We start from the raw sequence: 115,343 nt of genomic DNA on the forward strand, positions 1-115,343 counted from the left end.
GAAAAAACTGACGAAAAGCTCACCGATCGACGCAATCAGCATCAAGCGTGATATCGCGGCACGTGTCATCCAAGCGGAAAAATACGCGGTCTCGTAATACGCGGGGGCATTCCCCGCGAGGAAGGGATGGTTAGGTATGCCATTGGAGAAGCCATGGCTCCGTCATTACCCGCAGGAAATTGACCCGACGTATCAGTACCCGCGACATAACGTCGCTCAATTTTTAATCGATGCGGCGCGGGATTATCCCGATCGTCCCGCGCTCGAATTCATGGGTAAGCAGCTGCGGTATGAACGGCTGCTGGAGGAGAGCTGCCGCTTCGCCAATGCGCTTGCGCGCCTTGGCGTCGGCCGCGGGGAGCGGGTGGCGATAATGCTGCCCAACTGCCCGCAGACCGTCATCGCCTATTACGGCACGCTGATGGCCGGCTGCATTGCCGTGCTCACCAATCCGCTCTACAAGGAGCGTGAGGTGGAGCTGCAGCTGGCCGATTCCGGCGCCGCGGCGATCGTGACGCTTGACGCCCTGTATCCGCGGGTGCGCGCCGTAATGGCGCGTACCCGGCTGCGTCATGTCATCGTGACGTCCATCAAGGATTACTTGCCGTTTCCGAAAAATATGCTCTACCCGATCAAAGCGAAACGGAGCGGCCATGCGGTCGAGGTGGAGTACGGCGAACAGGTCCATGCCTTCGCCTCCCTGCTGAAAAGCGTTCCGCCCTGGTTCACCTGTGTCGAGGTCGACCCGGAGCAAGACCTGGCACTGCTGCAGTATACTGGAGGAACCACGAGCACGCCCAAGGGCGTGATGCTGACTCACGGCAACTTGGTTGCCAATACGATACAATCGGGCGCCTGGTTCTATAAGGTGAAGCGGGGGGAAGAGATTTTTTTGGGAGCGCTTCCTTTTTTCCATGTGTTCGGCATGACCGTATTGATGAATCTATGCACGCTCTGCCGGGGAATGAACGTGCTCGTGCCGAAGTTCGAGCCTGCCGAGGTGCTGCGCATCATCCATCGGCTGCGACCGACGGTGTTCCCGGGAGCGCCGACGATGTACATTGGGCTCATCAATCATCCCGATCTGCACAAATATGATCTGTCTTCCATCCGCACGTGCATCAGCGGCGCCTCTTCGCTGCCGCTTGACGTGCAGGAGAGGTTCGAGGAGCTGACCGGCTGCGTGCTCATTGAAGGCTATGGCTTGACCGAAGCTTCGCCGATTACGCATGCGAATCTGTTGTGGGGCAAGCGCAAGCACGGCTCCATCGGGATTCCGTTCCCGGACACCGAGGCGAGGATCGTGGACGCGGAATCGGGAGAAGAGTTGGCCGAGGGCGAGGTCGGAGAGCTTGTTGTTCGCGGCCCGCAAGTGATGAAGGGATATTGGAACAGGCCGGAGGAGACGATGAAGGCGCTTCGGGACGGCTGGCTGTTCACCGGCGATTTGGGGCGGCAGGACGAGGACGGTTTTTTCTCGATTGTCGATCGGAAAAAAGATCTGATCATCGCCGGCGGCTTCAACATTTATCCGCGCGAGGTGGAGGAAGTGCTATTCGAGCATCCGAACGTGCAGGAAGCTGTCGTGGTCGGCATGCCCGATGCGTACCGGGGAGAGACGGTCAAGGCTTATATCGTGCCGCGCGCCGGAAGCACGCTGACAGCAGAAGAGCTCAATGTCTGGTGCCGAGAGCGGCTCGCTTCCTTCAAGGTGCCGCGCCAATACGAATTCCGCAGCGAGCTGCCGAAGACGATTGCCGGCAAGGTGCTGCGCCGCAAGCTGCTTGAGGAAGAAGAGCTGCTGCTGAAACGGTAAATGCCGGCCGGCCGCCGCAATGGCAATGAACGAAGGAACGGCGGAGGTGAGAAAAAATGAAGCGACAATCGGCAACCCCCGCGTCCATTGGCGGCGTGCCGCTTGAACAGCTGTTCGAGCAAGTACGGGGCACCTTCTGGGACTATCTTGGGTGCGAGGTGGTCACGGCCGAGCCCGGCAAGGTCGTCCTGAAGCTGGATGCCGGGCGGCATCATATGAATGCCATCAACATCGTGCATGGCGGCGTGGTGTCCTCCCTGCTCGACAACGCCATGGGCTTGGCCACGATGCTGGCTCGTCCCGGGGAGAATACGGTGACATCGAACTTGAACGTTCACTTCGTTGCACCGCTGCATGAGGGCGAGCTGCGCGTCACGGCGGACATTGTGCATGAGACGCGCCGGTCGATTACATGCACCGGGCAAGTATTCGGAGCTGACGGCAAGCTTGGTTCTCTCGCAACGGCGACGTTCCGCGTCATTTGACGCCAACGGCGGCCGGCAACGATGATGTGGAGAACGCCCCTGCACAGGTTATGTGTCAGGGGCGTTGTTCCGTTCTGGCTAATCGGCGTTTTGCCAGCGTATGCGGTCAAGCAGGCGGCGGATCGCGAACGCAGTTCGCATAGAATATATTTCTTTGCTGGCGTCTTTTTTGTATGATGGGGTCAACCGGAATATTCTGGTTGGCCTATTTTCGCGTCAAGACCAATACATATCGTACCGGAGGTGTCCATGACGGGATCGATCAGCTTTGCCGCAACTGGCGACAGTCTTATCTCCCGGCGTCTGCCCCCGAATGACCAAGCTTGTCGGGATGTGGCGTCGATTATCCAGCAAGCGGATGTGCGGTTCACGAATCTGGAGACGACCGTGCGCCGAATGGAAGGATTTCCGTCCGCCGTGAGCGGAGGATCCTGGGCGATGGCTTCTCCTGAGATGCTGGGTGATCTCTTGAGGTATGGCTTCAATCTGGTGGCCTGGGCGAACAATCATACGCTTGATTACTCGTATGGGGGATTGGAAGCAACCGAGAAATATTTAGATCAGCACGAACTGGTTCATGCAGGAGCCGGAAAAGATCTGGCAAGCGCAAGCGAGCCGCGCTATTTGGAGACGGCCTCCGGCCGGGTCGGGCTGATTGCAGCGACGGCGAGCTTCGATCCGACATGGATGGCGGGGGAGCAGCGCCCGGATATGATCGGGAGGCCAGGCGTCAATGGATTGCGGCATCATGTCATGTATACGCTTCATCGTTCGAGGCTGGAGCAATTGAGATGCATCGCAGAAGCCTCGCATATCAATGATCCTTATATACTTATGGTGCAGAAAGGGTATATGAAGGAGCATCCGGAAGGAACGGTTCCATTTGGGGCATATCTGTTTACAGAAGGGGAGCATGAAGGAGCGTCTTGCCGGCTGCATAAGGGAGACGTGGACAGGATCGTCCGCTCCATTCGCGAGGCGAGAAGACAGGCGGATTACGTCATCGTGAGTATCCATGCTCACCAGCCGCAAGGCAGGAGCTTCGATCGCCCGGCCGAGTTCGTCGTCGAATTCGCCAGATTATGCATTGACGAAGGGGCTCATGCTGTCGTTGGCCATGGTCCCCATATCGTGAGGGGCATCGAGGTGTACAAGGATCGCCCTATTTTCTACAGCTTGGGCAATTTCATTTTTCAGAATGATTCGTTCCTGCGCCAGCCTGCTGATTTTTATGAGAAATATGGATTAGGACATCAGCATCGTCCGGCGGACGCCTATGATGCGCGAAGTCAGCATGGTACAACCGGCCTTGCGGCCGATGCGGAAGTCTGGCAATCCGTCATCCCTTATTGGAAGATGAGGAACGGCAAGCTGACGGAATTGACCCTCTACCCGCTTGAGCTTGGCAGCGGGCGGCCAAGGTACCGGAGAGGGTGGCCCCAATTGGCTGCTTCCTGCGAGGTATTGACCAGGATGGCCGTCTTGTCGGAACCGTGTGGCGTAACGATTCAGATAGAAGATGGCGTAGGGAAAGTATCATGGTAGGCTAGCTTGGTAGGGCGGGACTGATCTAGCTTGGCAGGATGGAACTGATCGGCCTTGTCTGTCGGCATGGCATACGCTAACGAGGAGGATGGAACGGATGGAGCAATCGGGACAATCGGGATTGGGCTTGCGCGTACGCGGGACGCGGTTCATTGACGATGCCGGTCGGCAGGTGCTGCTGCATGGCGTCAACATGGTGTGCAAAGAGGAGAGCCGCCACTGGATAGGCGACTGGAGCGATGAAGACTTCGCCCGGCTTCGCCGTTGGGGGCTCAATGTCATCCGTCTCGGCATGAACTGGAATGCGCTGGAGCCGGAGCCTGGCGTCTACGACGACGAATATATCGAGGCGCACCGGCGCTTGATCCGGCTGGCGCATCAGCATCAGATCCGGGTCTTCCTTGATATGCATCAGGATCTGTACAGCACGCTGTTCGGCAACGGCGCTCCTGCCTGGGCGACCTTCACCGATGGGGAGCTGTATGAGCCGGGACAGGTATGGAGCGATGCGTATTTGTTCAACAAAGCGGTCCAGAGGGCGTTCGATCATTTCTGGCGGAATACGCCGGCTTCCGACGGGGTCGGGATTCAGGATCATTTTGCGCAGGCGTGGGGGCATCTGGCACGGAAGCTGCATGGGGAGCCCAATGTTATCGGCTATGATCTCATCAATGAGCCGTTTATCGGCAGCGGGGCGGAGCAGGCGATGGCCGCGATCTTGGCCCAATATGCGGAGCTGTATGCCGCACGGTATGGGGAGGCCGATCCGGCGGAGATGCTCGCGGCCTGGATGAATCCGGAACGGAAGCAGGCGGCGCTCGGCCTGCTGGAGGACGCGGAGCTGTTCCGGCAGGTGGTCGATGCTCCAAGCCCGGTGCTGCAAGCCTTTGAGGCGACGGCTCTCTCCGCGCTGTACCGGAAGGTGGCGGCAGCGATTCGGGAGACGGACGCGCACGGCATGCTGTTCCTGGAGACGAATTATTTCTCCAATCTGGGCACCCGCAGCATGATTGAGCCGGTGATCAGCCAGGACGGCATTCGCGACGAGCAGCAGGTGTATGCGCCGCACGCCTATGATCTGGTAACCGATACGGAGCTGGCGCATACGGCGAACGACGCGCGGCTGGAGCTGATTCTGAGCCGCCACGAAGAGACGCGAGAGCGGCTGGAGATGCCGCTGCTTGTCGGCGAATGGGGCGCGTTCTATGGCTCGCGCGACACGGGGCATGTATCGCTTCATATCCAGCGCCTGCTGGAGAAGCTGCTCTGCAGCGACGCCTATTGGGATTACACGCCGGATATGGACCGCAGCCCGTCCTTCCTCGGCGTGCGGCGCGGCTATCCGATGGCAGTCGCCGGCAAGCTGAAGCAGTACCGCTACGAGCATGGGGTCGGCTCCTTCAGCATGCGCTGGGAGGAAGCGGGCGAGAGCGAGGCGCCGACAATCATCTATTTGCCGGATATTCGCCATGTCGCGCCCGGGACCGTGACGCTGCAGCCGGAGGGTGAACGCTATACGCTCCAGCCCATCGAAGGCTCGCGTGCCGGATATATGATCATCCCGCCGGTTCAGCGCGGGAACCGCAGCCTGATCATTGCGGGCAACCATCCGGAAGGATGATTTTGACAGCGGCAGCGTATGTATGATAGGATGCTAGATATATTTACCATCATTACGATTATAGAAGGAGTTATTATTTCAATGAAACTATCGATTCACCTCTAACGCATTGCTTCCGCAGACCGGGCCCGGGCTCCTCCTGCTATCCGGCAACATATTCCGGATAGATGGTTAACCTATTTGAGGAGGAGATAAGTATGAGTAGACCGGAAATGAACGTCGCCTTGGTGTGCGGCCCGGATTGCGATATGGACACGCAAGCGATCCGTGCGGCTTTGGAATATTTTGGAGCACGGGTATTTACGTATTGGATTGGAAGACCGAGTGATTTCAATGCGGTGCTGTCGGGAGAGGATCTGTACCCAGGCATGGACCTGATTATCCTCAACTTCCATGGCGATGAAGGACAATTCTGCATGCCGGAATTGGGAGAGGACGTCTATGAGGAGGATGAGCCGCGCGGGGATTACGGCCCGGAGGAGATTCGGCGGTATGCGAAGCTGGATCATCACATCGTCATCGGCAACGGGTGCTCCCTGGGCGATCCGGCATTGGCGCAAGCCTTCCTGGACGCGGGATGCAAGATGTATATCGGACCGGACGACTACCCGGAAGGCACCTCGGCGCTTATGTTCGTACTGCGTCTCGGCTATGAGATGATTCAGAACAAGAAGAGCGTGCGTGAAGCCGTCGAGGCGTCCCGCGCGATGGATGAGGAGAACCTGTCGATGTACCGAATCTACACGGCTTAATGGATCCAATAGGTGAGAAGAAGAGTCTTGGCGGTATCCGCCAAGGCTCTTTTTAATGGGCAGGGCCGGATTCCACCTCATCTCCCCCTCTTCCCATAACAGGAATCCTGCAAAAGTACAGTAATTTTTTGCTTTATAGCAAATATTAGGCACCAATCCTGCAAATCTACATCATTTCCCTCGAAAAGTCCTCCTTCCAAGCCCAAGCACGCAAAATTGCTGCATTATTGCAGGCTTCACTTTGGTGAGAAGCGGCTTCCCCGGAAAAACTGCATTATTGCAGTTTTCGACGGGAGAACCAGCAGCATACAGACTGTCAGACTGTGTACGCATCCCGCATTATCCGATCGAGAAGAACGCAAGCAAGAGGAACGCAAGCAAGAGGAACGCAAGCAAGAAGAATGCAAGCAAGAAGAATGCAAGCAAGAAGTATGCAAGCAAGGGGAACGAAGGCAAGAGGTACGTAAGTAAGTGAAACGCAAGCAAGATATACGCAAGCAATAGCTGCGCAAGCACGGGGAACGCGATGAGGAGGTACTCAAGCGTCTAGCATCGAAGCCGATTACGAAAGTGTCCTGCGGACGGCTGCTATTCGGTCCCGGACTGGCCGGTCGAGAAGAACAGGGCTGCACTGTCCTTCACTCCCCGGACCGCCGCTGCTTCGAGCTTGGTCTTGGCGGAGGGGAGCGGGGTGCAAGCGCCAAGCACCCGAGCGGACTGGAAGCAAGCCCGCTGCCAGCCCCTTTCCAAGCGATCCCGGAGTGGAGAAAAATTCGTCTTTAAATAGGCAAACTGAAGATTTGTGCTCATGTATCGAGTATGATGTGATCAAGTATATGGCGGAACGAACCAAGGGGGATGATGCTATGATAATTGCCCGTATCGACGTGTTTCCTCTTCTCCTGCCGATGAGCCAATCGTTCACGATATCCAATGGAGCTGTAGGTGAAGCCAGCCAAGGGGCGCCTCATGTATATGTGCGAATTACCGCGGACAACGGCGTCTGCGGATGGGGGGAGGCAAGACCGAGCCCCCGTTGGAGCTACGAAACTTTGCAAACGGTTACAAGCACGATCTCGCGTTATCTTCGCCCGGCGCTGATCGGCCTGGAGGCCAAGGATTGGAGGACGATCCAACGGGTGATGAACCGGGAGATCCGGCCGGGGCTGGACAGCGGCCAGCCGATTGCGAAGGCGGCCATCGATATGGCGCTGCATGATCTGATCGGCGCCGCAGAGGGGCGCAATCTGGCGGAGCTGTGGTACTCGGCTCCGAATCCGGGGCTGAAGCTGTCGTACCTCATTAGCACGGCCAGCCCGGAGGAAGCGGCGCGCAAGGCGGCATACGCCGCAGCGAACGGCTACGAAGCGGTCGATGTCAAGATCGGGCTCGACCCGAAGCGGGACCTCGCGATTGTGGAGGCCGTGAAGAGCGAAGCGCCGGGGTTATACTTCCGGGCAGATGCGAATCAGGCCTACAATCTGCCGCAGGCCGTCAAGCTGGCGAAGCAGATGGAGCGGATCGGGGTCGATGTGTTCGAGCAGCCGCTGCCTGCCAACCAGCTGCACGGGCACGCCGAGCTGCGCCGCAAGACGGCGCTTCCGATCGCATTGGACGAGAGCGTCTGGACGCCCGGGGATCTGATGCAGGCGATTCGGACGGAGGCATGCGATACCGTCGTCATCAAGGTGACGAAGATGGGCGGATTGGCCGGGGCCAAGCGCTGCGGCGAGATGGCCCGCGATGCGGGGCTGGATCTGCTCGGCGGCGGGCTGACGGAGTCGAGACTCGGCTTGACGGCCAGCGGCTGGCTGTTCCAATACTTGGAGATCGCCTATCCGGCCGATTTGAACGGTCCGATGTTCCTGAGCGATGATCCGGTCGAGACGGGGCCCGTTATCAAGGAGGGCGAGGTTCAATTGCCGGCGGGGCCGGGAATCGGATGCGTTATTTCCATGAAGAAGATAGAACAATATGCTGCCCGTGACGACTAGCGGATATTTTTTTTCATCGAAAAAGGAAGAGATATCCATCATTTTTTCGTTATTGGGAAGCGGAATCCACTATTTCGGTAAAAAATGCCGGTGCGATCCGGTGGACTGCAAAATTGGAGGAGGTGAGGCTTTCATCCATGTGCTGGCAAGCGAAGGAATAGAATTCCGTCATTCGGCTTGTTCACCTAATCGAATGGAGAAAGGGAGGCGTCTATGATGACACAGATGAGAAAAAAAGCGTTGGCGTTACTATGCTCCGTCGGAATGCTGCTTACCATACTGGCGGGATGCAGCGGCGGCTCGGACTCCAATGGGGCGAATCCGTCGGCCCCTTCCGGGGAAGCGGGCAAGGAGCAGGGAGAGAAGGTGGAGATTACCTTCTGGCATACGTACACCGACACTGATGCGGGTCCGATCAACAAGGTCGTGGAGAGCTTCAACAAGAGCCAGGATCGGATTTCGGTCAAAATTTTGGGCAATCAGGACAGCACGAAGCAATTGACGGCCATCTCCGGCGGAGCGGCCCCGGATATTCTGCTGACGTTCTGGAACAACATCGGGCCTTGGGCCGAAGCGGGCGCCGTCATGGATCTGTCCGATAACATTCAGAAGGACGGCTTCGACGTGAATGCGCTCATCCCGGCCGCGGCCGAGCGCATGAGCATCCACGGCAAATATTACGGAATGCCGTTCACGATGAGCATGGCCAACTCGCTCATGTATAACAAAAAGGCATTTGAGGAAGCGGGTATTACGGCGCCTCCAGAGACGCTGGAGCAAATGTTCGAGACGGCTAAGCAGCTGACGAAGCGGGATGGCAGCGGCAACATCAAGCAGATCGGATTTATCCCGGATTATCCGTGGATTGACAACGTGTTCTGGCCGGTCATCTTCGGCGGATCCTGGTATGACGAGAGCACGGGCAAAGTGACGCCGAACGATCCGGCCAACGTCGAGGCGATCGCGTACCAGCGTTCCTTCTATGACGAATTCGGCGCCGACCAGATCGCGAAGTTCAAGTCCGGCATGGGCAAGCGCGGCACGCCGCAGGATCCGATGCTGACGGGCCAGTTGGCCATGTATATCGGCTGGGAGTACAACTTCCGCGATGAACGGGCGGAGGACGGCCCGATCGGCGTAGCTCCGTTCCCTTATCCTGCCGCGAAGCCGGAGCTGAAGGGAGCGGGAATGGTTAGCCCGCGCGCCATATTTATTCCGGTCAAGGCGAAGCATCCGGCGGAAGCGTGGGAATTCATGAAGTATCTGATGACCCAGGAGGCGCAGATTGAGTTCGCTCTGGAAGCGAAGGTCATTCCGACCATTAAGGCGGCGCTGGATGACGAGCGTCTCCGCGCGGATGCGAACAAGACGATGATTCCGTTCCTGGAAGCGGCGAAGAGCGAGAACCTGCAAGGCTTCCCGAACAGCTCGTACATTAATGAATATTTACAAGCGCTGTCGGAGGAGACGGAGAAAGCGCTGAAGGGCACGCAGTCGCCGCAGGAAGCGATGGATAAAGTCGCGCAAAAAATTCAGCCGCTTGCAGACAAGGCAGCTCAAAAGCAATAAACACGGTGTGGCCGGGACGCTTCGGCCCCCCCTCCTGCCCGTGGCCTTGATTCGAGGACGCTTTGCCTTCCAAGGCCAGGCAAGAGGGGATTTGCGAAGGCAGACGACAGGAAGGAGGCGGGAGAATGGACAACAACAGCAACATCATCGGCATTCGCAAAAGAGAACGGAAGACATTGATCATCGGCTTGCTGTTCACGAGCCCATGGATTATCGGTTTTTTGGTGTTTCAGCTTTATCCGATCGTGACCTCGTTCTATTACAGCATGACGGAATATAATTTGTTCTCGTCGCCGACATGGGTCGGAATGCAGAATTACCGGGACCTGTTCCACGACGACAAGTTTTTCTTGTCCATGTATAACACGCTGTATATTACGGTGTTCGGCGTCGTCCCGCATATGGCGTTCGCGCTCGGGATGGCACTGCTTCTGAATATGAAAATAAAGGGTCAAAGCATATACCGTACCATCTATTTTCTGCCGACACTCGTTCCGGCCGTCGCCGGCTCGCTGCTGTGGCTGTGGATTCTGAATTCGCAGTACGGGCTGATCAATATGCTGCTGAAGAGCATCGGAATCGTCGGCCCGAACTGGCTGGTCGATCCGGATTGGACGAAGCCGTCGCTCATTTTGATGGGCTTCTGGGGAACCGGAACGATTACGGTCATGTATCTGGCCGCGCTGCAGGACGTGCCGCAGATTTTTTATGAGGCCGCCGAGATGGACGGAGCCAGCCGCTGGCGCAAATTCTGGTCGATTACCTTCCCGGCGATTTCGCCGATGACGCTCTTCCAGTTAATTATGATGCTGATCGGGTCTTTTCAATATTTTACGGAAGGCATGGTGTTCGCAGAGGCGTCCCAATCGATCGGAGGGCCGGAGAACTCGCTGCTCTTCTATTCCATTTATTTGTACCAGCAGGCGTTCTCCTTCCTCAACATGGGGTATGCGGCCGCGATGGCCTGGATTCTGTTCCTGGTCGTCATGACGTTCACGCTGCTCATCTTCCGGACATCGGCCCGTTGGGTGTACTACGGAGGTGAGAAATAATGCCGAATCCTGCGACAGCCCTGAGACCCGGAGGCCACGCTGCGCCGATGCGGCGGAGCTCTGCCAGCCGTTCGTTCCGCAGTATCGTCAAGCATGGGCTGCTGATGCTGGCGGGAATATTTTTCCTCGGCCCGTTTGCGTACTTGCTCTTAACGTCCGTGAAGTCGATAGATGAGATTTTTGCCGTTCCGTTCGTCTGGTGGCCGGAGCGCTTCTTTTGGGACAATTATTCGAATGCGGTGAACGCGATTCCGTTCTTCCAATATACGCTGAATACCGTGTTCATCTCGCTGATGTGCGTGCTGGGCGAGCTGATTGCCGCCCCGCTGGTCGCGTACGGCTTCGCCCGGATTCCGTTCAAGGGCCGGAACATCCTGTTCATGATCATGATGGGCACGATTATGCTGCCGTCCCAGACGACGATGATTCCGCTCTATGTGCTGTACAACAAGATGGATCTGGTCAATACGTTCTGGCCGCTGATTCTGCCCGCCTTCTTCGGGGCGGCCTACTACATTTTCCTGCTGCGCCAGTTCTTCATGGGTATCCCTTATGAGTTGACCGAGTCGGCCAAGATCGACGGCGCCTCGGAGTTCCGGATTTACTGGCAGATGATTCTGCCGCTGTCGAAGCCGGCGCTGTTCACGGTCGGGCTGCTCGTATTCCTTGGTTCATGGAAGGATTATCAGATGCCGCTCATTTATTTGAACGATCCGGCCAAATGGACCTTATCCGTCGGGCTGAAAGCCTTTATCGGCGAATATAACATCGAATGGGGCATGCTGATGGCGGCTGCCGCCCTGTTCACGATCCCGATCGTGATTTTGTATTTCTTCGTGCAAAAAGTATTTATTCAAGGGATCACGCTGACCGGAATGAAATAACGAGATTGCATAATACGGCAAGGAGAGGATTGCGATGCAACATCTTTTTTCCCGGCTTGACCCTCATTTGAAGCTTTACTTCGACGGGCTGCTGCGGCGGGAGGAGGATACCGGAGCGCTTTACATTTTGGATGACGAGCTCGGGGATCGGGCGAGCTGCTGCACGACGGCCGCCGTCGCCAGCTTCTATGCGCAGGATTGGCTGCTGCGCGGCGGGGACGGAGCGGACATTGCCTGCGAGCTGGCGAAGGATGTGCACCGCCGCCAGCTTCCGAGCGGGGGCTATTCCCAGCCTTACTACGTCAAGCAGGGGGAGCAGCCGCCTGTCGATATCGCTGAGGTCGGAGCGGCGTCGGACAGCTTGTATTATGTGCACCGGACGACCGGGAGCCCGGAGGCGAAGCAGAGCCTGGTGCGTTCGGCCGAGTATCTGCTGACGCAGGTGGCGGAGCAGAATCCGGGCGTGGTGCTCAAGCGGCCGGGCGAGGATTTCGACGTCTTGAACGGCGACATGTATGCGGCGCATACGTTCGGCCGGGCCTATGAGCTGACCGGCGAGGCGGTCTTCTTGCAGAAGGTGGAGGACGTGTTGGTCCATCTGATGAACCGCTTCGGCCGCCATGCCCCTGGCTGGTGGCCGTATATTGAACGCTGGGACGGCTCGGTCGTGATGGGGAACAGCGTGCTGTACCAGGCAACGATCGTCGGCCTGGGCGCGATCGTTGCGCCGCTGCTGCCGGAAGAGCAGCGCGCGGCCTGGAGCCGCGTATCCGCGGAAGCGGTGGATACGATGATTGAGGCGATCCGGCAGCCGCCGACGGAAGAGACGGAAGCGCCGTGGTGGACCCGCGATTGGACGCTCGGCTGGGAGCTGTATATGGCGCTCTGGCGCTGCGGGACCCGGCCGGAGATCCGCGAGATCGGGCGGAGGCGCTTTGCGGAAGTCGCGGACGATGTCAGCGCCCGGGGCACGGCCTTGTTCCGGCCGAACATCCGGCACGAGGAGCCGGATCGGACGCCGGTGACGACCACCTTCCGCAAGGCGGCCGGGTTCGCCGGCATGATGGCGGCATTGGCGTTCGAAGCCGTGGCGCAGGAAGGCTGACAGGAGGAGGCGGAGTCCGGCGGTCAATGACCGGACGACGGCAAGCAGATCAAGGTATTCGAGGAGGCGTTACATTCCGATGAGACAAATCGTAGTAAGGCAGCGGCAGGCCGTGCTGGAGGAAGCCGAAGCGCCGATCTTGTCCGCTTCGCACCCGGCCCGGGTGCTGGTGAAGGTCAGATATTCTTCGATCAGTCCCGGCACCGAGCTGAATCTGATTCATCAAATGGACGTGCCGGACGGCTTCCAGCTCGGTTACAGCGCCTCCGGCCAAGTGTTGGAGGTCGGGCCGCAGGTGACCGGCCTCGCGCCGGGCGATTGGGTGGCCTGCTACGGCGGCCCTTATGTATATCATGCGGAGCAATTGTCCGTTCCGCGCCAGCTCTGCGTGAAGCTGTCCGATGAGTCCTGGCTGCGCGAAGCGGCGCTGGTCGGCCTCGGTTCGGTGGCGATTCACAGCGTGCGCAGGCTCGGGCGGCAGTTCGGCGAATCGGTCTGGGTGGTCGGCCTGGGACTGCTCGGCCAGCTTATCGCGCAGTTCAGCCATCAGGCGAATTACCGCGTATTCGCGACCGATATGAATCCGGCCCGCATCGCGGCCGTGCAGGCGAGCGGGGTGGATGCGGCCTATCTCGCCAACGATGCAGCGCTGGACGACTACGCGGAACGGTTCACGGCCGGCTGCGGATTCGACAGCATCGCGCTCGTCGCCCATTCCTCCAGCCCGCGCATTATCGCGGCGACGATGGAGAAGCTGGCCTTCCGCGGCACCTACGCGGTCGTGGGCAATGTGCCGATCGAATTCCCGCGCGAGCTGTTCTTCCAGAAGGAAGCGGACTTCGTCATCGCCCGCGCCGCGGGTCCCGGCCGCTACGACCGGCAGTATGAGGATCAGGGCATCGATTATCCGTACGCCTATGTGCGTTGGACGGAAGGGCGGAACATGGCGGAATTCGTGCGTCAGCTGGAGGCGGGACGCATCCGCCTGAATCCGTTAATTACGCATGAATATGCCATTGACGATGCGCCGGCAGCCTATGAGGCGCTCCATGAGGATATGAGCGGCGCGCTGGGGGTATTGCTCCGGTACGGCCCGTAGCGCGCCAGCATCTGGGGGCTGGCGCCTTGGCGAGGGGAGCTCCCCCGGCTAAGCTGTAAGACGAAGGAAAGAGGTGACCGAGATGAGGCGATCCCAAGTGGCCGGGATCAATCAATCCTCCATTCTCCGCATATCAAGCATCTATCCGTCTCTGACGAAGTCCGAGAAAAAGGTGGCGGACATCGTACTGAAAGATCCGGAGACGGCCGTATTTTATACGATAACCGATCTGTCCAAGCATGCGGAGGTCGGAGACACATCCGTCATCCGGTTCTGTCGGAAGCTCGGGTATACGGGCTATCAGGAATTCAAGCTCTCGCTCGCGCAGAACTTGGGGACGGTGGAAGAGCAGATATCGGGCGATCTGGAGCCAGGGGATCATCTGGAGACGATCGTCAAGAAGCTGAATGCGCTGAATCAGCAGCGGATACAAAATACGACGGCGCTCATGGACGGAGCGAGTCTGCAAAAGGCGATCGAGTGGATCGGCGGCGCGGCGAAGCTGTACTTCTTCGGCGTCGGGTCCTCGGGCATTACCGCGATGGACGCCAAATACAAATTTATGCGGCTCGGCTTCCAGGTCGTGGCGGAAGCGGATGCGCATATCATCGCCATGAATGCGGCCCTTGCCAGCGAAGGCGACGTCGTGATCGCCATCTCGACGTCGGGCAGCACGAAGGATCTTGTCGATTCGGTCGCGATTGCCAAGCAGAAGGGAGCGCGCATCATTTGCTTGACCAGTCACGCCCTCTCGCCGGTGACGCGCTATGCGGATGCCGTGCTGCTGACGATGGCGAAGGAGGGTCCCTTGCAGGGAGGCTCCTTCTCCAGCAAGCTGGCGCAGATTCATGTGCTCGATATTTTATCGACGGCGCTCGCGCTGCTGGACAAGGAGAGAAGCTATCAGTTCCTGGAGATGACGGCCAAGTCGGTGCTCGGCAAACTGTATTAGGCGGTCGGGGCGCCAGGGCGGCTTGTTCGCATGCGGTGCCCCTGGCACAATGGACATATACACAACATCGGAGGTGAAGCTCAACTTTCGCTGCCGTTCATTCTAGAGGTATGCTCGCCGGGAACTACATTATAATCTGACGGAGGCGCATCATGATGTGGATGGATGAGAAGGAAGTATTGTGGGGCTCGCCGGATATACGCATCGGCATAATCGGGCCGGAAGCGATGATGGGGCTGATGGAGCATTGTCTCAAAGGCTTCCCGTCCTTCGACCCGGTCATGAGAAGCTACCGCCAGGAGGAAGAGGCGCCAGATCTGGCGCGCGAGCTGGCGGAGAAGGTGGATGTGCTGCTGTTCACCGGGCCCGTCTCTTATCAGCTGGCCAAAAACCAGCATCAATTCGACATTCCCTCGCTGTTCGTACCGCTTACGGGATCGGGCTTGTATGCCGTCTTGTTCCGCCTGGAGCGCAAGCTGGATGTAGCGGCCATCACGGTCGATACGCTGAGCCGGCAGATGCTCGTGTCCACCTTCCGCGAGCTGGGCCATTTGTGGACCGCTTACGAAGGGGAGCCGCTCCCGTCCTGGAAGGAGCTGGTCGAATTCCACCGCGGGCATTATGAGGCCGGCCGTTCGTGCTGCGCCATCACGGCGATCCGCAGCGTCTCGCTGCAGCTGGCCCGGGAGGGGATTCCGTGCGAGTGGATCGTGCCGACGGAGCAGGATATTATCGTGACGCTGGAGCGCGCGCTCTTGTCAACAGAATGGCGAAGGAATAAGGAAGGGCAGGTCGTCGTCGGCCTTATCCGGACCGACGGGATGGAGAGGCTGGCGGAGCGGCAGGTGTCCGAGCATGAGATTCAGCGGCTGAAGCAGGATGTCCATCATCTCATTCTCAGCTTCGTGAAGCATCTGGACGGGCATATCACGCAGCAGTCCTCCGGAGAATATTCCTTCGTGACCACGAGAGGCGTGTTCGAGCGCGAGACCGGCGGCTATAAGCGGATTCCGCTGGCCCGGAATGTCCATAAGATGAACGGGATTCATCTCAGCATCGGCATCGGCTTCGGACGTTCGGCGGCCGAGGCGGGCGTCCATGCGCGGCGGTCGCTTCAGTTGGCCTGCGAAGGGGGCGGCGGCATGTGCTTCATCGTCCGCGAGGATGAGAGCGTCATCGGCCCGCTGGAGATCAATGAGCCGCATGAGCTCGATCTGTCCCTGGTCGATGCCGCATTGGTGAAGCAGGCGGAGACGGCGGGACTGACCTCGATCTACCTCAGCCGCCTGATCGCCCATATGACCCGCTTCGGCAAGGTCGATTACTATGCCCAGGAGCTGGCGGCGGTGCTGGGCGTCACGGTCCGCAGCGTCCACCGGTTCCTGCTGGCTCTGATGGACGCGGGGCTGGTCGATATTGTCGGAGAAGAGAAGGGGGCATCCCGGGGCCGTCCGCGTCAGAAATACCGCATCAGCTTTTTGAGCCGGTTGATTCGGTGATGGCCGGCAATCGGAAGAGAAAGGGGGGAATTGACGAAAAGGCAAGGATTATACGACAAGAAGGGATGGGATTCGATGAAAAGGCCGATGCTTGTATGGCTTGCGGTTATCGTGCTTATCGGCTCTGCCGGCTGGGGGCCTATGGCGCGCGCGAATGACGCGGAACAGGCCGAGGCGCAGGCGGATAAGAAGAATGCGGCGCCCGCCGTTAATCTGGCATCAGGCAAGAGCTACACGCTGGCAACGCCGTATCCGCCCGACGCGCTGTTCGGCAAGACGGAGTCCTCGCACCCGGACGATACGGGGCGCCAACTGACGGATGGACAATTCGGCACCGTTTTCTCCGATAGCGCCTTCGTGGGAAGGCTGTGGCAGGGCAGCCGCATCGTTACGATCGATCTGGAGACGCCGTCTACCGTAGAGGAGATCTATATTCATGTGCTGCAGGACAATGCCAATGGCATCTTTTTCCCGTCCAAGGTTCAGTTCGCGCTCTCGAATGACGGCATGAAGTGGCAGCATCTGAAGGAAGGGGCAAGCCAACTGCCGACGACGGAGGCGGGTCCGGTTCGGCAGAAGATCGGAATTGATGGCATTCATACGGTGGCCCGCTATGTGAAGGTGGAGGTGCCTGTCGAGTCGTGGCTGTTCATGGACGAGATTGAAGTTATGGGTTCGCCGGATGAGCGGGGCAAAAAGCTCCATCCGGACAAGGGGCCGAAGCGGGACACCGGTTACCCGAAGCAGGGCTCCAAGGAAGCGGGGAGGATGAGCAATCAGGTGCTCCTCTATACGGGAGCGTGGCCGTATGAGCCGGCCGATTGGATCTCCTACACGAAGGAAGATCTGAAGCCGTATGTAACCTATGTGGACCGCAATCAGGTCAGTCAGGACTATATGTTCGACGGCTTCGTGTTCCTGCCGTACGGCCCGCTGCTGAATGGCGCCAACTTCGCCGCCAATACGGCCAAGCCGACGAACAAAGCGGACTGGGAGGAGCATCTGAACCGTCTCTTCCGGGACGATTATGATCTGGGCGCGTTGAATCAGGCGGTCGGGGAGGCGAAGGCCGCACGGAAGGACCGCAAATATACGGCGAAGGTCGTCATTACGATTCCTTATCCGCGCGTGGATCAGAGCGACTTCGGGGATGTCGACGGGGACGGCGTCAGCGAGAACATGAACGTGAAGGAAGTCGGCGAGGAGCAGGCGCTCATCAACCGGCAGAAGGTCGTCACATGGTACGTGGATGAAGTATACCGCCGTTGGGCTGCGGCTGGCTACGAGCATTTGGAGCTTCCCGCCTTCTATTGGTACAGTGAATTCATGTCCCGGCAGACAACCGTGAATGAGGATGCCCTTATCCGGTGGACCTCGGATTATGTGCACCGCAAAGGGGCGAAGCTGCAGTGGATTCCCTATTATTTTGCGCGCGGCTGGAGCGACTGGAAGGCCAATGGCTTCGACACGGCGCTAATGCAGCCGAACTATACCTTCCACAACACCGATGAAGATCGGCTGGACGCGATTGCGCAAGCCGCTTACGACCATGGTATGGGTGTCGAGATCGAGATGTCGGACGCGGTGCTGACGAATGAAGCGGTGCGCGGGAAGTACTATGCCTACCTCAACAAAGGGGTGGAGCACGGGTATATGAATTCATTCAAGGCCTTCTATCAGCAGGTGAAAACGCTCAAGCAGGCCGCCGAATCGAATGACCCGGCCGCGCGGGAGGTCTATGACAAGACCTATCAATATTTGAAAGGAACCTATGCTCCGTAAGCACACGATGCCTTCGGCTCGGATGAAGCCGCGGCGCTGGGCAGCAACCGTCTTCCTCTCTGGAGAGAAGGCGGTTGTTTGCGTTTCTAGCTTCCCTATTCTATAAATCAGGCGGTTGGCATGAACCACATATCTATGACCGCGCGGCATCCAATGCCATATTTTATATCAAGCGGTGACATGGTCATAGAGCTTCGATAGATATAGCGGCCATGAACTGCCGAAATCGATGCAGCCGCATGCGATGAACGTCTTCCAGGGTATTCCTCATCCTAGCCGCCCCATGCTGATTCGGGGAAGATGGACAGTCAGGGAAGGAGACGGGAGTATCCGCGATTCTCTTCATCGGTACAAGCATGGCGCCCAGCGAACCGCAGATAAGGAACCGGCTCCGCGGTCGTTGGGGGCCTTGCGTCCACAAGAAATGGAGTGAGCGGTGCCACGAAGGCAGCTTGGCCGTCCGTTATCCCCATCTGTCCGCGCGCATCCTGCGAGGCACGCGGTTTTTGGCATGCCTGTTCGAAATTGAGGCTCATTGTCCAGCGAATCTACCTATTACCAAATAGGAAATACAAGCATATTTTATAGCATCAGCCGAATAGATGACCTCCCAATGATATATTCCCAATCATTACCGATATGCGAATATCCTATCAGACAGACCTCTTTTACTTTATTGTCACGGGTCATTGTTGCTTCATCGCCTTCGGCAGAAATTTGAAAGGGAAAGGAATGAAGGATGTTGATGATGAGCGGCTATGAGAGAGTGATGAACGCCATTCGGGAGCTTGATCTCGCTGAAGTCGAAGTCAGATATAGCTGCGGCCAAAAGCTAAAATTCGATTTGACGAAAAAGTATGACGTCATTAGTCAGGATTTGTTAGAGCAATGGCTGAGCAATATTGAATGGGGACGGGTCGTGAAAGTAAAATGGAAAACGTGCAGCGGCGAGAAAACGTCGATGTATATGCCGGGCTGTGGCGGCAAAACTCATCGCCATAAGAGCAGGCATCATCACCATGATGGATGCAAATGCGATAAATGCAAGCGGAAGCATCATCACCATGATGGATGCAAATGTGATAAATGCAAGCGGAAGCATCATCACCATGACGGATGCAAATGTGATAAATGCAAGCCGAAGCATCATCACCATGACGGATGCAAATGCGACAGATGCAAACGGAAGCATCATCATCATGATGGATGCAAATGTGATAAATGCAAACCGCATCATTCGCACCGCCACGATTGCGACCCATGCAGACCCGATCCGTGCTGCTGCTACGCCGACCCGTGCCGCTGCAAGCCCCGGTACGTATGGCGTGACCAAGATCCTTATACGCGGTTCCAGCCGAAGCCGCAAATCCCGTATAAGCATTACCCGTCAGGCAACTGTTAAGCCGGATTGGGTTCGCAGCGGTCATTCGCAACCTGCCGCGGCGCTTCCTTTGTCGGCCCAATGAAAGAGAGTGCTAGGCGTGCGCTTCGATTGAAGCGCACTATTTTTCCGTCTTGCATCTCTTCCCTTCTTCAGGCTCCGTCTTTTTTAGCGAATTCCATCTATTTTTGCACCGAATCGCTATAATGAGAGAGACAACTGATAGCGATAGAATGGAGAACATAGACTTGAGGACATTTAAAAAAGTATATATCGAGATTACAAGCATCTGTAATCTGGCCTGCAGCTTCTGTCCGCAGACGGAACGGAAAGCGCAGTTCGTCCAGCTCGACGCGTTCCATCGTATTCTTGACCAGATTAAGCCGCATACGCGCCATATCTACCTTCATGTCAAAGGCGAGCCGCTGCTCCATCCCCGCATTGATGAACTGCTGGACGCCAGCCATGAGAAAGGGTTCAAGGTCAATATTACGACCAACGGCACGCTGATCCGGAAGAACCGGCACAAGCTGCTCGGCAAGCCGGCGCTTCGGCAGATGAACTTCTCGCTCCATAGCTTCGACGGGCATGAAGGATCGGAGAATCGGGAGCAATACTTGTCCGATATTTTATCCTTCGTGCGGGAGGCGGCTGAGCACCAAGTGATCTTTTCCTTCCGGTTATGGAATCTCAATCCGGCGCATGCCACGTCGCTCCAGAAGCGAAGGAACCGAGAGACCTTAGAGATGCTGGAGAAGGAATTTAACCTGGACTACCATATCGAAGAAAAGGTGGTGCCCGGGGGAGGCATCCAAATCGCGGATCGCATTTACTTGAATCAGGATTATGAATTCCAATGGCCGAGCCTGGATGCGCCGGAAGATGACGGCAAGGGCTTCTGTCATGCGCTCCGAAGCCAGGCGGCGGTGCTGGTTGACGGAACGGTCGTCCCGTGTTGTCTGGACGGCGAAGGCATCATTCGCTTGGGCAATGTTCACCATGCTCCTTTTGCCGAGATCGTGGAGGGCGAGCGCGCGAGCCGGCTGTATGAAGGATTTTCGCGTAGAGAAGCCGTTGAAGAATTATGCCGGAAATGCGGCTACCGCAAAAGATTCGGAACATAATGTAAGGTATCGAAAAAGGACGCCGGCTGGCGTCCTATTGTCTTGATCCCAGGCTTGGATTATTGCCGAATAATGAGAATATCCCGCGGCGGGATGCCCGTCCGTTGAATCGTGTTTATCTCGGAATCGGTCAATCTGCGGCCTACCAGGATGAAGGAAGAAGTCGCATTGTTGAAATTGAACCGGCCCAGGTTCGCTACATTCTGGCTTCCCCGGAACACGCGGAAAGAGCCCTGGAAGTTGATCCGCGAGAATAACACCAAGGTCACCTCATTCGCTTTGACCACATTGCGAAGCCGGAAGCTGGAGAGAACATTGTTGAACCGGAACGCACCCAAATCCCGAACCGCTACTCCTCCGCGGCGGAATACAATCCGTCTTCCTGTAAAGTTAATCCCGCTGAAAATAGCGAGCCTGACATTTCGATTGGTCATGATCGTATCACTCCTTCGTGTAAAGTACTAACAGTATATGAGGGGGGTTACAATCGGTTTAGACGTTTGGTGGCGGGGAAGCGCTCGTTTTTTGTTGTTCCTGTCCAGCGAACAACATTGCCGTTGATGGATGATATAATAGGTATGGATTTTAAGGTTTTCTTGAAAAACGATAGATCAAGCAGCCTGATGTGCATTACGCTCATATGAACCGATTTCAATTCATGATGAGAAGCGAGGACAGACCTATGATGAACCGCAACCGTGAGATCCATTTTGCTGAGCTGGAGCTGGAGGGCGGCGAGGAGGCCGTAATGGCGATTCCGCCCAGATCGGACACGGATAAGCCGGCTCCCCGGAATCGCATCGCGGATCAAGAGGCGGCGTTCAACCTGGCGCTCAGCCCTTTTACAACAACCAAAGAGAAGCGATTCGTTGAACAGGCCCGCCAGTGGGAATGGCATGTTGAGCCGCCGGCTCCCTTTGTTCCGTTCATGTGCTACTGGCCGGAATATAAGGATATGTCGGAAGGGCAGACGCGATGGTACTTTTATTGGCGGAATGAAGTTCGGGAAGGGCAATACCCGCCCACTGGACTGTCCTATCTGTTTCTTGTCATCTATGAACTGATTAACGGAATCGGCTGGAGGGAGCCAGTGCAGGGCTATTCGCTGATGAAGGAGATCTGGATCGCTTATCGGGAAGCGTTCCCGAAGCTGGATGATTATTTGCCCGATTGGCTTATGGACTTCATCCTTGTCCACCGTCTTGACGTCTCTGTCCGCGATGTCACGGCGATTGCCCCATGCTGTGTGTCCGGCGATGCGCTCGAATGGGAGCTGATGGACCGGTTCCGGAGCGAACCGCCGGATCTCCCGCTTGAAGCGGCGGCCCTGCTGTCGGACTATAATGTCATGCGAAGCAAGTTCTACGCCAATGGTGGACATGCCGTCTTGAACACATATATCCCCAAAGTATTCGCGGCTGTAGATGGATATATAAGCAAAAAATATGGCGCGCGCCTGATTGAGCGGCTCGATCCCGGCGAACCGGCAAGAAGGGAGCGATACTTGTTCCGCAGCGCCGTGTATGACTCCACGCTGTACGGCATCAGTACGGCAATCGAGTTTGTCCCGGTCAGTTCCCATGGGCCGCTGCGCGCCTTCGTAACCCAGCTCATCCGGTTAACCGAGAATACGCTGCGCGGACTATGCGGGTACAAGGGCAGATTGCGCGGCATCGCCGTCGAAGAGGAGATCGCTGCTCTCGTTCAGCGGTATCTGGAGCGGGAGGTTGGACGATCCGCCTCTGCGGAACAGGCAGGACCTGCCGTTCGCATTAATGCGGACAAGCTGGCTCGGCTTCAATCCGATTCGGATAAAGTGCGCGACCTGCTTACGGTGACGGAGGAAATGGGTGAGCCGGAAGGTGGGAGCCGGATCGGGGGACGGGAGCATAGTGAGCCACCCGGGGCGGGGACAGCCGGGCAGCGCGGCGAGCCGGAGGGACGGTGCGCCGAACCGGATGAAGTCCAGACGCTGCTGAGCCGGCTGACGGAGGAGCAGCTTCAGCTGCTGGCTGCGTTGATGGCCAATGGCGGGGAGCTGGACGGACAGGCGATTGGAAAGCAGGCTCCCTCCATCATGATCGATCTGGCGATGGATGAGATTAACGAAGCGGCCTTGGATGTGCTCGGCAATCTGGTCATCGAGGAGGAATCCGGATGGATCAGAATTGCAGAGGACTATCGGGAGGAGCTGGCGTCTATTGCCACTAGCGATCGTCCCGCTGCGCTGCCGTCCGGGCTTGGAGATGGCGCTGAGGACAAGGAGGCTGACCCTGACGGGAGGAATATCGTGCCCTCAGGGCAGCTCGACGGCCTGGACGAGGAATGGGTTCAATTCGCTCGTTCCCTGGAACCGGTGCATCGGCAAGCTCTGCAGGCTCTGCTGGCAGGAGAGGAGCATCGTTCGTTGATGAAGATCGCCGAGGCGCACGGTACGATGGCCGAGGTGCTTATCGATGAGATCAATGCCGCCTCCATGGAGTTTATCGGGGACCTGATCATTGATGGGGATGCGATTGCAGATGACTATCTCCCTATGATTGAGAAATTGGCGAGGTGAAGAACCATGATAGATAAGAAAATCCCGAAGCGCGTCACGACGGCGCTTATTAACTCCTTGACCGCCGGCGTCGTGCCGCGGATTGGGCTGGAGCATATCGCCGTCGGCCGCAAGCCGGAGATTGAAGCCATTCTTCGCGACCTGGACAATGTGGCCGAGGGAGGAGCGGCATTCAAGCTCGTGACGGGACGCTATGGGAGCGGGAAGAGCTTCCTGCTGCAGATGATTCGCAACTATGCGATGGACCGCAACTTCGTCGTTGCCGACGGCGATCTGTCGCCGGAACGGAGACTGGTTGGCACGAAGGGACAGGGACTGGCCACGTACCGCGAGCTCATGATGAATCTATCGACGCGCACCCGGCCGGACGGAGGGGCGCTGGAGACGATTCTGCAGCGATGGATTGCTTCGATTCAACAGCAGGCGATGACCGAGCTTGGCATGGGTCCGAACGACGCCGCCTTGATTATGGAGGTGGAACAGCGCATCGCAGCCGTCGCGAATGAAATGCGGAGTATGGTGCACGGGTTCGACTTCGCCAAGGTGCTGTCGTCGTATTGGACCGGGTATAAGAGGCTGGATGACGAGCTGAAGCAAGCTTCGCTGCGCTGGCTTCGCGGGGAGTTCGCGACGAAGACCGAGGCGAAGCAGGCTTTGGGCGTCGGGGTTATTATTGATGATGACAACTGGTACGATTACATGAAGCTGTGGTCGGAATTCGTCGCGAGGATTGGATATCAGGGATTGCTGCTGTTCATCGATGAAGGGGTTAACCTGTACAAGATTACGAACAGCATCTCCCGGCACAGCAATTACGAGAAGCTGCTGACGATGTTCAACGATACGATGCAGGGCAAGGCGGAGCACCTTGGCATCTTCATCGGCGGCACGCCGCAATTCGTCGAGGATGAACGCAGGGGGCTGTTCAGCTATGAAGCTCTGCGCTCGCGTCTCGTAAGCGGCAGATACGGGGCAGAGGGGCTCCGCAACTATACGGGGCCTCTTATTCAGCTGGACATGCTGTCTCATGAGGAGATTCTGATTCTGCTGCAGCGCCTGCGCCATATCCATGCCCTTCATTATGGAGTGGAGCCGCTGCTGACGGATGACCAATTAATCGCGTTTATGGAGAAGGCGGTCGGCCGGCTTGGAGCGGATGAGCTTCTGACCCCGCGGGAAATCATTCGTGATTTCATGGATTTGATGCACACGCTGCATCAGCATCCGGAGACGGCTTTTGACGATCTGATTGGGGAGCGGAGCGTCAAGCCTGCGGATTCCAATCCGGATGAAGTCAGCGACTTCCTGGCGGAATTCGAGCTATGAGCGGCATCCATCCTTTTCACCGGTTGGCGCCGTTCATTCAGGAGTATATTTACAAAAAGCGCTGGGACACCCTGAAGGAGGCCCAAGTCGGGGCCTGCCGCGTGCTGTTCGATTCGCCGAACCATCTGCTGATCGCATCCGGCACGGCATCGGGCAAGACCGAAGCCGCCTTCTTCCCGGCCTTGACGGAATTATACGAGCGTCCTTCCGCATCGGTCGGCATTCTGTACATCGGCCCGCTGAAGGCGCTCATCAACGACCAGTTCGAGCGTCTGAACGATATGCTGCGCGAAGCCGGCATCCCGGTGTGTCATTGGCATGGGGACGTGTCTCAAGCGGAGAAGGCGAAGCTGCTGAAAAGGCCGTCCGGCGTATTGCAGATTACGCCGGAATCGCTGGAAGGATTGTTGATGAACAAGCCGAATGCGATTCCCGCCCTATTCCACGACTTGCGCTATGTCGTTATTGATGAGGTGCATGCCTTCATGGGGGCGGATCGCGGCATTCAAGTGCTGAGCCAGCTGGCGCGGGTGGAACGGATGGCGGGCTGCCAGCCGAGACGGATTGGCCTGTCGGCGACATTGGGCGACTACGATGCCGCCTGTGAATGGCTGGGCGCAGGGACGCCGCATGCCGTCGAAGCCGTAGCGCCCCGTTCGGGCCGCAAATTGAGATTAAATGTCGAGCATTTCTCCTTCCCCGCCGCTCATGACGAGGAGCAGACGGAGCATGCGGCGAATGCGCGCAAAGCTTATTATGACTATATCTATGATCATACGCGGCTCAAAAAGGCGCTTATCTTCACGAACAGCCGCTCTGATGCGGAGCTGACGACGCTGGAGCTGCGCCGCGTCGCCGCGCGGCGTCAGGAGCGGGATGTCTTCCACGTGCACCACGGCAGCATTTCGGCCATGCTGCGCGAAGAGGCCGAAGCCGCGCTGCGCGTTGGCCGCGGGCCAGCGGTAGCTGCGGCTACCGTCACCTTGGAGCTGGGCATCGATCTCGGCGAGCTGGAACGTGTCGTCCAGTTGGGGGCGCCATATAGCTGCTCCAGCTTCGTACAGCGGCTTGGCCGCTCGGGAAGACGCGGCGATGCGGTATCCGAGATGCTGTTCACGATCCCGGAAGAGGAGGACGAGGAGGCGCAGCTCCCCGCCCGAATGCCTTGGACGCTGCTGCGCGCGATCGCAGTCATCGAGCTGTATGTGCGGGACAAGTGGATCGAGCCGCTCGCGCTGCGGAAGAAGCCAATCGGTCTGCTGTATCATCAGACGATGAGTATATTGAAGGGCATGGGGGAAGCGACGCCGGCCGAACTGGCCCGGGAGGTGCTGACGCTGCCGCCGTTCCGGAATTTCGATGCGGAAGAATATAAGCTCTTCCTCCGGTATTTGCTGCAGACCGATCATGTGCAGCGAACCGAGGAGGGGACGCTTTTGATAGGTTTGACCGGCGAGAAAGTCGTGAATCATTTTCGGTTCTATGCTGTATTTAAAGACGATGAAGAGCATGCCGTATATAACGGTTCGGAGGAACTGGGCTCGATCACGACCGTTCCACCGCCGGGCTATTGCTTTTCTCTGGCAGGCAAGCTGTGGAAGGTCGTCGAGGTTGACGGGAAGCACAAGGCCGTCTATGTCAAGCCGGCCCGCGGCAAGGTGGATACGCTCTGGCTCGGGGCCGGGGGCGATGTGCATACATCGGTCATGGCCAAGATGCGCGATATTCTAGCGGATCATGAGATCTATCCCTACTTGGCGCCGGGGGCTGTCAAGCGGCTCGAACGGGCCCGCCGTCTTGCCCGAGAGAGCGGTCTGCTCAGGCAGTGCGTGATTCCGGCGGGAGGGGACTCCTATTTCATCCTGCCCTGGGTGGGCACGAAGCCATTTCGAACATTGGAGCGCATCTTGAAGCACCGGCTTGCCGAGCGTCTTGCCCTCCGGTCCATTGTTCCGATGGAGCCGTACTATATGGTCGTCTCCGGTCATGCGGATGCGCCCGCATTGCTGGATCAACTGCGCGCAGAGCTGAATAACGGAACTGATTTGATGAATCTGTTAGGGCCGGAGGAGGCGCCTTATTTAGGCAAGTACGATGAATTCGTAGGTCCGGAGCTCGTCCGGAAGGCATTTGCCGTGGATGGGCTGGAGCTGTTCCCTGTCGAGTGGTAACGATTGGGCAGAGCGCTATTTGTCGAATTTTGGAGAATATTAGCTGCGTATTATGGTCCTTTATCACCATATAATTAGTCGAATAATTTCGCTTGCTTGGGACTATTTCCCCTGTCGCGCAGATTGTAGATATGGTTATTATGGATAGGTACGAAAATTTGTTACAGATCTTAGGAGGATACTGGCTTTGAAAAAATGGACACTTGCATTATTAGGGGCAATCTTGGCGTTGGGAATCACGGCTTGCGGCGATAAAGGCGCTACTGGTGCGACCAACGCGGAAAAACCGGCGGATACACAAACAGAAAACACGCCGGCAGTGAGTGCAGATGAACTGCTAACGAAGATGGCGGAAGCCAGCCAAAAGATGAAGAACTTCGCTATGGACGCGACAATCAACCAGAACATTACAGTCGCTCAAGGCGATCAGAAGCAAGAGCAGAAGGTTGATATCTCGATGAAGGCGGACTTCAGCAAAGAGCCATTCGGCATGTACCAAGAGATGAAGATGTCTATGCCTGGCCAAGGCGAACAGGATATCAAGCAATATATTTCCAAGGAAGCGATCTACACGCAAGTGGATGGAGAATGGGTGAAGCTTCCGGACGAAATGATTGGCGATATGGTTAAGCAGATGGAAGAATCCGCGAAAATCGAAGCTCAAATGGAGCAGTTCAAATCTTTCTCCAAAGATATGAAAGTAGCGGAAGAGGGAGACAAGTACGTATTGACAGCTGATTTGTCTGGCGATGGAATCAAAGAGCTCGCTAAGAACTTGATGAACCAGTCGGGCAGCGGCGAAGACGCGCAAACTCAGGCTCTGATCGAGCAAATGGATATCAAAAATGTCAAAGTTACGTATGCGGTCAACAAAGAATCGTTCCTGCCGCTTCAATCCGACGTCGACATGACGATGGAAATGGAGCAAGACGGTCAGAAAATCTCCATGGACATGGTGATGAAGAGCTCGTTCTCCAAGCATGACGAAGTGGGCGAAATCAAAGTGCCTCAAGAGGTGCTGGACAGCGCTCAATAATTTATACGCGTTCAACCGCCGGATCCGGAAGGATTCGGCGGTTTTTTGCGTGGAGCGGAGCTTCTCTCGCTGCGTGCCGAGAAGGAGGAGTCTTTCTCTCCGCTTCAGGCCAGTCCCAGCTTGCGCTCGATATGCCACATGGCCTCCTCCACGGTGACGACTGTCTCCGTCTGCTCGGCCATGTCCTTCAGGCGGATCGCTCCGATAGCGGCTTCGCTCTCGCCGATAAGCAGCACGAAGCGAATTCGTTGAGACGCGGCGGAGGCGAGCGCTCTTTTGAGCTTGCGTCCGCTGGTATCCAGCGAGGTGCGTATCCCGCTGGCCCGAAGCGCAGCGGCAGTCCGGAGAACCTCAGGCAGGGTATCCCCGATCGAAATGACAACGGCCGAAGCGCGGGTCCGTTCAGCCGGCCGCCGCGCAACGAGCGCCATGATTGATTCCATGCCGAACGACAGGCCGACGGTAGGGTAGGCTGCATCTTGCCGTCCCGTGAACTGGCCAATAATGGCGTCGTATCTTCCGCCGCCGCCGAGGCTTGAGGCGAAGGAGCCCGACGCATCGAAAATTTCATAAACGGTGCCGGTATAGAAGGAAAGCCCGCGGGACAGGAACGGGTCGAAGGCGCAGCTTGCCGCGAGCCCGGTCCCGTCGATTAGAAGCTGCAGGGCGCGCACCTCGGATACGCCCTCCGACGACTGGAGGCCGCAAGCCGCGGCGAGGGAATCGGCCGAGGTCTCTTCTCTCTCCATCAAGGCCAAGATCGCCTCGGTAACCGACGGCTCCAAGCCTTTGCCAAGAAGCTCGTCCTTGACCCCTTCTTTTCCGATTTTGGCAATTTTGTCGAGCGTCAGCATGACCGACAACGCCTCCCCGGCCGGGACGCCAATCGACTCCAGCAGTTCCCCCAGGAACCGCCGGTTGTTCCATCTTATCGTCACCGGGATGTCCAGGCGGCGGAACGCCTCGATGGCAAGCTGCATCAGCTCTGCCTCGGCTTCCGGCCCTGTAATGCCGACGATATCGGCATCGCATTGCAGAAATTCCCGCAGCCTTCCCCGTTTCACCGGCCCGTCGCGGAACACTTTGCCAATCTCATACCGCTTATACGGCAGCTGCAGACCGGGATTCATGGCGATTACCTTGGCGAACGGAATCGTCAGATCATAGCGCAGCCCTAACTGCCGCTCTCCTTGATCGCTCAACTGGTACATTTCCTTCACGATTTCTTCCCCGCCGGCATATTTCGATGTCAGTACATCAAGCTCATGCAAGATCGTGCTCTCCATCGCCTCGAAGTGGTACAGCTCGAACAGGTTCCGCAGCACGTCCTGCACTTGCTGGCGTGCCGCTTGCTCCGGACCGAAAAAATCATAGGTTCCTTTTACGTTTTGCATCGTATCCATCCTCCCTTGTTCCTATGGAAAATAAAAAACGCGCCGGACCTCTTGGTCCCGCGCGCCGGATAGATGCCGCAGGGAGGCCAACGCGAACAGCGTTAGCCCTCCCTGATAGGTTCAGGGGTGCTAACGCTTCTTGTGATGATGAAGTTGGGTCTGCTTGATTCGGTTCATGAGCAGGTTCCTCCATCGCATGTAGTATTATCGAGTATAGCGACTGGGTTGGAAAAAAGCAACTCCTCCGCCGGTCTCACGAAGGGGAATAAGACTGGAGCTGTGTCTTCGTCTTCTGAAGGATGTCTTCGATCTTTTGCTCTAGTTGGAAGACTTGGCGGCTGCGTTCATTTCGCTGGCGGGAGGAGGCTGTCATCGAGGTGAGCGCCTTCAGGCTGGCGCTGGCATCGCCCTTCCTCGCGGCTTGCGTCAGCCTGCTTCGGGCCGCAGAGAGGCGGCTCTTATAGGTGCTGGCGGCACTCTTCGCTCTCTTGATCTGGACCTTGACCGTATCGATGGCGGACAGAGTATGGCGAATGCGCTTGACGGCATCGGTGCGGGCTTGCTTGGCCGCCTTCAGGGCGGCTTGGCGGCGGCGGATGTCCTCGCGCGCGGTCTGGACAAGCGGCTTCATGCCGGTATGCTGCAGGCGAAGCGCCGCGTTCAACTGCTTGTTCTTCCATATCTTCGCGGCCGAGATCTGCTTGTTCAAGGCGCTGTAGGCGTCGAACAGCGGTTGATACTTCTTCTTCGCCTCTTGGACTTGCGAATTGAGGCGCTTCAGCTTCTCCTCGTGCATACGCTTCAGCTGCTGCCGGATCACGGTGAGCGCTTCCGCATTATCATAGTGCAGGCGCTTCGTCTTCTCCTGCCATTCCCGCTCCGCCGTCTCGAACTGAAGCAGTTCCCGGTAGAGCTGAGTCAGCTTGTCCGCCTGCGTCCGGTCCGCTGTCGTGACCATCTTGTCGAAGGCAGCTTTGGCCGTGGCGGACAGCTCTGCCGAAGCCGCGTGGAGGGCGGCCGGGCTGGCCAGCAGGCATGCGAGTGCAATCAGGATCACTGCCATGATCGCGCCCGGTTGTTTCTTCATCATGATCGTTCCCATCCTCTCTTCATGTTTTTCAGAAAATATCCGGCCCTGCCTTCCCTATCCCCACGCGCAAGACAGGAAAAAGCAAAAAAGCACCTGCAAGAAGGGCCGTTAAGCCCATTCTTGCGGGTGCTTCCATCGCAAGTGCCGTTATTTGTCATTCAAGTTAATGATATGAAAGAATGCGAGGCTTGTCAAGGCGAACAGACTATGAGAGTGTCAAACTTCGCAAAACTTGTATGGAGAGGCTTGATAGCACCTATAGAGTGCTTTATTGGGAAGAGGGGTTTGTCGAAATATGGGAGATAGGAGCATGCGATTGCCGTTCTTTCTGCCCATGTAATTAGTCGGCTGCTGTTTCCAGTTCAGGACTATTCTCTCTGTCAACAGATAGGCCGTATGGTTATTATGATGAGGTCTTAACATTTACTACAGATATTAGGGGGATATTCGCATTGAGAAAGTGGGTAATTGCATTATTAGGAGCCGTTGTGGCCTTCGGTCTTACGGCTTGCGGCGGCAGTGACGTCGACGCGGCCATTACGGCAGACGAACTGCTGGCAAAGACGATAGATGCCAACCAGAAGATGAAGAGCTTCTCGATGGAAGGAACTGCGATCGATAAGATTACGGACGGTATAGGAGAGCAGAAGGAAGAGAGGCAATTGGAATCAACCATAAAGCTGGACCTGAACAAAGAGCCGTTCGGCATGTACTATGAGAATAGGAGAGTGTATGGAGGGCGAGAGGAAGTTCAGCAAACGTTGTACGTTGAGGGGGAGGAAGCCTATGTGAACCTCGGCGACGGATGGTATGAATATCCGGAAGAGATGGTTGACGAGCGGCTGGAAAGACTCGAAATATTCGCGCATCCCGAGAACCAGTTGGAGCTGTTCCGATCGAGGGCCCAAGATATGAATGTGAAGGCGCGCGGCAATAAGTATGTGTTGACGGCTGATCTGACCGGCGAGGGAATTCAGGAACTGGTTAAAGGATTGATAAGTCAGGCAGGCAGCGGCGAACAGGAACATATGAAATGGTTTTTGGAAGCATTGCATGCAAAAAATATAAAAGCTTCGTTTCTTATTTATAAAGATTCGTTCCTGTTGGTTCAAGCGGAAGTAAGTATCATTTTGGAACCGAAAGAATATGGAAAGTATTCTACTCAAGAACTAGTGACGAAAAGATCATTCTCCCGCCACGATAAAGTGGGCGTAATCAAGATTCCGCAAAAGGTGATTGACAGCGCGAAATAGTATAACCAGACAACCGCCATATCCGGGAAGGTGCGGCGGATGTCGGCGAATACGGCGTGCATTTGGGCAGCGGCAGCGTCTACAAGGTAGCGGCCGGCGCTTGGTATATTATCCCGGTTCATTCGCAGCATCAGGGCCTGCTCTTCCCGTCGCTCCTAGATGAGCTTTTAACTACATCCGGTCCTTGCTCTGATGACAGGGGCCGGGCTGATTAGAGGAATTTTAGCGAAATCCTGCACCCGCGCAGGATTTTTTTGCTTTAGCTGGCCGATTTGGCAGAATTACTGCAAAACTACATCAATTCCACCCGATTTCCTCCGATTCAAGCCGCAATAGCTTAAATTCCTGCACATTTGCAGCTTTCCTTCTGCCAAGTAGGGGGACCGGCCGAAATCCTGCAGAATGGCAGCATTCCCTTTTACCATGAAGCAGCTTTGCCCCAAAAACGGCATATGCCGGGGTGATTTGCACCGTCCTCACTGTCCATCCCGGGCTTGTTCCAGAAGCCGGGTTATCAAGAAAGCGGGCATAGGCTGAGCCGCGACGATTATACGTCGTCCAGAGGGGAAATTCCTGCTCCATTTTAAAATTATATTTTATAAAAACTATTGATATTTAAAATAATGTTTCAATATGATAGGGAGTAACAGCCGCGAGCTGTTCAGATGAGAGTAAAGGAGGGAGCAATGATATCTGTTCGCTATGCTTGGCAGCATGATTGACAACACGGAAGAAGCTAAGAAGTGATCAATCATCTCATTAGGGAGTGAATGAACGAATGAACAGGACACGGCATTCATTTCACGGCAGGGCGATGATGTCTCTTATGGTGGCGCTTATTCTTTTGCTGGGGACGGGGTTAACCGGATTTGGAAGCGCTTCACCGCTTGTCCATGCGGAAGAAGCGGACGGAGCGGGGCCGATCGTGCTGGAGGAATTCGAGAATCTCGAGAACCTGCGGGCCAGCCATGTCAGAGCCAATTCCGCCGAATTGAGCCTGGTCAGCCGGCCGGAGACCATCTATCACGGTCATCATGCGGTAAAGCTGAGCTATGACTTTATCGGCCAACCGGATACATCGGCAGCGTATGTGAACTTCTATAATCCGGATGGCACAAGGGGGAGGGTGATCCCGGGCAAGCCCCGGAAGCTAGGCGTATGGGTGTATGGCAATAAAAACAATAACTGGCTGCGTGCAGCCGTGGCGGATGGGAGCGACAAGGCTTTACCTGCGATTGATTTTACGACATCATCGGGCTTCAATTGGCAGGGATGGAAATATGTCGCCGCTGACGTTCCGCAAAATATACAATGGCCTCTGAAGCTGAACCAGATCTATATGGCCGCGACAAAAGCGGAAAACAAAAACAACGGAGCCATCTATTTCGATCGGCTGTCCGCTATCTATGCAAGCTCACCGATTCTTCAGCTGGACATCGCTGGATTGCCGCCGCAAATGCAGGCCGGGAGCAGCCAAGCGGTTCAAGTCGTTGAGACGCGCAACGGCAGTACGGCTCCCCAGCGGATCGAGAGAGGCGTCCACCTGACCAGCAGCGACGAGAGTGTCGCAACGGTGACAAGGGCGACGTATGATTCGATCACGGCCGTCGGTGTCGGCACGGCCATTATTACGGCCGAATACGGCGATGCGCCCCCGGTCCGGGTGACGCTGACCGTGACAGAGGATGCGCCGGAGCTGGAGCGGATTGAGGTGTCCGGCCCGCAGAAGATGGTGCGGACGGCGACCGGCGCTTTGAAGGCGTATGCGGTCTACGCGGGTAGCGAGGCGCCGGTGGAAATGTTCGGCGGCGCCAACTTCGCCAGCAGCCGGCCGGAAGTGGTGGGCGTCGATGACCGCGGCGGGCTTGAAGCGCGGGCGATAGGGGCGGCGGCGATTACGGTTACGTCTGTAACCTACCGCAACATCTCGACGGTGCATGAGATCGAGGTGACTGAACCGATACCCGAGCTGGAGAGCATCCAATTGCGCGGCTTGAGTGCGGTCATGATCGGCGGATCGTTCGAGACGGAGGTGTACGGCACCTATTCGTGGGTGGAGGAGCCAGTCAAAATTACAGAAGGCGTGAAGTATACGAGCAGCAATCCGGAGGTAGCCTCGGTCGATGAGAACGGGACGGTGACCGGAATGAAGGTAGGTGGAACGCGCATTATGGCAACGTATGAGGGCAAGACCAGCTCCGTGTATGTTGTAGTCAATAAGTCGGCAGTTATTCCGAAGGCGGAGATGAGAGCGGCGTGGATCGCGACGGTGGAAAATATCGATTGGCCGGCGAAGGGCACGACCGGCGCAGAGGAGCAGAAGCAGCAGTACAGGAAGCTGCTCGACGAGCTGCAGGCCGCGGGAATGAACGCGGTCATAATGCAGATTAAGCCGACGGCGGATGCCTTCTACCCGTCGGAATACGGCCCATGGTCGGAGTGGCTGACGGGCGTGCAGGGACAAGATCCGGGGTATGATCCGCTCGCCTTCATGCTGGAGGAGACCCATAAGCGGAATATGGAATTCCATGCCTGGTTCAATCCGTACCGCGTCAGCATGCAGAGCGATATCGAGCGGCTGGTGGAGGATCATCCGGCGCGGAAGCGTTCGGACTGGGTCCTCTCGTTCGGGGGCAAGCTGTATTTCGATCCGGGCAATCCGGAGGCGCGGCAATTCATCACGGACAGCATCATGGAGGTAGTGAAGAAGTACGACATCGATGCCGTTCATTTCGATGATTACTTCTACCCGTATCCGATCCAGGGCACTGAATTCCCGGACAATGTCTCGTATGCCAAGTACGGGGCGGGATTCCCGGACCGGGCCGCCTGGCGCCGGGACAATGTGAACCAGTTCATTCGCGGCATAAGCGAGGAGATTAAGCGGGAGAAGAGCTACGTCAAGTTCGGCATCAGCCCGTTCGGCATCTGGAGGAACAAGAGCGATGATCCGTCAGGCTCCGATACGAACGGATCGAGAAGCTATGATAATCAATATGCCGATTCGAAAAAATGGGTGGAGGAGGAATGGATCGATTACATCACTCCTCAGATCTATTGGTATATGGGCTATTCTCCGGCCGCCTATGACATATTGATTGCCTGGTGGAGCGGAGTGACGGCTGGCAAGAACGTGCATCTGTACAGCGGCCAGGCGATCTACCGCATCGGACAGGGAGACGGGTGGATGGATCCGGAGGAAATGCCGAACCAGGTGAACTTCAACCGCAATTTCGCGGAAGTGTCCGGCAGCATGTATTTCAGCGCCCAATGGTTCGCCGCCAATCCGCTTGGCTTCACCGATCGTCTGCGCAGCGATCTGTACCGGTATCCGGCGCTCGTGCCGGCGATGCCTTGGCTTGATGCGCAGGCTCCAGCCGCGCCTTCCGGGGTATCGGCCCGCAATGCTGGCGGAGGCGTCGAGCTGAAGTGGAAGACGGCGAGCGATGAGTCGTACTATGCCGTCTACCGGTTCGAGGGCAAGACCGCGGGCAGCATTGCAGACCCGGCTCATCTGCTTGGCACGATGCGCAAGCAGTCCGGGCAAGCGATGCAGGCTTACGTGGATCGCACGGCAACGAAGGGACAACAATACACGTATGTGGTGACCGCCGTCGATCGGCTTCATAACGAGAGTGCTGCCAGTGAAGCGGTCACCTTGACGGCAGCGGAACCGACCGATCCGAAGCCGCCGCCGTCCGATCCGCCGTCATCGTCCGGCGGTTCCTCCTCGTCTCCGTCGCCAGCGCCTTCCAAGCCATCACCGCCTGCGGCGCCGACGACGCCGACGGTGCCGCCTGTTGAACCGGCTGTTCCGGTCTTCCCGGATCTTGCCCCGGTAGCCTGGGCGCAGGAGGCCGTTCAGCAATTGGCGGCGCTCGGCATCGTCAAGGGGGATATGGACGGCAAGTTCCGGCCGCTGAAGCCGGTGACGCGCGCCGAGTTCGTGGCGATGCTCGTCCGCGCCTTCGATCTGCAGGATGACGGCACGGCGCTCAACTGGAAGGATGTGAAGGAGACGGATTGGCATTATACCGTCATCGCGGCAGCGAAGCAGGCCGGGCTGGTGCAGGGCACGGGCAAGGACAGATTCGAGCCGAACCGGCCAATCACCCGCCAGGAGATGGCGGTAATGGCTGGGAAGGCGCTTGCCGCCTTCACGAGCACGCCGGCGGCGAGGGACGCGGAGTCGGTATTGGCCCGGTTCAAGGATCGGGAAGCGATCGCTTCCTATGCCGCCGAGGCGGTTGCGATGCTCGCACAGGAAGGCATCGTGAAGGGAACAGGCAGCGGCCTGTTCCATCCGAAGGGCGAGGCGAACCGGGCGCAGGCCGCCGTCATCGTCTGGAAGATCGTGCAGAAGAAGTAATAACTGTTGCCGAAGGAAAAACGGAACAGGCTATGTCATATAACCCCGGGTGCTCCCGGGGTTAACTTTTTCCCTGAATTGTAACAAAAGGGCATCATCGGGCGGATTGTCGCGGCCTTCGAATTGGGATAGAATGGGAAGGAATATTTGGAAAATTTATCATTCGAATAGGAAGCGAAACATATGAACAACAAAAGCTGGCTCATATCGGCGGCGGGCCTGCTCCTCCTGCTCGGACTGGCTGCCTGCGAGGCGAAGGAATCGCCAAGCGGGACAAGCGGGAGCATTTCCGCTCAGGCGGAGCCGAAGCAGACGGAGAATCCCGCGCCAGCCGGTGGAGGGAGGAAGATTTTGGACCCGGACAAGCTGACGTTGACGGAGGAACAGAAGCGCGAGGACTTTGAAGCGATGGTGCGCATCATCAAGGACAACTCCCCGTTCCTCCAGGTCAATCAGCGCGTCCATCATACCGACTGGCTGCAGAACGTGGATCGCTATGAGCAGTTTGTGCTGCAGGCGAACACCGATCAAGAGTTCAGAGACAAGATGAACACGGTTCTGAGCGATTTGAACAATGGACATACGTACTTTTTGGATAAATCCTCCTATGAAAACATGAAGCGAACGTATGCTGATATAAAAGGAAGAGAGCTGTGGCATCAGCAGTTAAACCAGCCGCATGTGGAAGCGCGTTATTCCGGTACTTGGGACGCGAAGTCGGGTCTGTCCCGGGGATCCGTTTTCGGAGGATGGTCAGCTTTGCCCATGACTCGAATCCTGGAGGAAGGCAAGCTGGCTTATGTGTCCATTCCGAGCCTGTCTCATGATCGAATCGAAGCGGATATAAACGCGGTGCTTGCGCCTTTTCTGGAGAAGATTCGAAGCTATGACGCGCTCATTATCGATATCCGGGGCAATGGCGGCGGATCGACGTCCTATTGGGGTATGCTCGTGCCGCAGCTCATGAAGGAGCCTCTGACTTCGGTAAGTTATTTCCTTTTCCGCAAGGGAGAGCTGGCCCAGCAGTATGCCCATTCGGCTTATGCACCGGAGCAGTTGCTTCCTGTCGCTCAACTGAAGGAAGAATTGGGATCGGTCGAGTTGGCGCCGGAGATCGAGACGGATTTCCAAAATTATATTAAAAACACGATAACAGTATCCCCTGATGCGGGCAAGGAATTCCGCGGGCGAATCTACATGCTCGTCGACGGGGACGTGTACTCGTCAGCGGAAGCGTGGGCGGTGTTCGCCAAGAGCACGGGCTGGGCGACCTTGGTCGGAGAACGGACTGGCGGGGATGGAATCGGGATCGACCCGCTGATCGCCTCCTTGCCCCATAGCGGCTACGCCTTCCGCTTGCCTGCCGTCATGGGCTTAACCTCGTCGGGAGTCATTAATGAAGAGCGGCAGACGGAGCCCGATATGGAAGTCAGTGCCGTCAAGACCGGGAATCTGCTGGAAGACCCTGCTGTAGAGGCCGTGATTCAGGAGGAGAAGAAGCACAGGTAGCCACAGAGGTGAAGAGAGCTAATTTTCGGAAAAGTTCCATGCCCGCCCTTGCTCTTGGGATGGACCTGTGTTAGGATAGGGATAACTTTGACAGAACGGAGGGTCACCGATGATTGACATGGCAACCATCTTCCGCTTGGGAAGAATCCGATTGAACGTATATGACACTAACTGAATAGTGCTCATTTGCTCTGCCTGTGTGCAGAGTGATCGGGAATGGTCTGCCTTGGTTGCTCAGAGGAACCCTAATATGTTGCGCGACAGAAGAGGGAGGGACGATGCCTGCCTCTTTTGTTGTGCCTATATGACGCAGCACCTGCCAGGAACGAAGCGCTGGATGAAGCCGCTTCTTCTTCGGCGAACGCCTTCTTTCGTGCGCCCGCCTGCTCCGTAACGGGAGTCTGCTGGCCGCGATCGGCCTTCGCTCTTACTCGGATATTGGCGGGATAGAAGGCTTGCGGGGTGACCGTGATTTCACGCGTGCCGTGAGGGGTATCCTTATATGCAGGGATGCGCTGCTATGCTCCTCTGCAAGCGGCTCCGTTGCGGGGCTCGTCTTCCGATGACTCGAAGCACAGGCGGAATGCCTGTGTTTTTTTGTATTGCTACTCATGATTTACAATAATGATGATCCGTGCTCAAGCGGGACTTGAGTGCGGCAACGGGGGAATAAAGTATGGAACAACTTACGATACAGCCGCAAAAAGCGGTGCTGGCCGGCGTAAATCTGAATCATCAGACGGACTTCGACTATTCGATGGAGGAACTGGCGAATCTGGCCGCAGCCTGCGGCGTGGAGGTCGTCGGCGTCGTGACGCAGAACCTGAGCAAGGTCAACACGACGCATTATATTGGCACTGGCAAGCTGCAGGATGTGACGATTATGCTGAATCAGCATGAGGCGGACATGGTCATTTTCAATGATGAGTTATCTCCTTCGCAGCTTCGCAACCTGGAAAAGGATCTCGACTGCAAGGTCGTCGATCGCACGCTGCTTATCCTCGATATTTTCGGCGAGCGGGCCAAGACGAAGGAGGCGCAGCTTCAGGTGGAAGTGGCGGAGCTGCAGTATATGCTGCCGCGCCTGGTCGGTCTCCGCGAATCGCTGGGCCGTCAGAGCGGCGGGGTCGGCACGAAGAACAGAGGGGCGGGGGAGAAAAAGCTGGAGCTGGATCGCCGCCGGATTGAGGAGCGGATTACCGCGCTGAACAAGGAGCTGGAGATACTTGTCGCCCACCGCCAGACTCAACGGAAGAAGCGGAAGAAAACCGAGCTTCCGGTCGTATCGCTCGTCGGTTACACGAACGCGGGCAAGTCGACGGTGATGAACACGCTGGTGGAGCTGTTCACCGATTCGAAGGACAAATTCGTGTTCGAGAAGGATATGCTCTTCGCCACGCTGGACACGTCTGTTCGCAGCATTGATCTGGAGGACAACAAGACATTCCTGCTGACCGATACGGTCGGCTTCGTCAGCAAGCTGCCGCATCATCTCGTCAAGGCGTTCCGCTCGACGCTCGAGGAAGTGAAAGAGGCGGACCTGCTGGTCCATGTCGTCGATTTCTCCAATCCGGAGTACGAGCAGCATATCCGCATCACGAACGAGACGCTGAAGGCGATTGGGATCGAAGGGATTCCGATGATCTATGCGTACAACAAGATCGACCTGAAGGAAGGCGCCATTCCCGAATCGCAGGATTCGATTATTTATATGGCTGCCAAGCGCAAGCAGGGCATCGATGAGCTGCTCGCCGCCATTCGCGCCCATGTGTTCAAGGATTATGTGAAATGCGAAATGCTTATTCCCTATGATCAGGGACAGCATGTGTCCTACTTGAATGAGCATGCGAACGTCCTCGCGACCGAATACGAGGAGCTGGGGACGAAGCTGACGCTGGAATGCCGTCAGAGCGATTATCAGAAATTTGCGCAGTATGTGTGCGAGGCCTAAGCCTAGGCTGAACCGAACAGAGCCGCTTCCTTGACTATCGTCAGGGGCGGCTTTTTTGCATAGTCGGGTTGGGAGGAAGAGGGGGATGAGGCGGTTCGCGCTCAGGCCCGGTTCGAACGCTGCATATGGCGGTATTTCAAGGGCGTACAGCCCGTCAACTCCTTGAAAATGCGCCCGAAATGGGTCAGGCTCTCGAAGCCGACCCGTTCCGCGATAATCCCCATCTTGGCATCGGTATCCCGCAGCAGGAGGCGCGCTTCCTTGATGCGTACGTTGTTCACGTATTCGACCAGCGTGAAGCCGGTGCTGTCCTTGAACATTTTGCAGAAGTATGAGGGACTGATATAAAACTGCCGGGAAATCGAATCCAGCGTAATGCGCTGGCTGTAGTTCTCGTTGATGAAGTTGACGATGGCGATGCTTTTGGGATGGACCTGCTGCGGGCAGGCTGCATGCTGGTGTTGGCTGCTGTCTGCCTTGCGCTTCAAATAGATGAGCAGCTCCATAAGCAAAATTTTGACATAATACGCATAGCCCGGGGGCTGGCGCAGTGATTCATGCACCATCCGGTCGAACAGCCCCTCTACCGTGCTCTGCTCGCTGCCGTCGAGACGGAGCAGATGCGTATCGGCCTGGAAGGTAGAGAACACGTCGAAATCCCCTTCCTTCGGGAGCAGGTCCGCGATGAATTCCCGCTTGAACTGAAGCGTGATGCGTTCGAAGGCTGCGCCGCTCGAATTGACCAGCTTGTGAATCTCGTTGACGTTAATGAACAGCAGCATGCCGCTCACCAGATGGTAGGTCTTATCCCCGACGAAGTACGATAATTCGCCCGAGACAAGATAGAAAATCTCATAGGCGTCATGGTAATGACGCGAAGGCATGCTGGAACGGATCTTCCGTTCCCGGCTAATGTCGAAGATATCCGATTCATAGAAATTCGTCTCTTTGGCATCGGTCGTATCCAAGGCGATCAGCTCCATTGGGTTGATGTGCATCAGTGTACCGCAGGATCGGAGGGAAAACAAGGATATACCAGCGGAATCAGGCCTAGATTCAACATATATTATTATTGTTGTCTTTTGTCAGTTCATGAGTCGAAAGAATTAGGAAAAATGTCATAACATCTGAATTTTCTTATAGTAAAATAGGCGGGTATGGTGGTATATTTAGACATATAGAAAAAGGGGGTCTTATCTTGAGAAAGAAATCAGCAGCCATCAGTGTGGCAACACTTCTTCTAGGGATGACGGTGGCTGGATGCAGCGGCGGCGATTCCGCGACGGCCGAGCTGGAGAAGAAAATAGCGGCATTGGAGAAAGAAAATGCGGAACTGAAAGCAACCTTGGGCAATGCGGATGCGAGTAAAGCCGATGGAGAGAAGAAGGAGAACGCAGGCAACGACAGCGCCGGCAAGTCAGAGGAGACGTCTGACAAAGATTCTGCTCCGGCAGACAAAGCCAAAAGGATCGAAGCGAAAAAGCCGCTCGAAATCGCTGATTTTGCCGAGCTGACCATTCAAGGAGCGAAGCTCGGCAACAAGATTACGCCGCCGAACCCGGACAGCTTCTACTCCTATTATGAAGTGAAGGATGCTTCCAACACCTACTTCGACACCGTGATCAAGGTCAAGAGCTTGCTCACCGAAGGGAAATCGGCGGATGAGTTCGTTTCGGTCAAGGTCATCTACGATAATAAATATGAATATAACGCATTTTCCACGATCGAGGATAAAGGCGGGGCGGACTTTACCTATACCAATATTACCAGGATCGAACCGCTGAAAACGGGCACGCTTCATTTCATTGCCGAGGTGCCTGCCGAAGTGGCGAAGGACAAGAAGCCGATCCAGGTCATCATCTCCAGCAACGGTGAGGATTATACATATACTTATCGTTAGAAAATGTTCCATCTTGCGTGCAAGATGGTATATCGAATCGAATTCTGCATCCAAGTGCGGGCCTCCAGAAAGTAAGTTTTCCTGAGAGGTTCGCATTTTTATTTTATCCGGCTCACCGGCCTGCGAGACGACAAGGTGTTCTTCTTCTGCTGCGGGCTGTATGAGCGTCTCGCCCGCAATGGGCAAGCCGCTTCGCATCGTACGGGAGCCCCGGGGGCTGAACCGGTAAAATACAAGGCATGGCCCCGGCCGATGCAGGCATACAATCTATCAATCGGATGTGAACCCTATTGAATCGAGGAGGCCGGTTGGATGAAGAAGACAGGGATTGGGTTGCGCATAGGCCTGCTGGCCGGGGCAGTGGCGCTTGCCTTGGCGCCGGGCGCTGCGAGCCTGGCGGCTGCGGCGGCTGGCGGTTCTGACGCGGCAGAGCCGGGAGACCGAATTGCGGCCATGAAGCAGGACGAACGGGCTCAGTACTTCGAGCAAGCGGAGAAGAGACTGGCCGAAGCGGAACGGAAGCTCGCGCAATCGAAGGCGCTGTATCTGGACGTTCCGTATTCCAGCATCGACAGCAAGCTGCTTGACGCGAAGCTGGCTTACGCCCGGGCCGCCTCGGACGATAGCGAGCGCGACGCCGCGCAGCTCAGCCAACAGGTGGCGGCGTTGGAACGGTTCCTGACGGAGGCGGAGCATTTGAATACGGAGTCCCGGAAGGTGGAGCTGCGCGGCATCCGGCTGCGGGTAAGCCCGAGCCCGGGCGATAACGAGGCCGGCCGGGTGCGGGAGCGGCTGGAGCGCATCAAGGCCGCGCATTTCAACGCGGTCTATCTGGAGACCGCGGATCGGGTGGGAGCGGAGTCGGATCAGGGCTCGAGGGCGAAACCGAGTGCGACTGTGAGCGCGTCCGGGACCGCAAATCCGGACGAGGCCGTGAACCCGGCCGCGAATCCGGGTGTGACTGCGCCGAACGCGAGTCTGGAAGCGTCCGCGAAACCGAGTGCGAGCCCGGGCGTGATCGCGAACCCGAGCGCGAGTGCGGCCGCGAACCCGCTCCCCGCAAGCCCACCGCCAGCGACGAGCCTTACGTTAGATGTTATGCAGGTGTACATCGATGAGGGGGTAAAACTCGGCTTGGCCGTTTATGCCGGGGAAGCCGGCCCGTTCGGCGGCAAGCAGGGTGCTGCCATTGCGGACATCCGCATCGGCGCGGAGACGGAGCCGGCGGCGGTAAGGGAGCTGATTCGGCAGAATGGAGCGGATCATGGCCTTGGCGCGATCATCACGGGGGAAGAGGAGTTCTTCGCTGGCGGTTATGAACGCGAGCTGTGGTTCGGCCTGTACCGCAACCAGGCGGTCCTGCCGGAACGTGACGCTACGAAGCCGGTCCGCGTACTGCTGGAGCAGATGTCCCGCAAGGTGGGCGCGATCTATGTCCCGTTCGGCGGGATGAGCGGAGCCGCTGCGGAACGATATAAGCCGCTGCTGGACCTGCTGGCGTCGTCGCTCTCGCGCACGCCTCAATGGAGTGGCAATGCCGCCGCTTCGATGCGGGATACCTTGATTCAGCTGCGGGAATATATTCACCAGGACACGGAAGTGAAGGAAGAAGTGCGGAACCGGATGGACGAGGATATCGATCAGTGCATCGAGCTGTTGGATGCGCATTTGGCAGCACATCGAGAAACGGGGCGATGAGGCGGCGCGGGCTTTTTGCAAGGGGGGTAAGGGTGGTGCGTTTGTAAGCGCTCTATTGAGAGGGATGCATTGCAAGAGGCTGACCTCTTCTACTGCGGCGAGCTTGAGCTGCTGTGATGCAAGCTGATCTGCTGCGCTGCAAGCGGCTGAGCCGCCACGGCTCTGCGCGCGGCCAGGGCCAATCCTGCAAAAGTGCAGCAATCGTCTCATTGGTGAGCCCCCGATGCGCCAATCCTGCAAAAGTGCAGCATTTTGCCCGTCGAATCGCGGAATGAAGCAGAACCGCGTGAAATTGATGTACTTTTACAGGAATTCCTGCTTCGATGCGCATTTTACGGTGAAAATCCTGCTCCTGCGCAGGAATTTTATCCCGCCGTACCGGCAACCCAACAGCAGACGCATCAAGTCGCGAAGGATGAAGGAGATGTGTGTTCGGATACGCTAAGATACGGTAGGATACAGAGGATATAGTGGATACTATACGACACGGAGGACACTGGAGGATACTTTCGATCCGGTAGGAAGCGGCGGGATAACAGCTACGGTACAGTAACAGAGATCCCAGACAAAAGAACGGAAGAATAGAACGGCATGTCTGCGGCATGCCGTTCTTCGGCGTTCCGGGCTTCCGTTACGAATGCAAGCGGTCTCGGCGCGGTTACGGGCGCCAGGCCCAAGCCCAGAAGGGGCCGCTGCCGCCCGCCAGAGCCCGGCCGCTGCCGCCAGGCCCCGGCCGCGGCGGTGCTTGCCCGCCGGTCGGGCTTTTTATTGGCCGACGAGCACGAAGACGTTGCGGTCCGGCGCCTCCATGACGGCCACATGGCCCGATTCCGTCGGAAAAGGCTTGCGAATCCAGCTGATATCGGTTCTGACGGACAGTGCTTCATAAGTTTCGCGGACGTCTTCGACATAGAATTCAATGTCGGCCGTCTGGAGATCGGGATTATTCTGCAGGACGAGCTCGGAGCTTTTGTCGTCCGGGAACTTCATTCCGGCCAAGGTCCATGTTCCGCCGTCGCCGAGAGGCCGCTCGATGCGCCAATGCTCCGTCAAGCCGAGCGATTGGTAGAACTCGATCGAGGTCTCGATGTTTGCGGTGTACAGAGCGACGCATTCCAGTCTTTTGAACATAGTTGTTATTCCTCCTAGCAGTTGTTGTGCCGTGCTTGTGTCTACTGTATCATCTATATACGTCATAATTTGTCGTAGATAGAAAAGAAGTTGTCCCCATGAATGCAGAACACGGCGCGTTCACGATGGATGTGCCGGGAACAGAAGAGGAACGATGCATGCAAAAAGCGAAAAGGCTGATCGAGTTAATGATGCTTATCAACAAAAAACAGCAATTTACGGCGCGCGATTTGGCGGAAGCATGCGGCGTATCGCTGCGAACCATCCAACGAGATCTGCGCGACCTGGAGGAGCTGGGCGTGCCGCTGTATGCCGAATTCGGGCCTAAGGGCGGTTACAGGCTCCTCAAGGAGAAGCTGCTGCCCCCGCTGACGTTCACGGAGAACGAGGCGGTTGCGATGTTCTTCGCCTATCAGTCGCTGCACAACTACGCGTCAATACCGTTCGGGGAGGAGGCCGTCTCGGCGCTGAGCAAGTTCTACAATGTTCTGCCCCCGAACGCGAAGCGGACCATCGACCGTCTGAAGGACTGCATTCAATTCTGGACCCCGCGGAGAGAGCAGGAGGCTCCGTTTTTGCAGCAATTATTGGAGGCGGCTGTCGAGCGGCAAGTCATTGCGATCCGCTACGATTCGGCGCAGGGAGAGAATGAACGTGACATCGTGCCACTTGGGTTATATGCGCATAACGGCTATTGGTATTGCCCGGCCTATTGCTTCCGGAAGCAAGCCTACCGCTTGTTCCGAGCGGACTATATCAGAGCGCTGGAGTCGCGGGAGCCATTGGAGCCAGAGATGCGGAGGCAGATTAAGAAGTTGATAACGCTCGAGCAATGGTTCCTGCCGCCTGAACGGCAGCATACCGTATCGCTGCGGGTGGAATTGACCCGCTTGGGGGTGAGGAAATGCGAGGCCGATCCATGGCTCGATAAAGCGATCACGCGGCATGAAGACGGAACGGGCACGATCGAGACCCGTATTGGCGAGGGCGAGATCGGATACTATGCGGAGCGGATATTCGGCTTGGGCACGGATGCCTTCGTTAAGGAGCCTCCCGAGTTGATCAACACCATCGTAGACAAGCTGGAGCAGCTTCGCAGCCGGTACGGTGCTAATCAGGCTTAGGGCATCAAGCCATAAGCTCAACATGAAAATGAAGCAAAACCATGAACGGAAACCGACCGGAGAAGGAACGGCAAAAGACTGGCTCCTGCCGGCGATTCGAGATATGATGAATTTATTCGAAGCAAGACTTGTGCTGGCGTGGAAGAACTGCGCGACAGTACTTACGTTTCCTGGTATCATCATCATGATAGGATTGTCAGGGCATACGGCGGGAGTGACAGGGCTGAGCCGACAGCAGAGACGGAGGTCAGAGGACGATGGGAGACAACAATATCACGGCGGCGATGATTCAATCGGTAACCTTGGATGACGTGAACGATACGCTGGTCATCCTGGACCAGACCATGCTGCCGAACGAGAAAGTATTTCTCAGGCTCAAGGAATTGAAGGATATTTGGGACGCGATCTACCATCTCAAGGTACGAGGCGCTCCGGCGATCGGCATTGCCGCGGGGTACGGACTGTACCTGGGCGTCAAGGCTTCGGCGGCGGCGACGAAGGAAAAGCTGGCCGAAGATTTTGAGCGGGTCAAGGACTATCTCGCTTCCTCCCGTCCGACGGCGGTGAACCTGTTCTGGGCGCTGGATCGGATGGAGTCGCGCTTCCAGCGTGAGCTGAGTGGAAGCATCGCCGAGATCAAGGAAGCGCTGCGGCAGGAAGCGGAAGCGATCCGGGCCGAGGATGAGCAAGTCTGCGAGCAGATCGGCCGGCATGCCTTGTCCCTGCTGAAGCCGGGCTGGGGCATCTTGACGCACTGCAACGCGGGGGCGATCGCGACGGCCAAATACGGCACGGCGCTGGCGCCCATCTATTTGGGCGAGGAGCAGGGGTACGGCTTCAAGGTGTATGCCGACGAGACGAGACCGCTGCTGCAAGGCGCGCGGCTGACAGCATGGGAGCTGCAGCAAGCGGGCATCGATGTCACGCTCATCTGTGACAACATGTCTTCCATCGTCATGAAGGAAGGCAAGATTCAAGCCGTCCTGGTCGGCTGCGATCGCGTGGCGGCCAACGGAGATACGGCCAATAAGATCGGCACGTCGGCGGTAGCGATTCTGGCGAAGCACTACGGCATTCCGTTCTATGTGTGCGCGCCGTTGTCCACGGTCGATCTGCGGTGTGCGACAGGCGACGACATTCATATCGAATTGCGTCCGGATGAAGAGATTACGAGCAAATGGTATGAAAAGCCGATGGCCCCGGAAGGGGTCAAAGTGTATAACCCGGCCTTCGATGTGACCGATCATGAGCATATCACGGCGATTGTTACGGAGAACGGCATTGCTTACCCGCCGTTCGCGGACAGTCTGCCCGCTATGTTCGCGAAGCGGAAATAACACCAGAAATGCAGCAGCCAGGCTCAGCATAGTGAGCCTGGTTTTTTGAGTTAATGCATAATAGTGACGAAATGGAAGAGGCAGCGTTTGCGCATTTGTGGCTTTTGCCGCCTCACAGGATCCGGATTGATGCTTTAACATCGCGGCATGCAAGAGTTCGATGTTCGAGGCTCCCGTTCAGTCCGTTCAGCCAGTATGATCCCCGCTCAGCTCTCCTCCGATGTCATGCAGATAATTCGGAACCGGGTTCACCGGATATTGGCCGAAGGGCAGGATATAGGTTTCATGCCCCAACGGCCCGCCCCATTTTCGTTGATAGTAGCTATGGTACAGCGGAAATGTCACCTGATGGAGCAGCGTCAAGTACGGATCGGACTTCACCGTTGAGGCCCCGTCATTATAATGGGTTACGCCCAGGCCGGTATGGGCGATCTCGTACCCGGAGAGAAGCACCCTGCGGTACCAGTCCTGATCCGAGAAATACATCGGCAGCGCCGTGTCCCACGGTCCCGCGGCCTTCACGGCCTCCATCCGGAATGCCGCCAGCGTATCGAGGTTGGTAAACGCGAGGCCCCATCTTTGTCCTTCTTGCAGCCAGCGGTCCAACATGGCCAAAAAGGCTTCGGGTGTCCCCTCATGCGCTTCCGCGTCGCTGTGCATATAGAAGACGGCATCGCACTTCCGTTCCGCTCCCCAAGACTGCAGCAGGTTCTGCGACTGGCTGTGCGACAAGGGAACGGGCGGGACATAGACCGTGACCATCGAAGACAAGCCGGGAGTCCGGCGCAGCTCTTGCCCGGGCGAATTGTCAATCACGACCGTGTGCGGCCAATAGTGCCGTATGCTGCCTACCGCCCGGTACAGCAAGTCCAGCCGATTGACATAGAAAATGCCAACAATAAACTTCACGTATCTCCCTCCCTGCAGAGCTTGCCGGTTCAGCCGAGTTTTTCTACATACAATGCAGCCGCGAACCAATCCGCTTGTGGATTTGAGAATAAATAGGAGCCCAATATGAAAACAGGCATGTTCCGTGTCGCCCCTCCATTCAAGAAATTTCCCCCTCGCCAAGAGAAATTTATCCCATCAATTGTGACAAGGGACAAAAATATTTAACATTTACATTAATATTACATTTAGAGGTAAAATGACCCAAACTAAAGACTGCATTTGAAAAATCGCTATGTATTCGTTTTCTTGGATATTCATGCGGTTTTACTTTTGCATGCCAATTAGGATAGGTTTGATAGAGGAAATGGCTTAATCTGTAAAGTAAGGAGGCGAGAGGAGATGTTCCCGTTTGTTGAGATCGGCGTCAAGGAAGCTTGGCCCTGACCTCAAAAAACGAGCAGTGCACCCAGAAATCAGCTGAATGTTAGAGAGAAAAAGGAGTGAGTGCCATGCAGTACATTTTTTATGGAACAGCTGTTACGTTTCTGGTGTTTCAACTTCTGTATACGATCATTCCGCTGCTGTGCAGCAAGGTGAAAAAGCTGAATCCCGATCTTGCTGAAAAGTCGATTTCGGTGCTCGTTCCCGCTTACAACGAGGAGCTTACGATCAAGAATTGCATTGATGCCATGACGGGCCTGCATTATGCGAACTATGAAATCATCATCATTAACGACGGTTCCAAGGACGCCACCTTCGCCAGGCTGGACGAGCTGCTGGAATTGGAGCCGGATGATCGGGAACCGGACAATAAGCTGGATTATAAACCGATCAAGGGATTTTACCGTTCCCGGCGGTATCCCCGGATTTTTGTCATCGACAAGCTGAATGGCGGCAAGGCGGACTCCCTCAATGCGGGCATCGATTGCGCTGCGTCAGATATCGTCATTACGCTGGATGCGGATAGCATGCTGGAAGCGAACGCGTTGAAATATGTGAATCAATATTTTCATCAAGACGATGTGATTGCACTGGGCGGCACGGTCAAGATCGTCCAGGGAGCAGAGAAGCAGAATGGCGTCATCGTCGAGAGATTCCGGGGCAGGGGGCTCATTAAGAGCCAAATTATCAATTATATTCACGGCTTCTATGTCCGCAAATTAACGCAATCCGTTTTTAATTCGATTGTTGTCATTTCAGGCGCATTCGGCGCTTTTTACAAGGATATATTGGTACAAGTGAACGGGTTCCGCAGCACGGTGGGGGAAGACATCGACATTACATTGAAAATCCATGAGTATATGAAGGCGAATCAGTTGAAGAAAAAGCTGGTGTATGCGCCGGAAGCGGTCTGCTATACCGAATGTCCGGAGAATCTGCCGAACTTCTACAAGCAGCGCATCCGGTGGCAAAAAGCATTTGTCGACTGCATTTTAATTTACTGGTCGAAGCTGTCGCACAAATTTTCCTCCGGCGTAAGCGTGTTTTTTGCGATCGACGGATTTATGCTGGGCACCTTCTCGGCGTTCACGACGCTATTTTATTTGTCCCAGGCTCTCATCGCAGGCGGAAATGTCATTCATGCGCTTATTTTTCTGCTGATCAGCCTGGTGTTCAATGCGGCCCAGATCCTTATTTCCTTATACTTATGCAAAAAATTTGGCAGCACTTATTCTTTCAAGGACTATGTGAAAATGTTCCTGTTCAGCCAATACGAATTGCTTACTTACCGGAATTTGCTGCTCTACATTAATATTGCCGGCACGTTCAAATATTTCGACAATGATGAAGGCTGGGGCTTCGTCGAGCGCAAAGGCGTCGCCGCGATTAGCCAGAACATCGCTGCCGGATCAAATTAATGGAATGGGGGAGCACGCATGAGCAGCGTTTTTCACAATAAACGGATTTTATATGTAGATATATTGCGGATTCTGTCTATTATCGCCGTCATTATTTTGCATTTTACCGCGGAATTGTTGACCAGCTCGAATGATTTCAACACCTCCTCATGGTGGATCAGCAATCTGTTTAATTCGATCTCGCGCTTTGCCGTTCCGGTATTCTTCATGATTAGCGGGGCGATGATTCTGAGAACCGAGATCCGATCCTATCCGGAGTTCTATAAAAAGAGAGTCGTCCCCTTGCTCATACCGCTTGTGAGCTGGTCGCTCATTTATGGCTTGTATAACCAATACTATATTTTACAAAGCAAGATGAACGCCTACGAGTTCGTGCTGGACTTCGGCTATCGGCTGCTGACGGACAGAACCTATGTGCATTTGTGGTTCCTGTATGCCATTATCGCGATTTACATGACAGTTCCCTTAATCAGCAAATTAATCAAAACTTGCAGTGAGCGGGATCTGCGATATTATGTGCTGCTGTGGTTTATCGTCAGCATCGCGTATCGGTTCATCTCCGATGCCGTCTTTCGCGCTACGGATCAATATATCAACATTCCGATTATGAACATCCCGTTTTTCATGGGGTTTCTGGGCTATTTTATTTTGGGATATTATCTCTTTCATTACGATCTTCCGCTGCGGGCGAAAAATATCGTGTTCAACCTCGGCATTGTCTCCTTCTTCCTGAGTCCGGTGGCGACATATTTTGTATCGCAGCGGAGCGGCGTGCTGGATGAGATGTTCTACGGCAACTATTCCATCACCACCTTCTTCATGGCGGCAGGCATGTTTATTTACTTCAAAGAAAAAGAAGAGCGGATCAGCGAAAAAGTGAATCATAAAATCCAGAAATTAATCAGCTCGCTCTCCAAGGCCAGCTTCAGCATCTATTTGATCCATTTGCTGATCGAAATGCTGGTGTCCGGCCGAACGGAAGTGCAGGCGACGGTGCTGGAGGCGGCGATCAGTTTGCTCGTCAATATTGCAGTTATTTTTAGCATCAGCTACATCACCGTCAAGGTGCTTAATCTGAATAAAGTGGTCACATACGTACTATTCGGCGGAAGAGGGTAGAGCGATGAAAGTGAACCTGTTGACGAAATGCTTTATTGTTGTGCTGCTGGCCGGCATGGGCCTGTACTTTTATCAAATCTCGAGCGCGGAGGATCGCAAAGTCACGGCGGTCTATGTGGAAGCGTGGAAAGATTACAAAAATATCAAGCTGTCGGACAAAAATGTGGACATTGCGTTTATCGCCTTTGCCAAGATCGATGGCACGAATATTTATTTTCATGAAGACGGAACGACCAATGACCAGATCAAAGAAAACATTAAAAAGCTGAAAGAGCATAATCCGAAAACCAAAATGGTATTGGCGATAGGCGGCTATGGCGCGGATGGCTTCTCTGACGCTTCCTTGGACGGCAACCGCTACCTGTTCACCGAGAGCATTATCAATATGGTGAAGGAGCTGGAATTGGACGGTGTCGATATCGATTGGGAATACCCGGCGTTCCACGCTTGGAATACGCAGAAGGCACGCCCCGAGGATACGCAAAATTTTACGAGTCTAATGAAGGAATTGCGAGAGAAGCTGTACCGGCTGCCGCACCCAAAGAACAAAAAGTATCTGCTCACCTTCGCTTCCGGCACCCAGGACTGGTACTTCCAAAATGTCGAGGTCAAAAAAGTCGAAAAGTACGTCGATTACATCAACGTGATGACCTACGACTTCACTGGCAGATGGTCGGACACGACCGGGTACAACTCCAATCTGTATCCGGATCGCGGCAACAAAGCCAAGCACAGCATCGATCAGGTCATCACGATGTACCTGGACCATGAGATTGACAGCAAAAAGCTGCTGCTCGGCGTCCCTGCCTACTCCTACGGCTGGAAGGACGTGAAGAGCAAGACGGATGGCGCCTTTTCCCCCGGCAAGCCGATCGATATCGACAACACGGATCTCAGCTACAAAACGATCGAGAAATCTTACTTGAACAAAAACGGCTACAAGCGCTACTACGACGATCATGCCAAGACGGCCTACCTCTATAACGGCAACACCTTCATCAGCTATGAGGACAAAGAAGCCCTGGCGGAAAAGGTGAAATACATCAAAGCCAAAGAGCTGGGCGGGGCGATGGTCTGGGAATACTCGCAGGACGCGGAGGACGGGATTGTGAAGTTTTTAGGGGAGAAGTTGAATAAGTGATGAGATAAACTACAAATGGACTAGAGGAGCGCGAATATCGTGCTCCTTTTTTGTAGTTAATGCAGTCATAGGAATAGTGGTCCTTGTGAAAAACTTTTCCCGCTGGCTTGTGACGGATGGACTTATTTTTCTGAAAATAGGAGCGGTTGCCGCTGGGGTTGTTGTGGTGGTGAGAGTTCTCATAAAGAAAAAGAATGCCAGACTCATGATGGAAGAGAAAATAAGATAGGCTGAAAAAGATACGCTTAAGCTGGCTGCCCGGCGCAGCGGCTATCTTACGGCGGTGGACCTGACGCTGTATAGCGACATGACCTTGAAGGAGTCGGAGCGCATGCTGGAGCGGCTAAAATCTCAGGGCGTGTGCTCCCTGCGGGTTGCCGGCAATGGAACTTTTGTCTATGAATTTGAATCGATACTGACCTATGAGGAAAGAGACAATCAGAACGGGTTTGATAGAGGGGGCCGTAGGGTACAAATCTTACTCAGAAGTACGCTTGGGGTTGCAGGGTGCCTTAGTAGGAAATGTCGTCGTTTTCTTCGATGAGGTCAATAATCTCCCGAATATCGTCGATGCCCAGCGCGTCGGCGATTTTTTCGATATGGGCGAAATTGATGTTTGCGCGTTTGCCATTCGACAGTTCACTTAGCGCAGCATGGCGGACATCTGCTAAGCGGGACAATTCCCGCAGAGAAATTCCGTGTTTTGTGGTTAGATCAGCAATTTTTACTACCACTTTTTTGCCCATTTCGGTGTCCTCCAAACTTACATGATTTGACTATACGCATCAACGTACCATATAATAAGTTTTGACCTGGTACGCATACGCGTATAATTGAAGGGGACAAGAAATAATGGAGGAAATATCATGCCAGACTGGGTTAAGGAAGCGCTTTGTCAGCGTCTTGAACTGCTTACAGCGAATGCCGAGATGTTACATGATGTCCTTCTACTAAAGAACAAATTACATCGGTTAGAGCATCTATTCATAGACCAATTGGATAATCCGGGAGAGAAAAAATTTTATCATGAATGGTTAGCTTTACACGAACAGATCGTATCACTTCAAAAGAGCTGGCTTTATGCTAAGGGGGTTCAGGACGGGGTGAAGATGATGATTTTTCACCAAAGATCAGAGCAGGACTTAAACGCGGATGAATAACAGAGTAAAGTGTTTACATAATCAATGTGTTGCTCAACGGTCACTAGACTGTTGAGTTTTTTATGTTTTGCATCATAAATCGACATGGAAAGAGGAACTTCTTCCAAAATCTCGAAACATAATATATAAGTCTTCAGATATAGTCTTACGTTCCTAGCGGGAAGAATTCTTTTATCGTAACATTCCTATAACTAACAACCAAAATATTTTCATTCAGGTGAACGCCATGACTTTACCAGTTGAACTCCAGAATATTTTCAAGGTCAAACAAAAATCATATAAAATGGTCCTAATCCTAGCATTGTTGTCAGAGATGAAGGAATTAGGTCAAAGTAAGGTGCCGTTTGTTCAAGTTAGAGAACGCTTCTTAGGTATGTTACAGGAACGCGAACGACATGGCCAGCGTGTAGATGTGCCACCATTAAGTGTGGGAGCCCAATGGAAAGAAATAAAAGTGAGTCAACTCCATACGATTATCGATAATCCCCTTAACGCGTTATCCCATATCCTTGAGCGTGATAAATTAGAGCAAACGCTAGGATTTAAGCCTGATCTACTCAGTCAGTGGAGTGAGCAAGTGCTTGATGAGCTTCGGCAATATACTGAACGTGAATTAGAAGAATTTTATCAAGAACCTGATCATGGCTGGTCCTTACGAGAAGCCCTTCAACACGTCATGGCTAATTATCTACAGGCTAAGACAGAGCAGTTCAAGGGTAACCATTTAGGCAACATGGTACGTAGAACGATTCCAAGCGAGTTAAAAGGATTCTCGTTTATCTATGAACAATTAAAGGTTCAAGGCTCAGTTGGACAAGGGAACTGGGCTAATATTCCTTGGATTGCAATTATGGATAGTCGTGTAACCAGGACCACGCAACGTGGAGAGTACATTGTGTACCTTTTTGCGGAAGATATGAGTGCAGTCTATTTAACATTTATGCAAGGGGTTACGATTCCTTTACGGGATTATGGGAAGGTAGAAGGTTATAAATATCTTCGACATAGAGTTGAAGAATTACGAGAACAATTACCTTTGATAAGGATGAATAAAGATGACAATATTCAATTAACATCAGGCGGTCTTGGCTATGACTACCAAGTGTCCACTGTCGCGTACTACCGCTACGATCGAGATCAACTTCCTGATGACGAGCAACTCATAGCCGACTTACAAAATGTTGTTGCGAACTACAGGCAATACGTGGAGGAGCAAATGAACCAAGAGCAAATAATTTACGATGAAACAGAGGAAGACCAGGAACATATTGAAAAGCCTCTCATCGTCGCTGATGAGCTACAACGTATTCAGGCGTATATTCGCCACAAAGGCTTCTCCTACCCTGAAAACCTTATCGCGAACTTCTACTTATCTTTGAAGACGAAGCCGTTTGTTATTTTGGCAGGGGTGTCAGGTACAGGAAAAACGAAACTCGTAAAGCTGTTTGCAGAGGCGTTAGGAGCAACAGTAGGCAATCAGCAGTTTACGCTTATTCCCGTACGGCCGGATTGGAACGATCCTTCTGATTTGATAGGCTACAAGGATTTGTCTGGATCGTTTCGTCCGGGACCACTTGCTTTAGCGTTGGAAGAAGCGTTGAAGCCTCAGAATTGCCACAATCCCTATTTTATTTGCTTGGATGAGATGAACCTGGCACGGGTAGAGCATTACTTTAGTGATGTACTTAGCGTGCTAGAGACGCAGGAATGGCAAGCCGATCGCATTGTAACAACGCGCCTTCTTCAGCCGGAGATGCTACTGCAGGAGGAAGAACGGGCTCGCTTCAGTAATTTACATATACCTGAAAACGTCTACTTGGTTGGAACGGTGAACATGGATGAGACGACACATCCTTTTAGTAAAAAGGTTTTAGACCGGGCCAATACCATCGAGTTCAACTATATTGCTCTCGATCAATACCCTGACCTTGAGGAATCGGCTGAGTTACTTGTAGAGCATTCTGTATCCAATATTTTTCTGCGTAGCGAGTATTTGCAGTTAGTTGATGTCTATCATGAACATCGAGAGTTCGTTCAGTTAGTCACAGAAAAGTTGGTCCGAATCAATCAAATTCTCGAGCCCATTCATGCACAAATCGGTTTCCGGATTCGGGATTCGGTATGCTTCTATATGATTTATAATAAGCAGTTCGGATTAATGAGCGAAGACGAGGCTTTTGACCACCAGTTGCTGCAAAAGATTCTTCCCCGAATTCAGGGTAGCAGTATGTCGATTAAGCGTGCACTGCTTTTGCTCATGAAGGAGGCATTAGGGACGGACTTCTCAATCAATGAACTTATGGAGGATTCATCCCCATTGTATCTGCAACAAGATTGGGCCCAAGCACGTTATCCACGGAGTGCACGGAAGCTAGGCTTCATGTTAGGGAGGTTAGAAGAGGATGGCTTCACCTCATTCTGGCTCTGTTAAGGAAGTCGTGGAGCTCCTACGGATTGAAACGAACTTGTTTACTTTGTACATTCAAGGGAAACCATTTCATCCTACGGTAGAGACGCTCCAACTGCACCGTAATTCTCAGCAAGAGTGGGTGGATTCATATGTTCACGTTACCGCTTCTTCGCAGATTCAAGTTGAAGGCATTCATCTGTATTCCCCCGTCGATGGAGAAATGCGACTCTGGCAAGAAGGTGACGCTTGGGTACCACTCTTCTATGAGACACAAGCTTATGAGCTAGTTGTAGAAAAAAAGGGTGATCTACCGCTTACGTTCTATCACGAGCACCTTCAGCTACGTGAGGCAGTCAGACCGTTGGGGAGCCGTATTTTGTCAGGTATTCTACGGTTTACGAACGAAATTGGACTCACCGAGTTGGAACTTCAATTGTATGGAGAAATGCTGGTGTGTATCCAGCTCGAGATTTTCCCTTCCAAACTGGATTATAAACATGACTACCTGCTTATTTTAAATGATGTGAATGCTCAAATTTCGAACCTAGCGTTTGATTTTTTGCGTAAAACATTTCATTTCAGTGGTCTCAAGGAGACGAAGCATCAGAGCTTGACTGAGTTTTTCGTTATCCTTCGACAGTTATTTACACAAATGCTGGAGGCAGTAGGGCGCATACAGGCTGCCCCACATACAAAGCTTCAGAGCGAGTACATGAAAGTAGAGGCGGCTCGGATAAGAAGGGCAGATAAGGGGAATGCAGCATATGTAGCGAAGCATCCTCACTTGCTGCAACAAGCTAGTGCGAATGGAATTATCTCTATTCATGACAAACGTTATAACCCTTCGCACTTGTTGGAGCAAAGGCGGCGGGTATCGTTCGATACACCTGAGAACCGATTTGTCCGATGGGTGTTCTTACGAATGGAGCAAAAGTTGAAACAGATTCGGGTAAGTCTTCTGAACATGCAACGAACTCATGACGAGCATCTACTCCGGCGACTTGACCAGATGCACAATCAGATTCGGCGAGTGATCCAGCAAGATTTTCTTCAAGTTGGAGAAATGAAGCATATGTCGCTTTCCCTTGTATTGCAAATGGCATCGGGATATCGCGAGGTGTACCGGTACTATCTCATGCTGATGAAAGGATTATCTATTCAGACTGACTTGTTCCGGTTGTCGGTGAAGGATTTAGCGCAACTGTACGAGTATTGGTGCTTCCTGAAAATACACCACTTATTAAGCGAAAAATACGAGCTTATCCAGCAGGATATTATTAAAGTAAATCGAGGCGGACTATTCGTGACGCTGGATCGGTCGCGAAAGGCAACGGTGAAATACCGTAATCCTCGGAACGGGGAGGAGTTTACTCTTTACTATAATGCCCTCCCTGCAGGAGAGGTTAGCAAGACGCTATCGCAGCGGCCGGACACGGTATTAACGTTGAAGAAAAGTGATTCGCCCACGGAATACAAATATATTTTTGATGCTAAATATCGCCTGAATCCGGCCTACGAAGGTACGCCCTATTGGTCGAAATACAAGCAACCTGGGCCAGAGGAAGAAGACATCAATACGATGCATCGATATCGGGATGCGATTGTATATGAGGACCCTGCTAATCAGACATATGAGCGTAGTATGTTCGGGGCGTATGTATTATTCCCGTATGCGAACGAGGAGAAGTTCCAACATCATCGCTTCTATAAGAGCATTGACTTGATTAACATCGGGGCACTGCCATTTTTGCCAAATGCAACGAAGCTAGTGGAAAAGTTCTTAGACGAAATCATAGAAGATAGCCCAGAAAAGGCCTATGAACGTTCCACACGGCCAAGAGGGACTGATCAATACTATAGAGAAAAGCTATCGGGCAAAAATGTGCTCGTCGGTGCCTTAGGCCGAACAGCCAAGCAGCAGCTAGAAGCATCATTAACGAATCACCATTACCATGTTCCGCTGCAGCAGATAACGGATCATCGTCAGCTTACCCAAATCGAGTATGTGGCATTATATCAGTCAATGAAGCAATTTGGGAGTGAAGCAGGTATACGATATTATGGCCGTGTGCAGGAATGGAAGGTTCTGCCCCGTCGCGAAATTCTGTACATCCAATCCAGCCGTGGGGTGGCGGATGAACTATATGTACTCTTCACCGTGGAGCAATGGGAAAAGCGGGAGCAACCGATTGTGCCGGGAGGCCATTACGTGTATCACGCTTTATTTACGGCGAAGCCGCTTTTTGACCGTGCTTGCGAAGTAGCGGAGCTTCGGTTAGAAAGTGAGGCGGACATACGGCTATGGCGGGAGGCACGCCGTCAAGGTAATGCGAAGGTCAAACTAGATCAGGAGCCCGCAGATTTAGCAACAAAGGTAACGCAAGTCATTCAAGAGGATTAAGTTAGTGATGAATCGCCTTAGTAGCTCAAAGGCAGCAGCTTCTCAGACCGGAAAGTTGTAAACCAAACACCATCATCACTATCCCTGAGATTAATCCCACGACCCCGCGAATTTGAATAATTAGCAATTCGTCATCGCTTGTTTCATCGAAAATGGACTTGAATATCCACGCATCGGGTTTTTTGATAGCAAACAATCCCAGTGCAAGCAGACCAGCACCGAGTCTCTCTATGATGATACCCTTCGTAATCATTTGATCGTCTCTTTGTAGATTGATACGAAAGATATGGTGTTTTGTTCCATATATCCGATAAATCCCCCACCCCAACCGTGTGTTCCCCCCGGGAACCACGGTTTTTTTCGCGCTCCGCAACAGTTGTATACGGAAGTAAACACCGGTATATAGCCCGTGGCTGAAAGCGCTACCTATAATGGAGATAGAAAGAAGACATAATCATGCCATTCACAATGGGAGGGTCAGACGTGAAGAGAGTGCGGAAATTCGGATTGATTCTTACGCTCATCTTGAGTCTCGTGGTAACGGCCTGCAGCAGCCAGCCGGCAGAATCGCAGCAGCCGGCAGACAAGCCGGCGGATAATGCTTCGGCAGACACGCCTGCAGCTTCGTCGGAAGATACCGTCTTGGAAATATCGACGGTGCGTGCGCAAGACCCGTATTTGAAGTTTGACGAGGGGGAGAATTTCGACAAGAACGCCGTGTATGATGCCTACGAGAAAGACGTCGGCGTCCGCATCAAGAATCAGTGGGTTGTCGATGGCGTTGTCAACGGGGCTCAATTCCAGGAGAAGCTGAAGATGGCGATTGCAACCAATGACATTCCTGATTTCTTCCCGGCGACTCCGGCGCAGGTGCAGCAGTTGATCGAGGCCGATATGATTCAAGACTTGACCAGCGTGTACGATCAATATGCGACCGATGAGACGAAGGAGTTCATGCAGAAGGACGGCGGCCTGCAGATGAAGTCGGGCACGTTCGACGGCAAGCTGATGGCCATCCCGCAGACGGGCAACCCGTTTGCGCCGCAGCTCGTGTGGGTGCGCTCCGATTGGCTGAAGGAGCTGAACCTGCCGGAGCCGAAGACGATGCAGGATCTGATGACGATTATGGAAGCCTTCGCGACGAAGGATCCGGGCGGCACGGGGAAAGCCTACGGCTTGGCGCTGAACAAGAAGTTCGATGAAGGCGCGCTGGGACTGGTCGGCTTCCTGAACGGATACCATGCCTACCTGAATCAATGGATGGAAGACGGTCAAGGCGGCTTGATGAACAGTGACATTCAGCCGGAGATGAAGGAAGCGCTGCGCGCGCTCCAGGAGATGTTCAAGAAAGGCCTGATCGACCCGGAATTCGCGGTCAAGGATATGCAGAAAGCGTCTGAATTCATCTTCAGCGAGAAAATTGGCGTGCTGTATGGCGCGGAGTGGACGCCGGCCCATCTGGCCCAGGCTGCCGTGAAGGACGGGAAGGTTGTGCAGGAGTGGAGTGTCTACCGTCTGCCTTCCATTGACGGCACGGAAGCGTCCACGCAGATCGAATTGGGAACCGAGAGCTATTATGTCGTGTCCAAGAACGCCAAGCATCCGGAAGCGCTTATCAAGCTGCTGAACCAATGGATCGAGGTTGACAACCATCCGACGCCAGAGCAGAAGGTGTATGAATACGGCAAGGATCTGAAGGAAAAAGGCAATAACTACTGGCTGCTCAACCCTGTGATGGCATTCAACCTGACGAGCGATAACGGGGAAGTGCTGCCGAAGGCGATTGAGACGAAGGATGAGAGCCTGCCGAAGACGAAGGACCAAAAAACGCGCTTCGAACGGGCGATGAAATACGTGAATGGCGAAGATATCAGCATGTGGTGGGAATACCTCATCTCCGGACCGAACGGAGCGGTATCGAACATTCCTTACTTGAAGGAGCACAATCTGTTCCATCAGAACAAGTTCTGGGGCGCGCCGACACCGACGATGGTCGAGAAGCGGGAGATTTTGAACCGCAAACGCGATGAAATCTTCATGAAAATTATTATGAACCAAGTCTCTATCGATGAATTCGACAAGTTCGTCGCTGACTGGAAGAAGCTGGGCGGAGACGAGATTACGAAGGAAGTCAACGAATGGTATGCGAAAAATAAGTAATCGGTTGTGACCGGCAGTCGTGAACCAAGAACTTCAATTCAGTATGACCAAGTGACCAAGCTAACGTGCTGTGCGGGGAATCGGAATGCTTCGATTCCCCCCTTTTTCTAATTACTCCAAGCAGGTGATGCATAATGAATCAATTGTCTCGTATGTGGAAGCGAGAATGGCCGCTGCATATCATGCTCATTCCCGGGCTCATCTTCGTCATCATATTCAGCTACATTCCGATGGCCGGCATATTGATGGCATTTCAAAAGTATATCCCGACCAAGGGGCTGTTCGGCTCTCCGTTCGTCGGGTGGAAGAACTTCCAGTTCCTTCTCGATTATCCGGACATCGGACGGATCGTATTCAACACCTTGTACATTGCAACGATGAAAATTATCGCGGGTCTTATCGTCCCGATTACGATCGCGATATTAATGAATGAACTGCGCAAGGAATGGGTCAAGCGGGCATTCCAGACAATGGTCTATCTGCCCCACTTCTTATCGTGGGTGCTCCTGAGCGGTATTGTCATTGACGTCCTGTCTCCATCTACAGGCATATTGAATCAATTGCTGGGGCTGTTCGGCGTCAAGCCGATCTTTTTCCTCGGAGACAATAGCTGGTTCCCTTACGTGATGGTCATTACGGATGTGTGGAAGGAGTTCGGCTTCGGCACCATCATCTATCTGGCTGCGCTCACCAACATTAATCCGGCGCTGTATGAAGCCGCGGAGATTGACGGCGCGGGCCGCTGGAAGCAGACCTTGTACGTTACCTTGCCGGGGATGATGCCGATTATCGTGCTCATGCTGACGCTCAATATCGGCAACGTGCTGAATGCGGGCTTTGACCAGATCTTCAACCTGTACAGTCCGCAAGTCTATGAGAGCGGGGATATTATCGACACCTTTGTCTACCGGATGGGGATCGAGCAGGCACAGTACGGATTCGCCACGGCGGTTGGATTGCTGAAATCGGTCGTTTCGTTTATTTTGATTTCCGTATCCTATGTCATGGCCTACCGCTTCGCCAATTATCGCATTTTCTAGCAAAGGAGAACGGTCATACTTATGAAAAAGTCATTCGGCAGACGACTGTTTCTAGGCTGCAACTTCGTATTTCTTGCGGTGCTGTCGCTTCTGTGTCTCATGCCTATCATTCATATCCTTGCGATTTCATTCAGCTCGGGCAATGCGGCATCCGCAGGCAAAGTACTGCTCTGGCCGGTCGAGTTCACGACAGCAGCGTATAAGAACGTGTTCGGCAAGCCGGAATATTTGCGCGCTTTCTGGATTACGATTCAGCGCGTCGTATTAGGCACCTCGCTCAGCATGTTTTTGACGATTTTAACGGCCTATCCATTATCGAAGGAAACAACTCAATTCCGGATGCGTACCATTTATGTATGGGTCTTCGTCTTTACGATTCTGTTCAACGGCGGATTGATTCCATGGTATATGACCGTCAAGGCGGTCGGCCTGATCGACACGATCTGGGCCTTGGTGCTTCCGGGCGCGATTCAAGTGTTCAATATCATTTTGCTGCTTAATTTCTACCGCAACCTGCCGAAGGAATTGGAGGAATCGTCGAAGATTGACGGGGCGGGCCATTTCACGACCTTGTGGAAAATCTATGCGCCGCTCTCTCTTCCGGCGCTCGCCACGACAGGCTTGTTCACCATCGTCTGGCATTGGAACAGCTGGTTCGACGGGATGATCCTGATGAACCATCCGGACAAATATCCGCTGCAGACCTTTTTGCAGTCGATTATCATTAAGATGGATCTTCGCTTCCTGAAGTCCCAGGACATCGAGCTGATGCAGCAGTTGTCCGACCGGACGAGCAAAGCCGCGCAAATATTTGTCGCCGCTTTTCCTATCCTGGCGATCTATCCGTTCCTGCAGCGCTTCTTCATTAAAGGAATTGTGATGGGGAGTGTCAAAGAATAATAGTTCAACCCGATCAACTCACTCCTGGGGGAACGTGTGATGAAGCTATTATTCCGATTGAAGGATTCCTCGATTTTTATGAAAATGATGGGCGTGTTCCTGATTGTGCTGCTCCCCCTCATGATGATTACGTGGTTCATCAATGATCGGGGAGCAGACAGCATTCAGACAGAAATATCGCATTCGACCTTGAACACGACCAGCTTCTATCTCGATTCGCTGGATAAGGAGGTCCAGCGCATCGTGCAATATTTGCCGAACTATGTGATGGACAATGATCTGATGGAGCTGGCGGCGCTCGGCACCGATCTGACGTATTATGAGCGCGCGCACAGTATTACGCTCATTCAGAAGCGGCTCGACCTGATGAAGAACTCGAGCCCGTTCATTCGCGAAGCGAAGGCGTATGTGCCGAAGCTCGGGCGCACCCTGCTCAGCGTGCAGTACGAGACGGGCATGAGCCAGGAGGAATATGCCGCGATGCAGCATAGCGGGCCGTTCTACGACGAGCCGTTCATCTACTGGAACGATCGCCTGTTCCTGACGATGCAGTATCCGACCAGTACGTTCAAGGATCCGTTATATGTCGTCGGCGTTGAGCTGTCTACGCGCAAGATCAAGGAAGCGTTAGAACAAATCACCAGTTCATTAGGCGGCGAAAGCATGCTGATGAATATGGAGCGGGGCTGGGTGATTCGCAGCAATGATCACTCCAAGCTTGAGGAGCTGGCGCTTACCGAGTTCGTACGCGAGAAGCAGCTCGCGGGAATGAAGCAAGGCTATGAGATGGTCGAGTTCGGAAGCGAGCGCTATCTTACCGTATTCAAGTATTCGGACGTATGGAAATCCTATTCCGTCACCTGCATTCCGGAATCCGCCGTCCTGGGGCCGATTCAGACGTATAAGCAATGGTTCTTGTGGGCATGCGGTCTTGCGGTTGTCGTGGGAACGTTTTTTTCGTATTCACTGATGAAGCTGATGTACCGCCCGTTGATGCGATTGATTCATGGCTTCAAGCGGGTGCAGAAGCTGGAGCTGGTGCCGGTACCGATCGATCGCAGACGCGACGAGTTCGGTTATCTGTACCAAGCCTTCAATGATACCGTTGGTTCGCTGAAGACGCTAATCGAACAGAATTATGAACAGCAGATACGCAACCAGCGCTCCGAGCTGAAGCGGCTGCAATCGCAGATTAACCCGCATTTTCTGTACAACTGCTTCTTCGTGCTGTGCCGGCTCATCAAGTCCGAGCATAAGGAGAAGGCATACCAATTCTGTCTCTACATCGGCGAATATTTTCAATTTATTACCCGGGATGATGAGGACATCATTTCGCTGGAGATGGAAGTGAAGCATTCGCGCACTTACGTGGAGATGCAGACGATCTGCTACGGCGATCGCATTCGGGTCCGCTTCGATGTCGAGACGCCGCCGCTGCGGGTCCCCCGGCTGGTGCTGCAGCCGATTATCGAGAATGCCTACAAGCATGGCATCGGCGGTATGGCGGGACCGGGCGAGCTGCGGGTGCACAGCGAGGTGCGGGCTGACGGAATCACCCTCTGCGTGGAGGATAACGGCAACAATATGGATGATGACAGACTGGAGCAATTGCGAGCCCGGTTAACGCATTCGGCTGACCGCATCGAGGAGACGACGGGACTCATCAACGTGCATCGGCGGATACAGCTTCACTACGGTGCGGAATACGGGCTGGAAGTGTCACGCTCTGCGCTTGGCGGACTCAAAGTACTTATACATCTTGGCGTAGAATAAAGGAGGAATCGGCTATGCGTCGACTGCTCATCGTAGACGATCTGCCCATCATTGTTGACGGGCTGCTGGAATTGTTCCAGACCACGAAGCACCTGGAGCTGGAAGTGATGAAGGCGTATTCAGGAGAAGAGGCGCTCCAGATCATGCGTAGCCATCGGGTGGATATCGTCATATCCGACATCAAAATGCCGGGACTGGAAGGCATCGAGCTGCTGCAGATCATTCAGGCGGATTGGCCGGCCTGCAAGGTCATTTTCCTTACGGGCTATAATGACTTCCATTATATCCGGAGCGCCATGGCGTATGGCGGCTTCGATTATATCTTGAAGGTCGAGAGCGACGACAAGATCATCAGCTCGGTCGAGCGCGCGATGGCAAAGCTGGACGAAGAGGGCGACCAGCTCCGGATGCTGGAGCGGGCCACTGAACGGGCGCGCCAGGCGCTGCCGCTGCTGCAGAAGGAATATATATGGGAGATGCTTCAGGGCAAGCAGGAGGCATCGGCCGACCGGGCGCTCCATCTGCGGGAGCTGGGAATTCCGCTGCAGGCGGAACGGCCAATTCTGCTGCTGCTGGGGCGGGTGGACACGTGGAAGGAATCGTTCACGCCGCTGGACAAAGCACTGCTGTTGTACGGCGTGCAGAACATTGCCGAAGAATACGCGGCGTCGCAGATGCAATGCTACTCCTGCGTCTGCGATAATTCCCGCATCGTGTGGCTGCTGCAGCCCCGCGACACAGGCCCTTTCGAGGCGGCGTGGCAGAAGGGGTATTCCCATATCAGCGCCATGCTGGAGAACATTCAGCAGACATGCCAGCGCCTGCTGCGCGTATCGGTCTCCTTCGCCCTGAGCAGCGAGCCGACGAATTGGACCATGATCTCGGAACGCTTCCATATGCTGAAATATTGCTTCGTCTACGGACTTGGCCTGTCTCCCGCCGTCATTGTCACGGACTCGGATCTGCTCAAGCTGCAGGAAGGCGAGGAAGAGGCGAACGACTACTGCCACCATACCCGGCTGCAGTTGCTCCTGCAATGTCTGGAGAACAACCACCGGGAGGAATTCAATAATCTGTATCTTCACCTGACCACGGTCTGGACGGATGATTCGCATGCCTACGGGCGCAAGATGGAGCTGTATCATTCCCTCGCATCCATCTTCCTGTCCTGCATGGATCAGAATGAACCGTTCCGGCAGGAGGTGCACGCGAAGCTGGACGCGACGCTGCTGTACCAGAAGGATGAAGCGGTCTCCTGGCCGGACGTGAAGCAGTATTTCTGGAATCTGGCAGACTGCTTCTTCACGCGCCAGGCTGCCCAAGGAGGGCAGGTGCCCTCCGATCTGGTCAAGAAGGTGCACCGCTTTATCGAGGAGCATCTGTCTCATGATATTTCGCTTATCGCCATCGCGGATCATGTCGGGCTCAATCCGTCCTACTTCTCGCGCCTGTATAAGCAGCTGACGGGAATCGGCTTGTCCGACTACATCAACGAATACCGGAATTTGAAGGCGAAGGAGTGGCTGTTGAACAGCCCGATGAAGGTCAATGAGATTGCCGCGGCGCTCGGCTACAATTCCGCGCTCGCATTTATTCGTTTTTTCAAGAAGCAGAATCAGGCGACCCCGCAGGAATATCGGCTCCAACGGCAGGCCAGGGAAGTCAAGAAGAGTATATGAATGTATGGAAAAGTCTCTTTCGGCTCCGCGTCCGGTGACGTACAATCAGGGCACAGCAATCACCATGACGAGGAGGAACCCTTGTGAAGACAGTAACTGCCGTATTGCTTGGAGCCGGCAGCAGGGGACGGTATATCTATGGTCCTTATGCGGAGAAGCATCCTGATGAATTGAAAATCGTGGCGGTCGCGGAGCCGAATGAGGAGCGCCGGCAGCGTATAGCGGAGATTCACGGCATCGCGCCGGAATATGTATATCGTTCGTGGGAGCAGGCCTTCGAGAAGGGCCGCATCGCGGATGTCATGATTATTAGCACGCTGGATCGGCTGCACTACGTGCCGGCGATGAAGGCGCTTGAATTGGGCTATCATATTCTGCTGGAGAAGCCGATGTCGCCTGTGGCCGAAGAGTGCATACGCATCGAGCAGGCCGCCCTCGCTCACCGCCGGGTGCTGACGGTCAGCCATGTGCTGCGGTATTCGCCGTTCTGGTCCGGCATCAAGCGCTGCATCGAGGCGGGAGAGGTCGGCACGATTGCAACGATCCAGCATTCGGAATATGTCGGCTACCGCCATATGACGCATAGCTATGTGCGGGGCAATTGGCGGAACTCGGACGAATCGAGTCCGATGGTTCTGGCCAAATCATGTCATGATCTCGACATTATCTCCTGGCTCATGGATGAGCCGTGCGTCAGCGTCAGCTCCTACGGATCGCTGCTGCATTTCCGGAAGGAGCATGCCCCGGCAGGCTCCTCCGCCCGCTGCACAGACGGCTGCCAGGTGGAACGCAGCTGTCCTTTCTCCGCGCTTAAGCTGTACAACCAGCCGCCGGAGCACCCATGGGCGCGCTATATTACGCATGATCTGTCGCCGGAAGGCATCATGACCGCATTGAAGGAAGGGCCGTTCGGACGCTGCGTCTACCGCTGCGATAACAATGTGGTCGATCACCAGATCGTCAACATGGAATTCGCGAACGGGGCCAATGCCAACTTCACGCTGTCGGCCTTCGCGGAGCAGGAGGTCCGGAGCGTGCGCATCATGGGCACGAAGGGCGAGATTATCGGCAATATGGAGGATGGAACGTATACGCTGAAGCGCTTCGCTACCGGCGAGCGGGTGGAGTTCCATTGCGGCGTCGCCGGCGACGGCCATGGCGGCGGGGACGAGCGGATGGTCGCCGATTTCCTGCACTTGGTGCGCGAGCATCAGGAGGAAGCCATGTCGTCGGCCCTGACCTCGGCGACGGCCTCCTTGCAGAGCCATCTGATCGCCTTCGCCTCGGAGGAATCCCGTCTCCAGGGCGGCATGCCCGTCAAGCTGGCGGATATGATCAACCGGGTCGCGGCGGAAGCCCGCGTGTAGCTATACCACGAGCTTCTATGATGAAAAACATAGGCTGATAGAGAGAAAGCCGGGGTCCGAGGCCCCGGCTTCTGCATGTTTATGTTGCTTTAGGGTATCTACTCCCTCAGCAGTGAAATCCTGCGTAACTACAGCAATTTACGTTACTTGATCTACTATTTGATGGTTTTCCTGCAAAAGTACATCATTTTTAGTGATTTTTGCTTTCTAGCTATTACATAGGCTGAAATTGATGTAGTTTTGCAGGCTGTTGAGAAAGAAGTTTTGAGTAGGGAATGGATATTTCTACCGGCCTGAAAACTGCACCATTTCCCTAGACACGCCCATCCGGCAGGCGAAATCCGCAAAACTCCACGATTTCTCCAGACACGCCTATTCGGTAAGCGAAATCCTGCATAAATACAGCAATTCGATATGGACGACTTTTCCAGAAAGGGAATCCTGCAAAATTACAGGAATTTCCCCGGTTTCGCTTCGGCTTGAAGCAAAATGGCCTAAAATGATGTAGATTTGCAGCAATTCCTCGGGATGTGGACTCATTAAGCCGAAATTCCTGTAAAATAGCAGCAATTTCCTCCGCACGTCCAAGCCCCAGGAGGCAACGATGCTTCCAGCAGGCCGATAATGCTTCCTGAAGGCGATGATGCCCCCAGCATCCGACGCGGTCGCTTGGATCCCGTAAAATCAGGCTATTTAGTAGACTATGGGACTTTTTACCTATGATGGATCTCCTACCCGGTAGAAAAAATCGATTTAAAAACGCTCTGAGAGCCAAGTTTGGATGAGGAAAATGGACCATCTCCACCCCTTCGCAAAAAAACAGGGGTTTTCCAACAGCCTGAGTTTTGCAGGAATTCCTGTAACGGAGTAAACGTCATAAAGGAAAACTGCATATTTACAGTATTTTAAAAAACTGAGCTGTGAGAAGCAGGGGCGGGCGGGGCTATCGCGCTGCAGCTAAAAACTACTTATAGGACAGCCCCAGGTTCCGTGGCCGTGGATGATGGTATGGGTACCAATGAAATCCGCGTTCTATTTTGTCTCGGCTTGCAGCGTGCGTACGAACAGGAGAAGATTCCGTCCCGTCTCATCGTCCATCATGGACGGATTCTTTTTCAGCAGGGCTTGAAGCTCGGACAATACGGAATCATCTGGCGCAGTCCGTTGATCAGCCTTCCCAGGAGTGAAGGCCATCGCCGTTTTTGCCGCTGTTATCCCCTCTTTTTCCTCCTTCAGGTACGTCCCGATCCAATGCTTGTTGTCCGGGATGCGGTGGACGAACTTCATCAATATGCCGAACCAGTCGCCGTCGTTTACAATAGCTTCATTCATCTGCTGGTGTCCTTCCGGATCAAATCGCTTCATCAAATCGCCAATGTTGACATAATCATCGGGCGCTCCCGCCGGCTTGGAGGGCATAGATACCTGATCCGCAGGGTGATGCACGATCGCATCCTCCGCCAGCTTGCGTCCGGCCGGACTGATCTCAACGGTATCATAATTCGCGCCAACAGGACTTCCCGCTTCCAATTGCATGGCGCGTCCGGTTTGTCCTTCTGGCTTGCTCAGGTTATACAGGTTCGGGGGCGGCAGCGGACCGTTGTTGATTTTCATAGCTTAGTCTCCTTCTCCTTAAAGATAAATAGGGTCGTATCTACCAAGCTGCTAGATTCAGGATGTTATTTACTATATCGGCCAATCATTGAAAATGTTTGAATAGAAAGGCGGGGAACTAACAGCATCGCCTGCGACCCCGAGACAACGCCGTAAAGCCGCAGAGGGACGGGCTGACACTGCAAGCAGCAAGTCAAAATTTTAAGACATATTTCGACACGGGCGCATGCCGAACCTAGTTGCTAGCCGGGCAGATCGGTGGCGATTGAAGCGCTATTTTGACGACTTGGCTCAGGAATACTTTCTTTCAAAATAAAAAAAAGACGATAGCGAGATTCATATCCAAAAATGGATCTCAAAAATATATTTACAAAATATTTCAATTTGTGTATGATTCTATCAACTTCTTGGGCTTGTTCATCAGGTTAAAAGAATACGAGACAAGGAGGAATGGAATGTGAAAGGTAAAGCTTGGCTTCGGCGATGGCTGGTTCTCGTCATCGCGCTCATTATGGGCATCACTTCGGTACCGGGAGTGTATGCGCACGCGGGAGAGCAGACCGATAATTCGGTCAGGATGGCGGAATCCAACAGGATTCGGCTGCCGCCCGCCGTTGTAGATGGAGAAGTATATGGTGAGTTCGGACAGGAAGGGACAGGGACTTATATTGTGAAGCTGCGGGAGCAGAGTGACGTGGAGGCCGCCGCGAAGCTGGCTAAGTCTTATTCCGACTTGAGCGGGGAGACGTCCGCGAAGCGCAAGCTGACCGTGCGAAGCTTTGTCTTGAACGACTTGAAGGAGACGGCCTATCGGACTCAGACCGGGATCACCGATGAGCTGGACACGGGCCTAAGCAATGGCTCGGTGCAGGATTACCGCTCCTTCTATATCGTGAACGCCATTGCGGTGACAAGCACGCGGGAGGTGATGGAACGGCTGGCAGCCCATCCTGCCGTAGAACGCATAACCCCGAATCGTACATACCTGCTGGAGGTGCTCGACGAGGGGCAAACCACAACCGATTCCGAGCCGCCGCAGGCGGATGGAACGGGGGAATCAGCTCAGGATATGACGGGAGGAGCTCCGGCAGCAGTCGAGTTGCCTTGGAATCTGCGCAACTTGAATGTAGGTCAAGCGTGGGAGAAGGGCTTTGACGGCATGGGCATCGTCGTCGCCAACATGGATTCGGGCGTCGATCTGAATCATCCGGCGCTGAAGCGGAAGTGGAGAGGCTACAATGCCCAAGGGCAGGCCGAACGGCCTGAGCTGAGCTGGTATGACGCGACGCCGGAAAAGAAGAAGCTGCCTTTTGACGGCAATGCCCACGGAACGCATGTGATGGGCACGATGGTTGGATCGGAGCCCGATGGCCGCAACCCGATCGGGGTCGCGCCGCAGGCGAAATGGATCGCCGCGCGCATCTTCAACTCGGCTGGCGAGGCGACGGATGCGGGCATATTGGCGGCAGGCGAATGGATACTGGCGCCGACGGACGAATCGGGGCGCTCCTATCCCGAGCTGGCTCCGGATATTGTCAACAATTCCTGGGGAAGCGTGCAGGCCGGGAAGAATGAGTTTTTTCAGGATATTGTCCGGTCATGGCGCTCTGCCGGCATCGTGCCTGTCTTCGCGGCAGGCAATACGAGACCGCCTTATAACTACGGCGGGCCGGGGTCTATCACCCCGCCGGGGAACTATCCGGAATCCTTCGCGGTCGGAGCGGTCAACAGCAGCAATCGGCTGGCTGACTTCTCGCTTCAGGGCCCGTCTCCTTACGGCCAGATGAAGCCGGAAGTATCAGCGCCTGGCGTTAGTATCCGTTCCTCGGTCCCGGGCGGCTCTTACGCCCTCATGAACGGGACATCGATGGCTGCCCCGCATGTGGCCGGAGTTGCCGCGCTGGTGCTGCAGGCCAATCATTCGCTGACGGTGGATCAGGTGGAGAAGATTTTGAAGGACACGGCAATCGCGTTGACGGACAGCAAGTTCCCGCAGAGTCCGAACAATGGCTATGGATCAGGCATCGTGAATGCCTTGAATGCCATCTCCACCCAGGAAGCGGGTCTGGGCGAGCTTGAAGGGGCGGTAACGGTGGATGGAGAGGATGCCGAAGAACCGGTCATCGAGCATCATCCCTTGACGCTCGTGTACAACGCGCTGGATCAGGAAGTATCTGCCCGAATTACGGACGACACAAGCGTCACCCGGGCGGAACTGGAAGTGAAGAGGAAGGGGGAACAGGCTGGAACTGCAATACCCATGGTCCGGATGTCGGGAGATTATCGGGACGGAATGTATGAAGGCACCATCCCGTCATCGCTGCTGGACACGGCTGGAATCGAATACCGGATTCGGGCAGTGGATTTCGGAGGCAACGAGGCGGTATCCGCCTGGTGGCCCGTAGAAGTATCGGAGGGAGTCAAGCTCGGATATGCACAGGACTTCGAGACGGACATCGAAGGTTACGGCTTCGGCGGGGAACCGGGCATCTGGGAATGGGGCGTGCCGACGAGCGGGCCGGGACAGGCGAGCTCGGGAAGCAAAGTGATGGCGACCCGGCTTGACGGCAATTACCCCACCGGGGTGGAAGAGACCTACTTCGTCATGCCGCTTATCGATCTGCGCGACAGCGAGCATACGATTCTGAGCTTCAAGCATTGGCACAAGCTCGGAAGCTGGTACTCTATTCTGATGGACAAGGCGGAGATTTTTATCGGGAGGGAGTCGAAGCAATTCGAGTTCGAGCTGGCGAAGCAATTTGACGGGAAAAGCGGCGATTGGAAAACGGAATACATCGATTTGTCTCCGTACAAAGGAGATCGGATTTTCGTCCTTTTTAATCTTCGGGGCGCCTACGGAAGCGATGAAGGATGGTATGTCGACGATATCGAGCTGATCGGACCGACTGACCTCCAGCCTGACGCTCCCAAGGTGAAGGCGCGGAGTAACGCCCCGGGCAAGGTCATCCTCGAATGGGAGCAGGAGCCGCAAGGCGATGTGAAGGAGTACGTCATCTACCGTTCGCCGGAGCGAGACGGATCCTACGAGGAGATTGGCGTGAGCACAGGACGCAACTACGCCGACCATCCCTTGCCGCAGGAGGGAACTTACTTTTATATCGCCAAGGCAAGGACATACAGCCATGTGCTTAGCGAAGCTTCTAACGAAGTGAGTTGGACATTTACCGGCGGGGAGCTTATTTACGGGGAAAATTTCGAAGGCGGGGATGAGGGTTGGACGCGTGAAGGCGACCCGAACGAGTGGGAGCAAGGGGTACCCGATCCGAAGTATGGACCGCCGCAAGCCGTATCCGGCAAGAACGTCATCGGCACGAAGTTCGCTGGATATGTCTCCAAAAATACGAATCAAAGCATCATTTCCCCGGAAATTGATTTGACGGGAGCAAAGCATGCGTCGCTCTACTTTCAGCAGTGGTATGATCTGGAGGACGGCGATAAGGGCTACGTAGAGATTAGCGAGGATGGCGGCGCTGTATGGCAAAGTCTGGTTGCCTATCCGAAGCCAACGTATAACACGAACCATCCCAAAAGGTTTTGGTATATGGATGAGATCGACATCGGCAAATACGCCGGCAAGAAGGTACACATCCGCTTCCGGCTGAAGACCGGAGAAGCCTCTCTGGCGAACGGTTGGTATTTGGATGATATTCAGGTGCGGGATACACTGCCAGTCAAGACATTCATTCCAGCCGGGGCCGGGGTCAAGTCTGCTGATGAAGCGGGGAAGGGAGCGGCGGACCGGGAAGAACGAATGACTGCGCGGGAAGATGCGGCGGAGAAAGCGCCAGCGGCCCCGAGCTTGTCCGCGTGGAGAAGCATGAAGCAGGAGACAGCCTCCCTTCAGGCGGCAGACGGGGAGGGGAAACGCTCTTCCGGCCTTCCGGCCGCGGCGACGGTTACGATCGTCGATACGGATCGTTCAACGAAGACCGATTCAGGCACGGGCCGCTATCGGCTGAAGCACCCGCCAGGGACGTTTAAGATGCGGGTAGAAGCGTATGGTTATCACACGGTCGAACAGACGGTGACGATAACCGATCAGGAGCGAACCGAGGCGAATATTCATTTGCAACCGCTCTCAAGCGCCACGATTAGCGGCGTCATTACAGACAAGACAACAGGACAGCCGATTGCCGGGGCGGCGGTACGGGTGAGGGAAGATGCGCATGTGCCATCCGCGGTTACGGATGAACAGGGGAACTACACGCTGGAGGTCTATGCAGGAGATTATACACTGCTCGTCTCTGCGCGCGGGTATTTGCCTTATGAGCAGCAGATCCGTGCAGAAGGGACTGTCACGAACCCGATTGCGCTGCAATCTTTCCGCGGGACGGAGGACGAACTGGCTTACGATCGGGGGAAGGGGGATAATGCGGTAGCTTTTTATGATTCAGGCAATGGCTATGCGGTGCGCATGACCAGTGACGGCCCGGCTCAAGTGACCGGGGCGCGTATGTTCTTCTGGGATGATGATTGGCCGGTTCCGGGCGGAACGGCCTTGCGATATGCGCTGTATGACGCATCGGGACCAGATGGGCAGCCGGGCGAGCTGCTCTCCGGCCCGCACGCGGGAACGGCCCGCCTGGACGGGGAATGGACCGAGCTCTCTTTTGCGAATGGTCCGTTCGTGGACGGCGATTTCTATGTCGTCTATATCCAGGACGGCTCGTATCCTGACGTGCCGGGACTAGCCGTCGATGAGGAGGGCATCAATCACGGGCGCTCCTGGAGGCTGGAGGACGGAACCTGGACACGGGCCGCAGCCTCGCAAGGGAACTATATGATCCGCGCGCTCATTACGCACCCAGATTCTGCCCAACCGGTGGTGAAGATTACGGTTGAGCCGCGCGATATCAGCTTGCGCGAAGGACAACAGCTTCAATTGCATGTCAAGGCGGAGGACGAAGCCGGGAACGAGAGCGATGTCACCGCATTGTCCGCCTACGCGGCAGATGCTGAACAGGTCATTGAGGTGAGTGCCGAAGGCTTGATCACGGCGCGGTCGGCGGGCGAAGCGACGGTGACGGTAACGTATGAAGGTCTGGAAGATTCCGTTCAGGTCACCGTGACCCCGGTTCCGGACATCCCGGAGGGCGAGATTCGTTCGATTGCCGCCCATCCGCCGGAGCTGGCATTGACGGAAGGCGAGACTTCGCAATTGACCGTGACGGCCGCGGTCTATTCCGAGGGCAAGGAAGTGACGGTCCCGCTGGTGAAGGGCTTGGTGTTCCGTTCGCAGGATGCGGGCATTGCCGCGGTCGATGACGCGGGACGGGTCACCGGCATGCAAGCAGGCGAGACGGAGGTGACCGTAAGCTACGGCGAGCTGGAGGCGGTTGTGCCGGTCACGGTAAGGAAGTCCGATGTGCCTCCGACGGAGGAAGTGCGCTCGATTCATGTTCAACCTGAGGTGCTGACATTGAAGGCGGGGGAAGCGGCCCAGTTGACCGTAACGGCAGCGGTCTATGCCGCTGGAGAAGTGAAGCGCGTCCCGATTACGGACGGATTGTCCTTCACTTCATCCAACCCTCAAGTCGTTCGGGCGGAAGCGGACGGCCGAATTGCCGCCCTGAGAGAAGGGGAGGCCCGCATCCATATTGCCTATGGGGCGCTGAAGACAGAGGCGTTCGTGAAGGTGAAGGGGGCGGACATCGTGACGCCGCCGACGACCCGCCCGGATCCGCCATCATCTGCTTCGGGTTCGGGATCGTCTTCAAGTTCAAGCTCGAACCCGGCTCCGTCAACCGGGACCCCGATTCGGGTAGATGGCCAATTGATAGGGACGCTGTATGTAACCGATGGCCGGGACGGCAAGCAGGCGCGCGTTCGGATTGCTTCCGACTGGCTGGAGAAGGAGCTGGACAAAGGGGAAGCCGGCACTCCGGTTGCGCTGGATCTGTCCTCGTTGTCATGGAAGGAGTACAGGACAGTTGCGTTGGAGATAGGAGCCTCTTCGGCCGAACGGCTGGCCAAGTCCGGGAAGGCGCTGCTTCTGAAGGGCTTCCGCTTCGCTGTGACCGTGCCGGCAGAAGCGATCCCGGATTTCATTGACCGGGATGGACTGAAGCTGACGCTCTCCGTCCAGGAAGGCTCAGGCGCGAGCAGCGCTCGTCAGGTCCTGGTGTCGGGCGGGACCGCGGTGCTTGTGTCGCACATCATTGGCATCGAGACTCCGGTGCGGACACAGCAGGCACAGGAGCAAAAACCGGCAGCTGCGAAGCAACAGGGAGCGGGGGGACAGACGGACGATTTGGGCATCGGCTCGAAGAGTGCGGCTTGGAGCCAACCCCTGCTGTTGGAATTGGAACTGGACGAACGGTTGGTCCGGCATCCGCAAGCGGCCGGCATTTACGTACGCCATGAAGCGGAATCGTGGGCCTACGCCGGGCTGCCGAAGCGGGTAGCCAACGGGCCGGGCAAAAAAGGCACGCATGTCCTGACTGTACCGGTGCGGCAGCCGGGCGAATATGCGGGACTGGAATACGCAAAGACATTTACAGATATCGCGCAGCATTGGGGCCGTGCCAAGATTGAAGCGCTGGCTTCCCATCATGTCGTATCAGGACGGAATGATCACCGGTTCGCGCCGAATGATCCGGTGACTCAGGCGGAATTCATGACCTTGCTGGACCGCATCACGGGCAAGGAGCCCGATTGGAAGCAGAGGTCCGGCGAGCCGGGGGCCCATGAGGCGCTGCGGCGCGAGGAGATGATCGTTCTGCTCGTGACGGCGCTCAATCCGGAGCTGCCGCAAGGGCCGGCCGAGGAGCCGGCCGAGACGGCGCTGGAGCAGGTGTCGCCGGAAGCGCGCGCGGCCGTAGCCTATGCCTACCAGGCCGGATTGGTCAAAGGCATGGGCGCGGGCGGGTTCGCAGGGGATGCTCTGACGACCCGGGCGCAGGTGGCGGTCCTCCTGTACCGCGTATTGCAGCAAATGGGACATATGTAGTCAGCAGATAACAGAGCCGTCCTGCAAGGGAGCAGCAGCCTTGCGGGACGGTTTTTTGCGATGAATCGCGAAGGAAGGAGATGGCCGCGACAAGAAAAATGTAGGAAACCGAAACCGTAGTGTGCGAGTCTGTGGGGAGACAGCGGGCAGAGAAATGAAAAAAGGTGAAAGTGAAAGCGGTATCATTTAAATCGAGTGAAATATTCCCTGTTTTGACTTCATATGTTGGTTAAGGATGTTCGATCCGACTTACAGAGAACAGGAGTGGTGGTATGCACGCAATCGACACATTGGCTCGCCTCGTCAGCGAGGTGAAGGAGGAGCCGGCCTGGGAGCTGCGGCTGACGCCGGAGACGAATCTGATTGACGATGTCGGGCTCGATTCGCTTCAGCTTATTCATTTTATGCTGAAGGTGGAGGAGCAGTTGAAGGTGCGGATCGATTTCGAACGGTTCGAGTACGAGCATTTGCAGAGTGTGCGGGCGTTCCTGGGCTTTCTCGGGCAGCTGGACACCGAGGCGGAGCATGCGTAATCCGGCGCCGGAGGCTGTACGGCCGCTGCTGAAGCCGGTCTATGACGGGCCGCGGATTGTGCTCGGAACATTCGATGCCGAAGCGTATTGGCGTCCCGATCATCTGGCGAAGCTGCCTGCGATTCGGGCGGCTCAGGGGCGAGCGGTCGCCGGATGTATGGACGAGCTGCTGTTCCCGCTCTGCGGCGAGGACGGCCTGCTGATCACCCGGCAGCCCATGAATGCGGCCCATGCGGCTTATTTGCGGGAGATTGGCTTCCGCTTCCGGACGGTATCGGCTGGCGGGGGCGGGGCTAGCGGAAACGGAACTCGCGGAACTCACGAACCGGACAGAACTAGCGAAAATGGCAGAACTAGCGAACAATACAGAACTTGTGAACATGGCGGAACGAGCGAACGCGGCGGCACTGACGGATCAGGGGGCGGCGATGTCTTCCAGGCCATCGCAAGCCAGCCGGATCAGGCGCACTGGCGCCGCCGCCTGCAGGAATTGCCCTGGGCTGTCTATGCGGTCACCCCGTCTGCCGCCGAGCTGGCCCGGCGTTATGGTGCCGCAGCTCGGGTTCCCGCCGCAGACGTCACGGCCCGGGTCAATTCCAAGGCATATTCGCACCGGCTGGCGGCCCGCTTGGGCTGGAATCCGCCGGGACATCTGGCGGAGGATGCCGACGAGGCGATGCGCATCGGGACGGAGCTGCTGCGGAGGGCCGGGAAGCTCGTGCTGAAGGATCCGTACGGCGTATCGGGCAGCGGCAATCTTGCGGTCGATTCCATCCCGCTGCTGGAACGGTTGATCGGCTATATTCAAGACCAGCAGCGGGCGGGCAAGCGGGTGCAGCTTCTGCTGGAGCCGTGGCTGGAGAAAGAGATTGATTTCTCCTGCCATCTGCAGATTAGTCCGGACGGGGCCGTCTCGCTGCTTGGCGTTCAGCAGATGGTGAACCGCGGGCATAATTACGGCGGATCGCACGCGGCCGACCCCGAATTGGTCGAGCGGCTGAACGCTTCCGAATACTTCGCGGCGATGGAGCAATTGGCCGCATGCCTGTATGAGGAGGGCTACTTCGGCCCGGTATGCGTCGATTCGATGCTGCTCGCCGACGGGCGTGTCCATCCTGTCGTCGAGATCAACGCGCGGCATTCGATGGGGCTGCTCAATTATAGCCTCGACACACATTGGGAACGATGCGGACGGCGCAGCTTCCTGTCCTGCCTCCAGCTTGGGCTGCCGGAAGCGTGGAAGGCCTCGGCCGAGCCGAACGGAGGAATGGATCGGGCCGAAGGGGAGGAGGGCGCTTGGAGCGAGCAGGCGGAGCGGTTCGGCAGCTTGCTGGCCCAGCTTGATTGGAGCGGGCTGCTGTTCACGCCGGGACGGCGGGAAGGCATCGTCCCGCTGTCCGCCAATACGCTGTTCGCGCCGGACGGCGGACGGGCATCCGGACGCTGGTATGTGTCGCTGGCCAGCGGCAGCCGGGAAGCCAGCGAGCGGATGAGCCGGCGGCTCCGCGAGGCGTTGGCGGCGTACGGCTTCCGCATCTATTGAGAACGGAGGAATGAGAACGGCCGAGATTGACTGAACCGTCATGTGCGGCTCAAGTATGAATGGAAAAAAGAAGGTGTCATCTATGCAATCCGCTTCACCTGTTACGATCCTGACCTCGGGCAATTCGCTTGGCGCTTATGTGCCTGGCGTCCGCCTGCTGGAGCGGCTGCGGAAGCGCGGCGTTCCGGCGGAATTCGAAGTGCTGGAACGCCTGTTCCCGGAAGAGACGCGGCAGCAGCTTGTCCGGACGAAGCAGGCGTTCCACGCCAGCTTCGCCACGGCCTTGATGGGCACGCGCCTGGCGCGCGGCATCGGCCCTTCGCTCGCGGAAGGGGCGGTGGACGCCCTGCTCGATCGCTGGCAAACCGAAGGACGCCGCATCTTCCTGGCCGTGACGGGCTTCTGGGTGCCTATTCTGGAGCAATATGAACGGCGCGTCCATCCCGAGCCGATCCGGGCGGAATTTCTCCGGCTCGATGCGATCGACACGCCATCATACCGCGTCTATCGCGAGACCTATCCCGGCTTCCGCCATCACTGGCTGTTCCGGCTGGAGGGAGAGCAGCCGCTGCTTCATTACCGGCTCGCGATGTCCGATGAGCCGATCCTGCCCTATGCCGACCGGGACGAGCGGATCGTGGTCCATGGCGGCGGATGGGGCATCGGCACCTACCGCGGCGTGATCCCCGCGCTTCAGGAGCGGTACGCGCTTGATCTCGTCGCTTATGATCCCGACGAGCTAAGGGCGGCGCGTCCCGGCGATCGCGTCTATCTCACCGACCCGGAATGGCACCCGTGGTCGGAGGAGCCGGCGCGGCGCGAGCAGCCGCCTTATCCGCCGATGGCGGAATGGAAGGCGGGGGAAGAGCCGCTCTATAAGCAGGGCCAGGACGGCCCGCGCTTATACGGCGCCATCCGCCGCAGCCTGGCCATCGTCAGCAAGCCCGGCGGCGGCACGCTCGTCGATTCGCTGTCCGCGGTGACGCCGCTCGTCTATCTGGAGCCGTTTGGCGACCATGAACGGGCCAATGCGCTGCTATGGGAACGGCTCGGCTTCGGCATCGCCTACGACCAATGGGCGGCGTCCGGCTTCGCGCGCAGCGCGCTGGAGCCGCTTCATCACAATCTGCTAAGACATGCGCTTTCACTATCCGATTACGGAGGGATGTATCCATGACACAACCGAAGACAAGCGCGACCCTGACCCCGGCGGAATTCCGCTCCATGAAGCAGACGCTGCACAACCGGAGCGCGGCCAGCCGAGGACGAATGCTTGACCGCTCCTTCGCCTTCGATCTGCCGCGCGATATCGGGATTAAGCTGAACAACGGCTGCAATCTGCGCTGCAAGCACTGCTTCGAATGGAATCCCGACGGCTACCATCATGAGTTCGAGCGCCAGGAGGCGCGGCGGGAGATTGATTTTGCCTTGCTCGAACGCATCTTCGTGGAGACGCGGCCCTTCCGGTCCCGCATGTACTTATGGGGCGGCGAGCCCTTGATGTATTCCAAGTTCGACGAGCTGTGCGAGCTGCTCGCCTCCGATCCGCGCATCTCGACCATCTGCACGAATGCGGTGCTCGTCGAGCCCAAGCTGGAGTCTCTGCTGAAGCTGCCGGAAGGGGTGACGCTTCTCGCCAGCCTGGAAGGCTTCGAGGCGGAGAACGATGCGATACGCGGACGCGGCATCTTCCGCAAGGTCATGTCCGCGATCGAACTGCTGCTGGAGCGGAAGCGCGCAGGCGAATTCCGCGGAGATGTGTCGGTCAGCCTGACCATCAACGACGCCATGGTCACCCGGCTGTACGATTTTATGGAATTTTTCGAGGAGGTCGGCGTCAATTCCGTCTACTTCGTCTTCCCTTGGTATATTCCGGAGGAAGTCGCGGAGCGGATGGACACGTACTTCGCCGAGCATTTCGGCTGGCTTGAGGCGGCCCGGCAGGACCCGGAGTCAATCACAAAGAGCTGGCACTCCTTCACCTACCATCTGTCGCCGGACAACATCGAGCCGCTGCTCGCGGAGATGGAGAAGCTGCGTTCGCGCGTATGGAAGAACCGCATCCGCTTCCAGCCCGCGCTGGAGCCGGACGAGGTGCGCAGCTTCGTGCTGGGCACGGACCGGCCGGGCATGGGGCGGACCGAGTGCCTGGCCTTGTCGACCCGCATGGATGTGCTGCCGAACGGGAAGGTGAATCCATGCAAGTTTTTCCCGGAATTCACGATCGCCGATCTCAGGGACGGCAGCCTGAAGGACGTCTTTCACGGTGATGGCTACAAGAAGCACCGCGAGGCGCTCGCTTGCGGCCTGACGCCGGTCTGCTCGAAATGCGTGCTGCTATACAATAACGGCGCCTAGCCCCGGCCCCGGGCCAGGAACAGGGAGGGGCGGACAAGGAAGGAGAGAGTTGCCATGAGCGCCATCACGGTGCGGGGATTGAGCAAGACCTTCGCTTACTACCGCAAGCAGAGCGGCCTCCGGCATTCGCTGCGCCATCTGTTCCGCCGCGAGGAGCTGTACCGCCATGCCGTCGGCGGCATCAGCTTCGATATTGCCCAGGGCGAAGCTGTCGGCTTCATTGGCCCGAACGGAGCGGGCAAGACGACGACGCTCAAGATGCTGTCCGGCATTCTGCATCCGTCGGCAGGAGAGGCGAAGGTGCTCGGCTATGTGCCTTGGGAGCGCCAGCGGGAGTTCAAGCGCCGCTTCGCCATCGTCATGGGCCAGAAAAGCCAGCTCTGGTGGGATCTGCCCGCAAATGAGTCCATTTATTTGAACAAATGCATTTACGGGCTCGACGATCGCGAATACCGGATGACGCTGGACGAACTGGCCGGCATGCTCGACGTGAGGCATCTGCTTGGCGTGCAGGTGCGCCGCCTGTCGCTCGGCGAGCGGATGAAGATGGAGATCATCGCTGCGCTCATTCACCGGCCGCAGTTATTGTTCCTCGATGAGCCGACGCTGGGGCTGGACTTCGCCGCCCAGCAGAATGTGCGGCAATTCCTGCGGGCTTATAAGGAAGAGAAGCGGGCGACGATTCTGCTGACGAGCCACTACATGCGCGATATCGAGCAGGTATGCGGACGGGCGCTCGTCATTCACGGCGGGAAGATCGCGTATGATGGGGAGTTGGCACGAATAAGCGCATCCTTCAGCCGCCGCAAGCGGATGAAGGTGCGATTCGCTGCCGACATTCCTCCGGCCGAGCTGCGGGCGCTCGTGCAGTTGCTGGCAGAGGTCCGGGCCCATCACGGTATGACGGCCGAGCTGGAGGTGGCGGCGGATGAAGTGAAGCCGCTGGCGCGTCTGCTGCTTGACCATGATCTGGTCGAGGACTGGACGGTGGAGGAGATCCCGGTCGAGGAAGCGATCGAGCGGCTGTACGCGGCCAAGTCGGAAGGGGAAGGAGAGCGGGCGGATGGATACGAGGCGCCCCGGCATGCGACGGAAGGATAGCGGCGAACAGCGGTTGTGGGATGGCAGGGGCACGAATCACCAGCCAGATGATCAACCGAATGACCAAACGGGTTACCAGGCGGTGGAGAAGCTAGGGAGCAAGCAAGGCCGCGGCGGCATGCAGGGCCGGCCGCACGGCGGGGCCGGATCCGATAACGGCGGCCTGCCTGCGGATGGAACCGGGACGGCGGACAGCCAGGCGGCCGCAGCCGGGGCGGGCAGCTTCCGATCCGGCCGCTTCTGGAACGCAGCCGGCAAGTATGCCGCCGCGTTCAAGATCGGGCTGCAGGCCTCAATGGAATACCGGCTTCAATTCCTGATCGGGCTTGTCAGCCTGGTCTTCCCTATCGGCATCCAGTCGCTGATCTGGACGGCCGTGTACCGGTCTTCCGCCAACGGGGTGTTGTACGGGTACGATTACAGCCAGATGATTCTGTACACGCTGTTGTCGGGCATCGTGACGAAGCTCGTCATGACCCAACTGGAGCACACGATCGCGGAAGACATTAAGAGCGGCGGATTGAACGCGTATCTGGTCCGTCCGATCAGCTATTTCGGCTATCGGCTCTCCGCATATGCCGGGAGCCGGGTCATCCCGGACACCGTGCTGATCGGACTCGTGGCCGCCGTGCTGCTCATCGCCGTCCGCTACGGCCACGAGCCGCTGCCGCCGGTCCGCCTCGCCCTGTTCGCGGCAGCCCTCCTGCTGGCCGCGGTCGTGCAATTCCTGCTGTCCTACGCGATCTGCGCGCTAGCCTTCCGGCTGGCGGAGATTTCGTACTTTTTCGTCATCACCGGACTTATCGTGCAGATCGTCAGCGGCGGCATCGTGCCGCTTGAGGTGTTCGGCGAGACGGTGAACGGATGGTTCAGCCTGCTGCCGTTCAAATATACGATTTATTTCCCGGTCAATGTGCTGACCGGCCGGATTCCCGCAAGCGAGGCGCTCGGCGGCATCGCCATCCAATGCGGCTGGATCGTGTTGCTGGCCGGGACCGCGCACATCGCATGGCGGCTTGGCCTGAAGCGGTATGTCGGATTAGGGGGATGAGGAGGCGATGGGTGGAGAGAGACGAGCGCGCTTCCGGGACGCATGGCGGACGGGAGTGGAGTATATGCGTCTGTATAGCGTTTTTATCCGCAACTGCCTGGCGGCCAGCATGGAGTACCGCTTTAATTTCTGGATGGGCATTGCGGTCGAGATCGTTTTTTTATGCGCGAAGGCGCTGTACATCTTGATTGTGTATCAGACGAATCTGCATATTGGCAAGCTGACGCCGGATCATATCCTGCTGTTCATTGGCACTTACACGATGATGACGGGACTTTATATGGGCTTGTTCTATGTCAATTTCATCCGGCTGCAGCAATATGTCCGCGACGGGACGCTCGATCTGCTGCTGACGAAGCCGGTATCCCTGCAATTTCTCGTCTCGCTTCGCTATGTCGACATCGGCTTGCCGGTGCCGAACGTGCTGGCCGGAGCCGCCATGATCGCCATCGGCTGGTCCCGCGCCGGGCTGCCGCTGAATGCGGGGAATCTCGTTGGCTTCGCCGGGCTGCTGCTGGCGGCCCTCGCTGTCACCTACGGCCTGATGCTGCTGCCGGCCTTGCTGGCCTTCCGCTTCGTCCAGACCGGGGCGGTGACGGAGATCGCGCATTCGATCTGGGATGCGAACAATATGCCGCTCGATATTTTCCCGTCATGGCTGCAGCGCATCGGCGTCTACGTAATCCCGGTGTTCCTCATCAGCAATTATGCGCCCAAGTTCGTCATGAACGAGCTGAACGCCGGGGATATCGCCTGGGCGGCTGCGGCGCCGCTTCTGCTTCTGCTGCTGGCCAGATGGTGCTGGAAGCGGGCGGTAAGCGGGTACAGCAGCGCGGGCAGCTAATGAGGATCCGGCGGTGCGGCATGATTCATCAAGACAAGATGAAGGAAGGGTTGCTATGATGGACGTACGAGAGAGACAGCGGTTCGAGACCGGTTTCTTCAATTGCCGGGCCATTCAGTTGTCGCTGGCGCTGCAGGAGTGGGGAATGCCGGTCGAGGCGCTCTATTATAACGCGTGGGAGAGCACGAAGGAGATTTACGAGCATTTGTATGTGAACAAATCGAAGCCATGGTTTTACCGTTCCCCTTGTCTGGAGCCGTCCGAGCTGGAGCTGATCGGGATTCCTTATGAACAGGTGCCTTATGCGGATGACGAGGAGATTGCCGCGCTGCTGCAGCGCATCGATTACGGAGCTTGCGCGGCCTTCCTCTGGATCTCTTGCGGGGAAGCGCCGTATGCGAAGCCGGGAACGTTCGGGGATCCGGAAGCGGTGCATTCGATCTGGTTATGCGGGTGGTCGCCGGAGCCGGGCGGTTCGGGCCGCTATGCGATTCGCGATACGTATCCCGACTATGAAGGGGATATATCGGATGAGGACCTGCGGCGGATGTGCAAGGTTCTGGCGTTGAACACGGAGGACAGGGCCGTTTTTCTGCTGCGCAAGCCGGAAGCGAAGGCGAGTCCGGACTGGAACCGGATTCGGGAGAGGTATGCGGAGCGCATGGCGCGGCAGCAGGGAGATACTGCATACTATGAGATTGTCCGCACCTATGCGTCCGGCGGCGGCACGGGGCCATTCGCAAGTCTGGCCGAGCTGTATGACTGCCATGCGCATGCTTTCAAATTCATTGCGGGCTCCCGCTATGCCTTCTCCTGCTTCGTGGAAGCGGCGGAGGGCGACCGGAGCCTGGCGGAGATACTGCGCGGCATTGCGCGCAAGGCGGATATGCTGAAAAGTTTCTTCCTCATGGCCATCCACGGCGGAAGCGCTAATGCGGCGATCATCGCGCAGCTGTGCAGTGAGATTCAGGAGCTGGAGGAACTGGCGTGGCGACGTATCGCATCGCCAAGCGGCGGTGCGCACAATATCGCGCCGCAAGTAACGAATTCCCTGGCATAGCCGCGAGGAGGAGGCCAAAGCCCGGAAGTTGAGTTATCCTGAACAGGATGGCTTGACTCCGGGCTTTTTGCAATATTTATAGGCGACATCGCAAGTCGAGGGAACCTTATCTTGGGGTTACCAATCTAACGATATAGAATAAGCTTATTCGAGACTAGAGGAGGAGCATGAATGTGCTAACGGTAGACAAGGTGAGGTTGGCTCAGCAGGGAGACTGCGAAGCATTCATTCGGCTCGTAACGGGAATGGAGTTGAATAAGGAGGATCTGTTTGTATGGGTGGAAGCCAAGACGAACGAGGTCGAATCGGCCCAGTGGGGAAAGGAAGAGCAAACATTCGGCTCAGCGGAAGAAAAAGAGAAGAAGTTCAAGAAGCCCATGTATACGGATGAGGAAGCCATTACAACAATGAACCCGCTAATGAAGAAGATATTCGGCGTCGATCTGACAGGCTATCAAGTGGAAGTGGATAAAGATTGGTATAAGTTCTCTAAAAAGGGCAGCCCGACCGTCTCGGGGGTGATCAATGAAAAAGGGAAGGTATTCCTAGTGTTCCAGTCTACTGAAACGAAATAAAGAAGACAGACAGCGGCATAGCGGAGCAGCCGTTATGCGGTACATTATAATCAGAGGGCCCCAGCGGCTCTCTGATTTTTTTGCATCATGGCTCCGGGAAGCGGCGCAGCGGGGGAGCAGACAGTTAACGCTTCTTATTTTCTTTGGCAGCTTGGGCATCTATCGTTTCAAGAAAGTCTTTTGCGGTCCGAACGACATATTTGACCTCGTCAATCGATCGTTCCATTAGCGCAATTTTATGCAGATCAACTAGCATTTGCTTCTCTTCGATGCCATCCTTGCCGTGGAGCTTCTGAAAATTAAACAATTCAGCCGGTCCAATATCCAGTGCATGCATGAGCGATTCCAATGTTTTCAAGGTTACGTTGACTTTTCCGGATTCGATATCCGAAATGCGTGACTTGCTCATTCCTTCTTTACCGGTTCTTTCCGCAACCTGCTCCTGACTTAATCCCTTTGCGGAGCGAATCATTCTTAGCTGTTCGCCAACAAGTTTTAGTAAATCTGACATGATAGTCACCTCAGTTAGAGGTTAGTAAAACATAGAAGAAAAAGAGATATCACTATAACATAACAAAGATAAAAATGTTATACTATAATAGAACAATCCTTAGAGATTCCAAGTCAAAAAGAGGAATGAGGCAAAGCGATAGTTCAGAAATCGATGTGGAGGAAGTAATATGTCCGATTGGGTAAAAGAAACCTTGCATCAACGCCTGGAATATCTAAGAGAGCAAGTAGAACTGCTTCCGGAGATCGCACTATTGCAGAATAAACGGAAAGCATTAGAACGCGCAATGCAGCGCGAATTGCAACAACAGGGAAGCGGCTTGCACATGGAATGGATGGATGCGCATGCGGAACTCGCCTTAGTGCAGATGGGCTGGTTCTATGCCAAGGGGGTTCAGGACGGATTGAAAATGCTCATTTTTTTGCAAAACTCGGAAGAAGAGCTGGAGAAGACGATGACGACAATAATAAAATCCTAATTTGCAGCGGAAAAGGGCAAACCCTCTCCCGTCCGTTGATCAAGAGGGGAACAAGGAAGCCAAAAGGCCGAGTCAGGGTTCATGTACCCGGAACTCGGCCTTTTGCGTCCCAATTTACAGTCTGAAGCCTCTTCTTTCTTCACAGGCTTCCCAAGCTTACATTCCCTGCTCCGCCGATGCGGAATTCCGCTTCGCGTTGCGCTGCGACCAGGATGCGAGCCCCATCGTGGAGAGGAGCAGGATACCGGTCACCCAGAAGACGGCATGAATGGAGAACACGCCGCTGATCGCGCCGCCGACCAGCGGGCCAAGCATGCCGCCGAGCTGGTTCGCCGTCTGATTCAGGCTGAAGGCCCGGCCCCGGAATTCGCTGTCCGTCGAGCGGACGACGAGGCCGTTCAAGGCCGGGAATACCGCGCAGAAGAAGATGCCGTACGCGAATCGGATGAACGAGAACCACCAGATGTTGTGGAACGGAATCTGGGCGAGCGTCCCGATGCCGCCGGCGAGCAGGCCGATCATCAGGACGCGCTGGAATCCGACCCTATCGGCCATCTTGCCCCAGCGCGGCGCGAAGATGATACTCGCCACCCCGACGAGCGAGAAGACGAAGCCTGCCGCGAGCGAGGCGTTCTTGTCGGAGATGCCGAGCTCGACAATGTACAGCGGCAGCACCGGTTCGATCGTCATGACGGAGAACTGGGTGCAGAGCGACAGAACAAGCACGATCAGCAGCGGCTTATTGTGGGCCGCAAGGCTGAACGTGTGCACGATCGAGACGCGGTCCTTGCTCGGCACGAATGATTCTTCCTTGACCCAGAAAATAATGAGCAGGGTCGCCAGGAAGCAGAGCACTCCTGCGCTTCCGAACGCAATCCGGTTGTCGAAGATTCTCGCCAGCACGCCGCCCAGCATCGGTCCCATGATGCTGCCCGTCGCCGTCGCCGTGGACATCATCGACAGCGCATACCCGACCTTGCGCTCCGGCGTATTCGTGCCGACCAGCGCGATCGAACCCGGAATGAATCCCGATAGCAGCCCCTGCAGCAGCCGCAGAATGAGCAGCTGGACGGGACTGGTGACGAAGGCCGTCAGCAGATAGATGACGCAGAGCGCCAGCCCGGCCCGGATAATCATCGGCTTCCGTCCGTATTTGTCCCCGACGGCTCCCCAGAACGGAGAAGAGATTGCTCCGGCGAGGAAGGCGCTGCTGAACAGAATCCCGGACCACAGCTCCAGATGATCCTTGACGCCGATCTGAATCAGGAAGAGCGGCAGAAAAGGAACGACCATGGAGAAGCTGGAAGAGACGATGAATGCGCCGAACCACAGTATCCACAGATTTTTCTTCCATGTTTCCATTAGATCTTCACTCCCGATATTCCTTTTTCCACGTACGATTCGATTGGAGTGTCATTCTAACGGCACTCGATATGTCAGACCGAACACATTATCCGCTTCCTATTATACAGCAAGCAGTCAATCTTTTTCTTCTCCGGCGCTAACGGTGAACAGGAGCTTGCCTTCGTGGAGCGCTGATGCGGCAAGGGAAATCGACAGGAAAAATATTTTTTATTTTTGGGGAATTACGCTAACTTTGATCCAAGCTGATTCACTTTGCCCAACCATTGGGCTCGCAATTTGTCAGATGATCCCCTTATCGGACCAAGCTCGGTAACTCGTACGGGAGATACACCGCAAAATTTCAATATGTTGCGTTTCATCACATTGTATTCTGCATTTCCATATGCCAACTTGTTGTACCAGGCGGGGGCGTCCGCGGTGACGATCAGATGCGCGGATTTGCCGGTTAAGAGCTTTTCCACCGTCAAAGAGTTTTTGCGGTATTTGTAAGCGAAGCCCGGCAGAAAGACCCGGTCAATAAATCCTTTGAGGATGGCCGGCATCACGCCCCACCATGTAGGATACACAAAGACAAGGTGATCCGCCCATTGGATGAGCTTCTGCGCTTCGACGAGATCCTCCTCCAGTTCCGTTCTTTTGCGGTAACCGAACTGTAAGTTCGGGTTAAATGTGATCTTGCTCAAATCAATCGATCGAACCTGAGCCTTGCTGCCCGAGGCCCCTTTCCTATAAGCGTCGGACAAGGCCGAACAGAAGCTCTGCGGGTCGGGGTGTCCGTTAATCACGAGAATATTCGATTTCATTTCCGTTCCTCCTCCTGGCTATTGACTCTCTGCATCAACTGGTCTGAATCGCTGCGTGCGATATAATATAGGGGTGCAAAGACTATTACCAGCATAGAGCGAACGGACAGATAAATGAATGCTGAACAGCGCAATCCTCTTGCTGATTCGCGCAAAGGAGGAAGGGAGATTGAAGAGCCAGGGCATAGCCATCTCCATGTTATATCCGATTATGAAAACTATTGTTAACAAAGGATATGAAATCGAGAATTATTGCCGTTATGCTTCGTTTGACAGCAGCCTGTTGCAAGAGGTGGAGGCTCGGATTACCGATGAGGAATTGGAGCGATTGATGATCGCAGCCGCGGAATTCACGCAAGACGATCATTTTGGCCTGCACCAGGGGCAGATGGTAGAGCCGGCCGACTTGGGCGTTCTTGGTTATGTGATGCTGCATTCTACAACCATTGCCGATGCGCTAACCGCTTATCAGAGATACAATGTGATTCTGTGTCACGCGTTCAATCTGGAATGGACCGTGGAGAGAGATGATGTTCTTATCCGGTTGTTTTTACAGCATTCCGGCCGAATGTCACGCCATTGTATCGAGGATATGGCGAGTTCGTTGTATCATTTGCTCGGCCGGCTCAGCAACCGGCGCATCTCGTTGCATGAGATTCAATATACGCATGATGCGCCGGCGGATACCCAACCCTATTTGCCGGTGTTTGGGAGAGTTCCCCGCTTTGGCGGGACAGACAATGTTCTGCGCATGAGCAAGGACGTGCTGAACTATCCGGTCATGTATTCCGATTCCAAGCTGCTGGAAGTATTTGAGACCCTTGCGCAGGAGACCAAGGATGAGTTGGCGCAGGCAAGCGCGTTTTCAGATCAGGTCGTGCAATGGATGATAACATGCGTGCCCTCCTTCTTCCCGACATTGCAGCAGACTGCTGAATATTTCGGATTCAGCGCGAGAACGCTTCAAAATAAATTGAAGGCAGAGAACACGTCCTTTAATGAATTGTCTATCCGGGTACGCAAGGAATTGGCTATGTGCTATTTGAAAAAAAGGAAGTATTCCGTCGGCGACATCGCCTATTTATTATCGTTTTCGGAGCCAAGCGCCTTTCACAACGCGTTCAAAAAGTGGACGGGATTAACACCGGGACAATATCGCTCAAGTGTTAACCGCCTGTCTTGAACATGATATTTTTCATGCTTGCCATTCTTACTTTTTGACATGTTATAATGAAAGTTAAAATGTGGGAGAGGGGTTATCCTATGCCAGTTGAGACGTTTAGAGCAACCGCACATTTGCAAAATGGGATGGTCGTAAAGGCGAAATCGAGAAACTTCGAGATGATGATCGATGAACCGAAATCGCTGGGCGGCACCGATACCGCCATGAATCCGGTGGAGGTCGTGCTCTGCGCATTGGGGGCCTGCCAGTCCATCGTCGCGAGAGCCTATGCGCGCAAGTTCAAGATCGATCTTGAGGAGTTCTGGGTGGAAGTGGAAGGGGATCTGGATACGGACGGCTTTATGAACAAGTCGGATGTGCGCCGCGGATACTCGGAAATCCGCTACAATATTCATATCAAAAGCAATGCCTCCTACGAGCAAGCGAAGGAATTCATAGAGTTCATTGAACGCACGTGCCCGGTCGGCGACACGATCAACAACCCGGTGCGTCTCGTCTTGAATGACATTGTTTTAGAATAGAAAAGTCCGAGCCTCCTTACTTATTGGGCAACCTCTAACAGGAGGCTCATTTCATTTGCATTATTCGAACACAACCTGTGTTACCGGAGGGATTTGAAATGAACCATCTGCTTCTGCATGAAAATTTTATGGACGAGCGACTCAACGTCAATTTGAATTGGTTCTCGCCGCCCAAAGCGTGGTCCATCGACACGAGTTCATCTCAATTCATCGTTCAGACCAAGCAAGAAACCGACTTTTGGCAAAAAACGCATTATGGATTTCAAGCGGATAACGGCCATTTTCTCTATGCCGAAGTGAGAGGCAACTTCAGGCTGACCACCAAAGTTCATTCTTTTCCTGTCCATCGCTATGACCAGGCCGGGGTGATGGTGCGATATTCGCCAACTACATGGATGAAGTCATCGGTAGAGTATATTCCAGACAGCCCGAATAAGCTTGGTGCCGTGGTGACGAATCACGGCTATTCCGATTGGTCGACGCAAGAGACGGACGATGGAGACGCGCCGCTCTATTTTCGGATTTCAAGAATCGGCGATGATTTCTATGCCGATTATTCGCTGGACGGGCTGGCCTGGAGGCAGCTCCGCATGGCCCATCTGTTCGCGCAGGCGGACCAACCTGTTCAGGCCGGCATCTATGCGTGCAGTCCGGAGGGAGAAGGCTATGAGGCGCATTTTGAATTTTTGAAAATAGAAGCGCTATCCGACGATAGAACGCAGGCATATACATAGAACAGGCCAGTAGGCGGATATCCGGACTTTACCCCGGACTCTAATCGCAGTGGCTGCTCCCCGCCTCGCTGTCCTCTGCTGCGATGCCGTAGCGGGCGAGCGCCTTCGCCGCGCTTTCGCGCATGCGCCGCTGCAGCTTTTCTCCTTCCACGATGCGGACCCGCTTGCCGAGGAAGCGGATTTTGGACAGCACATACTCGCATTCATCGCCCAGGAAGGTGAGCCGAATCCGGTAGGTGTCCTCCTCGTCCGCATAGTCCACTTCCTTCTCGAAGCAGGAGAAGGCATACATGATCCGGGACAGCTCCCGGTTGTACATCCGGACGACCTCGATCACGGCGTGCTCCTTGCGGGAGTCCAGGACGGCCGCGATTCGGCTCAGCCAAGTCTCGGCCATGCCGGCTGGCACCGGTTCCATGTCCGCCTCCGCGATGTTCCGCAGCCGCGTGGACATGAGCATGCGCCGCCGCGGATTGTACCAGAGCAAGTACCACTCGCGCTTCACCATGGAATATTCCAGCCTGTAAGGGAAGCCGGACTGCGCGGGCTGCATGCCTCCATGCTTGAGCCGGTAAGAGAGGCGGATGCCCTGCCGGGCCGCGATGATGCGGTGCAGGGGGCGCAGGAGCGGGTGGTACGCATGGCGCTCGACGCTGGCGGCCTTCTCCGCAACATGCTCGGCCAGCTCGAAGTCGGCCTCGTCCCGCAGCGCCGCCGTCAGCTTCGCCAGCGTCTCCGGCGCGAACGCCTCTGCCGCGGCAGGATGGTTCAGCATCGCTTTCAGCCACGAGCGCTCCTGCGAGGTGACGGCGAACGCGCCCGCTTCCCCCAGCCGGGACATGATCTGATAATTAAATATTTTCTCGAACAGGTTCATCGCCATAGTACGCTTGAATCTCCTTCCACTCGTCAATCAGTTCCTGCCGGAGCTTGCGCGGCTCCAGCACCTCGCAGCTGGACCCGAAGCTGCGCAGCCAAGGCTTGATCTCCGTGATGCCGTTAACCGTGATTTCGTAGAGGAACCACTCCTCGTTCTCTTCGGTGATCCGACCCCACTGTCCCTGCATCAGCACGCGCTCCTTGACGAAGTTTTTGCGCGCTCCTTCCGGATTGAAGAACCGGGCCCGCACCGTAACCGCCTCTCCGGTGTCGATAAGCCAACTGAAGCGCATCTGCTCCTCCAGCTCCCGCAGCCTCCGGCCGAACCGCTCTTCCGGCACGGCTTCTCCTTCCCGAATCTGCGTCAAGCCTTCCATCCGGTACTTCATCAGGCCGAGCCGGGAAGTGTGGGCAAGCAGATACCAGCGGCCGTATTGATGGTCGTAGACGATCTTGAGCGGGAGCACGGTTTCCTGCTTGCCCTCGGCCTCGCGCGTGAAGAGCGGATTCGTATTTTGCGAGGCATAGGCCGTTCCTTTCTTCGGCGAGAAATAGAGAAAGGTCAGCTTGCGCCGCTCCCGAATTGCCTGCAGCACGGTATAGAGATGCGCCTCATCCAGAATGCGCGAGAAATAATGATATTTATACAGAAATGGTTCTGCCGCAACCGCAGGCATCTCCCTCCGCTTCATCGCTTGCTTGAGATTGTCCCGCAGAAGATAGCCCTGCACGGAAGGAACCTGCGTATTCGCCATCACATCAACGTAATCGTACAGATCAATCAATTCCTCGTCGCTTAATTCACTGGTAAGATCATGATTCATCGAATACCGGTAAGGCCGGCCGCCCTTTTCCTTGCGAATGACGCCGATTTCCTGCAAATATTTCAGATCGGAACGGACCGTCTTCTCGTCCGGCAGCGGATACGGCTCCGGAATGCGGGAACTGCATTCGTCAATCAGCTCCATCGCCGTCAACGGCTGCTTCTGCAGGGCGGTCAAAATGATCGCCAGACGAAGACTTTCGGATTCCTTGACCGATTTGGCACGGAACAAGAACAGGAGCATCGGATCCGCCGAGTCATAGTAGCTGAAGCGCAGCATCTCCGCGAACTGCTGCCCCTGATCCTCGGGAAGCTGCTCGGTTACCGTATGTACAATCTCCTTCAAGCGGCGGATCGTCTTGTCGAAGGTGTGGACCGAGATGCCCAGCCGCTGCGCGAATTGCTCCCGGCTGTATGCGCCGCTCGTCAGGATGAGCATGCGAAGGAACTGAATTTCTTTATCGAAGCTTTCTTTTGCCATTGTCTGAGAAGCCTCCTTATAAGCCCGGCTGGGGCTTCTCTTTCATTGTAGCAGGGGAGGCATAGGGGGAGAATGGAAAACTTTTGATCTCCTCGTAATACTTTCGCCATGTTCGGGCCTCCGAAAATAAGCGAAGATAGGGATGTGAAGCCGACACCTCAGGTGAAGGCGGCACGGCGGTCCATGAGGCGCCTGGACGGGTTACTTCGCCTGTTAAGCGACGTGTCGTTAAAACATTATTTTCGGCCGTTAAGCCGACAACGCAAAATCGCGACGGCGTGACATTATGTTGAGAAAAGAGGAGGGACTTCCATGTCCACACTGTCCACGATCCATCAGACAATACAACAGGAGCTGCGGCAGATAGAGCGCCAGGAGAACGTGCGCATCATCTATGCCTGCGAATCGGGCAGCCGGGCGTGGGGGTTCCCGTCGCAGGACAGTGATTATGATGTCCGCTTCATCTATATGCAGCCCGTGGACTGGTACTTGTCCATCTGGGACCGCAGGGACGTCATCGAGCGCCCGATAAGCGATCAGCTCGACATCAACGGGTGGGATCTGCGCAAGGCGCTGCAGTTGTTCCGCAAGTCGAACCCGCCGCTGCTGGAATGGCTGGAGTCGCCGATTGTGTACGAGGAGGTATCTTCCGTGACGGAGCGAATTCGCAGCCTGTCTTCGCATACCTTTTCACCGAAATCATGCATGTATCACTATCTTCATATGGCCAAAGGCAATTACCGCGAATATTTACAAGGCAGCCAGGTCAAAATCAAAAAATATTTTTACGTGCTGCGCCCGATACTGGCATGCGGCTGGATCGAGAAGTATAATAGCATGCCTCCGATGGAGTTTGACGCTTTGGTTCGGGAACTGGTTCCCGAAGGCAGCGAGCTGCGCCAGGCCATTGAACGGCTGCTGGAGCGGAAGCGCTCGGGGGAGGAATTGGATGTGGAGTGCAGAATTCCTTCTATAAATGCGTATCTCGAAGATCGCATCGAACATTACGAGCGTACGGCGGTTCACCTGAGATCGCCGGCTGGGCAGCAGCGTCAGGATCAAGAGCTCGATAAGCTGTTCCGTTCTGCCTTGCAGGAAGTATGGGTATAGCTGCGCAGCGGCGCTATCAGCAAGCATCCGGTGAAGGCGCTGGGCGGAAGGGAAGAACATGTGCGAGGAGTGCGAAGATGGAGAGCATGGACATCGGAAAAACTGCGGAACAGGATAATGTGAATGTGAATATTTTTGCTCTATTTTTATATAAGCTCGAGAACTTTCTGAATGCCAGGGCTTGCCGCAAGCAATTCGGAAATGTGTTTTATGCCGAAGACGAGCCTTCGCTCTTTTTGGTTGCCTCTAACCAAAGCAATGGGAACCCCGTCAGCTTCACTCGTTGGCATGATTTATTTTCGATTACCAGGTGGGAACAACGAATGCTTGCCAGAGGATGGAGTGAGCAAGATTGCTATATTATCAAGCTGGTGTTATCCCGCTTCGGGTACTTGTTTGATATTGATAATCGGCAAAGAACGAATAAGGATTATTTCATTTTTTTCTACGTCATACAGCTTATCACGCTGAAAAATAGCCCAATGGTAGACAACGATAAAGTTAAAAATCACATGCTTCGATTTCTGTTGTTTGAATTGAGCATGGAGTATGACGCATACAGCAGGTTCTATATACAGAATGACAAGCTGCTTTACTCCTCTGATCATACAGGCGATATTGATTTCCTTGAGGTGATTGCAACCGTCTATGATGTTTTGGAAGTAGCGAAAAGAAAAGAGAAAACCCTTCTATTAACAATGAAAAGTTATCACGAGCGTGTCGTCCATTTCCTTGTAACGCCAGATAACGAAGACTATAGAATCGATTTTGATGATTATCATATCAATCTCATCTATCCGAATTTCTTCATGAAGATGCTTGCCAATGATAAGCGCAAAGTATTCAACGCAATTATCAATGCAGTCGATATGCACCAGTCCAACTACAATTTATTTGTGTCAAATATGATATTGATGAACTATTCCTTTTATATATTGAAGAATGATCCACGGAATATATTAATATTGAAAAAGCATATCAATGATGATGCATTATTTTTGAAGGTGATGTCCGCATTGATTAACAGACGAATGTGTATCGAAAAAGAAGATTTTGAAGGATTGGATCTGGGGATCGACTTGGATGCGATAGAGTATGTGAATTCCTATCTGTATAACATATTATACAGACTTTAGTATATGAATAATTGTCGTTGTTCTTCCGAATCGGCATGTCCCCCTGAGAAAAAAGATCAAATATCAACCACTGATGCAGAATAAGGAGAGTTGACAGCAATGGCATATATAACAACGGACGGCGTGCGGGTATGGGGCCAGCCAGAGGAGAGCGCGGTCGCCCAGGCGAAGACATGTGCGCGGAACGGACGTGTCATCCAGGCGCTCTTGATGGCCGACCATCATAAAGGTTACAGCCAGCCGATTGGGGGCGTCATCGTGTATGATGGACAAATCTCGCCTTCCGGTGTCGGCTATGACATCGGCTGCGGCAATAAGGCGGTGCGGACGAATTTGTACGCAGCCGATATCCAGCCGCGCATCGGCGCTATCATGGACGAGATTGCGGGCAAAATATCGTTCGGCGTTGGCCGCAACAATGAGGAAAAGGTCGATCACGAGCTGTTCGACGACCCGGACTGGGCGGTCTATCAGTCGATCGGCCGCCATGAGCATGACACGTTGAAGGCATTGGCACGCAACCAACTGGGCACAGTGGGAAGCGGCAATCATTATGTCGACCTGTTCGTGGAGCCCGATACCGGGAGGCTGTGGATCGGGAATCATTTTGGCAGCCGCGGCTTCGGCCACAAGACGGCGAGCGGGTTCCTGAATCTGGCCGCCGGGCGGGAATTTCTCGGCAAGGCGCCAGGCGAGAGCATGGATCAGCCGCCGGTGCTGCTGGAACTGGACAGCGAACTCGGCGACATGTACTACCGCGCCATGAAGCTGGCCGGGCGGTACGCCTATGCCGGCCGGGACTACGTCATCGGCCAGGTATTGTCCATCCTCGGGGCGGAGGCGGATTTCGAAGTGCATAATCACCATAACTTCGCATGGCAAGAGCAGCATAACGGACGAGACACCATCGTCGTCCGTAAAGGGGCAACGCCTTCAGCGCCCGGGCAGCTTGGCTTCATCGGCGGAAGCATGGGCGATATTTCCGTCATCGTGCGCGGCAAAGATTCGGAGGAGAATCAGGACGCTTACTACAGCACGGTTCATGGCGCCGGTCGGATTATGAGCCGCACCCAGGCCGCCGGCCGCATGAACTGGAAGACCCGAGCGCGGACGGGCGGACAGATCACGCCGGAGCAGATGAAGGCCGCGGTCCGGAGCTTCGGCGTCGAGCTGCGCGGCGCAGGCACCGACGAGAGCCCGTTCGTCTACCGCAAGCTGCAGGACGTGCTCGATGCGCACCAGAACACGCTCGACGTACTGCATGTGCTGAAGCCAATCGGCGTCTGCATGGCCGGAGCGAACGAGTTCGATCCATACAAAGACTAGGCAGATAAGCCGCTCCTTACTATTGTCACCTGTCACACCAAAAGCAGGGCACAAAAACAGTGCCCTGCTTTCGTGTGCAGAGAAATCACTATGCGGTACGAGATGCCTAGAGATGCCTAACAAGCGCTCTTCTCATGAGGCCAGGCAGGAGTGTTTGCAGGGCCTTACAACCACTCTCCCCTTGAGTCAGGAGGTATGTATGCGTAGGTCCTTTTAAACGCTATCCCCGAGAGTCAGGTTGGTGTGTGCGTAAGTCCTTAAAAGCGGTCTCCCCTTGAGTCAGGAGGTGGTGTGTAGGCGTAGGTCCTTATAAGCGCTATCCCCGTGAGTCAGGTTGGTGTGTGCGTAGGTCCTTATAAGCGGTCTCCCCATGAGTCAGGTTGGTGTGTGCGTAGGTCCTTATAAGCGGTCTCCCCATGAGTCAGGTTGGTGTGTGGGTAAATCCTTATAAGCGGTCTCCCCGTGAGTCAGGAGGTGTGTGCGTAGGTCCTTATAAGCGGTCTCCCCATGAGTCAGGAGGTTTGAGTGCGTAAGTCCTTATAAGCGGTCTCCCCATGAGTCAGGAGGTGTGTGTTCGTAGGTCCTTAAAAGCGGTCTCCCCATAAGTCAGGTTGGTGTGTGGGTAAGTCCTTATAAGCGGACTCCCCGTGAGTCAGGAGGTGTGTGCGTAGGACCTTACAAGCGGTCTCCCCGTGAGTCCGGAGGTTTGTGTGCGTAGGTCCTTATTAACGGTTTCCCCATGAGTCAGGTTGGTGTGTGGGTAAGTCCTTATAAGCGGTCTCCCCATGAGTCAGGTTGGTGTGTGCGTGGTCCTTACAAGCAATCTCCCCATGGTTCAGGATAGCCTGACCCGATGGGATACTGGCGTAAAGAGGAAATGGGAATGTACCTGATGCGTTGGGATACTGGCGTAAAGAGCAAATGAGAATGTACCTGACCCGATGGGATACTGGTGTAAAGAGGAAATGGGAATGTACCTGATGCGTTGGGATGCTGGCGTAAAGAGCAAATGAGAATGTACCTGACCCGATGGGGGACTGGCGTAAAGAGCACAAATGGGAATGTACCTGATGCGTTGGGATACTGGCGTAAAGAGCAAATGAGAATGTACCTGACCCGATGGGGGACTGGCGTAAAGAGCAAATGAGAATGTACCTGACGCGTTGGGAGACTGGCGCAAAGAGCAAATGAGAATGTACCTGACGCGTTGGGAGACTGGCGTAAAGAGGAAATGGGAATGTATCTGACCCGGTGGGAGATTGGCGTAAAGAGCAAATGCGGAATGTCTGACTCGACGGGATAATGATGCAAAGAGCGGCAGCGTATAAGGCATTGCTCCAAAAGTTTATATTACAGCAGAACAGGCTAACGGTGCATTCGCACCGTTAGCCTGTGTCATGAGCGGGCTCCTCAGGTTCGGCTTATAGCTTTTTCCATACTTCCGCCTGGCCTGGCTCTTCGCCTGATGTCCACCAGCGCGCCTCGTAGGCAGCGCCATTATGTGTTACCCGGTCGCCTCCAACGTAGATCTTGCTTGCGTCCCAAACCGGATATTCTGGGCTGTCGCCCAGCGTCTTGACCGTCAGGGCCGCGGATGGCTGTGATTTGTTCCCTGCCGTATCGACGGCTCTAACTGTGTAGGTGTAGGAAGTATTCTCCGTTAATCCCGTATCGGTGTACGAGGTCTGTGCCGTCGTTCCGACCAAGGCGCCGTTGCGGTATACCTCGTACTGCTGGATTCCGTTCGGGCCCGAAGAAGGGCTCCATGTCAAGGAGATGCTCGTCTGCGTTTGCGAAGGCGAAGCTACGCCTGCAGGAACGGATGGCGTCACGCCACCGGAACCATTGTTCAGGTTGACGTCAATGACTTGATAGAACGCGTTGCCGGTATCGGCAACTTCCCATACGCCGAGGATGATATGGTAGCCGCTGCGATCGGTTGGCACGCTGCATTGATGCGAGACGGATTTGTTCGGCCTTTGCCCGCCATCGTTATAGTAGCAGAATGGGTCCGGCTCAAGCTGGGCCCGAGTCAATGGCTGGTTCGGATTCCAGTCTTTTTTCGTAATATAGTACTTCCACTCTTTCGTGGCATGCGGCGCGGTCAAGTACCAAGTGAAGGTGTTGTTGCCGCCGTTCATATCGACTTTATTCCAGCGGGTAGATGATTGCGCATCCAACTCCGGGAACACGCCGCCCCCGGCGATATGACCGTCTTCCGGACCGCCGATCGGGAAGTTACCTTTCGCTTCGATGCTTTGCGGCTCGTACTCTACGAGTCCGCAATTCGTGTTCTCCCCGAGCTTGCATTGGTAGGCGCGGCTGTGCGGGGATTCGATATAGCCGTGGGCGGACGCCTGCTCGGCGAACACCATCATGCAGAAAAAGGCGGCCAATACGGCGCCAAGAGCGACAAACAGCGGGGATACTTTGGATGCTAACGGGTTCCATACTCGCAGCTGATTCATAACAATACCTCCTATAAGTTGGTTTTGGACAAGCTCTACACAACGTCGGACCGCTGCTTTTGAAGAGATGACCACCTCCTTCATAGAATGTAAACGTTTTAAAATAAAGTTATCTCGTTTTAACTTTTCCGCGAAAAAAAGAAAAGGAACCGATAAAAAAGGTCGAATTAGCGTCATTTACAGCAAGAAAGCAGAAGTCAGGTCATGGATTGGAAGCTGGAACTGCTGGCAGATTGTTGATAGTCAGGTTGGACTGGAGCTGTCGTATGCTGGCGGCATCTATCGCAAAGGCAGGTATGCTCGCAAGGTGCCGAAAAAAGAAGTCGGATTCATCGATGCAGGGTTCATGTCGCCGCGTTTATTACTCAGGATTCGACAGGAGGGTCGTAGGAGCGGGACATTCGTTGGTTTTATATTACAAAATTTTAACCAAATTGGCTATAATTAATTTTCATTAATTTGGAATAAAGTCAAATTGCATCCTTTGATTGGAGAATTATCCGAGTCTCAATTCCCACCTTATCGTGAATATGAAAGGGTAAATCTATCTTTCCTTCCCTTTATTCCGGAAATAAGATAAAGGCTCCTGTTCCAGTAAAATAGTATTAGAAAGTCGTTCGGCGATAGATGCCCGATCATCTTGTTGGGCAATGCAGATGTTGCTATGATGGGAGGAAACATAGAGGTAAGGAGACGATGAAGTTGGAGAGATGCGAGCATTTGAAGTCTAATGTATACGCTTACTTGAAGCGGATAGGATATGATGGTCCACTCGATGGCAGTGCCGCTGTGCTGGCCGATCTGCAGGAATGTCATCTGCATGCCGTGCCTTACGAAAATTTTGATATTTTGCAGCGTGTGCCTTTGTCACTCGACGTTCCTGATCTTATAGACAAAATTGTAACCCGCCGCCGGGGCGGCTATTGCTTCGAGTTGAATGCCCTGTTCGGATGGCTGCTTCGCGAGCTTGGCTATCCGGTTACCGATCTGATGGCCCGCTTTTGGCGTGATGAACCGAATCCTCCGCCCAAGCGCCGCCACCAAGTTTTGCAAGTCCAGGCCGGGGATGAGACGTTCCTGTGCGATGTCGGAGTAGGAGGAATTGTCCCGCGCCGGCCGGTGCGCATCGAAGCCGGGTTGGAGCAATGGCAGGGGGATGAATGCTACCGGCTGGAACGGGATCCGGACTATGGCTGGATGCTGTTCGAATTCAAGCGGGACGGATGGGGCCGTCTCTATTCCTTTACGGAGGAGCCGCAGCTCGCGCGGGATTTCATTATGCCTTCGTTCTGGTGCGAGCATGCGCCGGAGTCTATTTTTACCCAGCAGGCGATGGCGGCTGTCCGTACTCGTGAAGGACGCAATACACTCGCTGGAGATGAATTCCGCATCTTCACGGCCGATGGCGTTCAGACCTTCATTCCGGAGTCGAAGGAGCAATATGATGAAGCGTTGAAAACCTATTTCGGTATCGAGCTCGGTTAAGCTTGAGGCCGCATGCCAAAAAGAGCGCTCCCTGACGGGGCGCTCTTTTTGTTGTCATCGGTTCATCTGCCAAAAGTTCAGTGTCGCATGGCCCATATAGTGAACGGAAAATTACAGCCGCAGCAGGGCCGGATCGAAGGATGGCACAAGCCCTTCCTCAGCGGCTCTTCTCAGAAGTGCCTCTACGGCTGCGTATCCGTCCTCGCCCAGATTTGCGGTGAACTCGTTCACATAAAGATTGATATGCGCTTGCGCCACCTGCGGATCCATTTCCTGCGCATGGTGCAGCACGTAAGACAGGGACGCCTCCGGATGCGCCCAGGCATATTCCACGGACGCGCGCGCCCATTCGGCGATCTTGCCTGCATCAAGGGTTCGGCGGGCAATGATCGCCCCGAGCGGGATTGGCAGGCCGGTATCTGCTTCCCACCAGCTTCCCATATCGGCCAGCAAGGTCAGCCCGTAACTCGGGTAGGTGAAGCGCGCTTCATGGATAACGAGTCCGGCGTCGATATGGCCGTCGCGCACCGCCGGCATAATCTGATGGAACGGCATGACGACGATCTCCCCGACGCCGCCGGGCACATACTTCGCCGCCCATAAGCGGAACAGCAGGTAGGCCGTCGAGCGCTCGCTCGGCACGGCTACCCGCCGGCCGCTGAGCGCCGCCGGATCGCTGCCGGCTTCCTTCGTCAGCACAAGCGGGCCGCAGCCCCGGCCAAGGGCGCCGCCGCAAGGGAGCAGCGCGTAATCGGACAGCACCCAGGGAAGCGCCGCATACGAGATTTTAAGCACCTCCGGACCTTGACCGCTGGCAGCCAGACCGTTCGTAATATCGATGTCCGCGTAGGTTACGTCCAGTTCCGGCGCTCCGGGAACAAGCCCGTGCACCCAGGCATGGAATACAAACGTATCGTTCGGACAAGGGGAAAAAGCAATTTTCATGATTACAGCACCTCCGGTAAGACTGAACAAGCGGCTTCCAATACTTCCAGCGCCTCTGGGATGCGCCATGCCGCCCGGTTGCGCGGACCGATCGCGTTCGAGATCGACCGGATCTCGAACGCCGGCAGGCCGAACTGACGGGCGGCCACAGCGATGCCATAGCCTTCCATCGCTTCGGCGGCGGCCCCGGGCACCCGCTGCGCGAGCATCGCTGCCGTCTCGGCCGTGCCTGTCACCGTGGACAGGGTCAGCACGGGTCCGGCGCATGCCTGCAGCGGAATGGCCTGCATCGCTTGGCAGATACGCTCGGCCGTCTCGGCATCGACCGGGATATAGGCCGAGCCGAAGCCAAGCTCGTCCACGCTGCAGAAGCCGTCGGGCGTCTCCGCTCCCAGGTCGGCCGCGATGATCGAGCTGGCCACCACGACGGAGCCGACTTCGGCCCGCTCCGCGAAGCCGCCGGCAATGCCGGCGCACACGGCGGCGCCATAATGAGCGACAGCCAGCTCACGTGCGGTGCTCGCTGCGGCTGCCGCCGTGCCGACGCCACCGACGATCACGTTGAAGCGGGGGTCTCCGCCCAAGCCGCGTAGGACGGCATCCCGCTCGGCGGGCACGGACGTTACAATGAGGATGCGATGTCCCGTTCCCGCTATCTCGCTGCGGAGAGGGGAGGCATCCATCGTATCGTTATGATGTGAACTCATATCACTGACTCTCCTTGAATGTAGTTCCAGCCGGAACATTGTCCTACCTCCACGTTATCCGGTTCCCGCCCGGAAGTAAAGGGAGTCTGGAACAGGATTTTAGAGCATATGGCAACCCTCTACCTTGGGATATGTTTATAGTAACATATGAAAGCGGCGATGTGCATCGCAAAAAAAAAACGCCCCGAAACCTATTGGTTCCGAAGGCGGTTGATCTCTAGTTCATTTTGAGCCGTTCTATGATAGGTGTATTCCACATCTTTGGTCAAGGAATCGATTTTATGGGAAATGATATGGAGCATGGAGTTGGATATCGCTTGGCTGTGACTGCTCTATTTGTGCTAGAGAAGTATTTGCTTGCTTGACCTCAATTTCTATAGCTTCCAGTCTCGAGTCCATAGTGTTAAGGCGTTGTTCAACCTGATCGAACCGCTTGTCCATCTGATCTAAACGTTGTTCGACTCTATCAAGGCGCTGCTCGACCTGATCGAACCGCTTATCCATCTTGTCTAAACGCTGTTCGACTTTACTGAGGCGTTGCTCGACCTGATCGAACCTCTTGTCCATGTTATCTAGACGCTGTTCGACTTTACCAAGGCGCTGTTCAACCTGATCGAATCTCTTATCCATCTTATCGATCAGCCCATTCAGACTTTGCAGTTCCTGAACAATCGTGTGAAGAAGCTGCTCGCTCATCATAACCGTCCTTTCCCATAGCATCATTTTACCACAGCCGCTGTCGATTTGGGGCGATGCGGTCTCACTCTGGATATACCTTCTCGGTTGAACAGCAGGATCCTCCTGATTCAAGGGGATAGCCTGTCGAACTTTGTTTTTTCCTGACCGGATGGGAGATTGGCGCAAAGGATTGCTCGATGGGAGAATGACGCAATGGATTGATCAAAGGATATTGCAGACCCTGCAGACCCTGCAGACCCTGCAGACCCTGCAGACCCTGCAGGCCCATCCCAAGTATGAATTTCCCTCCTGCCATCCGCTTGAGGTACAATAAAGCTGTTCCACTCGCACAGGCGAGGGAGGCTCAACTGATACAAGGAGATGTTCGGACATGGGAGTACAATGGCGGGAGAAGCACTACATACATTCGGACAATTGTGATTATAAGAAGCAGTGTAAGCTGTCGGCGCTGCTCGAATGGATGCAGCGGGCGGGCGATGCGCAGCTTGGGCACTACGGGGTGTCGCTGGACGAGATGATCCGGCAGGGCATGGCATGGATGCTGGTCACGATCGATCTGGAATGGAAACGGCTTCCCCTCTATGGCGAGACGATCGAGATTGTGACATGGAACCGGGGGGCGACTGGCGTTCAGTGGCAGCGCGACTTCCGTATTTACGGCCCGGATGACGCGGAATGGATAGCGCAGGCCCGGACCTCGTGGGTGCTCGTCGATTTGAACAAGCGCCGCATTCTCCGTGCATCGGCCTGTCCTTACGACCTGCCGGTTCATCCCGATGATTGCGTAGGCGGCATGCCGCGCAAGGTGGAGGTTCCGGCTGACCTGAAGCGGGAGCATGCCTATGATATGACGGTGCGGCTAAGCAGCATCGACATGAACGGGCATCTGAACAATGCGCGTTTTGTGGATATTTGCCTCGATGCGATGTCGCCAGAGGAACTGGAGCGGGGGCTGTCCCGCTTCCGCATCACGTATCACCGGGAGGCTGTCCTCAACGACAAGATGGCAGTCATCCGCTCCGCGTGGCAGGACGGCAACTGCTTCATCAGCGGGTTAGCCGATGGAGGCACGGCGTATTTCGATGCGATGATAGCAGCGGATCGGGACGAAGTGTAGAGGAACGAAGTTGAATAGTCAGCAACGGACAGGAGCGAATATGGGCTCCTGTTTTCTTTTTCTCCAGGAAAGAAGACATCGGTCAAAGAGACTCTAAAAATAAGGTTTGTGGGTAAAACGTCCTATATGGTAACATTTACACGATTAATCAACTCGAGAAGGCAGAGACGAGGGACAACGATGCCGGGATATTCATCAGAAGAGAATGGGAGCAGAGAGAATGAAGAAGAGAGCAATCATGGCAGTACTGGGGGCTGCCTTCCTCGCGGCAGTATTGGGCCAGCATGGCGAGACTCAGGCCGCGGGGCGCAGCGTCGGGTATATGGATACGGCGGCGAACCGCACCTACGTGCCGATTCGTTACTTGAGCGAACAATTGAAATATCAAGTGAAATGGGACAAGGCTGCCCAGCGCATCGATGTGCGCGCGAATGAGGACACGTTGTCCTTGACGGTCGGGAACAAGAAGGCGCAGGTGAACGGCGCGGTGAAGCAGATGGATGCGGCGCCTTTTGTCGAGGGAGGGACGACCTATGTGCCGATTCGCTTCGTCGGAGAAGCGATGAAGCTTCAGATGAAGTGGGACAAGGCGGCCTCTGCGCTCTTGTTCGATACGGAGAGGGGGAAGCAGAAGCTCCCGGTCGTCTCCATGGAACGATTGAACCGTGCCGCTGCTCCCATGGAGCAGAAACAGAAAACATTCACCGTCGGCAAGAAGCGCATTTCCGCTTCGATCGTGGAGGTTGATCTGCTTCATCCGAAGATCCGGCTCGATGTCGCGGTGGCCGGAGGCAAGATTGGCTCCGTGGACAGCTTGAAGCATATGGCGGATGCCAGCAAGGCGGCGGTGGCGATGAACGGGACGTTTTTCGATGCATATACGAAGACGAGCTATAAGGCTCCGTACGGCCATATCGTGAAAAAGGGCGAGTTGGTGCATCCAAGTCCGGCCGACCGTCGAACCGTGCTCCTATTCACGAAGGACAACGAGGTGGAGTTCGTCAAGGGCAAGGAGTTCCCGCAGCGTTTCGAGGAAGGCGATGTGGAAGGAGCGCTTCAGGCGGGACCCCGTCTGGTGACGAACGGTCGGGTCAGCGTCGATCCGGTACCGGAAGGCTTCAAGGATCCGAAAATATTGACGAACAGCGGCGCGCGCAGCGCTGTGGGCATAACGTCGGACCATAAGCTGATTCTATTGACGACTTCCGGGGCCACGATTCCGGAGCTCGCTCAGATGATGAAGCAGGCCGGCGCGCAGCAGGCGATGAACCTGGATGGCGGGGCATCAAGCGGGCTGTATTATAAAGGCAAATATATCACCTCTCCTGGCCGGGAGATCAGCAACGCGCTGCTCGTCCATTACGGTAACTGAGAAAACCGGGAGGCATGAACCCGTTGGCGGAATCCTGCCGCGGGTCCGCAACGGACAAGGCCCACGCCGGCAAGCGAGCGTGGGCCTTGCTGCAGGCTAGGAGCTGGTCGTGACGAATATGCCGAGCGGCGTATTCGATTCTCCGGCGGTCATGAGGGAGAAGGTGAAGGTGGACAGGCCTTCTGGCGCCTCATATTCGGCGATCTGGCATGCATCCTTATTCGTCGGCAGCGCCGGAATGCGGAATACCTCCTTGCCGAGCCGGACGGCGCCGGCATATTTTCCCCCGCGCGGATTGACCCAAATGTGGACCTTGGCCGGAGCGCCCGTCTCGTTCCGGATCGGAAGGCTCACCGTGTAGATCGCGCCGAATTGGGCGATATTGTTCACCGCTCCGCTGCCGCTGAGCGGATCGCTGCTGCCGGCCGTGAACAGCAGGTCTGCAGGCGGGCTGCCGCCGAATTGGCGTGATTTCGCCAAGGCGCGATAATTATGCGTCGTCCCGCCGACCTCGTATTCCGGCATAAGCGCCAACGTCTCCGAGAACGGCCAGCTGCCGCGCGGATGCGGCTGCCCGGCGGCAGAGAGCGGCTCCGATACGATCGTTCTCAGATCGGTATCGGCGCTGCGGCTGGCCGCGGTCCGCACGACATAATGGAGCGGCCCATCCCCTGAGCTCCGGCAGACGGTGAATTCATAGATAAAGCCGATAAGATGGCCATGCGGCACCTCCCGGGCTTCGATCAGGCCGACCTCCTGCGCCAACGGCCTGCAATCGGCCGCAGCATGATCATCCATCGTCCCGGCCAAGCAGGATGCGGCCAGACATTGGCCCGCTTCGACCAATATGTTCGACGACGCATCCACGATCCGCGCCTCCCGCTTGATTTGCCGAATCTGGAGCGTGTTCGCTTCGGCTTGATTCTCCAGTGTCAAACCCACTTGCAACGGCTGGCCGGTCTGATTGATATGCCAGCCCATTACCCGGTGCTTCACCTGATCCGCATCGCTCTGGACGACATCATGCCAGAGCGTCCCGCCTGCCTCGGGGAAGCTGCCGGCATCCAGCACCTCCGGATTATCGCTGAGCATCAGTCTTCGCCGGCTGCCCGGCTCCGCGGATGCAACTTCTTGGAAAGGATAAGCCACGTCCATTTTGCCGGCGGTCAATTCAGGCTGCTTGCATGTCATTATCGTTCGCCTCCATCTCAGTGATTGGGGAAGAACGCGATTCGAGAATGTTTGGAATTCGCGCCTTCACTTAATAAGGCAATTCGGAACAACGATGTACAACCTGGGTGCGAAAATTCATTATTTATTTTTCTCTTCGGTCCATCAGCTTCACCAGCTTGAATTCGGTCGAGGATTCGGGCGCCGGCGTATAGATGCTGCAGCGCAGATCGGCGTCGCCTTGCACCTGCAGGGAAGTCAGATGGAACAGCATTTTCCCCGCCCGGGCATGTCTGAACTCAATGACGACCTCCGGGGCGGTGCTTACCTGGCTCTGATTCCATAACCGCTGGAAGTCCGGGTGAACCTCCTTCATCTCCTCCAGGAAGCGATCATACCATTCATCCTCTACGTACTGGCCGTAATACGCGCGGAATATCGACAGAAATCCTTTGACGAAATGCTCCCAGTTGACCGCCAGACTCTGGAATTCCTTGCGCGTGAACAGCAGGCGAATCATATTCCGCTCTTCCGGCGGAATGGCGGTGAAGTCGAGGAAGACATGAGACGCCGCCTCGTTCCAGCCGACGATATGGCAGCGCCGATCCGACACAATTGTCGGGCAATGCCGCAGCTCCTGCAGAATCCGCTGCAGGGCAGGGCTGATCTGCGGCTCTTCCTCCTCCCGTACGGCGGGGCCGGCCCCTCCCTCCAAGGCGAGCGCATACAAATATTTGCGCTCGTCCACGGTCAGCTTCAACGCGGCCGCGACACTGTCCAGCACCGAAGCCGACACTTGAATATCTCGTCCCTGCTCGAGCCAGGTATACCATGTCGTGCTGACGCCCGCCAATTGGGCGACCTCCTCGCGTCGAAGGCCGGGGGTCCGGCGGCGGGTTCCAGCCGGGAGTCCTACCGATTGGGGAAGGATATGCGCCCGCTTGGCGCGGAGGAACTCGGACAGCATTTGCAATCGGGTCGGTGAATTCATTGATGGCACCTCACACTCTCTAATCTGGTACTAATTATACTAGGATAAACAACAACTTGTAATAGGATAACCGCTATGACACAATAATTCCGACACGACAACCAGTACGGATGAAGGAGGACATGGATATGGAGAGAGTCGTCATAACAGGGATGGGAGCCATCACGCCGCTTGGCCAGGATACGGATTCCCTATGGCAGGGGCTGATTCGCGGACAATCGGGAATCTCCGCGATCGATGCGTTCGATGCATCCTCCTGCAAGGTCCGCATCGCGGGACAGGTGCGGGACTTCGATGCGGAAGCCCGCTTCGGGCGCAAGGAAGCGCGGCGGATGGACCGCTTCACCCAGTTCGCCCTGGCGGCGGCCGAGGAAGCTTACCGCCAAGCGGAGCTCGACCGGTGGGGCGGGCTCGACAGCGAGCGCATGGGCGTGTATGTCGGATCGGGCATCGGCGGCATTCAGACGATGCTCCAGCAGGAGGCAATCCTGCGCGAACGGGGGGCGGATCGGGTTAGCCCGACGCTCGTGCCGATGATGATCGCAAATATGGCCGCGGCCCAGATCAGCATCCGCTACGGCGCGCTCGGGCCGTCGATGGCGCCGGTTACGGCATGCTCGATCGGGAACACGGCGATCGGGGAAGCGTTCCGCCTCATTCGAGCGGGCGGTGCGGATGTCGTCATGGCCGGCGGAACCGAGGCGGCCCTCACGGACTTGGCGTTGGCCAGCTTCAGCAACGCGACGGCCTTGTCGGCGCGCAATGACGAGCCGGAACGGGCAAGCCGCCCCTTCGATCGGGGGCGGGACGGATTCGTGATGGCGGAAGGCGCCGGCATCGTCATCTTGGAGTCGCTGACGCATGCGCTGCGCAGAGGGGCGCCAATCTTCGCGGAGGTCATCGGCTATGGAGCGAGCTCTGACGCGTATCATATGGTGGCGAGCCATCCGGAAGGACGCGGGGCGAGCCAGGCGATGAGAGCGGCGCTGCGGGAAGCGGGAATCGCGCCGGAGGAGGTGGGCGTCATCAGCGCCCATGCGACAAGCACCGAGGTCGGAGACCTGTCGGAGACGCGCGCGATTCACGATGTATTCGGCGAGCATGCCCGCCGCATTCCGGTCACCGCCAACAAATCGATGCTCGGCCATATGCTGGGCGCGGCGGGCGGCGTCGAAGCGATCGCGCTCGTGAAGACGCTGCGGGAAGGCATCGTGCCGCCGACCATCAATCTGGAGGATCCGGATCCGGCTTGCGATCTCGATTATGTTCCCCATCAGGCCCGCCGGATTGAGGCCCGCATCGGCATCTCGAATTCCTTCGGCTTCGGCGGGCATAATGCCGTTATCGCCTTGCAAGCTTACGAGGGGTAGAGGATGGCGGCCGAGCGGGGCGGCTCAGCCGAGCGTTAGGATGTGAACTGGCCTGCTGGCGGCTCCTGTCTGCGCGGTATGCAGAGTACGCAATACGATAAAGAGCGCATTCATTCCGGTTACCAATGGAAATGGGTGTGCTTTTGGGCCTCAATAAGTTAAGAAGCTCTAATCGAAGGAATCGCGCTGACGGGAATCAAGGGGCAGGTGCAGCCGATTTGCGGCCGGGAGCAGGAGTTTCTTCCTTTTTGTAGAATAGAGTTGTCTGTGGAGCGATGCCGCCACGCGTTATGCGCAGGTGCGTAAGCTGCAGCATTTGTTATGGGTACATGGGACATGGGAACACATTCGGCAAGTGCAGAGTCCATTGGAGGCGATTGTGCCCCGGTGGACTTTTCGCATTGTCCTGCGCGAGAACGATGCTGCAGCTGGCCTGGAAGCCGTAGCGCTATTTCTATCCGAGAAAAGAGGTACTTTTATGCTTCGCCGTTTTTTTGCTTATTACCGGCCCTATAAATATTTGTTCCTCCTGGATTTCGGCTGCGCGGTTATCGCGGGGCTGCTGGAGCTGGGATTCCCAATCGCCGTCAACCAGGTGGTGGACAAGCTGCTGCCGAGCAATGACTGGCCGCTCATCGTCTGGGCCTGCGTCGGGCTGCTGGCGCTCTATCTGCTTAATATGGGGCTGCAGTATATCGTTACCTATTGGGGCCATATGCTGGGCATCAACATCGAGACCGATATGCGCAAAAAGCTGTTCGATCATATTCAGAAGCTCTCATTCCGCTTCTTCGACAACAACAAGACGGGCCATCTGATGTCCCGCATGAGCAATGATTTGTTCGAGATCGGCGAGATGGCCCATCACGGTCCCGAGGATGTCTTCATCGCGGTGATGACGCTTATCGGCTCGTTCGTGCTGATGCTCACCATCAACTGGAAGCTGGCCTGCCTCACGTTCGTGATCATTCCGTTCCTCATCTGGCTCGTCGTCGTCTGCAACAAGCGGATGACCCGGGCGAACCATCGCATGTTCACCGACATTGCCGATTTCAACGGACGGGTCGAAGACACGTTCGGCGGGATCCGTGTCGTGCAGGCATTCGCGAACGAAGGCTTCGAACGGGAGCGCTTCGCCGTCAACAACCAGCGCTTCCGCTCGACGAAGCTGATCGCCTACCGGATTATGGCGCTCAACTCGTCGGTCAGCTATATGCTGATGCGGCTCGTCACCGTATTTGTGCTTATCTGCGGCGCTTGGTTCGTCATTCGGGGGGAGCTGTCCTACGGCGAACTGGTCGGCTTCATTCTGCTGACGAACGTGTTCTTCAAGCCGATCGACAAGATCAATGCCGTCATCGAGAGCTATCCGAAGGGGATCGCGGGCTTCAAGCGCTATCTTCAAATTCTTGATACGGAGCCGGATGTGAAGGATGTGCCCGATGCGATTGAGGTGGCCCATCTGCGCGGCGATATCCGCTATGAAGGCGTCACCTTCGGCTATGAAGGCCTGGATCCGGTGCTCGACAATATTGATCTGACGATTGCCGCCGGGGAGACGGTTGCGTTCGTCGGGCCTTCCGGCGCGGGCAAGACGACGCTGTGCAGCCTTCTGCCGCGCTTCTATGACGCCGAGGCGGGCCGCATCACCATCGACGGCATTGATACACGGGAGATGACGCTCGCATCCCTGCGCCGGCAGATCGGGATCGTGCAGCAGGATGTGTTCCTGTTCGCGGGCACGCTGCGCGAGAATATTGCCTACGGGAAGCTCGACGCGAGCGAGGACGAGATTATGGAGGCCGCGCGCCGGGCGCGGCTGGAGGAGTTCATCCGTTCGCAGCCGCTCGGGCTGGACACGGTCGTGGGCGAGCGGGGCGTGAAGCTGTCCGGCGGACAGAAGCAGCGGCTGGCTATCGCCCGCATGTTCCTCAAGAATCCGCCGATTCTGATTCTGGACGAGGCGACGTCGGCGCTGGATACCGAGACCGAAGCGGCCATCCAGCAGTCGCTGGCTGAACTGGCGGCCGGGCGGACGACGCTGATCATCGCCCATCGCCTGGCCACGATTAAGCATGCAGACCGCATCGTCGTCGTGAATGAAGACGGCATTGCCGAACAGGGGCGGCATGACGAGCTGCTGTCGCTGGGCGGAAGCTACAGCCGGCTGCATCAAGCCCAGTTCGGGGCATAATCCCGCCAGCCGGCAGGATCGGAGGCCCGGGCTATGGTAACTCTGCCGGTGAACGGCGGCGCATCCGGCGCCGCTTCTTCCTCGCCGCTCGGCCATCCTGCCATTGCCAACCGGGCAGGAATGCGGTATTATAGGGGCGATTACATATTCATACAAATTCGGGTGCTTGAGGAGTCAGGCTGAGATAGTAGCCAGTATACCGCTACGGACCGTTAATCTGATCTGGATAATGCCAGCGTAGAGAAATCTTGTATTTGTCGTGCGATCATGCCTGCAGGATGATCATCGGCTTACTCTACCGTCTGGGTTCCAGACGGTTTTTTTGTATGAACCATGAGATAAGGGAGAGGGTAGCAATGCAAGAACAGGCAAGTGAAAAGAAAGGATTGCGATTCCAGGACATTCTCATTACCGTCATGATCGGGGTCGTTTTCGGCGTTATCTTCAAGCTGTGGGATAGCGTGTACAGTATCGTGAAGCCGCTGTTCCCGCAGGCGGGGCAATTGACTTACGGCATGTGGTTCATGGCCGGGCCGTTCGCCTACTTGCTCATCCGGAAGCCGGGCGTCGCGCTCATTGCCAGTCTGGCCGCAGCCAATCTGTCGGCCCTGCTCGGGTCGGGATGGGGGCTGGAGACGATCATGTACGGATTCGTCCAAGGCTTGGCGGCCGAGCTCGTCTTCGCCTTGGCGCGTTATCGCCGGGGAGGATTAGCGATTGCCGGAGCGGCCGGAATCATGTCGGCTGCCGGCTCGTTCCTCCTCGATCTCGGATACGGCTATGCCAATTACGAGACATGGGTGCTTGTGCTGAAATACGGACTGCGCGTCATCAGCGCCTTCACGTTCGCCGGCATCTTCGCTTACTTCCTGATGCGCGCGCTGGAGGCGACCGGGGTGACCAAGTCGATCCGGCCGGTCGCGAAGGAAGAATACGCGGCTCTGGACCGGTAAACGCGCAGGACACCGGCTGGCGGTCAGGCCCGCCGGCCGGTTATCATGGCACATGAACGATGGGGTGTTGGGATTGACACAAGAACAAGCGGCCTCAACCGCGGCCGCGATTACAAATCTGAGATTGAAATTCCCGGGAGAGGCGTCCTTGCTGTTCAAGGACCTCTCCTTCTCCATTGCGGCGGGGGAGAAGGTGCTGCTGCTCGGACCGAGCGGCTGCGGCAAATCGACGCTGCTGCAAGTGCTGAGCGGCATTATTCCGGGCTCGGTGGAAGTCCCGCTCAAATATGAGCGGAGGCAGCTCCCGGATAGCTGGGCCTTCGTATTCCAGGATCCGGATACCCAATTCTGCATGCCGTACGTCGATGAAGAGTTGGCATTCGTCCTGGAGAATCTGTCGGTGCCACGGGAGCAGATGGAGCCGCGCATAATAAGCATATTGGAGCGGGTCGGGTTGCGGCTGGATGATCTGCATACGCCGATTGCGGCGCTGTCGCAAGGCATGAAGCAGCGGCTCGCGCTCGCCTCCGTCCTGCTGCTGGAGCCGGAGGTGCTGTTCCTGGACGAACCTTCGGCTCTGCTCGATCCGGAAGGGACGAAGCAAATCTGGGATACCGTGAAGGACATCGCGGGCTCCCATACGCTGCTGATCGTGGAGCATAAGCTGGATCTGGTCGCCGATATCGTCGATCGTGTCGTGCTGTTCGACGGCGAGGGCCGCATGATGGCAGATGGCGAGCCGGGCGCTATTTTCACGATGCACAAGGAAAAGCTGATCGAATACGGCATCTGGTATCCGGACGTGTGGCGGGATCATGTGAAGTCGGAGGCGTACCGCGCCATCGCGAGCGCCAAGCGGCGGCAGCGCCAGTCCGAAGCGGCGTCCGCACTTCGGGCGGAGCCAATCATCGCCTTGCGGGGGTTCTCCGGCTACCGGGGAGAAGCCGAGGCCATCGCCGTCGAGGCCGCCGATGTCTATCCGGCCGAATGGATAGCGGTCACGGGCCCGAACGGGGCGGGCAAGAGCACGCTGCTGCTGTCCCTGATGCGGCTGCTTCGCGCCAGCGGCTCCTATGTTATCGGGGGACGTCCGGTCCCGGAGCCGAAGAAGCGCGGCTGGTTCCGGCAGGCCCGGCCGGAGCCGCCAGAGGAGCTGGCCTTCGTCTTCCAGAACCCGGAGATGCAGTTCCTGACCGATTCCGTCTACGAGGAACTGGCTTACGGCTTGCGGCTGGCGGAATGGTCTGACGCGGAGATCGAGCGGCAGGTGACGGCCTTGATGGCTGCCTTCGATCTCGATATGGGAGCCGGCCGGCATCCGTATCATCTCTCGCTGGGGCAGAAGCGCCGCCTCAGCGTGGCCACCGCCGTCGTGCGGGAGCATCCGGTGCTGCTGCTTGACGAGCCGACGTTCGGCCAAGACGCGCGGAACACGTTCGCGATCCTCGACAAGCTGGAGCGTCTGCGGGCGGCGGGGACGGCCATCGTGATGGTGACGCACGATCTGAATATCGTCCGCCACTATGCCGATCGCGTGTGGCAGGTCGAACGGGGCAGGCTTACGGTGCTGGACACGATCGGGGAACGGGAGGCGCAGCTTACATGAATCTACTGGCTCCGCAGCACGAGACCTGGCTGCATCGCGTCAATCCGGCCTATAAGCTGTTCATCTTCGTGCTGCTGCTTCTTATCACCTTGTTGAACAGGCAATTCGACTTCGCCTTGAATCAGTTGATCGCCTATACGCTGCTGCTGTTCCTGTTCAGCGGCCATTCCCGGAAGAAGGTGCTGCTGATTACGCTGCCGTTCCTGTTCTTGTTCATCTCATCCGCTTCGACGATGATTTTGTTCGGCAAAGGCGAGCATATCTGGTGGTCGTGGGGGCTGATTCGCATCTCCGAGGAGAGCTTCTACCGCGGTCTGCTGCTGGGCTGCAAGACGCTGACCTTCGGCATGCTTGGGCTGGCCTTCGCCTCGACGACGAAGCCGATTCAGCTCTTCTACGCCTTGATGCAGCAGTTCCGGCTTCCCGCCAAATACGCCTACAGCTTCATCGCCTCGATTCGGATGCTTCCGGCGGTCTGGGACGACATCCGCACGCGCTCCGATGCGCTGACCGTGCGGGGCGTGCGCTATGCCAAGGGAATCAAGGGCATGTACGAGCGGCTGCGGAACTACGCGCTGCCGCTGCTGGCGCAGAGCATCCGCCGGGCCCAGCGCGTCGCCGTCGCCATGGAAGCGAAGCGGTTCCAGATGGGAAGGTCGCGCACATATTATTATGCGACGCGGTATACCCGTTCCGACATCGGCTTCACGCTCGCGATGCTCGGACTGGTGGCGGCAGCGTATTATATGGCGATTCGGCTGCCGCTTGTCGGGTGGGGGCTGGGCTGAGAGCAGGCCTCCCGCTCGCTGCCCATGCAGCTGCCAGCTATCCTTGGAGATCTGACTGCTGGCGTTCCATCCGGAGGGATGGATTGCGGCCCGCGAAGAACCCTTCCTTCATCGCATCGGTGGCGGGCAAGCTCCGCGAGACGGTATCGACCGACCAGTAGAGCCCGACGGCCGCCACGGCCAATCCGCAGGAAGCGATGACTGCGGCGCTGGGCAGCAGCGTGCCGAGGCTGCCGCCGAGCAGGCTTCCGATCGGAGAAGCGATTCCGCTTAACCCGGAAGCCGCTGCGAAGACAACGCCCAATTGGCGCTGCGGCACTCCTTTTTGAATGACGGTGTTGATCAGGACATTGACGGCTCCGCCGGGAAACCAAGCCAAGCCGTAGAGGAGAACGGTAAGCCATGCCCAGGGGCTGAATACGCTCAATGACCATAAGATTCCGCATGACAGATAGGCGATGGAATACAGGAAGCCTAGCCGAAGGCGCTCCAGCTTCAAATAAGGCGAGCATATGGCGCCGATCAGACTGCAGAGCGCTTGCGCCGTCAGCAGGATGCCATAAATGCCGGGGCCTCCAATCTGGCTGCTAAAAGCCGGCAGGAGACTGAAGGTCGCTCCGCCGGCGGCATTAATGGCGATGACCCCGAAGAGAAGCCGGGAGAGGGGCGTGCCCACCAGAAGCCGGATGCCTTCTCGCATGTCGGATATATATTTTTTCACTGGATGAGAGGCTGGCTCCGGCTCCGTGCGCAGATTTCTTTCATCGGTTGCGGAAGCCTCTTCGGATGGGGGAATCCGAATCTGCGCGAAGAGAAGGGCTCCAATGAAGAAGCCGACCGAATTCCAGAGATACAGCGAGATCGCTCCGAGCAGTACGATTAGCGCGCCTGACAATGCATTACAGGCGACTTCCATGCCCTGATAGGCAATCGAGAACAAGGAGTTGCCCTGGGTGAGATGCTTCTTCTCTACCAATCTGGGCAGTGCTGACAATTGCGCGGGATAGACCCACATATTGCATGCGGACAGTATCGGCGTAATGGTGAGCACCAGGCCAACGCTCAAAAATCCGCCATACGCCGCCAGCGGAACGATGAGCAGCAAAATGCCCTGCAGGAGCTGGGTGTATACGAGAATGCTCCGAATAGGGAGACGGTCGATGATGGGCCCGGACAGAAGCTGAATCAGTCTGGGAATAAGGGACAAAAATCCCGCCAGCCCCGTATACAGCGTGGAGCCGCCCAAGTCATACACGAGCCACATCGCTGCGACGGCATAGAGGCTGTCTCCGATGTTCGTCAGGATGCGCCCCGCGAACATAAGCGTGAAATTCCGGTTTTGAAAAATGTCCAATACAATCCCTCCACGTTATGGCACTCGGACGCCAATCAAGACTTCTGCTCCGTTGACACCACTTTCACGCCAATCGCGAACTCCTGACTATTGTCTTCATGATTATCCGCCGTCTTCTGCACCCACTGTTCCAGAAAAGAACGGAACTCGGACACAAGCTCCTCCCGCTGAGCAGGCGATAGATACAAGCGGAGGCTGAGCAGGGTACGAGATACGTCATCCAGATCTTGCGCCAGCGCCGGGTCGTTGAATTGAGCGCCTTCCGAGCTGTACCATTTGGCTTTCGCCTTGTAGTACTTTTCGATAATTCCGCCCGCCGACTGGGTATCCACCAGATCGATCAGCCCGCCTTCATACAGCTTCTGGATATGGTAGTGAATGCTGCCGGGCGTCTGCTTCAGTTCATCGGCCACCTGCTTCGCTGTCTTGGGTTTGTCCTGAAGGGCGGCAATAATCTTGATTCGCTTGGCATTGCCAAGCAGCTTGGATTGTTCGACCGAAATCGGAAGAGAGGACTGCGGTGTGAAGTCCATTGATAGGAACCTCCTTAATGAAATGGAATAGCCGAGCAACATATTTTGGGTAATCTAATTATTTAGTTCGTTCTAAAAAATTAGATCGATATGCAAATCATACTATCCTATGTGGCATGTTTTGTAAATACTGAAGTTTGCTTTGGAGGCAATCGATGCCTTTTAACGTATCAGTTCATTGCG

At 55.7% G+C, this 115,343-nt stretch carries 92 protein-coding genes and 1 riboswitch (1 of these 93 cut by a window edge); of the genes, 68 read left to right on the top strand and 24 right to left on the bottom strand.

Going from position 1 to position 115,343, the window contains the following annotated elements; all coding sequences use genetic code 11:
* The 6 genes from NNL35_RS07930 to NNL35_RS07955 all read left to right on the top strand — a co-directional run.
* Positions 1-97, top strand: the end of a protein-coding gene (locus NNL35_RS07930) for an acyl-CoA dehydrogenase family protein (protein WP_254553187.1). It extends 1,688 nt beyond the left edge of the window; the window shows 97 of its 1,785 coding nt (coding positions 1,689-1,785); the start codon falls outside the window, past its left edge; its stop codon occupies positions 95-97.
* Positions 98-136: 39 nt separating this feature from the next.
* Positions 137-1,816, top strand: coding sequence for a long-chain-fatty-acid--CoA ligase (locus tag NNL35_RS07935; RefSeq protein ID WP_254553189.1), 1,680 nt, complete (start codon positions 137-139; stop codon positions 1,814-1,816).
* 56 nt (positions 1,817-1,872) lie between these two features.
* Complete coding sequence (locus NNL35_RS07940; protein WP_254553191.1) at positions 1,873-2,301, top strand: PaaI family thioesterase; 429 nt, start codon at positions 1,873-1,875, stop codon at positions 2,299-2,301.
* A 249-nt stretch (positions 2,302-2,550) separates the two neighbouring features.
* Positions 2,551-3,846 carry a CapA family protein gene (locus NNL35_RS07945; protein ID WP_254553193.1) on the top strand — a complete coding sequence of 432 codons (1,296 nt, stop codon included), beginning with the start codon at positions 2,551-2,553 and terminating at the stop codon, positions 3,844-3,846.
* A 97-nt stretch (positions 3,847-3,943) separates the two neighbouring features.
* On the top strand, positions 3,944-5,467 hold the full coding sequence (locus NNL35_RS07950; RefSeq protein ID WP_254553196.1) for a glycoside hydrolase family 5 protein: 1,524 nt from the start codon (positions 3,944-3,946) through the stop codon (positions 5,465-5,467).
* Between the two features lie 197 nt (positions 5,468-5,664).
* Positions 5,665-6,219 (top strand): delta-aminolevulinic acid dehydratase, encoded by a 555-nt coding sequence (locus NNL35_RS07955; RefSeq protein WP_254553198.1) that lies wholly within the window; start codon positions 5,665-5,667, stop codon positions 6,217-6,219.
* A 588-nt stretch (positions 6,220-6,807) separates the two neighbouring features.
* Here the strand turns inward: NNL35_RS07955 and NNL35_RS07960 are convergent.
* Positions 6,808-6,969 (bottom strand): hypothetical protein, encoded by a 162-nt coding sequence (locus NNL35_RS07960; RefSeq protein WP_254553200.1) that lies wholly within the window; start codon positions 6,967-6,969, stop codon positions 6,808-6,810.
* 116 nt (positions 6,970-7,085) lie between these two features.
* Here NNL35_RS07960 and NNL35_RS07965 point away from each other — a divergent pair, with 116 nt between their 5' ends.
* The 11 genes from NNL35_RS07965 (at position 7,086) to NNL35_RS08015 (ending at position 20,660) form a co-directional block, all read left to right on the top strand.
* Positions 7,086-8,213 (top strand): mandelate racemase/muconate lactonizing enzyme family protein, encoded by a 1,128-nt coding sequence (locus tag NNL35_RS07965; protein WP_254553202.1) that lies wholly within the window; start codon positions 7,086-7,088, stop codon positions 8,211-8,213.
* 216 nt (positions 8,214-8,429) lie between these two features.
* Entirely contained in the window at positions 8,430-9,782 is a 1,353-nt protein-coding gene (locus NNL35_RS07970; RefSeq protein WP_244918722.1) for an ABC transporter substrate-binding protein, read from the top strand.
* Between the two features lie 125 nt (positions 9,783-9,907).
* Positions 9,908-10,834, top strand: coding sequence for a carbohydrate ABC transporter permease (locus NNL35_RS07975; RefSeq protein ID WP_254553205.1), 927 nt, complete (start codon positions 9,908-9,910; stop codon positions 10,832-10,834).
* Entirely contained in the window at positions 10,834-11,718 is an 885-nt protein-coding gene (locus NNL35_RS07980; protein WP_377633207.1) for a carbohydrate ABC transporter permease, read from the top strand. The genes NNL35_RS07975 and NNL35_RS07980 overlap by 1 nt, the downstream gene beginning before the upstream one ends.
* Positions 11,719-11,752: 34 nt before the next feature.
* The gene (locus tag NNL35_RS07985) at positions 11,753-12,823 is read left to right on the top strand and encodes a hypothetical protein (RefSeq protein WP_254553207.1); all 1,071 of its coding nucleotides are present in this window, start codon (positions 11,753-11,755) and stop codon (positions 12,821-12,823) included.
* A 79-nt stretch (positions 12,824-12,902) separates the two neighbouring features.
* Positions 12,903-13,922 (top strand): zinc-dependent alcohol dehydrogenase, encoded by a 1,020-nt coding sequence (locus tag NNL35_RS07990; protein WP_254553209.1) that lies wholly within the window; start codon positions 12,903-12,905, stop codon positions 13,920-13,922.
* Positions 13,923-14,004: 82 nt separating this feature from the next.
* Complete coding sequence (locus tag NNL35_RS07995; protein WP_254553211.1) at positions 14,005-14,874, top strand: MurR/RpiR family transcriptional regulator; 870 nt, start codon at positions 14,005-14,007, stop codon at positions 14,872-14,874.
* Between the two features lie 152 nt (positions 14,875-15,026).
* Entirely contained in the window at positions 15,027-16,373 is a 1,347-nt protein-coding gene (locus NNL35_RS08000) for a helix-turn-helix domain-containing protein (RefSeq protein WP_254553213.1), read from the top strand.
* A 75-nt stretch (positions 16,374-16,448) separates the two neighbouring features.
* On the top strand, positions 16,449-18,155 hold the full coding sequence (locus tag NNL35_RS08005) for a DUF4855 domain-containing protein (protein ID WP_254553215.1): 1,707 nt from the start codon (positions 16,449-16,451) through the stop codon (positions 18,153-18,155).
* A gap of 977 nt (positions 18,156-19,132) precedes the next feature.
* Entirely contained in the window at positions 19,133-19,621 is a 489-nt protein-coding gene (locus NNL35_RS08010) for a hypothetical protein (RefSeq protein ID WP_254553217.1), read from the top strand.
* Positions 19,622-19,784: 163 nt separating this feature from the next.
* Positions 19,785-20,660: a radical SAM/SPASM domain-containing protein gene (locus NNL35_RS08015; RefSeq protein WP_254553219.1), complete on the top strand. Its 876-nt coding sequence runs from the start codon at positions 19,785-19,787 to the stop codon at positions 20,658-20,660.
* A gap of 59 nt (positions 20,661-20,719) precedes the next feature.
* Here NNL35_RS08015 and NNL35_RS08020 read toward each other — a convergent pair whose 3' ends face one another.
* Complete coding sequence (locus tag NNL35_RS08020) at positions 20,720-21,094, bottom strand: hypothetical protein (RefSeq protein WP_254553221.1); 375 nt, start codon at positions 21,092-21,094, stop codon at positions 20,720-20,722.
* A gap of 251 nt (positions 21,095-21,345) precedes the next feature.
* Between NNL35_RS08020 and NNL35_RS08025 the strand changes: the two genes are divergently transcribed.
* The 4 genes from NNL35_RS08025 (at position 21,346) to NNL35_RS08040 (ending at position 27,753) form a co-directional block, all read left to right on the top strand.
* A complete protein-coding gene (locus NNL35_RS08025; RefSeq protein ID WP_254553222.1) occupies positions 21,346-23,220 on the top strand; it encodes a TerB N-terminal domain-containing protein in 1,875 nt (624 codons plus the stop codon).
* A gap of 6 nt (positions 23,221-23,226) precedes the next feature.
* Positions 23,227-24,546 carry an ATP-binding protein gene (locus tag NNL35_RS08030; RefSeq protein ID WP_111153138.1) on the top strand — a complete coding sequence of 440 codons (1,320 nt, stop codon included), beginning with the start codon at positions 23,227-23,229 and terminating at the stop codon, positions 24,544-24,546.
* Positions 24,543-26,717, top strand: a complete 2,175-nt coding sequence (locus tag NNL35_RS08035) for a DEAD/DEAH box helicase (protein WP_254553224.1) — start codon at positions 24,543-24,545, stop codon at positions 26,715-26,717. Before NNL35_RS08030 ends, NNL35_RS08035 begins: the two co-directional genes overlap by 4 nt.
* Positions 26,718-26,904: 187 nt before the next feature.
* Positions 26,905-27,753 carry a DUF6612 family protein gene (locus tag NNL35_RS08040; RefSeq protein ID WP_111153136.1) on the top strand — a complete coding sequence of 283 codons (849 nt, stop codon included), beginning with the start codon at positions 26,905-26,907 and terminating at the stop codon, positions 27,751-27,753.
* A 104-nt stretch (positions 27,754-27,857) separates the two neighbouring features.
* On the opposite strand, the gene NNL35_RS08045 is transcribed toward NNL35_RS08040, so the two are convergent.
* The gene (locus NNL35_RS08045; protein ID WP_254553226.1) at positions 27,858-29,147 is read right to left on the bottom strand and encodes a histidine--tRNA ligase; all 1,290 of its coding nucleotides are present in this window, start codon (positions 29,145-29,147) and stop codon (positions 27,858-27,860) included.
* A gap of 253 nt (positions 29,148-29,400) precedes the next feature.
* Positions 29,401-30,237, bottom strand: coding sequence for a coiled-coil domain-containing protein (locus NNL35_RS08050; protein ID WP_254553228.1), 837 nt, complete (start codon positions 30,235-30,237; stop codon positions 29,401-29,403).
* Between the two features lie 452 nt (positions 30,238-30,689).
* Between NNL35_RS08050 and NNL35_RS08055 the strand changes: the two genes are divergently transcribed.
* The 4 genes from NNL35_RS08055 to hflX all read left to right on the top strand — a co-directional run bounded on the left by NNL35_RS08055 (position 30,690) and on the right by hflX (position 39,319).
* Positions 30,690-31,490 carry a DUF6612 family protein gene (locus NNL35_RS08055; protein WP_254553230.1) on the top strand — a complete coding sequence of 267 codons (801 nt, stop codon included), beginning with the start codon at positions 30,690-30,692 and terminating at the stop codon, positions 31,488-31,490.
* A 778-nt stretch (positions 31,491-32,268) separates the two neighbouring features.
* Complete coding sequence (locus NNL35_RS08060; RefSeq protein ID WP_254553231.1) at positions 32,269-35,859, top strand: family 10 glycosylhydrolase; 3,591 nt, start codon at positions 32,269-32,271, stop codon at positions 35,857-35,859.
* 183 nt (positions 35,860-36,042) lie between these two features.
* Positions 36,043-37,368 carry a S41 family peptidase gene (locus NNL35_RS08065; RefSeq protein ID WP_254553233.1) on the top strand — a complete coding sequence of 442 codons (1,326 nt, stop codon included), beginning with the start codon at positions 36,043-36,045 and terminating at the stop codon, positions 37,366-37,368.
* A gap of 676 nt (positions 37,369-38,044) precedes the next feature.
* Positions 38,045-39,319, top strand: coding sequence for a GTPase HflX (gene hflX / locus NNL35_RS08070; RefSeq protein WP_006677537.1), 1,275 nt, complete (start codon positions 38,045-38,047; stop codon positions 39,317-39,319).
* Between the two features lie 101 nt (positions 39,320-39,420).
* On the opposite strand, the gene NNL35_RS08075 is transcribed toward hflX, so the two are convergent.
* Positions 39,421-40,317, bottom strand: a complete 897-nt coding sequence (locus NNL35_RS08075; RefSeq protein WP_254553235.1) for an AraC family transcriptional regulator — start codon at positions 40,315-40,317, stop codon at positions 39,421-39,423.
* A gap of 200 nt (positions 40,318-40,517) precedes the next feature.
* Between NNL35_RS08075 and NNL35_RS08080 the strand changes: the two genes are divergently transcribed.
* Both NNL35_RS08080 and NNL35_RS08085 read left to right on the top strand, forming a co-directional pair.
* On the top strand, positions 40,518-41,219 hold the full coding sequence (locus tag NNL35_RS08080; protein ID WP_254553237.1) for a hypothetical protein: 702 nt from the start codon (positions 40,518-40,520) through the stop codon (positions 41,217-41,219).
* A gap of 312 nt (positions 41,220-41,531) precedes the next feature.
* Complete coding sequence (locus NNL35_RS08085; RefSeq protein WP_254553239.1) at positions 41,532-42,917, top strand: hypothetical protein; 1,386 nt, start codon at positions 41,532-41,534, stop codon at positions 42,915-42,917.
* Between the two features lie 765 nt (positions 42,918-43,682).
* Here NNL35_RS08085 and NNL35_RS08090 read toward each other — a convergent pair.
* The gene (locus NNL35_RS08090; protein ID WP_254553241.1) at positions 43,683-44,048 is read right to left on the bottom strand and encodes a VOC family protein; all 366 of its coding nucleotides are present in this window, start codon (positions 44,046-44,048) and stop codon (positions 43,683-43,685) included.
* Between the two features lie 98 nt (positions 44,049-44,146).
* Between NNL35_RS08090 and NNL35_RS08095 the strand changes: the two genes are divergently transcribed.
* Together NNL35_RS08095 and mtnA are read left to right on the top strand one after the other, a co-directional pair.
* Positions 44,147-45,172 carry a helix-turn-helix transcriptional regulator gene (locus tag NNL35_RS08095; protein ID WP_254553243.1) on the top strand — a complete coding sequence of 342 codons (1,026 nt, stop codon included), beginning with the start codon at positions 44,147-44,149 and terminating at the stop codon, positions 45,170-45,172.
* A 257-nt stretch (positions 45,173-45,429) separates the two neighbouring features.
* Positions 45,430-46,509 carry an S-methyl-5-thioribose-1-phosphate isomerase gene (gene mtnA / locus NNL35_RS08100; protein ID WP_254553245.1) on the top strand — a complete coding sequence of 360 codons (1,080 nt, stop codon included), beginning with the start codon at positions 45,430-45,432 and terminating at the stop codon, positions 46,507-46,509.
* Positions 46,510-46,695: 186 nt separating this feature from the next.
* Here mtnA and NNL35_RS08105 read toward each other — a convergent pair whose 3' ends face one another.
* The gene (locus NNL35_RS08105; protein WP_254553246.1) at positions 46,696-47,418 is read right to left on the bottom strand and encodes a glycosyltransferase family 2 protein; all 723 of its coding nucleotides are present in this window, start codon (positions 47,416-47,418) and stop codon (positions 46,696-46,698) included.
* 491 nt (positions 47,419-47,909) lie between these two features.
* Here NNL35_RS08105 and NNL35_RS08110 point away from each other — a divergent pair, with 491 nt between their 5' ends.
* Genes NNL35_RS08110 through NNL35_RS08120 form a run of 3 tightly spaced genes read left to right on the top strand, consistent with a single transcriptional unit; the run spans position 47,910 to position 51,519 of the window.
* On the top strand, positions 47,910-49,259 hold the full coding sequence (locus NNL35_RS08110) for a glycosyltransferase family 2 protein (protein WP_006677546.1): 1,350 nt from the start codon (positions 47,910-47,912) through the stop codon (positions 49,257-49,259).
* A gap of 18 nt (positions 49,260-49,277) precedes the next feature.
* Positions 49,278-50,378 (top strand): acyltransferase, encoded by a 1,101-nt coding sequence (locus NNL35_RS08115; protein WP_254553248.1) that lies wholly within the window; start codon positions 49,278-49,280, stop codon positions 50,376-50,378.
* A gap of 4 nt (positions 50,379-50,382) precedes the next feature.
* Positions 50,383-51,519 (top strand): glycoside hydrolase family 18 protein, encoded by a 1,137-nt coding sequence (locus NNL35_RS08120; RefSeq protein ID WP_254553250.1) that lies wholly within the window; start codon positions 50,383-50,385, stop codon positions 51,517-51,519.
* A gap of 512 nt (positions 51,520-52,031) precedes the next feature.
* Here the strand turns inward: NNL35_RS08120 and NNL35_RS08125 are convergent.
* Complete coding sequence (locus tag NNL35_RS08125; RefSeq protein ID WP_168181058.1) at positions 52,032-52,265, bottom strand: helix-turn-helix domain-containing protein; 234 nt, start codon at positions 52,263-52,265, stop codon at positions 52,032-52,034.
* A 120-nt stretch (positions 52,266-52,385) separates the two neighbouring features.
* Between NNL35_RS08125 and NNL35_RS08130 the strand changes: the two genes are divergently transcribed.
* From NNL35_RS08130 to NNL35_RS08140, 3 genes are all read left to right on the top strand, one after another.
* The gene (locus NNL35_RS08130; protein ID WP_254553252.1) at positions 52,386-52,679 is read left to right on the top strand and encodes a hypothetical protein; all 294 of its coding nucleotides are present in this window, start codon (positions 52,386-52,388) and stop codon (positions 52,677-52,679) included.
* Between the two features lie 226 nt (positions 52,680-52,905).
* Entirely contained in the window at positions 52,906-55,110 is a 2,205-nt protein-coding gene (locus tag NNL35_RS08135) for an MrcB family domain-containing protein (RefSeq protein WP_254553254.1), read from the top strand.
* Positions 55,082-57,490 (top strand): restriction endonuclease-like protein, encoded by a 2,409-nt coding sequence (locus NNL35_RS08140; protein ID WP_254553256.1) that lies wholly within the window; start codon positions 55,082-55,084, stop codon positions 57,488-57,490. The genes NNL35_RS08135 and NNL35_RS08140 overlap by 29 nt, the downstream gene beginning before the upstream one ends.
* 25 nt (positions 57,491-57,515) lie before the next feature.
* Here NNL35_RS08140 and NNL35_RS08145 read toward each other — a convergent pair whose 3' ends face one another.
* A complete protein-coding gene (locus tag NNL35_RS08145) occupies positions 57,516-57,743 on the bottom strand; it encodes a hypothetical protein (protein ID WP_254553258.1) in 228 nt (75 codons plus the stop codon).
* Between the two features lie 230 nt (positions 57,744-57,973).
* Here NNL35_RS08145 and NNL35_RS08150 point away from each other — a divergent pair, with 230 nt between their 5' ends.
* From NNL35_RS08150 to NNL35_RS08175, 6 genes are all read left to right on the top strand, one after another.
* Positions 57,974-59,650 carry an extracellular solute-binding protein gene (locus NNL35_RS08150; RefSeq protein WP_006677551.1) on the top strand — a complete coding sequence of 559 codons (1,677 nt, stop codon included), beginning with the start codon at positions 57,974-57,976 and terminating at the stop codon, positions 59,648-59,650.
* A 134-nt stretch (positions 59,651-59,784) separates the two neighbouring features.
* Positions 59,785-60,690: an ABC transporter permease gene (locus NNL35_RS08155; RefSeq protein WP_254553260.1), complete on the top strand. Its 906-nt coding sequence runs from the start codon at positions 59,785-59,787 to the stop codon at positions 60,688-60,690.
* A 21-nt stretch (positions 60,691-60,711) separates the two neighbouring features.
* On the top strand, positions 60,712-61,590 hold the full coding sequence (locus NNL35_RS08160) for a carbohydrate ABC transporter permease (RefSeq protein WP_111157071.1): 879 nt from the start codon (positions 60,712-60,714) through the stop codon (positions 61,588-61,590).
* Positions 61,591-61,629: 39 nt separating this feature from the next.
* On the top strand, positions 61,630-63,363 hold the full coding sequence (locus NNL35_RS08165; protein ID WP_254553262.1) for a sensor histidine kinase: 1,734 nt from the start codon (positions 61,630-61,632) through the stop codon (positions 63,361-63,363).
* Between the two features lie 14 nt (positions 63,364-63,377).
* Positions 63,378-65,042, top strand: a complete 1,665-nt coding sequence (locus NNL35_RS08170) for a response regulator (RefSeq protein ID WP_254553264.1) — start codon at positions 63,378-63,380, stop codon at positions 65,040-65,042.
* Positions 65,043-65,125: 83 nt separating this feature from the next.
* Positions 65,126-66,409 (top strand): Gfo/Idh/MocA family protein, encoded by a 1,284-nt coding sequence (locus NNL35_RS08175; protein WP_254553266.1) that lies wholly within the window; start codon positions 65,126-65,128, stop codon positions 66,407-66,409.
* Positions 66,410-66,781: 372 nt separating this feature from the next.
* Here NNL35_RS08175 and NNL35_RS08180 read toward each other — a convergent pair whose 3' ends face one another.
* Positions 66,782-66,949 (bottom strand): hypothetical protein, encoded by a 168-nt coding sequence (locus NNL35_RS08180; protein WP_254553268.1) that lies wholly within the window; start codon positions 66,947-66,949, stop codon positions 66,782-66,784.
* Positions 66,950-67,441: 492 nt separating this feature from the next.
* Positions 67,442-68,023, bottom strand: a complete 582-nt coding sequence (locus NNL35_RS08185) for a flagellar biosynthesis anti-sigma factor FlgM (RefSeq protein ID WP_254553270.1) — start codon at positions 68,021-68,023, stop codon at positions 67,442-67,444.
* 457 nt (positions 68,024-68,480) lie between these two features.
* On the opposite strand from NNL35_RS08185, the gene NNL35_RS08190 reads away from it, so the two are divergent.
* From NNL35_RS08190 to NNL35_RS08235, 10 genes are all read left to right on the top strand, one after another.
* A complete protein-coding gene (locus tag NNL35_RS08190) occupies positions 68,481-74,993 on the top strand; it encodes a S8 family serine peptidase (RefSeq protein ID WP_254553271.1) in 6,513 nt (2,170 codons plus the stop codon).
* A 272-nt stretch (positions 74,994-75,265) separates the two neighbouring features.
* Entirely contained in the window at positions 75,266-75,526 is a 261-nt protein-coding gene (locus NNL35_RS08195) for an acyl carrier protein (RefSeq protein ID WP_006678298.1), read from the top strand.
* On the top strand, positions 75,519-77,069 hold the full coding sequence (locus NNL35_RS08200) for a hypothetical protein (protein ID WP_254553273.1): 1,551 nt from the start codon (positions 75,519-75,521) through the stop codon (positions 77,067-77,069). The genes NNL35_RS08195 and NNL35_RS08200 overlap by 8 nt, the downstream gene beginning before the upstream one ends.
* An 82-nt stretch (positions 77,070-77,151) precedes the next feature.
* Complete coding sequence (locus NNL35_RS08205; protein ID WP_254553274.1) at positions 77,152-78,246, top strand: hypothetical protein; 1,095 nt, start codon at positions 77,152-77,154, stop codon at positions 78,244-78,246.
* The gene (locus tag NNL35_RS08210; RefSeq protein ID WP_254553276.1) at positions 78,243-79,427 is read left to right on the top strand and encodes a radical SAM protein; all 1,185 of its coding nucleotides are present in this window, start codon (positions 78,243-78,245) and stop codon (positions 79,425-79,427) included. Before NNL35_RS08205 ends, NNL35_RS08210 begins: the two co-directional genes overlap by 4 nt.
* A 54-nt stretch (positions 79,428-79,481) precedes the next feature.
* Entirely contained in the window at positions 79,482-80,528 is a 1,047-nt protein-coding gene (locus NNL35_RS08215; RefSeq protein WP_254553278.1) for an ABC transporter ATP-binding protein, read from the top strand.
* A complete protein-coding gene (locus NNL35_RS08220; RefSeq protein WP_254553280.1) occupies positions 80,491-81,579 on the top strand; it encodes an ABC transporter permease in 1,089 nt (362 codons plus the stop codon). The genes NNL35_RS08215 and NNL35_RS08220 overlap by 38 nt, the downstream gene beginning before the upstream one ends.
* A gap of 7 nt (positions 81,580-81,586) precedes the next feature.
* Positions 81,587-82,423: an ABC transporter permease gene (locus NNL35_RS08225; RefSeq protein WP_006678292.1), complete on the top strand. Its 837-nt coding sequence runs from the start codon at positions 81,587-81,589 to the stop codon at positions 82,421-82,423.
* Positions 82,424-82,478: 55 nt separating this feature from the next.
* Positions 82,479-83,483, top strand: a complete 1,005-nt coding sequence (locus NNL35_RS08230) for a hypothetical protein (protein WP_254553282.1) — start codon at positions 82,479-82,481, stop codon at positions 83,481-83,483.
* A gap of 173 nt (positions 83,484-83,656) precedes the next feature.
* Complete coding sequence (locus NNL35_RS08235; protein ID WP_006678290.1) at positions 83,657-84,058, top strand: hypothetical protein; 402 nt, start codon at positions 83,657-83,659, stop codon at positions 84,056-84,058.
* Between the two features lie 124 nt (positions 84,059-84,182).
* Here the strand turns inward: NNL35_RS08235 and NNL35_RS08240 are convergent, their stop codons facing one another.
* Positions 84,183-84,569, bottom strand: a complete 387-nt coding sequence (locus NNL35_RS08240; protein WP_006678289.1) for a helix-turn-helix domain-containing protein — start codon at positions 84,567-84,569, stop codon at positions 84,183-84,185.
* Positions 84,570-84,738: 169 nt separating this feature from the next.
* On the opposite strand from NNL35_RS08240, the gene NNL35_RS08245 reads away from it, so the two are divergent.
* A complete protein-coding gene (locus NNL35_RS08245) occupies positions 84,739-85,047 on the top strand; it encodes a hypothetical protein (protein ID WP_254553283.1) in 309 nt (102 codons plus the stop codon).
* A 156-nt stretch (positions 85,048-85,203) separates the two neighbouring features.
* On the opposite strand, the gene NNL35_RS08250 is transcribed toward NNL35_RS08245, so the two are convergent.
* Both NNL35_RS08250 and NNL35_RS08255 read right to left on the bottom strand, forming a co-directional pair.
* Complete coding sequence (locus NNL35_RS08250) at positions 85,204-86,409, bottom strand: MFS transporter (protein WP_006678287.1); 1,206 nt, start codon at positions 86,407-86,409, stop codon at positions 85,204-85,206.
* Positions 86,410-86,633: 224 nt separating this feature from the next.
* Positions 86,634-87,215, bottom strand: a complete 582-nt coding sequence (locus tag NNL35_RS08255; protein WP_254553285.1) for an NAD(P)H-dependent oxidoreductase — start codon at positions 87,213-87,215, stop codon at positions 86,634-86,636.
* Between the two features lie 211 nt (positions 87,216-87,426).
* Here NNL35_RS08255 and NNL35_RS08260 point away from each other — a divergent pair, with 211 nt between their 5' ends.
* The 3 genes from NNL35_RS08260 (at position 87,427) to NNL35_RS08270 (ending at position 89,653) form a co-directional block, all read left to right on the top strand.
* Positions 87,427-88,398 (top strand): AraC family transcriptional regulator, encoded by a 972-nt coding sequence (locus NNL35_RS08260; RefSeq protein ID WP_254553287.1) that lies wholly within the window; start codon positions 87,427-87,429, stop codon positions 88,396-88,398.
* Between the two features lie 80 nt (positions 88,399-88,478).
* A complete protein-coding gene (locus NNL35_RS08265) occupies positions 88,479-88,919 on the top strand; it encodes an OsmC family protein (RefSeq protein ID WP_254553289.1) in 441 nt (146 codons plus the stop codon).
* A gap of 98 nt (positions 88,920-89,017) precedes the next feature.
* A complete protein-coding gene (locus NNL35_RS08270; protein ID WP_254553291.1) occupies positions 89,018-89,653 on the top strand; it encodes a DUF1349 domain-containing protein in 636 nt (211 codons plus the stop codon).
* A 40-nt stretch (positions 89,654-89,693) separates the two neighbouring features.
* Here NNL35_RS08270 and NNL35_RS08275 read toward each other — a convergent pair whose 3' ends face one another.
* Together NNL35_RS08275 and NNL35_RS08280 are read right to left on the bottom strand one after the other, a co-directional pair.
* The gene (locus NNL35_RS08275) at positions 89,694-90,536 is read right to left on the bottom strand and encodes a WYL domain-containing protein (RefSeq protein ID WP_254553293.1); all 843 of its coding nucleotides are present in this window, start codon (positions 90,534-90,536) and stop codon (positions 89,694-89,696) included.
* Positions 90,505-91,836: a helix-turn-helix transcriptional regulator gene (locus NNL35_RS08280; RefSeq protein WP_254553294.1), complete on the bottom strand. Its 1,332-nt coding sequence runs from the start codon at positions 91,834-91,836 to the stop codon at positions 90,505-90,507. Before NNL35_RS08280 ends, NNL35_RS08275 begins: the two co-directional genes overlap by 32 nt.
* 312 nt (positions 91,837-92,148) lie before the next feature.
* Between NNL35_RS08280 and NNL35_RS08285 the strand changes: the two genes are divergently transcribed.
* From NNL35_RS08285 to NNL35_RS08295, 3 genes are all read left to right on the top strand, one after another.
* Positions 92,149-92,946, top strand: coding sequence for a nucleotidyltransferase domain-containing protein (locus NNL35_RS08285; RefSeq protein WP_254553296.1), 798 nt, complete (start codon positions 92,149-92,151; stop codon positions 92,944-92,946).
* Between the two features lie 86 nt (positions 92,947-93,032).
* Positions 93,033-94,082 (top strand): hypothetical protein, encoded by a 1,050-nt coding sequence (locus NNL35_RS08290; RefSeq protein WP_254553298.1) that lies wholly within the window; start codon positions 93,033-93,035, stop codon positions 94,080-94,082.
* Between the two features lie 99 nt (positions 94,083-94,181).
* A complete protein-coding gene (locus NNL35_RS08295; RefSeq protein ID WP_254553299.1) occupies positions 94,182-95,408 on the top strand; it encodes an RtcB family protein in 1,227 nt (408 codons plus the stop codon).
* A 1,421-nt stretch (positions 95,409-96,829) separates the two neighbouring features.
* Here the strand turns inward: NNL35_RS08295 and NNL35_RS08300 are convergent.
* Positions 96,830-97,876, bottom strand: coding sequence for a lytic polysaccharide monooxygenase (locus tag NNL35_RS08300; RefSeq protein ID WP_006677168.1), 1,047 nt, complete (start codon positions 97,874-97,876; stop codon positions 96,830-96,832).
* A 696-nt stretch (positions 97,877-98,572) separates the two neighbouring features.
* Between NNL35_RS08300 and NNL35_RS08305 the strand changes: the two genes are divergently transcribed.
* Complete coding sequence (locus NNL35_RS08305; protein ID WP_254553300.1) at positions 98,573-99,361, top strand: arylamine N-acetyltransferase family protein; 789 nt, start codon at positions 98,573-98,575, stop codon at positions 99,359-99,361.
* Positions 99,362-99,472: 111 nt separating this feature from the next.
* Here NNL35_RS08305 and NNL35_RS08310 read toward each other — a convergent pair whose 3' ends face one another.
* The 3 genes from NNL35_RS08310 to NNL35_RS08320 all read right to left on the bottom strand — a co-directional run bounded on the left by NNL35_RS08310 (position 99,473) and on the right by NNL35_RS08320 (position 101,823).
* On the bottom strand, positions 99,473-100,306 hold the full coding sequence (locus tag NNL35_RS08310; RefSeq protein WP_254553301.1) for a 1,4-dihydroxy-6-naphtoate synthase: 834 nt from the start codon (positions 100,304-100,306) through the stop codon (positions 99,473-99,475).
* Positions 100,307-100,308: 2 nt separating this feature from the next.
* On the bottom strand, positions 100,309-100,989 hold the full coding sequence (locus NNL35_RS08315; RefSeq protein ID WP_254553980.1) for a futalosine hydrolase: 681 nt from the start codon (positions 100,987-100,989) through the stop codon (positions 100,309-100,311).
* Positions 100,990-101,292: 303 nt separating this feature from the next.
* A complete protein-coding gene (locus NNL35_RS08320; protein WP_006677173.1) occupies positions 101,293-101,823 on the bottom strand; it encodes a hypothetical protein in 531 nt (176 codons plus the stop codon).
* A 73-nt stretch (positions 101,824-101,896) separates the two neighbouring features.
* On the opposite strand from NNL35_RS08320, the gene NNL35_RS30335 reads away from it, so the two are divergent.
* The 3 genes from NNL35_RS30335 (at position 101,897) to NNL35_RS08330 (ending at position 104,201) form a co-directional block, all read left to right on the top strand.
* Positions 101,897-102,025 (top strand): hypothetical protein, encoded by a 129-nt coding sequence (locus NNL35_RS30335; protein ID WP_276540126.1) that lies wholly within the window; start codon positions 101,897-101,899, stop codon positions 102,023-102,025.
* Between the two features lie 57 nt (positions 102,026-102,082).
* Complete coding sequence (locus tag NNL35_RS08325) at positions 102,083-102,829, top strand: acyl-[acyl-carrier-protein] thioesterase (RefSeq protein WP_006677174.1); 747 nt, start codon at positions 102,083-102,085, stop codon at positions 102,827-102,829.
* Positions 102,830-103,067: 238 nt separating this feature from the next.
* Complete coding sequence (locus NNL35_RS08330; protein WP_254553302.1) at positions 103,068-104,201, top strand: phosphodiester glycosidase family protein; 1,134 nt, start codon at positions 103,068-103,070, stop codon at positions 104,199-104,201.
* A 96-nt stretch (positions 104,202-104,297) separates the two neighbouring features.
* Here the strand turns inward: NNL35_RS08330 and NNL35_RS08335 are convergent, their stop codons facing one another.
* Positions 104,298-105,392: a hypothetical protein gene (locus NNL35_RS08335; RefSeq protein WP_254553303.1), complete on the bottom strand. Its 1,095-nt coding sequence runs from the start codon at positions 105,390-105,392 to the stop codon at positions 104,298-104,300.
* Positions 105,393-105,516: 124 nt separating this feature from the next.
* Positions 105,517-106,362, bottom strand: a complete 846-nt coding sequence (locus NNL35_RS08340; protein ID WP_006677177.1) for a helix-turn-helix transcriptional regulator — start codon at positions 106,360-106,362, stop codon at positions 105,517-105,519.
* A gap of 128 nt (positions 106,363-106,490) precedes the next feature.
* Between NNL35_RS08340 and fabF the strand changes: the two genes are divergently transcribed.
* The 6 genes from fabF (at position 106,491) to NNL35_RS08370 (ending at position 113,273) form a co-directional block, all read left to right on the top strand.
* Positions 106,491-107,732 carry a beta-ketoacyl-ACP synthase II gene (gene fabF, locus NNL35_RS08345; protein ID WP_006677178.1) on the top strand — a complete coding sequence of 414 codons (1,242 nt, stop codon included), beginning with the start codon at positions 106,491-106,493 and terminating at the stop codon, positions 107,730-107,732.
* Between the two features lie 478 nt (positions 107,733-108,210).
* Positions 108,211-109,926 (top strand): ABC transporter ATP-binding protein, encoded by a 1,716-nt coding sequence (locus NNL35_RS08350; RefSeq protein ID WP_254553304.1) that lies wholly within the window; start codon positions 108,211-108,213, stop codon positions 109,924-109,926.
* 33 nt (positions 109,927-109,959) lie between these two features.
* Complete coding sequence (locus NNL35_RS08355) at positions 109,960-110,109, top strand: hypothetical protein (RefSeq protein ID WP_254553305.1); 150 nt, start codon at positions 109,960-109,962, stop codon at positions 110,107-110,109.
* Positions 110,076-110,187, top strand: a riboswitch (TPP riboswitch). It overlaps the preceding gene by 34 nt.
* A 95-nt stretch (positions 110,188-110,282) precedes the next feature.
* Complete coding sequence (locus NNL35_RS08360) at positions 110,283-110,879, top strand: ECF transporter S component (RefSeq protein WP_006677180.1); 597 nt, start codon at positions 110,283-110,285, stop codon at positions 110,877-110,879.
* A gap of 64 nt (positions 110,880-110,943) precedes the next feature.
* Positions 110,944-112,485 carry an ABC transporter ATP-binding protein gene (locus NNL35_RS08365; protein WP_420798532.1) on the top strand — a complete coding sequence of 514 codons (1,542 nt, stop codon included), beginning with the start codon at positions 110,944-110,946 and terminating at the stop codon, positions 112,483-112,485.
* Positions 112,482-113,273, top strand: coding sequence for an energy-coupling factor transporter transmembrane component T family protein (locus NNL35_RS08370; protein WP_006677182.1), 792 nt, complete (start codon positions 112,482-112,484; stop codon positions 113,271-113,273). The genes NNL35_RS08365 and NNL35_RS08370 overlap by 4 nt, the downstream gene beginning before the upstream one ends.
* A gap of 37 nt (positions 113,274-113,310) precedes the next feature.
* Here NNL35_RS08370 and NNL35_RS08375 read toward each other — a convergent pair whose 3' ends face one another.
* Together NNL35_RS08375 and NNL35_RS08380 are read right to left on the bottom strand one after the other, a co-directional pair.
* Positions 113,311-114,627, bottom strand: a complete 1,317-nt coding sequence (locus tag NNL35_RS08375) for an MFS transporter (RefSeq protein WP_006677183.1) — start codon at positions 114,625-114,627, stop codon at positions 113,311-113,313.
* Between the two features lie 35 nt (positions 114,628-114,662).
* Positions 114,663-115,160, bottom strand: a complete 498-nt coding sequence (locus tag NNL35_RS08380; RefSeq protein WP_006677184.1) for a winged helix-turn-helix domain-containing protein — start codon at positions 115,158-115,160, stop codon at positions 114,663-114,665.
* Positions 115,161-115,343 lie beyond the last annotated feature (183 nt).

The sequence above is a fragment of the Paenibacillus dendritiformis genome (assembly GCF_945605565.1).
In the GTDB taxonomy this organism is placed as follows: Bacteria; Bacillota; Bacilli; order Paenibacillales; family Paenibacillaceae; genus Paenibacillus_B; species Paenibacillus_B dendritiformis_A.

Excerpts from the sequence above, each read along its gene's own strand:
- NNL35_RS08205 (WP_254553274.1), top strand. The coding sequence starts at position 77,152 with ATGCAATCCGCTTCACCTGTTACGATCCTGACCTCGGGCAATTCGCTT.
- NNL35_RS08240 (WP_006678289.1), bottom strand. The coding sequence starts at position 84,569 with ATGTCAGATTTACTAAAACTTGTTGGCGAACAGCTAAGAATGATTCGC.
- NNL35_RS07990 (WP_254553209.1), top strand. The coding sequence starts at position 12,903 with ATGAGACAAATCGTAGTAAGGCAGCGGCAGGCCGTGCTGGAGGAAGCC.
- NNL35_RS08155 (WP_254553260.1), top strand. The coding sequence starts at position 59,785 with ATGAATCAATTGTCTCGTATGTGGAAGCGAGAATGGCCGCTGCATATC.
- NNL35_RS08140 (WP_254553256.1), top strand. The coding sequence starts at position 55,082 with ATGGCTTCACCTCATTCTGGCTCTGTTAAGGAAGTCGTGGAGCTCCTA.
- NNL35_RS08360 (WP_006677180.1), top strand. The coding sequence starts at position 110,283 with ATGCAAGAACAGGCAAGTGAAAAGAAAGGATTGCGATTCCAGGACATT.
- NNL35_RS07980 (WP_377633207.1), top strand. The coding sequence starts at position 10,834 with ATGCCGAATCCTGCGACAGCCCTGAGACCCGGAGGCCACGCTGCGCCG.
- NNL35_RS07935 (WP_254553189.1), top strand. The coding sequence starts at position 137 with ATGCCATTGGAGAAGCCATGGCTCCGTCATTACCCGCAGGAAATTGAC.
- NNL35_RS08030 (WP_111153138.1), top strand. The coding sequence starts at position 23,227 with ATGATAGATAAGAAAATCCCGAAGCGCGTCACGACGGCGCTTATTAAC.
- NNL35_RS07945 (WP_254553193.1), top strand. The coding sequence starts at position 2,551 with ATGACGGGATCGATCAGCTTTGCCGCAACTGGCGACAGTCTTATCTCC.
- NNL35_RS08160 (WP_111157071.1), top strand. The coding sequence starts at position 60,712 with ATGAAAAAGTCATTCGGCAGACGACTGTTTCTAGGCTGCAACTTCGTA.
- NNL35_RS08335 (WP_254553303.1), bottom strand. The coding sequence starts at position 105,392 with ATGACATGCAAGCAGCCTGAATTGACCGCCGGCAAAATGGACGTGGCT.
- NNL35_RS07975 (WP_254553205.1), top strand. The coding sequence starts at position 9,908 with ATGGACAACAACAGCAACATCATCGGCATTCGCAAAAGAGAACGGAAG.
- NNL35_RS08275 (WP_254553293.1), bottom strand. The coding sequence starts at position 90,536 with ATGGCGATGAACCTGTTCGAGAAAATATTTAATTATCAGATCATGTCC.
- NNL35_RS08035 (WP_254553224.1), top strand. The coding sequence starts at position 24,543 with ATGAGCGGCATCCATCCTTTTCACCGGTTGGCGCCGTTCATTCAGGAG.
- NNL35_RS08060 (WP_254553231.1), top strand. The coding sequence starts at position 32,269 with ATGAACAGGACACGGCATTCATTTCACGGCAGGGCGATGATGTCTCTT.
- NNL35_RS08380 (WP_006677184.1), bottom strand. The coding sequence starts at position 115,160 with ATGGACTTCACACCGCAGTCCTCTCTTCCGATTTCGGTCGAACAATCC.
- NNL35_RS08290 (WP_254553298.1), top strand. The coding sequence starts at position 93,033 with ATGGACATCGGAAAAACTGCGGAACAGGATAATGTGAATGTGAATATT.
- NNL35_RS08180 (WP_254553268.1), bottom strand. The coding sequence starts at position 66,949 with ATGAGTCCACATCCCGAGGAATTGCTGCAAATCTACATCATTTTAGGC.
- NNL35_RS08170 (WP_254553264.1), top strand. The coding sequence starts at position 63,378 with ATGCGTCGACTGCTCATCGTAGACGATCTGCCCATCATTGTTGACGGG.
- NNL35_RS08135 (WP_254553254.1), top strand. The coding sequence starts at position 52,906 with ATGACTTTACCAGTTGAACTCCAGAATATTTTCAAGGTCAAACAAAAA.
- NNL35_RS08165 (WP_254553262.1), top strand. The coding sequence starts at position 61,630 with ATGAAGCTATTATTCCGATTGAAGGATTCCTCGATTTTTATGAAAATG.
- NNL35_RS08145 (WP_254553258.1), bottom strand. The coding sequence starts at position 57,743 with ATGATTACGAAGGGTATCATCATAGAGAGACTCGGTGCTGGTCTGCTT.
- NNL35_RS08220 (WP_254553280.1), top strand. The coding sequence starts at position 80,491 with ATGGATACGAGGCGCCCCGGCATGCGACGGAAGGATAGCGGCGAACAG.
- NNL35_RS08065 (WP_254553233.1), top strand. The coding sequence starts at position 36,043 with ATGAACAACAAAAGCTGGCTCATATCGGCGGCGGGCCTGCTCCTCCTG.
- NNL35_RS07950 (WP_254553196.1), top strand. The coding sequence starts at position 3,944 with ATGGAGCAATCGGGACAATCGGGATTGGGCTTGCGCGTACGCGGGACG.
- NNL35_RS08305 (WP_254553300.1), top strand. The coding sequence starts at position 98,573 with ATGAAGTTGGAGAGATGCGAGCATTTGAAGTCTAATGTATACGCTTAC.
- NNL35_RS08350 (WP_254553304.1), top strand. The coding sequence starts at position 108,211 with ATGCTTCGCCGTTTTTTTGCTTATTACCGGCCCTATAAATATTTGTTC.
- NNL35_RS08210 (WP_254553276.1), top strand. The coding sequence starts at position 78,243 with ATGACACAACCGAAGACAAGCGCGACCCTGACCCCGGCGGAATTCCGC.
- NNL35_RS08095 (WP_254553243.1), top strand. The coding sequence starts at position 44,147 with ATGAATGCAGAACACGGCGCGTTCACGATGGATGTGCCGGGAACAGAA.
- NNL35_RS08195 (WP_006678298.1), top strand. The coding sequence starts at position 75,266 with ATGCACGCAATCGACACATTGGCTCGCCTCGTCAGCGAGGTGAAGGAG.
- NNL35_RS07940 (WP_254553191.1), top strand. The coding sequence starts at position 1,873 with ATGAAGCGACAATCGGCAACCCCCGCGTCCATTGGCGGCGTGCCGCTT.
- NNL35_RS08125 (WP_168181058.1), bottom strand. The coding sequence starts at position 52,265 with ATGGGCAAAAAAGTGGTAGTAAAAATTGCTGATCTAACCACAAAACAC.
- NNL35_RS08005 (WP_254553215.1), top strand. The coding sequence starts at position 16,449 with ATGAAAAGGCCGATGCTTGTATGGCTTGCGGTTATCGTGCTTATCGGC.
- NNL35_RS08045 (WP_254553226.1), bottom strand. The coding sequence starts at position 29,147 with ATGCAAAACGTAAAAGGAACCTATGATTTTTTCGGTCCGGAGCAAGCG.
- NNL35_RS08260 (WP_254553287.1), top strand. The coding sequence starts at position 87,427 with ATGAAAACTATTGTTAACAAAGGATATGAAATCGAGAATTATTGCCGT.
- fabF (WP_006677178.1), top strand. The coding sequence starts at position 106,491 with ATGGAGAGAGTCGTCATAACAGGGATGGGAGCCATCACGCCGCTTGGC.
- NNL35_RS08185 (WP_254553270.1), bottom strand. The coding sequence starts at position 68,023 with ATGAAAATCAACAACGGTCCGCTGCCGCCCCCGAACCTGTATAACCTG.
- NNL35_RS08075 (WP_254553235.1), bottom strand. The coding sequence starts at position 40,317 with ATGCACATCAACCCAATGGAGCTGATCGCCTTGGATACGACCGATGCC.
- NNL35_RS08025 (WP_254553222.1), top strand. The coding sequence starts at position 21,346 with ATGAACCGCAACCGTGAGATCCATTTTGCTGAGCTGGAGCTGGAGGGC.
- mtnA (WP_254553245.1), top strand. The coding sequence starts at position 45,430 with ATGGGAGACAACAATATCACGGCGGCGATGATTCAATCGGTAACCTTG.
- NNL35_RS08230 (WP_254553282.1), top strand. The coding sequence starts at position 82,479 with ATGATGGACGTACGAGAGAGACAGCGGTTCGAGACCGGTTTCTTCAAT.
- hflX (WP_006677537.1), top strand. The coding sequence starts at position 38,045 with ATGGAACAACTTACGATACAGCCGCAAAAAGCGGTGCTGGCCGGCGTA.
- NNL35_RS08110 (WP_006677546.1), top strand. The coding sequence starts at position 47,910 with ATGCAGTACATTTTTTATGGAACAGCTGTTACGTTTCTGGTGTTTCAA.
- NNL35_RS07985 (WP_254553207.1), top strand. The coding sequence starts at position 11,753 with ATGCAACATCTTTTTTCCCGGCTTGACCCTCATTTGAAGCTTTACTTC.
- NNL35_RS08315 (WP_254553980.1), bottom strand. The coding sequence starts at position 100,989 with ATGGATGCCTCCCCTCTCCGCAGCGAGATAGCGGGAACGGGACATCGC.
- NNL35_RS30335 (WP_276540126.1), top strand. The coding sequence starts at position 101,897 with ATGACGCAATGGATTGATCAAAGGATATTGCAGACCCTGCAGACCCTG.
- NNL35_RS08225 (WP_006678292.1), top strand. The coding sequence starts at position 81,587 with ATGGGTGGAGAGAGACGAGCGCGCTTCCGGGACGCATGGCGGACGGGA.
- NNL35_RS08280 (WP_254553294.1), bottom strand. The coding sequence starts at position 91,836 with ATGGCAAAAGAAAGCTTCGATAAAGAAATTCAGTTCCTTCGCATGCTC.
- NNL35_RS08245 (WP_254553283.1), top strand. The coding sequence starts at position 84,739 with ATGTCCGATTGGGTAAAAGAAACCTTGCATCAACGCCTGGAATATCTA.
- NNL35_RS08120 (WP_254553250.1), top strand. The coding sequence starts at position 50,383 with ATGAAAGTGAACCTGTTGACGAAATGCTTTATTGTTGTGCTGCTGGCC.
- NNL35_RS07965 (WP_254553202.1), top strand. The coding sequence starts at position 7,086 with ATGATAATTGCCCGTATCGACGTGTTTCCTCTTCTCCTGCCGATGAGC.
- NNL35_RS08200 (WP_254553273.1), top strand. The coding sequence starts at position 75,519 with ATGCGTAATCCGGCGCCGGAGGCTGTACGGCCGCTGCTGAAGCCGGTC.
- NNL35_RS08285 (WP_254553296.1), top strand. The coding sequence starts at position 92,149 with ATGTCCACACTGTCCACGATCCATCAGACAATACAACAGGAGCTGCGG.
- NNL35_RS08300 (WP_006677168.1), bottom strand. The coding sequence starts at position 97,876 with ATGAATCAGCTGCGAGTATGGAACCCGTTAGCATCCAAAGTATCCCCG.
- NNL35_RS08370 (WP_006677182.1), top strand. The coding sequence starts at position 112,482 with ATGAATCTACTGGCTCCGCAGCACGAGACCTGGCTGCATCGCGTCAAT.
- NNL35_RS08270 (WP_254553291.1), top strand. The coding sequence starts at position 89,018 with ATGAACCATCTGCTTCTGCATGAAAATTTTATGGACGAGCGACTCAAC.
- NNL35_RS08295 (WP_254553299.1), top strand. The coding sequence starts at position 94,182 with ATGGCATATATAACAACGGACGGCGTGCGGGTATGGGGCCAGCCAGAG.
- NNL35_RS07955 (WP_254553198.1), top strand. The coding sequence starts at position 5,665 with ATGAGTAGACCGGAAATGAACGTCGCCTTGGTGTGCGGCCCGGATTGC.
- NNL35_RS08090 (WP_254553241.1), bottom strand. The coding sequence starts at position 44,048 with ATGTTCAAAAGACTGGAATGCGTCGCTCTGTACACCGCAAACATCGAG.
- NNL35_RS08020 (WP_254553221.1), bottom strand. The coding sequence starts at position 21,094 with ATGACCAATCGAAATGTCAGGCTCGCTATTTTCAGCGGGATTAACTTT.
- NNL35_RS08330 (WP_254553302.1), top strand. The coding sequence starts at position 103,068 with ATGGCAGTACTGGGGGCTGCCTTCCTCGCGGCAGTATTGGGCCAGCAT.
- NNL35_RS08050 (WP_254553228.1), bottom strand. The coding sequence starts at position 30,237 with ATGATGAAGAAACAACCGGGCGCGATCATGGCAGTGATCCTGATTGCA.
- NNL35_RS08355 (WP_254553305.1), top strand. The coding sequence starts at position 109,960 with ATGGTAACTCTGCCGGTGAACGGCGGCGCATCCGGCGCCGCTTCTTCC.
- NNL35_RS07970 (WP_244918722.1), top strand. The coding sequence starts at position 8,430 with ATGACACAGATGAGAAAAAAAGCGTTGGCGTTACTATGCTCCGTCGGA.
- NNL35_RS08265 (WP_254553289.1), top strand. The coding sequence starts at position 88,479 with ATGCCAGTTGAGACGTTTAGAGCAACCGCACATTTGCAAAATGGGATG.
- NNL35_RS08255 (WP_254553285.1), bottom strand. The coding sequence starts at position 87,215 with ATGAAATCGAATATTCTCGTGATTAACGGACACCCCGACCCGCAGAGC.
- NNL35_RS08115 (WP_254553248.1), top strand. The coding sequence starts at position 49,278 with ATGAGCAGCGTTTTTCACAATAAACGGATTTTATATGTAGATATATTG.
- NNL35_RS08215 (WP_254553278.1), top strand. The coding sequence starts at position 79,482 with ATGAGCGCCATCACGGTGCGGGGATTGAGCAAGACCTTCGCTTACTAC.
- NNL35_RS08000 (WP_254553213.1), top strand. The coding sequence starts at position 15,027 with ATGATGTGGATGGATGAGAAGGAAGTATTGTGGGGCTCGCCGGATATA.
- NNL35_RS08250 (WP_006678287.1), bottom strand. The coding sequence starts at position 86,409 with ATGGAAACATGGAAGAAAAATCTGTGGATACTGTGGTTCGGCGCATTC.
- NNL35_RS07995 (WP_254553211.1), top strand. The coding sequence starts at position 14,005 with ATGAGGCGATCCCAAGTGGCCGGGATCAATCAATCCTCCATTCTCCGC.
- NNL35_RS08130 (WP_254553252.1), top strand. The coding sequence starts at position 52,386 with ATGCCAGACTGGGTTAAGGAAGCGCTTTGTCAGCGTCTTGAACTGCTT.
- NNL35_RS08340 (WP_006677177.1), bottom strand. The coding sequence starts at position 106,362 with ATGAATTCACCGACCCGATTGCAAATGCTGTCCGAGTTCCTCCGCGCC.
- NNL35_RS08325 (WP_006677174.1), top strand. The coding sequence starts at position 102,083 with ATGGGAGTACAATGGCGGGAGAAGCACTACATACATTCGGACAATTGT.
- NNL35_RS08085 (WP_254553239.1), top strand. The coding sequence starts at position 41,532 with ATGAAGAAGACAGGGATTGGGTTGCGCATAGGCCTGCTGGCCGGGGCA.
- NNL35_RS08310 (WP_254553301.1), bottom strand. The coding sequence starts at position 100,306 with ATGAAAATTGCTTTTTCCCCTTGTCCGAACGATACGTTTGTATTCCAT.